Origin of the sequence: Deinococcus alpinitundrae, from assembly GCF_009982895.1 — a bacterium.
Classification (GTDB): Bacteria; Deinococcota; Deinococci; order Deinococcales; family Deinococcaceae; genus Deinococcus; species Deinococcus alpinitundrae.
In genome coordinates, this window is the sequence record NZ_WXZL01000005.1 from 109,134 (window position 1) to 217,072 (window position 107,939).

The following is a 107,939-nucleotide window of genomic DNA, read 5'->3' on the forward strand; positions in this document are numbered from 1 at the left end:
TGTGAAGGCGAGCAGGCATTCGGGGAGTATAGGGAGCCAAGCTGACCAGCTTCTGGTCAGTTGTCCCGCTGCCGGGTCACACGCCTGCTTGGTAGCGGCTGGGCCTGTCAGCCGGCCCGCTCAGCGGCCTGTCGGCGGGTTCGCAGCACGCCGATTTCCTGCAAGCTCAGCCCCACTGTGTTGAGGGCGTAGACCACCGCCAGAATGATCAGCAGCAGGCTGGGACTGACGGGGCCAGGCAGGTACGGCACCTCCAGCCAGCCGCGCCCAGCCAGCCAGCTGCTGAGCGCTGCCGCCCAGCCGAGCAGCAGCACCACGCCCCACGCGCCGTCGAGCAGAGCGCTGCCGGGCAGCAGCAAGGCCAGCAGCCGAAACAGGGCCGGGCGTCCGGGGCGCGGCTCTCCCGAAGGCGCGGGGGTCAGCAGCCACACCACCCCCAGCGCGTAGCCCAACAGCAGCAGCGAGACCCAGACGGCTTGCAGCGGCGTGCTGAGGCGGGTGGGGGTGGCCATCAAAGCGCTCCAGGGATTGATGATGAGCGCGCGCAGCTGCCCCGCCAGACTGCCGCCCAATGCGCGCACCAGGGCGCGCTGATCGGGGTAGCACAATCTGGCCTCGCTGCGGTACTCGCGCTGAAAGGCGGCTTCCGGCGCGGCCGGCTCGAGGCCCAGGTTGTAGGCGGGGGCCAGCAGATCGGGGGCCGCCGAGAGCGAGACGCGCCACAGCTCGCGGGCCTGGGCGGTGTCGCCCCGGTCCTGGGCCAGCACCCCGAGGTTGTTCTGGGCGCACGGCAGCGGTGCGGCGGCGCTCTCGTAGGTGCTGCGCGCCGCCGGGTCGTCGCCGCCCTGCTGGGCCGCCAGGCCGCGCAGCAAGGCGGTTTCGCGACTGGGGGTCAGTTCCAGGCGGTCCAGGCCGCCGTAAAACCATGCTCCGCCGTAGGTGCCGATATTCAGCGCCGGAACCTGCAAGCGCGTCTCGGTGCGCGCCGCCCAGGTCCAGGCCGAGAGGCTGACCAGCAGGCCCGAGAGCAGCGAGAGCAGCACCAGCTTCTCGCCCAGCCCGGCGTAGGCGACCACGCTGCGCCGCAGCCGCGAGAGCGGGTGGCGAACCCAGCTGCCCCAGCGCCCGCCCAGCAGGGCGGTGGTCTGGCCCTGCACCCGCCAGGCACGGGCCGCCAGCGTCAGGTAAGCGGCCAGCACACTCAGCAGCAGCACGGCAGCACTCAGGCGGGCGGCGTCGCGCAGGGTCAAGAGGGCGTCCGCGCCGAGGTTATATACGGTGCCCTGGGTCAGCGTCTGGGCAAAGGCGCGCCACTCCTCGGCCTCGCCGCTGCGGCCCTGGGCATCGAGCAACGCGGCGTAGCGGGCGTATACGGCAGGGCCCCCCTCGAAGCGCGGCGAGGTCTGGCGCAGGTAGCGAATCCACACGTCGGCGCGCTCCAGCTTGTTCTGGGCCAGCAGCTGTTCGAGTTCGCCGAGCGGGTCGCCGTAAGCGCTCAAAGCGGCGCGGCTGATCGGTAGGGCCGGGTCGTAGCCGCGCGCAGCGTAGTCGCGGGCCGCCCGGCTGAGTAGCAGGTTGGCCGCACTCGGCGAGTTGAGCGTCTCCATCTGGGCGGCGAGTTGCAAGGATGCCGGAAACGCCAGCGGCAGACTGGCTGCCCGCTGAATCTGGCTCAGCGCCATGAAGCGGTCGCCGCGCTGGCGGGCCAGGGCGGCCACCCGCAGTGCCACGAACGGATTGGTGGGGTCCTGGGCGGCGGCGGCCTTGACCTGGGCTTCGGGCACTTGCTGAGCGGCCCGGCGAAGCCAGCCGGTGACGGCCGGGTCGGGCACGAACACCACCCGCTCCTGAATTTGGTTGTCCGTCACCGTATAGGTGTCCTGCGCGCCGCTCGGCCCCGCCGTGACCCGCAGCACCCCGCCGCTGGCGTCCAGGCCGCTGATCATGTCAGAGAAGTCGAGCCGGGTCAGCACGTCCCCCTGGGGGCCGTAGCCGTAGAGCGCGGGGCCGACGCCCAGCCAGGTGGTGTCGCCCTGGCTTACCGGGCCGCTGAGATCGCCCAGCGTCTCCGGAAAATTCAGGGTGGCCTGGGTGGCCCCGTTCTGCGCGAAGCTGAGGTTGCGCCCGTCCAGCACGGCGGCGGCCCCGGCGACTCCGCCGAAACCCACTCCAGACAGGCCCAGCCCAAAGCACAGCGCCAGCAGGGCCGGGGCCGCCCAGCGCCGGTTCAGCGCCACCTCACGCTGCCTTTTTTCCCAGCTTGCCGTCCTCAATCAGGAGTTGCACCGAGCGCGCCCCCATGCCCAGGGTCGCGGCGATCAGCGCCAGGGTGCCGCCCAGCCACAGTGAGGCCACCACGCTGATCGGCAGCACCACCGCCGACATGAACGGAATGACGTTGAGGCCGACTTTCTTCTGGATGGTGGCCTTGTAGAGCGGCATCACGATCAAGGAGAGCAGGATCATCAACAGCAGCGTCTTGGGCGCGATGATCAGCAGGGCACCCAGCATCGGGGCAATGCCGCCGCCGCCGCTGAAGCGGAAAAACACTGGGTAGCAGTGGCCGATGATCACCAGGAACATGGCCGCCCAGGCCCATTCCGGCGCGAACCGCACGGCCAGAAATGCCGCCAGCACGCCCTTGAGAATGTCGAGCGCCGAGATGATCAGGGCCGGGGCGAGGCCGTACTGCCGGAACATGCCGCTGCCGCCGGGCATGTCGCGCCCGCGCACCTCGTCGCCGCGCAGGTGCGAGTAGATCACGCCGAAGACGACCGAGCCGAGCAGGTAGGCGGCCAGCAGCACCAGAAAGACAGTCACCCAGGCATTCTAGAGCAGCCGGGTGGGGAAGCCGCCGGATGCCGGTGACCGCTGCGACAACGGCGAAGTCTGCTGAAAGCGAAATATCTTTAGTGAATTAAGCTAATAGCTAAGCAATCGGCCCCTATTTTCGTGGTTTTCCTTGTTGAAGCGTCGCCGCACTTGCAATTGACTGTCCACTTCACTCAAGATTAAGAGAGCTTCCCAAATTCACCGCACTGGGCCGCTGTTTTGCTGAAAACAAGCGGTGTGTTTGATCTGGAGCTGCCCTGCTCTCACCCTGCCCGTGCCAATTGCACGTTTTGAATGGAGGACGCCCACCCGTGACCCCGACCCTGCGCTATATCATCACCCGCCCGTGCCTGTCCGAAGGCACGCTGACGGTGGCCAAATACCTCCGCGAGCTGTTTCCCGCCGAACTGGCCGGGCAGATGCTGCACCTGACCGACGATCAGGGCCGCGAGTACCCGGCGCGGCTGTCCGACAATGCCCAGCGCCTGCTCGGGCTGAACGCGCTCTACCACGACCACAACCTCGATGTGAACGATGTGCTGCTGCTCTCACCGCTGGGTGAGGGGCACTACCGGGTGAGCTGCGTGGTCAAGCCGCACACCGAGCGCCTCAGTCCGACCTACGGCGAGCGGCCCGCCCAGCTCACCCGCCGGGTGGTCGTCAACGCCACACCGCACGTGCGCGAGGTGCGCCTGGAAGTGGCCCCGGCGGCCGATCCCCACCCGACCCGCCTCGGTGAGAGCCGCCCGTCGCCGGAGCTGGCCGAGCCGGGTACTGGACGGGGAGCGGACGCGGCTCCGGCCGCCAGCCGCGTTGTCGAAACCCGCAGCCCACTGGCCCGCGCCGAACCGCAGCACGAACCCCAGCGCCCCGAAGCGCCGGTCGTCACCGAGGTGAGAAGTCACCCACCGCAGCGCGAGTCGTCAGCGCGCCCTGAACAAGCCCTGCGCTCCGAGCCTGCTCCGCGCCGCGAGCCGCCGCGCCCCGGCAGCGCACCTCAGACGCTATCCGCGCCCCCGGCTCGCGCTGTGGCCTCAGCCGCGCCGCTGCCGCTGGAAACGCTGGCCGATCAGCTCAGCGAACTCGCCCACCTGACCGGCTACCAGGTCGAGTACCTCGGCGGCGCAGACCTCGGGCCAGTGCGCCTGCGGGCCGATCTGGGCGCGCACGGCTACGACGTGATGCTGGCCCTCAGCGAAGCCGACCAGCAGCATCCGGCGTTTGGTCAGGGCACCTACCGCGCCCAGCTGACCTGGGAAAAGGACCAGGTGCCCGGCACGCCGCGCCTGACCCGCGAAGCCCTGGGCGCGCTGCTGGAACATGCCCGCCTCGCACCGCTGACCCCCATCGATCTGCGCGGCTACTGGAACACGTCGAGCTTCGACCTCGATAGTATCGCCAGCCTGGCCGAACTGGTCAGCGCCCATCTGGTGCAGCGCGGCACCTTTACTTACGTGCTTGGCACCCTGGCGCAGCAACCGGCCCACAGCGTCGTCGATCCGGCCCGGCTGGCTGAGCGGCTGGGCAGCGGCGTCAACACCGCCGAACTGCACTCGATTCTGGAAACGCTATGCCGCGCACCGTTCATGGCCCTGATGCCGCTGCCGGGTAACCAGTACTACCTGCGCTCGGACGTGCCGAGTCTGCTGACCGAACTCTCAGACTACGCCCAGGGCGTGAACCGGCGGCTCCAGCCGGGCCGGGTGCGGGCCTAGTTGGTTTGGCCGCCGGGCCGGAGCTGGCCCCCTCACTCAATAGGTGTCCAGGGCCGCGTGCCCGAAGACTAGGCTTTGCAGCGCAGGTCGGTGCCGAAATACCGGGTGCTGAGCTGCTCGTATCTGCCGTCACGCATGGTTTTGGCCAGTGCGCCGTTGAGGGCCAGGCGCAGGCTGCTGGCGCGGTCAGGCAACATCGCGCCCACCGGAATACTCCACTGCACCGGGCCGAAGTGAACGCCGGACTTGGGATAGAGCTTGGCCATCACTGGCTCCATGAGCTGGTAAGCCAAAGAGGCGTCGACCTGGCCGGTGGCGACAGCGTAAATGACGGCGTTGGCGGTCGGAAAGACCTGCGCGCGTTTGGGAAACGGCAGCTTTTGCACGAAGGCTTGAATGGTGCTGCCCGACAGCACCCCGATGTTCCGGTTTTCCAGATCGAAACGGGTCTGGATGGCCGGGTTGCGCGCCACCACCGACATACCTGCACACAGAAACGGCCTGGTGAAGTCCACCTTGTTTTCGCGGGTGCTGGTGATGCCCAGCCCGCCAATGGCCATATCGGTGCGCCCGCCCTGCAAATCGGCCATCATCGTGTCGAGCGCTGCCGAAGTGAAGTCCACTTTGAGGTTGAGGTCACCGGCCAGCATCGTCAGCAGCTCGGTCTCGAAGCCGGTGTAGCCGCCGTCCGCTTTGTAGCTCAGCGGCGGCAGGTCGAGGCTGCTGACGTGCAAGATGCCTTCCTGCCTGATCTCGGTCAGGCTGCGGGCCTGGGCAGGCAGGGCCAGCGTGAGGGCGCTCACGACCAAGGGGAGCAGCGCGGATTTGAAAGTGATTGACATATGTTCCTCCCGAAGCGGCCAGTCAGGAGCTGCACCGAAGGGCCGCTTTCTTTTCTGATGGTGAAATGCATCCACCTTAAAAAGCGGCGTCTCACACTCGCCTGACAGAACAGCCGCGTGCCTGCTTTCATGAACGGGAGGGCGGCTGTTTGCCTGTGGCCATCTCCTTAGGGCGCTCGGTCGCCTTCCGGCCAGCGGGCGAAGATCAGGGTGTCGCGCAGCTGGCCTGGCTGCTGGGCGTCTGCAGCGTTGCGCTTGAGCCGGGCTTCGCGTTCAAAACCCAGGCGCTCGGGCACGGCGGCGCTCCTGAGGTTGCGGGCGTCGCAGCGAATCTCGATGCGGGCAAAGCCCAGACCGCCCTGTTCAGCCGGAGTGAGGGCCAACTCGGTCAGCGCTTTTGCCGTCTCGGTGACGTAGCCGTGCCCCTCGCAGCGCTGGTCGAGCCAGTAGCCGATGTCGCCCACCGGCACCCCCCAGTCAATGCGGTGAATGCCGCACGAGCCGATCAACTGGCCCCGGCGCAGCATCAGGTACATCAGATCCTCGCCCGCAAGGAAGCGCTCGTGAGCGCGGGCCATGCTTTCCCGCTGCTGTTCGGGCGTGCGCGGGGTCTGCGCCCAGGGCATCCAGGGCCGCAGGTGAGCCAGATTGGCATTGACCAGTGCGGCCATCGCCGGGCCGTCGTCTGCCGTGGGCACCCGCAACGTCAGGCGCGGGGTGGTGAGCGTTTCGGGAAACGGCGCGGGGTCGGGCATGGCCCAAGTGTAGTCGGCGGATCACCGCGCCGTGCGCCCAGGCCAGGATTAGACTGCCGAACATGACTGCACCCGAAACGACTGTGGCCGATACCCTGGCGCTCACCCCCGAGCAGACCCACTGGGACACGTATGCGCCGCACTATGAAGCGCTGGATCGGGCCGAGTTGACGCCCGCCGGGGTGCCGAGCTGGCTGGCCGACTGGAGCGAAATCAGCAAGGCCGTGTCGCAGGCCGGGGCAATTCTGAGCCTGCGCGCCGACCTCGACACCGCCGACGTGGTGGCCCGCGAAGCGCTCGCCACCTTCCGCGCCGAGGTGACGCCCCCGCTGGGCCGCGCCGAGCAGCGGCTGCGCGAGAAGCTGCTGGGGGTCGCCGACTACAGCCCGGCTCCGGATTTCGCGCTGACCTACCGCCGGATGCGCAGCGAGGCGGCATTCTACCGCGAGGCCAACGTGACTCTGGAAGTCGAGCACCAGCGGCAGATGCAGCGCCACGCCGAGATTACCGGCAGTCAGACAGTGAATTTCGACGGCGCGGAGCTGACGGTGCCGGAAGCCGAGAGCCTGCTGGGCAGTGCCGACCGAACGCGCCGCGAGCAGGTCTGGCGGGCGATGGTCCGCAGCCGTGCAGAAAGCCGTGCGCCGCTGAACGATCTGGTGCTGGCGCTGCTCGCCACCCGCCGTCAGCTGGCTGCCAATGCCGATTTGAGCGATTACCGGGCCTACCGCTGGCAGGAACTCGACCGGGTGGACTACACGCCGCAGGACTGCCTCGACTTTCACCAGGCGGTGCTGGCCGAGGTGGTGCCGCTAGCCGCCGGACTGATGCAGGACAAGGCGCGGCAGCTGGGCCTGGAGAGCCTGCGGCCCTGGGATTATTCGCGGCGCACGGCCCTGGACGCCCAGGGACGGCCCCCGCTGACGCCCTTCAAGACCGCGCCGGAACTCGAAGGCATCGCTGAGCGGGTCTTCGACGCCCTCGACCCGGCGCTGGGCGCTCAGTTTGCCCAGATGCGCGGCGGGCTGCTCGATCTGGCCAGCCGCCAGGGGAAGATGAGCCACGCCTACTGCCAGAGCTTGCAGCAATCGGGGGTGCCGTTCGTGGTCATGAACGTGGTGGGCACCGCAAACGACCTGAATGTGCTGCTGCACGAGGTGGGCCATGCTTTTCACTTCTTTGCCAGTGCCCGCGCCCAGCCGCTGATGTGGAACCGCTGGAGTCCGATTGAATTTGTCGAAGTGCCGAGTATGGCAATGGAATTCCTGGCGCTGGATCATCTGGAGGCGGCTTACCTGCCCGCCGATCTGGAGCGGGTGCGCCGCGAGCAGCTCGAAAACAGCATTCTGTTCTTGCCCTGGGCTGCCCAGATGGACGCCTTCCAGCACTGGCTCTACACCGAAACCGGCCCCCAGGTCAGCGCCGCCGACCTCGACGCCAAGTGGCTCGAACTCGACCGGGCCTTTCATCCCTGGCTCGACTGGAGCGGCCTGGAGGAAGGCGAGCGGGCTTCCGGCTGGCAGTATTACCACATCTTCCGCGCGCCGCTTTATTACCTCGAATACGCCATGTGCAGCCTTGGGGCCCTGGGCATCTGGCGTTCAGCCTTGCAGGACGCCCCAGCGGCCCTGGAACGCTACAAGTCGGCGCTGAGCCTGGGCAACACCGTCAGCGTACCGGAACTGTACCGGGCGGCGGGGGTGGAATTCCGCTTCGACCGTCCCTACCTGGCCGAGCTGATGGCCTTCGTGACGCGTCAGCTCGGTGGGACGCTCGGCAGCTGACGGCGCGGCCAGGAAGTTCGGGGCGCTAGACTCGGAAACGACCCGCTTTTCCTGTGCAGTTTTCTTTCCTCTTCAAGGAGACCCCATGACGACCCTGCCCCGCACCGCTTCCGGCGAACGTGCTGCCGCCCTCGCTCCTCAACTCACCGCCTGGCGTAGACATTTGCACGCCAACCCCGAGTTGGGCTTCCACGAAGTCGAGACTTCCGCTTACATCGCCGCCGAACTCGGCAAGCTGGCACATCTGGAGATCAGCCGCCCCAGCGAAACCAGCGTTCTGGCGGTGCTGAAAGGTCAAAAACCCGGCCAGACGGTGCTGTTGCGCGCCGACATCGACGCTCTACCGATCACCGAGGAAAACAGCTTTGAGTTCGTCAGCAAGAATGCGGGTGTGATGCACGCCTGCGGGCACGACGGTCACACCGCCATTTTGCTGGGCGTGGCGCGGCTGCTCAGTGAAGCACCTGAAGAGGTCAGCGGCGAGATCCGCATGATCTTCCAGCACGCCGAGGAGATCGGCCCTGGCGGCGCGGAGGAACTCGTTCGTGACACCCCGCTGATGGACGGCGTGGACGTGGTGACCGGCCTACACCTCAGCTCCCAGCTGCCGACCGGCGTGGTGGCCGTCAAGCCGGGGGCCTTCATGGCCGCGCCCGACATGTTCGAGATCACCATTCGCGGTCGGGGCGGCCACGCGGCCCACCCGGAGGAAGCCGTCGATCCCATCGCGGTGGGCGCGCAGGTCGTCACCAACTTGCAGCACGTCGTCAGCCGGGGAGTCAGTGCCCTCGACAACCTGGTGGTCAGCGTGACCTACTTTCAGGCCGGTACGACCCACAATGTCATCCCCGACCGGGCCGAGCTGATGGGCACGGTGCGCAGCTTCGATCCCGAGTTGCGCCAGCGTGCTCCCAAACTAATCGAGCGCGTTCTGAAGGGGGTCACCGAGGCGCACGGCGCGACCTACACCCTCAAATACGAGATGGGTTACCGCCCGGTCATCAACACCGACTGGGTGGCCGACAAACTGATGGCCATCGCCCAGGCCGAGGTGGGCGATCAGGCTCAGCTGGCCAAACCCAGCATGGGCGGCGAGGACTTCTCGGCCTACCTGACCAGAGCGCCCGGCGCGTACTTCAATGTGGGCAGCGGCAATGCCCTGCTGGAGAGCGACTACCCGCACCACCACCCCCGCTTCACCCTGGACGAGGAAAGCCTAGTGACCGGCGTGCGGATGCTGCACGCGGCGGCGCTGTCACTGGGTCAGGGCTGAGCCAGGCCGTTGTTGAGCAGCACCCCCAGCACGTCCGCCTTCTGCCAGCCTTCCGGCTTGAGCTGCTTGCCGTCGGCGCGGCGCGGCCCGGCTGTCTTGGTTAGGTTGGCGCGGTGAACCTCGGCGAACACCGCGTCAGCGTCGACCCCTAAGCTGCCCAGCGCGCCGTAGGCGACATACAGCAGATCGGCCAGTTCGTGTGCCAGCGGCGCGAGGTCGGTGGGCCGGGCGCGGCTGAGGTGTTCGGAAAGCTGCTCGAATTCCGCTTCCACCTCCTGCATCTCCTCGCGTAGCAGTGTGAGCCGCAGCTCCAGCTTGGCCGAACTGGGCACCTGGGGCTGCTCGGGGTAGGGCGCGCCGATGGCCGCGTGAAAGGCCCGGACCTTCTGGGCGTTGCTCGACTGGGCCTCGGTGAGCTGGGCGCTGATCGTCTGTGTGTCGGCAAGTGGTGTGTCGGTCATGGCTTCAGGCTAGCGTGCCCGCTGGCCGACGCCGCAGCAACGAAAAAGCCGCCTCCGTTAGGAAGCAGCTCGTTTGTGTTGCGTCTGGGTTGTGCTCACTGTGGTGCGTTTTGGTGGCAGGCAACTGGACTCGAACCAGTTGGTGGCCGACCCCGGCCTGCTCGCACGCCCGTTTTAGGAGGTGGGCGACTCCCTCCAATTCCTCTGTACAGAAAAGCGGTGCAACAAAACCTGCTCAGGAACCGTGAACAAGTGTACGTGACTGAACCTGACGCAGAATGTGCAGAACATAAATATCTGCTTAGATTTTGAGTCCGTACCGAACATCCGCTCGCGGCTTTTGGCGGTGTGTGGGTCAGAGTGGCCTAGAACAGACGTCTGCTCTGCCTGTGCTGCCCGGCCATAATACGCGGCATGACCCGACCTGCCCACCCCCAGTCCGACCCAACCCCGCCTGATCAGACCCAGCCCGACCAGGCTCGGCACGTCGCCTTCGACTGGGGCGGCGTATTTACCATCGGCACCTTCGACGGGCGCTCGACCGGGAACGTCGCCGAGCGCACCGGCGTCAGTGCCGAGCAGGTGCGCCGGAGTTACTTCCGGCACGTGCGGCAGCTCGAGGTGGGCGCCTGGACCCTGCCGCAGTTCTGGGACACCGTGCAGAGGGAAAGCGGGGCCAGCCTGCCCTACGCCGAGTTCGAGGCGTTGTACCTGGGCAGCATCCACGACAACGCTCCGATGTACGCGCTGCTGGCAACGCTGCCGCCAGCGGTCCGGGTGGGCCTGTTGAGCAACAATTACCCGGTGGTCAGCGATCATCTGCGTGCCCGGCCCGAGTTCGCCCGCTTCGACGCGCTGGTCTTTTCCAACGAGATCGGCGTCAAGAAACCCGACGCCCAGTCATTCGCGGCGCTGGAATCGGCCATGCAGTGCCCGGCGGCCCAGGTGGCCTTCGTGGACGACGTACAGGAAAACATCGACGCGGCCAACGCCTACGGTTTTCACGGCCTGCTCTACCACCACGACCGTCATTCGGCCTTCGAGGCCGAGCTGGCGGTTTGGCTGGCGGGCTGAAAGACAGGTCAGCCGGATCACGGCACGGGGCTAGCGGTTCTTAAGGTTTTTGGATGTGGTCTTGCCGCAGCCTGTAGAGTAGAGCGGTGAGCGACTCTGATGCCCCCGCCGCTGGCCCCGCGCATTCGGGCCGAACGGCGGTGCGGCTTTTGCAAGGTTACCTGTGGCACCCGGCGGACGAGGGCAATGAAACGTTCGAGGACTTCGACCTGGAAAATTACCTGCCGCACGAACTCGGCGAGGCGCATGTGTTGTGGGACAAGGTCACACCCCCCTTCGCTTTTTTCGAGAACGGCGAACCCACCGCCGGGCAGGCGTTTTACCAGTTCACGGTGCTGCAGATGTACGATGCCCGGCCCAGCGCCGAGAACCTCAACGCCGACGCCCTGAGTGCCTCGCAGGGCCTGGGGCCGCTACTCGACGCCACCCCCAACGGGGTGGGCTGGCAGCTCTGGGAAGATTTGCGGGAGTTGTGATGACCCAGGACACCACGCCCTGGCTCGACCTTTACGTGAACGGCGATTCGCATCCCCGGCGTTTTGACCGTCCCGAGTCGGTGCGCGCCTACCTCAGCAAGGTCGAGCGGCTCGGCGAGGAGGGCATCGCTGCCCTGCTCGAAGATGGGGAGGTGGCTCCGCCGGTTACCCGCCGCCGCTACCGCCTGACGCCGTTGATTGTGGACAAGTAAGATAAATTTGGGGCGATTGGTGAGGCAGTAACGGATTGACCGGAAACCGGATCAGCAGGAAAACGGCGCTCAGCGGGCCTCGCGCAGCAGCAGCCCGCGCCGGGTCCAGGCCTGGTAGTTGAGCTGGCGCACCGTCTGGAAGGTCCGCATCCAGTCGGCCTCGCCGGTCAGCTTTTGCCCGCGCCCGTGCCGGATGGCGAGCTGGCGGTGGGCGATCAGAAACTCGCTCATCGCCGCGCCGGGCAGCAGCCGCACGTCGAGTTCCTCGCTGCTGCCCGGTGAGAACGGCAGGCCCGAGGTACTGCTGAGCGAGGCGGCGATGCCGCTGGCCTTGTCGCGGCTGAGCGTCACCGCCTGCACGAACGGCGGCAGCACCTGAGCGTCGGGCGTCTCGCTCCAGCGCAGGGCCAGGGCCGTGTCCTGATCGAACAGATACGCGCGCTGGTGGCGGGCCTCGGGCAGTTGCGAAGCATAAAATACCCCCAGCGCCTGCGCGCCAAGTTGTCGCAGGTCCTGATCCAGCGACTTCAGGGAGCGCGACTGCTCCGGCGACGCGCCCCAGTCGCGCTCTTCGGTGGCCTCGAAGCTCAGTTCATGGGTGACCTCGGGGCCGGGTGAGGGCCGCCCCGCCAGCCGGGCGCTGCTGATCTCAGGCAGCAGGCGCTGGGCGGCCGCGTCACCCAGCAGGTGCTGCAACTCCTCGGCGGTCAGGGCGGCAAGATTGAGACGGGGCACAGTTGCCGCCGAGTCTAGCACCTGCTTTCCGTGTGCTTCGCCCGTCCCGGCGGGGGTCACCTGATCCTGGTGTTGACAGAATGGGGGAGCGCTGCTAACCTATCTGAGCTTGAAACGCGCCACGTTTCAGTGGTTGATGTGTGTGGGGCCATGGCGCAGCTGGGAGCGCGTCTGAATGGCATTCAGAAGGTCAGCGGTTCGATCCCGCTTGGCTCCACCAGAGTACAGAATAAGGCCCGGAGGCTCACTGCTCCGGGCCTTTTCGTTGTTGATCCGTTGCGGTATTCACCCGCTCTGTTGTCGGCACGCAGGCTACTCGGTCGAGCACCGCGTCAGCCGTGACGGTCGGCCTCGTCGCTGAGCCGGTCAAGCAAGGCGTTGGCCTCGCGGTACTGCACCTGCGGTACATACAGGCCCACATCGCCCATGTAGCCGCCGGTTTCGATTTCGATGACTGGCGAGGCCATGACCCACTGAAACGGGGTGCGGACCACGCTGACGATCCCGTGGGCGCTGAGGGTGCGGCGTACGCTCTCGGCAATCAGGCGCGGCAGGGTATCGAGGCGAACCCAGGGATCACCCTGATACATGACCGTGTCCTTGCCCCGGTCTCCGCCGGTCACCGCGCGCCGCCGGTCACCGCACTACTCAGTACGGGCGAGGCGAGGTAGGTCGCCAGTGCCGAGCGCAGGGCCGGACCGAGCGGCTGCGGGCGCATGTCTGGCCCCACCTGTACCTGGACGCTGCGGGCTTCCAGGGCCACTGCGCCGTCAGCCAGCAGCCGCGAGGCATACGACCAACTGCTCGTTCCCAGATGCGTGACGACCGTGAGAATCTGCACCCGCTGACCGAGCTTGACCTCGCGGCGGTAATCGAGTTCGAGCCGGGCCAGCACCACCTTCAGTTCAGGCAGTCCCAGCGAGGCGGTCAGGTCCAGCCGGGCGGTTTCCAGAAACATGGCGTAGGCCGCGTTGTTGATGTGGCCCATCTGATCCGTGTCGGAAAAGCGCAACTGAATATCGCAGGCGTGCGCGGCGGAAAAATCCAGCGCGGCCACGGCCAGGGCAGGAGAAGACATGCCGTGTACTGTAGTGCAAAGCGCTGAGGGCAGCTCAGTGGCACTCGGCGGGGAGGGTCCAGAGCCGCAGGTCCTCATCTGCGGCATCGGCGCAGCGCTAGACTGGCGGGCGATGAAGCTCCGTTTGCCGCGCTGGGAGGAAGTGCGCCGCCTGCCCCTGACCATGATGATCGCCAGCCTGCTGGCCGCCCTGGGCATCGTGCAGATGTCGTTTTTGCTGGGTCAGAGTGTTTACCGTACCCTGACCTGGACCCAGCAGACCGGTCAGGCCCTGGACCAGCAAGTCCAGTTGCAACAAGATGTTCAGGTGTTGCAGGAAGCCGTGGCCAAGGCCAGCGACCCCGAATACATGAATGCGCTGGCCCGCTGCATCGGCTATGTCGGCAAAAATGAACAGGTCGTGGTGGCCCAGAGTGCCCAGGACCCGACCACTCAGCTCCCGACCGCCCAGGATCCGTCCCTCGGCGGCAACTGCGATCCGGTGCGGCTACCCTGAGGGTCGCGTCATTGCTTCACCTCTATGGCGGTTAATTCACAGACAAGTGTGGCCAGGAACGGTGCGGTGCGCAAGAAAAATGTGTGAAGAGGTCCGCTAGAGTCGGGTCAGCACTCGGCTTCCCTGGCTGAGGCGTGCTGACAAAGGGCGCAGGGCAGAACGCAGGCTCGTGGAGCAGACTTGAAACAACCCATCACCACCCAGGCGGAACCGGCGTCCATTCAGGAGCGGCGGCACAAGCATCAGCAGATTTTCAGCGCGACCTTGCTGCTGACGATTCCGCTGGGCCTGGCGGTCCTGTGGGGCACGGTGCTGGGTCTGCTGCCAGTCTGGTGGCTGCTGTACCTGCCGCTGCTGGGCCTGGTCCTGGTGGGCGTATGGGAGCGGCGGCGCGCGCTTGCCTCGCGCTACGAGGTGTGGCTGGTGGCGCTGCTGTGCGCCAACGGCGCGGCGCTCAACATCTACCGCTGGCTCGGTCAGGACGGTCTTGGATTGTTCGGCGAGCAGAGCCTGCTGCTGATCGTCGCCGGAATTTTTCTGTTTCAGCGGCCCCGCTGGGTCTTGGCCACCACCCTGCCCTATGCCGCCCTGCACCTCAGTGTCAGTGTGGCGATCGCGGCGCGCGATCCTTCGCCGGAGCGCTGGATCACGCTGCTGATGCTTGTCACGACACTGCTGCTGTTCTGTATGCTCTACCGCTACCGCCAGTGGTGGGAAGAAGCTCATGAGACGCAGCGGGTCTACCACAAGCTGGCCTACACCGACGACCTGACCACCCTGCCCAACCGCCGGGCGCTGCAAGACTTCTGGCAGGTTCAGCCGGTGCCCGGTCCCGACACCGCCGTTGTGATGATGGTGGACATCGATCATTTCAAACAGGTCAACGACCAGTACGGCCATGCCGAGGGAGACCGGCTGCTGTGGCTGGTGGGACAGATTATCCAGCGGCAACTGAGCAGCAGCAGTCGCCCGCCGCCATTGGTGGGGCGCTGGGGCGGCGAGGAGTTTCTGGTGCTGCTGCCGGTGACGACCCCCCAGTCGGCGTCCGAACTGGCCGAGATCATCCGGGCCAGTGTGGAGCAGGCCAAGGTGGGCGTGTCGCTGACCGTCAGCGTGGGGGCGGCCTTTCGTAAGGGTGACGAGGAACTGGCCAGCACGGCAGCCCGCGCCGACGTCGCCCTCTACCGCGCCAAGCTGGCTGGCCGCAACCGGGTGATGCTCTACGACGAGAGCGAGCACGACGATGCCGGACCCCCGGAGGATGGAGGGGGGAGCGACGAATTCTACCCCTCGGAACTGGTGCCCGAGGAGTTGCGCTTGTTCTGATACCTAGTGATGAAGGGAGCTGGTACGCTGCTCAGGCCTAGGAATGTTAGCGTGGCGCATGACCGCCGCTTCTCAAGCTTCGTCCGAGTCTCCGGATATCACCGGCACCGGCCCGCCCGCCACTTCTAGCCTTCAGACGGCGGCCCGCTGGTTGCTGGGCGGCGCACTGATGTTCGCGGGCTTCTCTCACCTGACCAGCAAGCGGCAGGACTTCCAGGCGCAGGTGCCCAGGTCTCTGCCGCTGAACCGCGACTTCGTGGTGCTGGCCTCCGGCGTCGTGGAACTGGCGCTGGGCGCGGCGCTGATCGTGCTCAGGCCGCGCCGGACAGTGGGTCGGGTGGCGGCGACGTTTTTCGTGGCGGTCTTTCCCGGCAACATCTCGCAGTACCTGACCCGCACCCCGGCCTTCGGCCTCGATACTGACCGCGCCCGTCTCGTTCGTCTGGTCTTCCAGCCGCTGCTGGTGCTGTGGGCGCTGTGGTCGACCGGGGCGCTGGCCCACGAGGAGACGCAGCGGAACTGACCCCCGGCAGCTGCACCAAAGCCGCCACGAAAAAACCTCGCCCGAAGACGAGGTTTCTTTTGGTGTGCCTGAAGGGATTCGAACCCCTGGCCTTCTGATCCGTAGTTGCCACAACTTCATCACGCCTCATTTTATGCTCTCCCAGATCTGCCCTCTGGGCGGTCAGTTTTCAACCCAGAGTCTGCTTCAAGTGCTGACTTATCCCGTGTCCTACCGTACTGGTAGTGACACTGTAGTGACGATTTGATCTGACGACTCAGCACTTGCTTGGAGTAGCCAAAAACACCCCGACGTGTTGGAAATCGCTGTCGCCAGCATTATGTTCACCGCGCTCGCTGGGCCAGGTAATTTTCACACTATGCCGATCTCTAGGCTACTTTGATCGCCCAAATGCGCTCAATCTCGGAAACGACGAAAAGATGCGCCCAGAGCGAAGGAATGCCGAACTCTTTAGCGAGCTTGGTGGCAGACACCTTGAATCCACTGTCCAGAAGTATCTGTGACAGTAGAAGGCAGAGCAAGACGGGAGGACGCGCCATGAACTAGCAGCAAGACACTGCCCACAAGGCAACCCGAACAAATAGATGCCGTTTAGAACGGCGGGACGCATGAAAACGACAAGGAGGCCACAGTGCAACCTTCAATGCTTGCAGCAAGCCAAAGAGACAGCGCGTGAGTGCATCCGACCAAGAACGTCACCCACGCGCCGACCAAACGACCCCACAAGGAGATCGCACCATGACTGTAATCCAAGAGCCGTCCCTGCGCCTTACCCGTAAGCCGGAAGAGGCCGCGCCGATGCTGGGCGTAGGTCGTAACGGTGTCTATGACCTTATCCGCTCCGGCGCACTCCGCAGCATTCGCATAGGCCGCAAAATCCTGATCCCTATGTCTGCCATCGAAGAATTTTTGAACGGCGAGCAGAAATGAAGCGGCCCACCGGGCAGACGGTGGGCGACACCAAGAGCATATCCCAACTCTTCGAACTGGCTAAGCTTGATTCCCAGCGTCCTGACGACATAGGTGCGGGCATGAAGATCCTTGAAGGGCTGCTGAGGTTGCCCAGCTTCCAGCCGGACGGCAGGACGAAAGCATGAAGCTCAACGACCTTCGAAAGAATGGCACCGGGCAACCCAACCCGACGCCTGAGCAGCCGCTGACCGATCTCAACCCACCCGACTGGTTGCAAGCCCTCTATGGCGATGCTGCTGCTCAGGGCTGGATTGAATACCGACTGATTCGGCCTGGCGGCAAGATTGAGAAGCACTGGGCACGCATTGATGGCCCAGACACCAAAAACCTTGAGGATGTGCGCCGCTGGGTTGCTCAGGGCTGGAACGTCTATTACGGTGTGTCCCTTCGGAGAGAAGAGGGCGTGTCAGGCGACGATGGCGTTTACCCTACCCATCTGCTCTGGCAAGACTTCGATCTGAAAGACGCCGCCGGTTATATGCCGGAAGGCCAGGATGTTAAGCAGATGACGCCGGAGGCACTCAAGGAAGCCAAGGCGCGGCTCTATGTCGAGCTGATGCGCCGCTGTGAGGCGCTGGGCATCCTTCCGGTAGCGGTGGTCAACACTGGGCATGGTCTACAGGTGCTGTGGAAGCGCACGGCCAGCAACACTCAGGAGACGGAAGCCCTGAATCTGATGCTATGCAACTTGTTCAAAGACCTGGGCGCTGACCGAAAGACGCGCAACCCCGAGCGCATTTTCAGATTGCCCAGCAGTAAGAATCTCAAGAATCCTGAACGCCCCTTGCTGGTGGAAATCTGGCACCTGAATCCACTTCAGATTGTGGACGACGCCATTTTGAAGGCTTTGAAACCGATGTCTGTCGCAAAGAGGTCCACTCCTTCGGTCAGGTCCGATTCTGTGTGGACTCCTCCTACTGAGGGGAATGTGATTCAAGCCTTCAACACCCGGAACCCTATTGGTGAGGTGCTTGAGCGGTATGGCTACCGACGCGAGGATGCCAAAACTTACACTCGGCCCGGCGACGATGCCAGTGGACGAGACGTAAAGCTGCTAGTCAACGAGCGCGGCGTGCTGTGTAGTTACCACCATTCCAGCAACGATCCTCTGGACGGAGGCAACGGGGACGGGCATCTCAGGGAACCCTTCGACCTGTACGCCGAATTCGAACACGGCGGCGACATGAAGGCCGCTGTAAAGATGGCGGCGGGGTTAGGTATGTCCATGCTGCCGGATCTGTCTGTCGGATCTAGGAGGGTCGAGGCCGTGCCAGGAGTGGAGTTGGAGTGGAAATTGCGACAGGATCTACCGCCCAAGCTCCCGCCGGTTCCCACGATGCCGCCAGAAATGCTGCCTGAAGCACTGCGCGCTTGGCTGGTCAACGCCTCTATGCTGGCCTGTCTTCCGCTGGAACTATTCGCCGTTCTTGCGGTGGCCGCCCTCTCCGGCTTGTTAGGCCGTTCCGTGAAAATCAGTCCTGAGCAGGGGTGGAACGTGGTCCCTAATCTGTGGGCTGCGATTGTAGGCCGTCCGGGTTCCATGAAGTCCATGATTCTGGACACTGCGCTGGAACCGTTGCAACGCTTAGAGCGCCTAGCCGCCGAAGATCATCAAGCACAGCTCTTGGACGTGGAGATAGAGCGTGAGGCTTTGCAGGCTGAGGCTGCTACTCTCAAGAAACAGGCGGTGAAGTCAGGTAGACTTGACCGTGAGGCGCTGCGCGACCTTAAGGAACGCGAGAAGGTAAACGTGGCCGTCGCCAAGCGCTACGTCACACAAAACGTCACTTACGAGAAACTGGGCGAACTGATTCAGGAAAATCCCAGGGGCCTGGCGTTCACGCGAGATGAGCTGGGAAGCTGGATTAACGACCTTACCCGTGAGGAACGCGCCGAGGCACTGGGATTCTTCCTCACGTCCTGGAACGGTGAAGGCGCGTATGCCTTTGAGCGAATTGGGCGCGGCACGGTACGGGCCGATAATCCCTGTATTGCCGTGATCGGCGGCATTCAACCGGGGCCGCTGATGTCGTTCATGGCCAGGAGCCGTGCCGGTTCTGCGGGCGACAGTGGGCTGTTGCAACGCTTTCAGCTCATCGTATGGCCGGACTCGTTGGGTGAGTGGGTCCGGCATGGTGGACAGGTATTCAAGGCGGACAGAGAGCGCGCCTTTGCTGTTTTCGAGGCGCTGGACGCTCTGCATCGGCACGGCTCAGGTGGGCCACCCGTGCTGCCCTTCAGTGACGACGCTCAGCCTATCTGGGAAGAGTGGCGGGATGCCCTGGAGAACCGTTTACGCGGCGGCGAGATGGAACACGCCCCCGCCTTCGAATCTCACGTCAGTAAGTACCGTTCTCTTGCCCCGTCGCTGGCTCTTGTCTTCCACTTGGTCGAATTGACCGTACCGGGCACCGACCCTACTACGCTCCCGCCCGTATCGGCTAATGCTCTGGAGCTTGCCTTGAACTGGGTTGAATTTCTGGAACTGCACGCCCGTAAGGTTTACGCCCTGGAGCTGGGTACCTCCAACGCGCCCGCCTATGCGCTGGCCGAGAAGATTAAGGCCAAAGCTGTGCGGGATGGAGACCGGCTGCGCGACCTGCGCCGTAAGGATTGGGCGATCCTGACCGACGGGCTGTTAGATCGAGCTGTAGAGCAACTGACGGAGCTGGGATGGGTACAGGTAGAAGAGACAGAAACCGGGGGCCGTACCGCCGAGGTGCTGCGCCTTCATCCTGACCTGATCGGCGTTGAAGCATGACGGTCTTCAAGATGCGCCCCTATAGAAAAACGGTGGAATACTCCACCCCCCTCACCGCCAGAACCGACGGAAGCACCTCACATCATGCTGAGCATGGTGAAGTTGCCCCTTCCGTCGGTTCTGGCGGTGAGGAGGCAGGGGTATTTGCTGAAAATCCAGCCCTCAATCCTTCCTCTCTTTTACCCACCGCTGACTGGTCCGTCCTAGCCCTGGAAGCTGGACACTGCGGCAGTTGCACCCACTTCACCCCTGTACCGATCTGGGGGCCGCATATGGGGGAGTGCGGCGCACCAAGCCGGTTGTGGTGGCCGGAACCCCCGCCGCTGAGTATTCATCTAAGCCATGCTTGCCCCCTTCGAGGGGTGCAAGGCTACCGGGCAAAGATCGGCGGCAAAGCTGGCCCGACCCTATCCCGCCCAGGTCGGCTCATGAGCGGCGTGCAATGGGCAGCTTTGCAAGCTTATGCCCGTGCCTTGCCGCTTGGTGCCGGGCGCTCCGCCGTGCGCTCGCTGGCCTACGCACAGCGCCCGGAACACCAGGGAGCCGCGCTGGTCATGGCGGCGGAATTGGGTTACATCAAGAACGGTCATATCACCCTGGCAGGTAAGGCGGTGGCCTGCGAGTACCTACGCTGTGAGGATGTCAGCGCCTAGTACGCGAAGCGCTCTATCAGCACCTCCGCACCCTTATGGCAGACAGCAGTGTGTCCCTGCCGACCCATTCAGAAGGGCCGCCATAATGACTCCACATGGCCCTCTCTCCCTCAGCATTCATCAGCAAGTATCAGAAGGTCACGGTCAACGAGAAGGCCGCCGTGCAGACGCACTTCAACGAGTTGTGCGAACTGCTGCAAGTGCCCAAGCCGCTCGACTACGACCCCACTGGCAGCGAATACCGTTTTGAGAAGCACGTGGTCAAGACCACCGGCAAGAAGGGTTACGCCGACGTGTGGTGGGTTGGGCACTTCGGCTGGGAATATAAGGGACCGGAAGCCAACGGCGATCTCAAGAAGGCATATACACAGCTTCTGACTTACCGGGAAGACTTGCAGAATCCGCCGCTGATGGTGGTGTCGGACATGAAGACGATTCAGGTCCACACCAACTTCACCGGCACCCAGAAGGAAATTACGGTCTTCACTCTCGAAAATCTGCTCGATGAAAACAAGCGGCAAGAGCTGGCGCGGGTCTGGACCGATCCGCAGGCATTTAATCCGACCAAGCGCATCGAAATTGCTACTGAGGCCGCAGTGGCTGACCTGGCGAAAGTCAGCGAGGTGTTACGTAAGGACGAAGCGGACACTGAGGCCATCGCGGATTTTCTGGTGCGGGTCATGTTCACGATGTTTGCTGAGGATATGGAGCTGATCCCCTCCGGCACCTTCACTCGGCTGCTGACCGAAGCCCTCAAGCACGAAGAAGACTTCAAGCCGATGTGCGAAGAGCTATTTGAGGCCATGAAGGTAGGTAAGTCAACGCTGGCCGGGCGCATTCCTTACATCAACGGTGGCGTTTTCGAGAACACCAGTGCGCCAGATCTGAAGGGCAGCGAAATCAGGATTCTTCGTGATGCGGCGCGGCGCGACTGGCGGCAGATTGACCCGACCATCTTCGGCACCCTGTTTGAGCTGGTGATTGACCCGGAGAGGCGCTGGCAGCTCGGCGCACACTACACGCCGCTCAGCGACATTCTCGATGTGGTGGAGCCGGTCATCATGCGCCCGCTGCGCGCCGAATGGGACGCGCTGCGCCAGGAACTGGTACCGCTGATTCAAGAGGTAGAGGAAGCCCGCCGGAAGGGCGGCGGCCTGTTTGTTGAAGATGGCCTGGGACAAACCCAAATTGATGAGGCAGTGAGCCGTTTGAGAGCCTTTCAAGCGCGGCTGGCCCGCGTGACCGTACTAGATGCGGCGATGGGATCGGGCAACTTCCTCTATGTGACGCTGCGGCTGTTGCTTGATCTAGAGCTAGAAGTACGGGCGACCATCCGGACCCTAACCGAGCAGGAAGCCGTAGCAGTGCCGCCGCTGATATCGCCTCGGCAACTGCTGGGAATGGAGATTAACAAGTATGCACACGAAATTGCAGGCATGGTGTTGTGGATCGGCTACCTTCAATGGCTGCGCGAACACGGCGAGAAGCGTCGTGAATCACCCGTGCTGGACAAGCTGCCGGGGCTGGTCTGCCATGATGCCGTGATGGACGGCGATAAGGTGCGCGAGTGGCCTATCGCTGAGTTCATCGTGGGCAATCCACCATTTCTGGGCTACTCACCAATGCGCGAACAGCTCGGTAGTGACAATGTGGACGCCCTTCGCAAAGCCTACGGGGGGCGCATTCCGGGCTTCTCTGACTTCGTGTGTTACTGGTTCGAGAAGGCCCGCGAGCAGGTGGCCGCTGGGAAAACCAAACGGGTGGGACTGATCGCCACTAACAGTATTCGCGGCAACAAAAACCGGGTGGTATTGGAGCGCATTCAGCGAGACGCCAACATTTTCAGGGCATGGCCGGATCGGGCCTGGACGCAAGACGGCGCAGCGGTGCGGGTCAGTGTGGTGATGTTTGACGATGGCAGCGACCCGGAGCGGGTGCTGCTGCACCACGAGGGCGACGAGCGAGACGTGAAGGCCCGCACAGAGGCCGCGCAAATGGTGGCCAGCATCAATCCAGACTTAAGTACCGGAGCCAGCTTGGAGCAAGCCCAGAAACTCAAAGAGAACTCTGGGCGGGCATTCATTGGGGTAGTACCGGGTGGTGAGTTTGACATTCCTGGCGAGAAGGCCCGCGCTTGGCTGACGCTGCCCAACACTTCGGGGGTGAGCAATGCCGATGTGATTAAGCGCTTCCTAGTGGGCGAAGACATTACTGAGGGCAGTAAGGACCGTTACACCATCGACTTCAACGGCCTCACTGAAGCTCAGGCTGCCGAATACGAAGAGCCGTTCGAACATGTCGTTCAGAAGGTGAAGCCTAAAAAACTGCAGATGAATCGCGCCGCCCGCCGGGAAAAATGGTGGGGCTACAACGAGTCGGCAGGTGGGATGAGGCGAGCAGTCGCGTCTCTCGCGCGCTTCATTGGCACATCTCGCGTTTCCAAGTACCGCACCTTTGCCTGGCTAGAAGGTGACGTGATCGCTGACGGTGCTCTAACTGTGATCGCTGCTGACGATGACTTCATGTTCGGCGTGCTGAACAGCCATTTGCACAATATCTGGGCATTTCGGCTGGGTACATTTATGGGCAAAGGGAACGATACCCGCTACACCCCATCCACCACCTTTGAAACCTTCCCTTTCCCCAAGCCCGACACCGCCCAGCATGAAGCCATCGAGAAGGCCGCCCGGCAAGTTGAGAACGTCCGCGCCATGCTGCTGACCAAAGAAGATCCTTACCGCAAGGCCAACGCTGAGACGAGCAGCACCAAGAAGCTGCTGACGCTGACCGGCGCTTATAACCTGCTGACGACCTATCGCGAGAGCGGCTTAGAGGTCATCGTAGGGGTCAAGGCGTTGGCCCGCGCCCATGATGCCCTGGATACGGCGGTGGCGGCGGCGTATGGCTGGACCTGGCCACTGACCGACGACGAGCTGCTAGAGAAGCTGCTGGCCCTCAATCTGGAACGGGCCGCACTGGAAGCCGGAGCCGCCGCCACGCTGGCCGAAGTGGAAGCGCAGCGCAAAGCTGACGAGAAGACCATGAAGATACGGGCCAATCACGAAGCGGCAGCAGCAAAGTCGGCCACAACTTCTTGACTGGTTCTTTACCTCAGTAAATGGTGAATCAATGGCGGGCACATTTCCTACGGAATCGGCTTGAAAATAGTTTTGCTCAAGCCTAAGTCATGTTGTAATCTCAATATTATATCTCTGATCAAAATGGTGAGTTTTCTAATATATTCGAGTCTCTCATTCGTCAAGTTTACGGATGAACATTGTCTGAATAATTTCGGATGTAATTTATTAGCTTCATCAAGTAAGGTGCGTTTTCGGGCCTCTAGACGGTTCTGATTTACGATGCTGAACACTCCGTAACCTGCCAATCCCAAAACGACCATCGGCGCAGCCAGAACAGCTACGCCAGCAAGCATTCCCCCGCCAACCACTGCTCCAGCACCTGCCAGCGTAGTAGCGACTCCTGCACCCCCGTATACTCCAGCCGCTGCCGCACCTGCCACCGTACCGGATACCCATGCCGCACTTGCCGCTCCACCCGCACCCATTCCTAAAAGCACACCTAATATTTCGGGAATGTCGCTGGTTGCTGTTGTTCTAGTTGGATCAGCCAAGCACTGCACGGTCTCATTGAGAATTTTTTCCACTATCGCCAGTGAGCCGAGGTTTGGATAGTTCTTGTCGTTTTCCACAGCCCTTTTTATCTACCCTTCTCTGACAAAAATATTGGGGGAGACACCTCGAATAATCAGATCCTGAAAACAAGTCATTAGCTCAATGCATCCTCTAACCTCTTCTGATGCTTCAGTAGCACATTGCGATCAGGCTGAGAGCCCTTTCTGACTGTCCAAACCCATCCCAAAATCTCGGAAACTCCGCCGTCATTTGCCAACGGCCTAAACTGAGGACATGAGCAAGGGCCAGCCTTACCAACGAATCGGCGACGCTTTCAGCTTGGCCGTGCAGCATGGCGACGGGCCGCCAACGGTTCAACAATGGGTGAATAAGCGCACCGGGCGGCGCTTCTTTACGCGAGTGCCAGTGCAAGCCTGCCATGCTCTACCCGTCGCTAGCCTGGCGGCCAGCTTAGCGGTGCAGCGGCGCACCCTGACCGGTCTAGAGCCGCTGACCAATCTCGCGGCGCGTCTGGTGGTGGAGTGGCAGCCTGACGCCTGCGTATTTCGATTCATATCTCATTCACCGAGCTTAGAGCCGGACCGGGAGTGGAACCGGGTGCAACTGACCCACGCCCCTACCGGACGAAACGCAGAGCGGCTGTGGCTGGTTTGTCCCCGCTGCGGCGGGCGTTGTGGTGTGGTCTATGCCTCACCCTGGAACGCTGAGGGTATTGAGCAGGCAGCGGCGCTGGTGGGGTGCCGAAAGTGTCTGGGCCTCACCGACGTGAGCAGGCAGCGTCACAAGACACTCGACTGGACTTGCGACGTGATGGGCCTCAGCCGGGGAATACCTAAACCCTATCGGCGGCGTGGTGACGGTACGCTGAGGCGAGCTATTAGTGTCTTTGACCGGCGCTGGGCACGAGTGTTTCGAAAACTAGGGATTGGACTGGATTGATTGGACTGTAAGCCATGTAGTTCCATAATGGCAGAATGATCATTCTTCTACGTTTATTTGAGATGTTTTTATCCAGCGCAATGTTATTTATCTTACTGCCAATTATAATTCTTTCAGGTTACGTAATTTTTTCCTCTGAGGCCTTCGGGATTTTTTTCAAGACAGTGTCGATCCTTCTGTTGGGTTCTGTATTATGGGCAGTTATATTTTCAAAGGTGCAGAAATCGTCGTTCTGGATAAAGGCTATTGCAGCTGTATGGCCCCTACCTGTAGCAATGTTTTATCTCTATAAAATCAGTGAAGTACCCTCTTGATGACCTCTAATGGAGAAGTAAAAAACAAATTCCAGGATCATTTTCCTAGGCCATTTTCGGCACATCACCAAGGATCTATAGCAATTTTACCTCCCCCTTCACCCTCTACCCCGGTGCCATTCGGTAGTCCTCACCAAGTAAAAACCCGCCCTGGGCTGGGCGGGTGTGCAGTGGTGCCGGTGGTGAATCTCAGCAGGACGGCTTGTCGTCCAGGCTGCCGAGCGGATCAGTGAAGCCCCATTGACTACCTTCGAGTTCGAGCAGGCGGCTCAGGGTGCTGCTGCTGAGGCCAGCTTCTACCCAGTGCGCCGCCCATGTCTGGACGATGGGCCTCAATAACGCGGCGAGGTGATTGGCGGCGGCAGCTTCGGCAAGCGACTGAACCGCACAGGCAGGGCAAGCGGCGGGACCGGTCAGCATCGGGGCCGGGGTGATGCTGCCGCAGACGGCGCAGTGAGTTAGGGCGGTAGTGCTGTTGGTGGTGTCGTTCATGGTGTTGACTCCTAGTGGTGAGGCGGGGGCGGCGTATCTGCACGCCCCCGGATGAATTCAGGCTGCGTGCTGGCGTGCGCTGGGATAGCAGCGGCACAAGTGCGCCCAGACCCGCCGGGCCTCGCTCTCGGTCAGGGCAGCCAGCGAGTCCAGCGGGAACGGCTCACACAGCGCAGCGGCGGCCAAGCCGTAGTGCTGGAAGCTGGGCAGCCCAACCCGACCCATGATTTTGTGCAGCCGAGCGGCGCGGGCCTTGCCGATGGTCTGGGAGGCCAGCGTCTCGGCGGTCACGGTCACGGTGTCAGCATTCCTCAGCAGGCTCAGAGCGCGGGGCAACTCGACGGCCTGGCTGTTGACGGTGGCCGCCAGCTCGCCGCCCAGCACTTCACGGCTCAGGGTAACGGTGTGACGGGCGACTTCGACCACCACGCCGCACTCGCGGTAGGTGGTGACGGTCTGCCAGGTGCGGCTCAGAGCGGGCTTGCTGGGCGTGTTAGTGTTCATGGTGATTCCTTCCGTACGGGGGAGTCAGCGGGGGCGCTCTCTTTCGACGGGAAGCGCCCCTTACTGCTACTTGCAATTGTATCAGTTTATGATACTATGTGTCAAGAGGTGATACTTTGAAAGGGATGAATGAGCAAGTGAGGCAAGCCGTCAGGGAACGAATGAAGCAGCAGGCCATGACCCACGAGAAGCTCGCTGAGCTGACCAGTATTCAGCGGCCAAACGTCACCCGGCTTCTGACTGGGCAGAGTGGGGCCATTCCTGAAAATTGGCAGAAGGTTTTAGACACGCTGGGCTTGGAACTGGTGGCCCAGCCAAAACGGGAGAGCTGAGCTATGCCCAAACGAGCCAACGGTGAAGGCACGCTGAGCAGGCGCAAAGACAGGGCTGGAAAAACAATCGGCTGGCGGGGCGCTATCACGGTGGGCCATCACGAAGACGGCAGTCAGGATCGGCGGTGGATCAGTGGCAAGACCCAGGCCGAGGTGCAAGACAAGTTGCGGGCCTTACAAGCCGATATGCACAGTGGCATGGTGGCCGACACGGAAGGCTTAACGGTGGCTGACTTCATGGTTCGCTGGACGGAACATAAGGAGCGCGACGGCGTGAAGCCGAATACCGTCCAGAGCTACCGGGACACAGTGCGCCTTTACATCACGCCGCACATTGGCCGGGTGAAGCTTGCGAAACTCAAGCCTTTGGATATTGAGCGGCTGCTCTCCAAGATGCAAAAGGACGGCAAGAGTGCGGCCAATCGCCGCTACAGCCTGCGCGTGCTGAGTATGGCCCTTCGTCAAGGAGTGCGCTGGCAGATGTTGCCGCGCAACGTAGCCGACGTGATTAGCCCGCCGAAAGCCGAGCGTTCAGAGATGAAGATATGGACGCTTGAACAGGTGGTGACATTTCTGGATGCCTCCCAGGTTCATCGGCTCCACGCGGCCTTCGACTTGGCCCTGATGACCGGAATGAGGCGCGGTGAAGTGCTGGGCTTGCAGTGGGCGGACATTGACTTCGAGCGCTCCCGGTTGACTATCCGGCACAACTTGGTCGAAGTTCACAGCGACGGCGTGGCCGGAAAACAGCAGGCGGGGAAGCCTACCGTCTCTTCAATTCAGGTCAAGCTTCAGACTCCCAAGACAGCGGCGTCACGGCGCACTGTGGCGCTCTCACCCGGTACGCTCTCCAAGTTGCGAGAGCATCAAGCTCAGCAGGAATGGGAATGCTCAGCGGCGGCGGAAGCGTGGCAAGATCAGGGCTTCGTCTTCGCCTCGGAGCTGGGCGGGCCGACCAACCCGAACTACTTCTACGACCAATTCAAAAAATTGGCACGGGAAGCCAAGCTGCCAAACATTCGCTTCCATGACTTGCGGCATACGGCGGCTTCGCTGATGATCCGGCGTGGCTTGAATCCCAAAGTGGTGAGTGACCGACTGGGCCACACTGACCCCGCATTTACCCTGCGCGTTTACACGCACCTGTATGACGATCAGCGCGAAGAGGCGGCATTTGATCTAAGTGACTTCTTTCCGGTGGCCGCAGGTGGGCCAAATTGAGTCATTTTTGAGCCAGTAGTGACACGGTAGTGACAATCGCCGCGTCGAGGTGCATGACAACAGAAGAGAGAAACGGAAAAACCCCGTCTAGGACGAGGTTCTCTGTGGTGTGCCTGAAGGGATTCGAACCCCTGGCCTTCTGATCCGTAGTCAGACGCTCTATCCAGCTGAGCTACAGGCACATGTGGCGGAGAGAGAGAGATTCGAACTCTCGATACCCTTGTGAGGTATACAGTCTTAGCAGGACTGGGGTTTCAGCCACTCACCCATCTCTCCAGCAATCTTTGCTGGGCTGGCCCATAACGTTGGCGGAGGGTGAGGGATTCGAACCCCCGGTAGGTTGCCCTACTACAGTTTTCAAGACTGTCGCCTTCAACCGCTCGGCCAACCCCCCACGCGCGGCGGCGGGGCGCACCAAAGAGGCTTCTCCGGATGCGTAAGGGAGTATAGGGGCCATCTCCGGGCTTGTCAAATCACCCTTCCATCTTGCCCCTTACCGGCGGCGCAGCAGCGCACCTATTCCCAGTCCCAGGGCGGCTGCCAGCGCCCAGCCCCAGCGCAGTGGCGAGGGTCGCAACTGGGCCTGGCCGTCCAGAAATGCCCTGAGCGCTCGCTCGTGCGGAGTGCTGGGCGGCGCGGGCAGGGTTTGCGGCGGCAGCGTCAGGTCGGCGTGAACGACGCCGCTGAGGTAGGCGTTCTCGCGTGGGTGACCCGAGTGGGCGGCGAGTTGTCTGCCGACTTCGCGCAACTGCTTGGGCGGGCCGGTTTCCACCCAGGGCAGCAGCGCTAGAAACCCGCTGCGGGGCGGCGTCAGGGCGTAGCTGCGCGGCGACAGACTTTCCTCTTCCGGCCCGGTGACGCTGCTCTGGCCGTCGAAGGTCAGGTCGAGCAGGTTACCCACCACCATTGGGTTGACGGCATAGCGGACCCGGCCCTGATTCGTCACCTGCCAGCTGCTCTCCAGCCAGGCCAGCGGCTGGTCGCGCGGCGTCGTGCCCGCCGGGTAGATGCCTTCCATGCCAGTCCAGGGACTGCCGTTGGCATCGGGTTGCAGCAAGACCGTGCAGCCCTGCGCTGTCAGCGTACCGATCACGTCGGCCCGGAAGGCATCGAGACTGATTGCCACGCCGAGGTCACCCACAGGCGTCGGAAAGACGCGCAACTCCGCGAGGTCACCGGGCGAGAGGTCGACGCCGCCCTGTTCCTCGTCGGGCGTGAGGTGAACCTTGTTGGCGGTGCCGATCAGCTCGCCGTCTGGGGCAAAAATGGCCGTCTGGTTGTAGAGGGCGCTGCCTTCGCGTCTGAGTTGATCACCGTGCAGACGGTAATGCGGTATCGGCATGCTGCCCGACACCAGATAAACGCCGTACTCGCGGGCCAGATCGCGGCAGGTCGTCAGGTAAAGAGAAACGTTCTCGCCCGAGCGGGCCAGTTGCAGCGCGCGGATGGGGGAGACGCGCTCACCCGACCACGCAGCGCGGATCAGGATCGGCAGCACTTCCGGCAGGTGCTGGGTGAGCAGCAGCGCCGCCGCCCATTCGAATTTGCTGGTGGCCGCCGCCAACGCTCCGCCGCGCAGCACCAGCGGCAGGCCGTTGAGTTCGGTCAGCACCACCAGATTCGGCTGGGTCTCCGACAGATGGGACCGGGCCGCGTCAAATTGTGCGCGCATCCAGCGCTCGAAGGCCGCTTTGCTCAGAAAGTCGTGGGCGTGCCACTTGGGCTGCACGGCCACGGCGCGGATGTGCCGGGGGGTCGTCATGGCCTGAGCTTAGCGGTTGTAACCGGGCGCAAGGAGGGCACAGCCGCCGCAATCTCAAACGAAAACCGCCCAGGACTTCTCCCAGGCGGCCCGCTTTGGTCGCTGACTCAGCGAACGATGCGCTGGCCCCGGCGGATGCCGAGCTTGTTGGTCAGGGCGATGTAAGCGTCGTAGTCCTTGCCTTCCAGGTACTTGAGCAGGCGGCGGCGCTGGCCGTTCATCAGCTGCAGGCCGCGCTGGCCAGCCTTATCCTTCTTGTTGGTGCCCAGGTGCTTACTCAGGTTGCTGATCCGGTCAGACAAGAGTGCGATCTGCACGCTGGTGCTGCCGGTGTCCTGCGCGTCCTTGCCATAGGTGTTCATGATCTCTTTGCGGTGTGCGGCGTCCATAATGTACCTTCTTCTGTTGGGTGTCCGGTCCGGTTCAGTCAGGAGAAGCCCTCCCCCGTCACGGCGGCAAAGGTCAGTGTAGCAGTTGTCGGTCAAGCGCGGCAAGTCCAGCGGCCAGACGCTATCTTGCCGGGCATGTACGTGGTTGTCGAAGGCCCCATCGGTGTCGGAAAGACCAGCCTCGCGGGGCGGCTCTCGCAGCGCTACGGCGCGGAGCTGCACCTCGAATTGGTCGAGGAAAATCCCTTCCTGGCCCGCTTCTACGAGTCGCCCGAGAGCTACGCCTTTCAGGTGCAGGTGTATTTTCTGCTTTTCCGCTTCAAGCAGCTTTCCGGCATCAGCCAGGCGGGGCTATTCAGCCAGAACGTGGTGGGCGATTACCTGTTCGACAAGGACTTTATTTTCGCTTCGATGAATCTCAAAGACGCCGAGTTCGCGCTGTATCAAGACCTCTACAGCCACCTCAGCCCCAGGTTGCCCGTGCCAGATCTGGTGATTTATCTGCGGGCCGAGCCGGAAGAACTGCTGCGGCGTATCGCCCGGCGAAACCGCTCCTTCGAGGACGCCATGCCTGCCGCTTACCTAGCGGAGTTGACCCGGCGCTACGACGAGTACTTCCAAACTTATCCGGGCCGGGTCCTGACCGTGGGCGCGGACGAACTCGATTTCGTGGGCAACCCCGAGCACGAACGCGATCTCCTGGCACGCATCGACGCGGTGCTGAACTTGCCTGCACCCGTGTCCGGCTGATGTATGTCGCGGTCAGCGGCAACATCGGCAGCGGCAAGAGCAGCCTGACCCGGATGCTCTCGGAGCGCTACGGCCTGCGCCCGGTCTACGAACCCTACGCCGAGAATCCTTACCTCGAAGACTTTTACCGGGACATGCAGCGCTATTCGTTTCACTCGCAGATCTACTTTCTGAGTAAACGGCTGGAACAGCACCTGAGTCTGGTCAACGGGGCCATGTACGTCATTCAGGACCGCACCGTCTTCGAAGACGCCGGGGTGTTTGCCCGCAACCTCTACGAGGGCGGCCAGATGCAGCCCCGCGACTGGGAGACATATCTGGGCTTGTACCGGGGCATTCTGCCGGCCCTGCGGGTGCCGGATTTGCTGATTCACATCGACGCCTCGCTGCCGACTTTAAGGAGCCGTATCGCCCTGCGCGGGCGCGGGTACGAGCAGAGCATTCCCGAAGCGTATCTGGCCGACCTCAACACGCTCTATGCCCGCTGGGCCGATCAGTATGACCATAGCCCGGTGATTCGCGTGCCTGGCGATGAGTACGATTTCGTCCATGACCCGGCGGCCTTCAGCTGGGTCTGCACCCAGGTCGAGGCGCGCGGCTACGGCCTGCCGCTGCTGCGGTAATCGGGGAGGAGCGGTCTGCCGGTGGGCATAGCTTCGCTGACCGTGTACGGCTGTGCCCAGCGCGTTGCCCCGCAGCGTCTCGGGGTGGTGCCTGGCTGTATGCTGGAGTTCTATGCGTCTCGCTGCCCTGTGCGCTGCCCTCGACCTGCCTGCTCCGGTGGCCGACCTGGAGATTAGCGGCGTGACCCATAATGCCGCCTGGGTCACGCCCGGCGCGGCGTTCGTGGCGATTCGCGGCGCAAAGGTGGACGGCCACAGCTTCGCGCCGCAGGCGGCCCAGCAGGGTGCGGCGGCGATCTTCGGCGAGGGCTGGCCGCTGCCCGGTCCCTGCCCTCTGCCCTACGTCACCGTGCCGGATGCCCGCGCCGCGCTGGCCGATCTGGCCGCCGCGCTGGAAAGCTGGCCCAGCCGCGAACTGAAGGTGGTGGGCGTCACCGGCACCGACGGCAAGACCACCACCAGCTGGCTGACGGTCCATCTGCTGCGCTCGGCGGGGCTGCAAAGTGGCCTTCTGAGTACGGTGGGCTACCAGCTCGGTGACGGCCAGACGCGCCACTTTCCGGCCCATTTCACCACCCCAGAGTCGCCGCAGGTGCAAGCCACCCTGCGTGAACTGGTGTCCAGCGGGGCGCAGGCGGTAGTGCTGGAAGCCAGCAGCCACGCCCTGGCCTTAGAGCGGGTGCGGGCGGTGGCCTGGGACGTGGCGATCTGGACCCACCTCACCAGCGAACACCTCGACTTTCACGGCGACATGGAGAGCTACTTCGCCGAAAAGCGCAAGCTGATCGAGCGCGCGCCCTTCGCGGTGCTGAACGCCGACGATCCTTGGACCGAACGGCTCAAGCTGGGGCCACACGTGACCTACAGCGAGTCGGGCCGCGCCGCCGATTGGCAGGCCCAGCAGATCGAGGAGCAGCCCGGCGGCCTGGCCTTCGAGGTCATGTCACCTGCCGGAACCTTCGCGGCCTTTTTGCCGATGATCGGCCGCTTCAATGTCGGGAACGCGCTGGCGGCGATGGCGGCAGCGCACCAGTTGGGAGCCAGCGCCGAACAGCTCACTGCCGGCCTGGCGAGTTTCGCGGGCGTGCCAGGGCGCATGGAACTCGTCGCCAGCCCGGTGGGTCCCTCGCCTGCGCTGGGGCCGAGGATCATTGTCGATTTTGCCCACACCCCGCCGAGCCTGGAAAAAGCCCTGGGCACTTTGCGCGCCACCACACGAGGCCAACTGATTGTGGTGATCGGTGCGGCGGGCGGGCCGCGCGACCCCGGCAAGCGCGGGCCGCTGGGCGAGGTTGCCACCCGCCTGGCCGACGAGGCCATTTTCACTGAGGAAGACTGCCGAGATACCCCACTGGTCGAAATTCTGACCGCAATGGCACTCGGTGCAAAAGGCACGGGGCGGGCCAACTACTGCATTATTCCCGACCGTCAGCACGCTATTCGCCACGCGGTGCGGCTGGCTGGCCCCGGCGACACGGTATTGCTGGCTGGAAAGGGTCCCGAGGACACCCTGGAGCGCGCAGACGAGACGATTGCCTGGAATGAGGTCGAGGAAGCGCGAACCGCGCTGAGCCTCTTGGAAGAGTAGACACTGAAAACGGTAGGTGCTAGAGCGTCCTAGACGGTTCAGCCTTCTGCGCCGGACCGTCAGCAATCGGCACGGCCCAGCTTCGCAGCAGCGCCCATCCTGCCAGCAGCGCCAGGGCACCCAGTGGCAGCAGCAGTGTCAGCGCGTCGACGCGCCGCCACAGGGCACAGGCCATCAAGAGCGGCACGGCGGGGGCCGAGGCCAGCAGTACGGCGGCGCTGAGGATGCTACCGGGTTCGGGATGGCGTGATTGCCGCCAGGCCAGGCCCAGGCTCAGCAGCGAACAGAGCAGCGCCACGCCTGCCAGTAGCCAAGTGATGCCCAATGCCCAGCCGGGGCGCAGCAGGGAGCCCATCGGCAGCCCGATCACGACGCCCGGCAGCACCAGCGCGCCCAACCCCAGCAAATACAGCCCGCGCAGCCGCCTAAAGGTGGCGGGCGGAGGTGGCGCGGCTTGAAGCGGTTCCGGCACACTCATGCCGACAAGTTTACCCGGCGCTCACGGCAGGCGTCTCCAGGCGGGCAGCGACGCCCCCGACTTCCAGCACCGCGTCCGGCGGCAGATCTTTGCGGATGCGGGCCAGTGCCACATCGCCCACGCTGCTGCCGGTGCGTCCCACCAGCTTGCCGCCCAGCAGAATGTCGGCGTGGGCAGGCAAGGCTTCGCCGCGCACCTGGGTCAGGTGGTAGCGGGTGTTGCCGCGCGCTTCCAGCCGGGCCATGATCTCCTGGCCCACATAGCAGCCCTTGCGGTAACTCATGGCGCTGTCCAGGCCGACTTCCTGCGGCAGCAAACCCGCCCAGCCGTCCTGGGTCACGTCGCTGATTCCGGCGCGGACACGGGCGGCCTCCAGATCGGCGAAGGGCAACTCCTCGGCGTTCAGGGCAGTCAGCAGTGCCGCCTCGTGTTGGCGCAGGTAGTGCAGGTCCAGACCCGGCGTGCCGCTGCGGTCAATGCGCCCGGCCAACACGGTGCCGCCGCCCAGCTCGAAAGACTGCACTGCCGCGCCCGCCGTCTCCCAGCCCGGCACCGTCTCGCTCCAGACATGCAGCGTGGCGAGCTGATCCGTCACGTCCTGCACCTCCACCGCGTCGAAAATGATGTACTTTCGGAACCGGGCAGCCAGGGCCGGGGCTTGGTGCTCGGCCAGGTGCAGGTATACGTCGCCCTCGCGCTTGTAGATGTGGGCGAAGAACTCGATCTGCCCCTTGTGGTTCAGGAAGCAGGCGGGCACCATGCCGGGGGTCGGCGCGGCCTTGAGGTTGTTGGTCATCTGGCTCTGCACGAAGTCGAGCCGGTCCGCTCCGGTCAGGCGCAGGGCGCTGGAAGGCAGGCGGGTGAAGGCGGTCATGGAGAAATCCTAAGCCAGGTCGGGCCGACAAACTGTGCAGCGCGAGTGTGTACCCTGGAGCATGGACTTTAACCAGTACCGCCGACCCGGCCTGCCGCGCCTGAAGCTCTACGCCAGCTTGTACGCCATGCTCGTCTTGACGGCGGTGCTGGGGCGCAGTCGCCCCGGCGAGCTGGGCACCCTGGAAACGCTCAGGCGCAGCAGCTTTAGCCGCATCATGTTCATGGATATCGGCATGATCAGCACGCTGGGAGCGCTGTATCTGGTGCTGGAGGGCAAGACGCCCGTGCGGGTACCGGGCGCGGTGGCCACCCTCTTCGCGGGCAGCTTCGCCCTGATCCCGGCGCTGGCCTGGGAAGACTGGACGGCCATGCGCGGGGAAGGCGAGAACTGAGGCGCTACAGCGCCTGAATCTTCTTCAGCACCTCGCCGGGGCGCAGGGTGTAGTCGCCGGTCTTTTCCTCTACGAAGCGGAAGCGCAGTTTGCCTTCCTTGTCGATCAGAAACACCGCCCGGCCCGAGATGGCGCGGTCCTCAATGGCCACGCCGTAACTGCGGGCCACCTCGAGATTCATGTCGGCCAGCAGCGGCACCTCGATGCCGTACTCGGCGGCCCAGGCCTTATGGGTGTGCAGGCTGTCACGGTTGATGCCCAGTACGACCGCGTCCGCTTCGGCGAAATCGTCCTGGCGGCCCGAGTATTCGGGAAGCTGCATGCTGCACACCGGCGAGAAATCGAGCGGATAAAACACCAGCACCACGTTCTTGTGGCCCCGGTAGCTGCTGAGCGTCACCGGATCGCCGCCCGTGGAGGGCAGGGTGAAGTCGGGCGCGAGGTCGCCCACTTGCAGCGCGGTCGGAGCAGGAGTCGTCATGCCGCCAGTTTAGCCGAAGCGCCCAGCATCGGCAGGCGCATGCCTGAACGAATTCTGTGGGGAGTGGAGTGAAAGCTTAGTCGTCTAAATGCTGAACCTAATGCAAGCCTTCATGCTTCCTGACGAATTGTCTGTTAGACGGATTTGTGACCCAGGGCAGGGTGATATTCTGTCGTTACGTCCGCCTCAGGAAAGCAGTTCTGCTTAAGTCGCACATGCGGCGAGACGAGCAAAGGAGCGCTTATGGCCGATGTGATGCCCCCCAATATGCTGGCGGATGTGCCCCAGACCCCCGCCGGGCTGCTCAGCAACCGTGAGAAGGACCGCCTGATCGAGCGCGGCTTCCTGGGCTTGTACCGCTGGTACACCGCCCGCAGTCAGGAAACCCGCAACTGGAACGCCGACAAATCGTTTAACTGGCGCGCGCTCTCGCCCAATCTACCGCCCGACATCATGACCGTGCTGACCGGCTTCTTCGCCGTCGAGCAGTACGCCCCGGATTTCACCAGCAACCTGATCAATCTGGTGCGCCGCTCGCATGGCCGCAGCCACTTTCAGATGCGCTGGGGCAGCGAGGAAGAGAAGCACGCCGACGCCTGGGAAAACTCGGTGCTGTTCTCGGGCCAGCGTACGCCTCAGTGGATTGCCGAGTACAAGGAGCGCCTCAAGTCCCAGACCTGGGAGCTGCCCTTCCCCGACGCCCTGCACAACATGGTCTACACCGTGTTTCAGGAGCGCGCCACCCAGCTCAACTACCTGAACATGATGAAAATCGCTCAGGGCAAGAGTGACAAGCCGCACCTCAAAGACTTCTCCGACCCGGTGCTGGCCAAAGTCGCCCAGACCATCGCAGTGGACGAGGCGGCGCACTACAACTTCTTCCTCGAAGGCGTGCGGATGTACCTCTACTACTACCCGCAGCGCACCCTGGAAGCCATTCGCGCCATCGTCTCGCAGTTCTCGATGCCCGCCGCCAAGCTGGTGCCGGACTGGGAGAAGTTCTACGAAACGGTGTACCGCGCCGGCATCTACGGCCCGCGTGACTTCTCGCGCGACGTGATGCAGGTGGCCTTTCGCAATCTCGGCATCGAGAGTCGCAAATCGCTGGAAGAGGGCCTGAAAAAAACCCGCGAGGTGCCGGACTTCGACGGCGGCAACTTCAAGTCCACCGTCATCTGGGACACCTTCGACTACGGCATGGTGGAAGGCGACGTCAAGAGACTGCACATGCGTATTCAGGACTACGAGAAGCTGATCGGCTTCGATGCTATCGATCCCACCGAGTTCATCCAGAACCCTGCCGTGCCCCGCAGGACCGAGCAGGCGGCGGACGACTAAGTCACGCAACATCGCAAACGCCGGGGCCAACGCTCCGGCGTTTTCAATTTGCTTGTGATTCGCTGATGTCCAGCGGAAAGACCCCGGTAAAGAGTCTCGGCCAGGCCAGATGTGCTACGCCCACGCTCAACGCCAGGCCTTCGTCTGCGAAATGCCGCGCCCATAGGTCCCCGATCATCGGCGTGATGATCTGCTGGAGGTGCTCTTCCGCCGTCGCCCGCTGCTCGCCCAGGTCGTAGGGGCTGGGCTGGTGCAGCCGCGCCCGTACCTCGGGGCGCACGAACGCCTGATACAGCGCGTCGTCCACCATTTGCGAGAGGAGGGCCTGCGCCTGCGCGGCGCGGTTCACGACCTGCCCGGCCAGCTTGCCGAAGGCGACGGCGCTGCCCAGGGTGTTGCCCGCCGTGTTCCAGGCCGAGTACCCCGCCAGCTTCGCCAGCGGCAGCGGTTGAAGCATGGTCCACAGCCGCCGCTCCGCGCCGTTGGGGTAGGCGATGTCGGCCAGCACGACCCGCTGTCCAGCTGCCAGTGCTTCAGCCACTCGGTCGACGAAGGCAGGTAGGTGGCGCTGGGCCGTGTCCACCGTGCCGAAATCTGGCTGCCCGTTGGCCTGCCGTGTGCCCGGCGTGTTAACCATCAGCACGAAATCGGCCTCCTGGGGCGTATCGGCCAGTCGGCAGCCCGCCGCCCGCAGGTGGGCGCGCAGCAACTCTCCGGCGGGGCGGTCCTCGTAGATCAGGCCCGCCTGTGACCCGTTCAGACCGCTGTAGACGACCCAGGCGGATTGCGGCTGCGGGCACAGCGCGCGGGCGATCAGGGTGCACGGCACCTCGTCGGCTCCGGGATAGATGTCCACCCGGCTCCAGAGTGCCAGGGCGTCGGTCCTCGCTTCCAGGGCGCGGCGGTCCAGGGCGGCCAAACCGTACTCGGCGGTGTCGTCCAGGGTCAGGCACAGGTGCGCGATGATGCCCACCCTGACCAGTTCGAGCGCGGCCAGGTGCAGGGCATGGTTGCGCCGCCGGGTGCCCAGCCAGTCGGCCAGAATCTCAGGGGGCAGGGCGGCCTGGGCCGTGTCCAGCGCGGAGCGCTCGCCCTCGCCGTGGCGCGCCAGTTTGTCGAGGGCCACTCCGTAGGCGCGCAGCTCGCGGCCCCATTGCCCGTAGTAGGGTTTTTCCTCATGGGGGTCGTTGTCGTGGGCGACGCGTACCACCACCCCGAAGGCGTAGATACTCAGTGCCGGGTTGAGCGCCCTGACTTCTCGCAGCACGTCCAGCCGCGCCAGTACGTCATCCAGCGAATCCGAGACGCGCCGGGCCGGGATCATGCCGCCGAGTGTCAGGGTTTCCAGGCACACCACCAGCACGTCGCTCTGAGGAGCCATCCTGAGGAGCCACTGACGCAGCTTGGCCGGGTCGCCGGGCGTGAAGAAGTGGGGCAGTGCCTTCTGCGGCGGCACGCCGACCTCCGCGCCGACCATCTGGGCCAGCAGGGTCGGCAGCGTCAGGGTGACCGGGCGGGTGTCGGGGGGAATCAAGAGCAGGCGGGTCACCCTTCGAGCCGCTCCGTCACCCAGGCCATCACCGCATCGCGCATCTTCTGGCTGGTGTAGTGGCCCACGCCGGGATACACCTGGGCGCTGAAGTGCTCGGGGCTCCCCGCCGCGAGGTAGGCCCGCTCCAGGGCGGCGGCGGTGGGGACGTGGTGCTGCTCAAGCGCGAACACCGGGTCGCTGTCACCGCTCAGGAGCAGCAGCGGGGTGGGCGGGTAGCCCTCGGCGTGGGTGTTGGGCCGCTGGGCTTCCAGAAAGGCCCGGGTGCCCGGCGCGTTCACGTCCGGCTCCTGCCACACGCCCGACGTGATCAGCGCCACCGCGCCATGCACCCGACGCTCGCTGCGGGCCAGGCTGAGGGCCACGTAGCCGCCCATGCTGCTGCCCACCACGAACACCGGCACCTTGCCGAATTCGCTCAGCAGCGCCGTGATGAACGCCTCGGCCTCGGCCACGCTGCGCCGTGCACTTTCCCAGACGAACTCGCGGTGATTCAGCCCCGGCTGGCTGAGGGTCCGCTCGCCGTGCAGCGGCGCGTCGGGAATGACGACGGCCACGCCCTGGGCGGTCAGCGCCGAGTAGACGCCCAGTTTGCCCTCCTTGGCCGCGCCGGAGCCGTGGTAAGCGATCAGCAGGGCGCGAACGGGCAGGCTGGGCCGCTCGATCAAGCACGGCACGCGGGCGAAGACGCGGCGCTCAACGCTGTAGGGCACGCCCCCTGCTTGAGGCGAGGCGTGCGGGTCGTCCGGCGAAAAGGTGCGCTCGGCGGTCATGGAACGCGGCCCGGCGTAGCGTGCGCGGCGGTGTGGTTCATCGGCATTTCCCCCTGAAAGCTGAATGGCAACTCGAACTGGGGGCATTCTCTCATAGACGGTCGACCGCTTCGCGCCTAGACGTTGGCGCCCAGCGCCCGCAGCTTCTCGCGCAGGGCCGTGCCGTCAACCCGGCGCACCTCGCCGCCGTACTCGCGCGCTGCCCAGGCCGCCGCCACCCCTGCCGCCTCGCCCATGCTGTGGCAGTTTTGCTGCACCCGGATCGAACTCTGCGCCTCGAAGGTGCTGCTGGCCGCTCTGCCCGGCACCAGCAGATTGCGGATGCCCTGCGGCACGATGCAGCGGTACGGCAGCTCGTGGTAAGCGTCGGGAGCGAAGTAGGGCGCGGTGCCCTCGCGCTCGTGCAGCAGCTTCGCGCCGCCCTTGACGCTGTGGATGTCTACCGGGTAGTGGTTCTTGCAGATCGAGTCCTCAAACTTGCGGCAATCGAGCATGTCGCTCAGCGTCAGGGTGTAGTCGCCCACGATGCGCCGCGTTTCGCGCACGCCGACCATCGGGGCGTAGCTGCCGAGGTAGGCGTCCTGGCAGCCGGGCAGGGAGGTCTTGCTGAAGCGGATCAAGCGCTCGATGGCCTCCCGTCCATCGGTCTGCGCGCCGGAAAGATGCCAGGGATCGGTGCCGTCGTTGAGGTCGGCCCGGATGCGCGGGCAGTTGAAGCTCAGCTCATTGGGGCGGCCCGGCACGCTGAAGGCCTGGAAGTAATCGCCGTCGCGCTCCTGAAGCACCCCATCTGCCACCGCCTGCTTGAACAAGGGCTCCAGGCTGCTCTTCTTGCCCCACACCATCCAGAAGTGCATGAAGCGGGGCGATTCCTGCCACTGGCCGTTGGCGCTCAGGAAGGCGCACAGCCGCTCCAGGTCCACCCCGGCCAGGGAGAAGCGCAGGCTCATGGCCTGGTGCAGCCCGTCCTCGTCTCCGGCGTGAAACGGCACGCCCGCAGCGGCGGCCACGTCGGCGTCGCCGGTGGCGTCGATGAACACGTCCGCTTCCAGGCCCTGCAAACCGCCCTTGTTGTGGACGACCAGCGACCTGATGCGCTCACCGTCCAGTACCGGCGCGACGACGCTGGTGTGGTACAGCACCTCGCCGCCCGCTTCGATCAGCAGGCGCTCCAGCACGTATTTCAGGCCCTCGGGGTTGAACCAGTTGTCGTTGCCGTTCTGGTCCCGCGCGCCGTCGCCGCGGGCCAGCAGCCGGGCCTTGAGTTCGTCGGTCAGCCCCCGGTTGAGGTTCTGGCCCGCCGAGACGTTCTTCATCAGCGGCGTGACCCAGGCGTTGGTGCCGCTGCCGCCGAGGCTGCCCTGGGCTTCCAGGACCAGCACCCGCGCACCTGCCCGCGCTGCCGCGACGCCCGCGATCGCCCCCGCCGTGCCGCCGCCCGCCACCAGCACGTCCCAGCGCTGATCTGAAGTGGCGTAGGGCAGGCTCAGGCGAACCGCTCCGCTCCGGGATCGGCTGCGCTGAATTCTGCTGTGCTCGATTCGGGCAAGCTGGCTTCCAGCGGGCGTTTGAGAATAACCACCAGATCGCGGGTGGCTCCGTGCTGCATGGCGGTGTCGCTGGTTCCGGTCACTTCCCAGCCGCCTGCGCCCAGCGCGTTGAGGGCCTGCTCAAGCTGCTCGCCGTCTACGATGCCGCCCAGCAGGCCGCCCGTTTCGAATTTGACCACCTGATACTCCCAGCGTTTCATGCTTGCGCCTCCCGGAGCGGTTTCCTGAACCCAGTGTGCGCCCACGCGCTCTGCTGTGACCGTTCAAATTCGACAATGTTCAGGCGTGGGCCAGTGCTGGCGCGAGTCGAAGCGAAGGTGCTTTTCAGTCGATGTCGACGCTGCCATAAGACTGGCCATTGACGAAGACCTCGAAGGGACCAGTTCGGGCAGGGCTGCCGGGGTCGCTGTAGGTTTCGGCCACGTTGCCGGTCACGGGTGGGCAGCCGACGCTGCCGCTGACCGGGCGGCCCTGCACCGCCAGTTCCAGGCGCGTGGGGGTGCGCCGACCGACCTTGAAATTGGTGAAATGCAGGCAGCCACCCTGCGCCACGCTGACGGTGATCCTGAGCACCCCGGTGGCCGCCACGCTCGGCGGCAGGCTGACCTTCAGCACGTCGATCACTTCGGGCGGGTCGTTCGGCGTGGGTTTGTCCTGCGCTGGTGCGGACTGGCAGGCGCTCAGGTCCAGCACCGACCAGATCAGGCAGGAGGCGAGCAAGGCAGCGCGTTTCACGGTGAACCTCCTGGGCAGAATCGCGGGACTGGTTACTCGACGCCGACGCTGCCGTAGGACTGACCGTTCACGAAGACCTCAAAGGGACTGGTTCGGGCAGGGCTGCCGGGGTCAATGTAGGTTTTTTCAGCAGAACCGATGATCGCCGGACAGACCACATTCTTTCCGCTTGGCGACGTGCCTTGGGCCAGCAATTTGAGGGTGCTGGCAGTGCGCTCCTGCACGGCGAAGCCCTTGAAGGTCTGACAGCCGCCCAGCGTTACCGTGATGACGACCGGTAGATCGTCGCTGGCACCGACATGCTGGGGCACAACGACCCGGGTGACGGTCAGCTCGACGGTTTCGGTGCCGTGCGGAGTGCTCTGGCAAGCGGTGAGCGCCAGCGTTGCCAATCCCAGCAGCGTCCAGGGTTTCATGCTTCACTCTACGCCTCGTCGGGCTTTAGCCTTTCACCGCGCCCTCAATGCCCCGCATGAAATAGCGTTGCAGTGAGGCGAACACGATCAGAATCGGGATGATGACCAGCACCGCGCCCGCCATCGTCGCCCGGCTGTTGGTGCTGAAGGTGCCCGAGAGTTCCAGCAGGCCCGCCGAGAGCGGCAGCATCTGCGGGTCGAGCGGCAGAATGCGTGCCCACAGAAAGCTGTTCCACAGAGCCACAAATTCCAGAATGGCGAAGGCCGCGATGGTCGGCATCGAGAGCGGCAGCATGATGCGCCGCCAGATGGTCAGCTCTTTTGCGCCGTCGATGCGGGCCGCCTCGATCAGTTCCAGCGGCACGCCCAGGTACGCCTGCCGGATCAGAAACAGGCCCACGATGCTGGCGATGCTCGGCAGCACGATGGCCGCGTACTGGGTAATCATGTCCCACACCGGGCCGCGCTGCTCCAGGAGGCCGAGCTTGATGGTGGTGACATAGTTGACGATCAGGCCCGATTCGTTGGGCAGCACCACCAGCGCCAGAATCGCGTAGAAGATCAGATCGCGGCCCGCAAAGCGCATCTTGGCGAGCGGGTAGGCCGCCAGCGCCGCGAAGGTCACGCTGCCCAGCACGCCCACCGTGCAGATCACGACGCTGTTGAGCACCATCCGCCAGAAGGGAACCGTCGTGCCGCTCAGCACGGCCGCGTAGTTCCTGAGGCTGACCCCGCTCGGCGCGAGTTTGGCCTGGTAGATGTTGCCGGTGGGTTCCAGGCTGGTGATCAGCGTCCAGTAAAACGGGTAGAGCATGATCAGCGCGATGAGGACCAGCACGCTGTAGGCGGCCAGATGGTGCAGCCGGGTGCGTTGCCTGCGCCGCGCCTTGAGCTGAGCGGCGGTGCGGGCAAAGTCAGTGGGGGTGGTGGTCATGCGTCTACCCGCCCACCGCGCGTCAGCCGGAAGTTGACGATCCCGAAGATCAGGCTGATGACGGCCACCACGATGCCCGCCGCCGCCGCGTAGCCGTAGCGGAAGTCCTGAAAGGCCTTGGCATACGTGAAAAACAGGGCCGTGTAGGTGCTACCCACCGGCCCGCCCTGGGTCATCACGAAGATTTCCTCGAACACCTTGACGGCGCTGATGGTGCTCAGCAGGCTGCAGACCAGGATGGTGGGCCGCAGCCCCGGCAGCGTGATATTGACAAATACCTGCCAGCGGGTGGCCCCGTCGATCACGGCGGCTTCCTCCAGTTCACGGCCGATGCTCTGCAAGCCCGCCAGATACAGCACCATGTAGTAGCCGACGCCCTTCCACAGCGTCACGAACATCACCGCGTAGAGTGCTGAGCCGGGGTTGTTGAGCAGGCTGCTGTCGCGGTTCATCAGGCCCAGATGCATCAGCACGAAGTTGACCGGCCCCGACTGCTGGTACATCCAGGTCCAGATCAGACCCACCACCGCGAAACTGGTCACCACCGGCACGTAGAAAGCGGTGCGAAAAAAGCCGATGCCCTTGAGCGGCTGGTTGACCAGCATGGCGACGCCGATGCTGAGGAGTTGAATGACCGGCACCACCAGAATGTATTTGAGACTGTTGACGACCCCGCTCCAGAACTGCTGGTCCCGAATGAGTTCGCGGAAATTGTCGAGGCCCACGAACTGGGGCGGGCTGATGATGTTGTAGTTGGTAAACGCCAGGTACGTGCCGAAGATGATCGGCCAGGTGTGGTACAGCAGCAGCAGCGCCAGAAACGGAGCCATGAAGCTGTAGGCCAGCAGCGCCGTGCGGAACGTGGTGCGGCGGCTCTGGCGGCTGCGACGGGGTGGCGAGGCGGGGCGGGTCAGGCTCAAGGGGTGTCCTTTTGGGATGGGGGATGGAAGAGCGCCAGCGCTTATCTGCCACTCCCGATCAGCGTCAGCCCGATCAGCGCCGGATTGGCTTCCTTCCCCTCGCTGATGAGCGTCACCGATTTGATGACCTGACCGGGTTTGGGGTTGACCCAGTCCAGCACGCCCAGATTCACGTCCAGACCGTCTGCCGTCTTGCCGCGCCAGCCGGGAGCCTGCACCATGCTGCTGGGCGTCAGCTCGGTCCAGGCGCGGATGTGCCGCCCATAGTCGAGTGGCTGCACCACCTTGCTGCCGTCGGCGTAGACGATCTCGTAGCGGCCTACCGTGTCACGGGTTTTGGGCGTGGTCCAGCCGGTGGTATGCAAAAAGGCCAGGCGGTCGGCCTTCTGGTTCAGCTCGACGGTGGCCTGCGTCGGCAAATCGGACGCCGCGCCGCGCGAGCCTTTCAGCATCACCGCGCCGCCGATGGCAAAGCGGTACGCGCCGATCTTGACCGTGCCGGTGGGCAGTTTGGAGAGGTCGATGGCCGGTCCCTTGTGAATCCAGCCTTTCTCGTCGGGGTCGCTGAGGGGGCGCGTCACCAGCTTGGAGAGGTCCACCAGTTGCCCGGCGTGCTGGGCGTAGGGGGTCGGGGCGTAGAGGTCGCGGTAGGTCGTCTCGGCCAGGGTCGGGTCCACCTCGGCCAGCGGTTTGGCCCCCGGATTCCAGAAGCTGTTGCCGCCGCGCACATAGTTCACGCCCTGGTCGGCCTGCCCATCCCAGAGACTGGGATTGCCGAAGTAGCCGGTCCAGCGCGTCTGGATCATGCCGTCCGCGCTCCGCTTCTGAGCGGCCAACGCGTAATTCTCGGTGCCCAGCGGGTCGCCCCAGCTCGCGCCCAGCGCCTTGAAGCCCGCGTCCTTGATGGTGCTGAGAATCGGGTAATCGGGAGCCGGACTGTAGTTCCAGGAGGCCACCGTGATGTCTTTGGGAAGCTGGGCGGGCAGGCTGGCGGCCACCGCGTCGGCAAACGCCGCGTCGTGCCAGATCATCGTACCCACGTTCAGCGACTTGAGTTCATCGTGCAGTTTCAGCGTGTCGTCCACGAACAGCTTCTCGAAGCCGACGGCCTTGCCGTTGTCGCGCGCCGGAAAGCGGTCGCGGTTGCGCACCTCGTCGTGGCCGATATGAATCTGCTTCGGCTTGAAGGTCTCTACCGCCTCCTTCAGAACTGGAAAAATCACCCGGCTGTAGGTTTCGGGGTTGAGCGTGTCATAGGCGTAGGGGTTCTGCGACTGCGGATCCTGCACCAGATCGAGGTTCTTGCCGCCCTGGAACATCCAGCCGACGTGGCCCAGGGTTTCGATCAGCGGAATCGGCTCCAGGCCGTAGCTGCGCGCCAGATCGGCCACCCGCGCCGCCTCGGCCTTGCTCGCCCCGCCCGCTGAGGCCCAGCCGCCCGCCTTCGCCACATCCCACTGCACGTAATCGCTCATGATCAGCACGGCGTTGTATTTCAGCCCCGCCAGCATCGGGATTAGCCGGTCGTTGACGCCTCTACTGTACGAGTCGAGGTAAATCATCGCCACGCGCTGTTTCAGGCCCGGAAAATCCTGAATGCGGGCGAAGCGCACTCCGGCTGGGGTTAGCAGTTGCCGCAGTGTCTGAGCGCCGTGGTAAGCACCCTGCGCATCGGCCCCGACGATGTACGCCCCGCTCTGATCGACCCACAGCGCGTAGCCTTCCGGCTGCTCGGTATACAGGCCCGCCGCCTTCGCCCGGGCTGCCAGAGCGGGGTCCGAGCGTGTGCCGATGGTGATGCTGACGCTTCCGCTGTCTGGCAGCACCGTCTCCAGCCGGGTCTGCCACTCGGCCTTCAGATCGCGGGCGGCCCAGCCGAGTTCCGGGGCGCTACCGACCAGCTTGAGGCCCAGGCCCGTCAGAGGCAAGGTCCCGGCAGGAAACTCAGCCTTCTGTGGGGCCGGAATCAGCACTTTGCCTGGCACGGCAGCCAGCGCGTCCGGCACCGGGGTCAGAGTGGCGGGCGCGGCCAGGGCAGGGGAGAGCAGCAGAGCAGTGAGGAGAGCGGCCTGCTGGCCCCAGCTCACAGAGAGGCGTTCCACGCCTTCACGATGTCGTCGAGCGCGGCCTTGGCCGTTTTCTGGCCCAGCATGGCCGCCTCGACATTGTCCTTGAAAACCTTGTTGAGTTTGGAGGCGTCGGGGTAGATCAGCGTCAGATCCTTGGCCTTCTTCAGTTCCTTGCTGCTCACGAGCCGTCCCTGATCAGTCGCGTTGGTGCCGCCCGCCTTGAAGTACTTGTCACCGCTGGCCTTCACCGTCGAGGGAAAGGTCGTCTGGGTGACCTTGGAAAAGGCCAGCTGGTTGGCGTCGTTGGTCAGAAACAGGGCCAGTTGCTGCGCCAGCGCCTTGTCCTTGACGCCTTTGGGCACCACCATGCCCATCAGCGGCGTGTGAATGACGTTTCCGGCGATGTTGATCGGGTACGGCGCGACTTTGGTGAGGTCGTACACCGCTTTGTTGTCGTTGGCGACCCGCAAAATGAACTGGGGCCCGGTGATCAGCATGGCCAGTTTGCCCGCCGAGTAGAGTTCGGTGGCCCCCACATAGCCCCGGCGCAGGGTGTCTTCGGGGATGTAGTCTTTCTTGTACAGGTCGATATAGGTTTGCAGCAGTTGGATGTGCTTGTCGGAATTGAAGACGGCCTTGCTCTTATCATTGCTCAGAATTGGCAGGCCCGCTTCCTGAAACAGATACAGCAGCCCGGTGCCGTTGATGTTGGGCATGAAGCCGTACATTCCGGTCTTGTCCTTGATCTGCTTCGCGGCGGCGATCATGGTCTGAATGGTCAACGGGGGTTTGCTGGCATCGAGGCCAGCTTTCTTGAAGATGTCAGTGTTGTAGGCCACCACTTTGGGTGCCCAGTACCAGGGCGTGCCGTAGACCTTGTTGTCGAAGGTGAAGGTCGAGAGCGGCGAGGCGAAGTAGAGCTTTTTCTGGGCGTCACTGAGCGTCATTGGCTCCAGCGCGCCCTGCTGCACCATCTTCACGGTCATGTCGCTGCTGAGGTTGACCACGGCGGGCGGGCGTCCGGCGGCGACAGCGGCCAGCAGCTTCTGCTCGATGGCGGTGGCAGGCACGTCCACCCACTTGACGTCCGTATCGGGGTTGGCCTTCTCGAAGGCGGCGGCGAGGCGGTTCATCTCGTCGTTGAAGAGTGGCGCGAGCGAGATGGTCCAGAATTCCAGGGTGGCTTTCTGGGCGCTGGCGGCGGAGAGGCCCAGCAGGGCGGCGGTCATCAGCAAGGTCTTGGTCATCTTGGCTCCCCCGGACAAGGCCGGATGGTCTGCGGTTTGGGTGACTGAGGAGTCAATTTAGCCTGTCTTTCGCTGGCGATGGTAAGAGGTTCAGTCAGCAATCCAGTTATCCGGCAGCGCCGACCGTCAGGTGCACGGCCTGCACGGCGCTGTATTTGCGGACCTGTCCGGTTTCAGGATCGAGGCTGAGCGTGGTGTAGGCGGTGTTGCCGTGCCGAAAGAGCCCGCGCCGCATTGCCTCGCTGGGCGTGAGGCCGCTGAGGGCGCACAGCAGGGCGCTGAGGGTCAGGCCGTGCGACACCGCGATGGCTAGCTCACCGCCGGACCGGGGCCGGGCTTCCTCGAACCAAGCCCGCGCCCGCGCCGTCGTCTCGGCAAAGCTTTCCCCGCCGGGCGGGTGCAGTGCGCCGAAGTCCTGGGTCCAGGCCTGCTCGAACACCGGGTTCTCGGCCAGCAGCTCGCTGAGCAGTCGGCCCTCGTACTCGCCGAACGACTGCTCGCGCAGCCGGGGGTCGGTGATGACCGCCGCGCCGAGGGCTGCCGCCACCGCCTGCGCCGTCTGCTGGGCGCGTGTCAGATCGCTGGCCCAGATGCGGCTGGGAGGCCTGCCCAGTTGCCCGCCCTGAACCTGCTCAGCGAGGTGGACGGCCAGGTGCTGTGCCTGCGCCCGGCCCTCCTCGTCGAGCGGCACTTCCGAGCGGCCCTGGATTTTCCCGGCCTGGTTGTGGGCGGTGCGGCCATGCCGGATCAGCAGCAGGGTGGCGGCTGGCAGAGGTGGATTCTGGGGCGTGCTCACGGCACGATCCGGGTTCCGGCCTGGCCCGCTGCTGCCTGCCGCAGCACCCCGGCCTGCATGCCGCTGGCGATGGTGGCGTAGGTAGCCCCGCGTTCCAGGGCGTCTAGGGCGGCGCGCACCTTGGGCAGCATCCCGCCTGCGATCCAGCCCTCGGCCATGCCTGCCTCGGCCTCGGCGCGGCTGAGCTGCTGCGTCATCGAAGCCGGGTCGGGGAACTGTCTGTACACCCCGTCCACGTCGGTCAGGAAGATGACGCCCTCGCCCAGCGCTCCGGCCACCGCGCCCGCCGCGGTGTCGGCGTTGACGTTGAGCGCCTCGCCGTGTTCGTCGACGGCCACGCAGCCCACCACCGGAATCAGGTTCACCTGGGTCAGGGTGCGCAGCAGTTCGGCGTTCACACTCACGATTTTGCCCACCCGGCCCAGCTCGCCGCCCAGTGGGGTGGCCACCAGCAGCCGCGAATCGTGGCCGAGCAGGCCCAGCGCGCCGCCGATCTCATACGACAGCTCCTTGTTGAGCTGCCCCAGCGCCATCATGATGATCTGCATGGCGGTGGGTGTGGTAACACGCAGGCCGCGCACGAATTCGCTCTTGATGCCGCGCAGCGCCAGCTCGCGCTCGATGACCGGGCCGCCGCCGTGAACGACCACCAGCGCTTGCTCGCAGCCCAGGGCGGCCAGTTCGCGCGCCACCGCCCGGCGCAGTTCGGGACTTTTCATGGCGTTGCCGCCGTACTTGACGATCATGCCGCCCAGGATAAGGCCCGGCTGCCCGTGACTGGCGACCTGCCGGTCACTGCCGCTCCTTGAACTAGTTGCCGGACGTCAGCAGCGGCTGATTCGGCCGCGCCTGCTGATGCAGCGGTTTGGCGTACCAGGTCATCACCGGGCGGGCGTCGGTGGCAAAGGCAAAGCCAAGGCGCTCCCAGAACTGCACGGCCCGCACATTGTCCCCGAGCACGCTGGCCAGCAGCCGCTGGCTGTGCGGCAGCCGCTTCTCCAAGTCACGCACCACCTGCCGCCCCAGGCCGCGCGACTGCACGTCTTCCCGGATCAGCAGCAGATTGATGGTCACGTCGCCCGCCTGCGGGTAGTCGAGCTTGTAGTCGAGGCTGCCCACCAGTTCTTTTTCCTGGTAGAGCAGCTCCAGGCGGCGGCGCGGATCGTAGAGCGCCGTCTCGATGTCGCGGGTGACTTCTTGCAGTGACGGCACCGGACAGCCCAGCAGCGCGAAGTAGCCGGGGGTGGCCCGGTAGAGTTCGTGGAGGAGTGGTGCGCTCGGCAGCGCCATCGGTTGGACCTTCAAGGAATCATACCTTCCCTTTCCGCGCAGGCTTTTGAGCTGGCCGCCGCAGAAGATGAGAGTTTTGTACTCTTTAATGCTTCGTCAGCATACCCGCCGCCACCTGACAGAAAAGTGAATCGCCCAGCGAGGCGCTGCAGCGAAGGCGGCGCGGGCCGTGCTGGCGTGAACAAAGCAGCTGGCCTGCCCCTGCTACCCTGACTCTATGACGGCCCCATTTCCCGAGTCCCCCGCCTCGCTGCCCGACCAGCGCGGCTTCTATGCCCGACGCCTGGCTGGGCGCACGCCCGAGCATCCCGGCGCAGTGCTGGCCCCGATGGCCGGATATTCTGACGCCCCGATGCGCCAGCTGTGTGCCGAGGCCGGAGCACTCTGGACCGTGTCCGAGATGATCAGTTCGCGCGGCCTGGTGCTGGGCAACGAGACCGAGGACCTGATCATCGGCAAACCGTATCCGGGCGAAGAGGGCCGGGTGGTGCAGCTGTTCGGTGCGGAACCCGAACTGCTGGCCGAGGCCTCAAAGCGGGTGGCCGACTGGTTCAACCCTGCTGCCATCGACCTCAACATGGGCTGCCCGGTGCCCAAGGTGCGCGGCAAGGGCGGGGCCTGCTTGCTGCAAACGCCGGAAGTCGCCTACGAACTCATCTCGGCCATGCGCGCTGCCGTGCCGCTCGACGTGAGCGCCAAGATCCGGCTGGGATTCGACACCAACCGCGCCGTGGAGGTCGCGCAGGGCCTGGAAGCGGCGGGGGTGAGCCTGATCACGGTGCATGGCCGGACCTCCAAGCAGCGCTACACGGGCGAGGCCGACTGGGACGCCATTGCCGAGGTGACCCAGAGCGTCGGGGTGCCGGTGATCGGCAGCGGCGACGTGCTGAGTGCTGCTCAGGCCCGTGAGCGCCTGAACACCGGCGTGGCCGCCGTGATGATCGGGCGCGGGGCGGTGGGGCAGCCCTGGGTGTTCACCGAACTCGCCGATCCTGGTTTCGAGTCGCCTGACGCGGTGTGGCGGGCCACCACGGCGCTGCGTCACACCCGGCTCAACGCCCAGTGGTACGGCGAGTGGCGCGGTATCAAGCAGATGCGCAAGGTGCTGCCGCGCTACCTGGCGGGCACCGCGCTGATGGAGAGCGAGTTGCGCGGCGCCCTGGTGCGTATCGAAACCCTGCCCGAAGCCGAGGCGCTGCTGGCCCCGCTGACGGATCCGGCGGGGTCGCCTCACGGCCCGGCGCGAGCGAGTATGCTCTAATCAAAGCATGAATGTCCGCGAATATTACACCTACCTTGCTGCCGCCCGCGAGCAATTGTGGAATTTTCTGCGGGCGTTGCCGGAAAGTGACCTCAACGCTCCGCTGATCGAGGCCGATCGTTTCCACAACATCAAGGACCTGCTGCTGCACGTCACCGACATCGAAGACCACTGGGTCCACGTGATCGCGCGCGGCGACGGGCTGGAGGCCAGCGCCTTCAAGCACGACTGGGTGAGTCCCCACGCCGAGCAGTACCAGCTGTCCTGGATCGTGGACTATGGCAGAGGGGTGCAGCGCCGCACCCAGCAGTTTCTGGACACCACCCCAGATTTGAACGCGGCCATCAAGCTGGTGCAGGACGATCCGGCCTCGGCCACCGTCACGCTCGATCAGCTGATGTGGTACGTGATGACCCACGAAGTGCGTCACACGGCCCAGATCGCCCTGCTGGTGCGTCAGCTCGGCCACACCCCGCCCTGGCTCGATTACCTGCGCTTCGTGCGCCCCCAGACACCTGAGATCGTGGTCGGCGAAGACGGTCTGGGCCTCGACGACGACGAGACGCTCGCAGAATAAGGGCCCCACCTCAACACCACGCGTCAAGTTCAGCTGTCGGCTCCGCTCCGTGTCTGAGACATTCGGCTGTGCAGGAGCGGCGGGTGAGCGGTATGCTGGCGGGATGTCGGCCACGCTGAATCCCGAACCGCTTCAATCTCCGTCCGCCCCGGAGCGTGCTGCTGCGGCCGCGCCCATCAGTTCCGCCCCGGTCAGCTCGTCGTTCGGCCCGTCCCGGCGCGGGCTGCTGATCGTGATGACCGGCGCCTCGGGCGTGGGCAAGGGCACGCTGCGCGAGAAGTGGCTCAGGGATCAGAGCGTCTTCTATTCGATGTCGTGGACCACCCGGGAAGCCAGAGTCGGCGAGCGCCCTGGGCTGGACTACCATTTCGTCAGCGCCGAGCAGTTCGAGGCCCATGCCCAGGCCGGTGGATTCCTGGAGCACGCCGAGTTCGTCGGGAACCGCTACGGCACCCCCAGAGGTCCCATCGACGAGGCGCTCTCGCGCGGGCAGGACGTGATTCTGGAAATCGAGGTGCTGGGGGCCATGCAGGTGGCGGCCCAGACGAGCGAGGCGGTCCTGGTGTTCATCATGCCGCCGAGCCTCACCGAGTTGCGCCGCCGCCTGGAGGGCCGGGCCACCGAGACGCCCGAGCGCATCGAGAAGAGGTTGGAGCGTGCCCGCGAGGAGATTCTGGAGGCCCGCCACTTCCGCTACGTGGTTATCAACGATGATCTCGACCGGGCGGTGGATGATCTGTGCGCCATTCAGCGCGCCGAGCGGCTCAAAGCCGAGCGGCTTAACGACGCGGCGTTGCAGAGTGTCGTGGCCGAGTGAGGGCTGGGCGGGCAACACCGTGAAACCGGAGACGCGGTGAAGCTGCTGATTCTCGGCGGCAGCCAGTTTATCGGGCGGCATCTGGTCGAGGCGGCGCTGCTGGCCGGACATCAGGTGACGGTCTTCAACCGGGGCCGCTCGCCCGACGACCTGCCGGAGGGAGTCGAGCGCCTGCGCGGTGACCGTGATCAGGGGGCGGCGGGCCTCAGCGCCCTGGCGGACCGAAACTGGGACGCCTGTATCGATGTCAGCGGGTACACGCCCCGCCAGGTGCGGGCCAGCGCCGAGGTGTTGCAGCAGCGGGTGGGGCGCTACGTGTACATCAGCTCGCGCGCCGTCTACACCGAGCCGTGCGACTTGCCGATCACCGAGGCCAGTCCTCTGCAAGCGCCCGCCGCCAAGAGCGTCACCGAGATCGACGGCGAGACGTATGGCCCGCTCAAGGTCGCCTGCGAGCAAATCGTTGCAGGCCTTTACGCTGACGCCTGCACGGTTCTGCGTCCCCAGATCGTGGCCGGGCCGCACGACCCTACCCCACGCTATCCGTACTGGGCCGAGCGGGCCACGCTCGGCGGTGCGATGCTGGCTCCCGGCGACGGCTCCGATCATCTGCAAGTCATCGACGTGCGCGATGTGGCCCGCTTCGCGCTGAGGGTGGTCGAGGCCAACCTTTCCGGCGTCTTCAACCTGGCTGGCCCGCGCTTGACCTGGGCCGACTTCTTGCGGGTGTGCGGGGCGGGTCAGCCCGGCACGGCCCAGATGCACTGGACCGACATCGAAACCTTGCGCCAGCACTTTCCGGATGCCGAGGAACTCAGCTTGTATGTGGCCGACGACGATCCGCACGCCGGGTGCATGAACGTCAGCAACGCGCGGGCCGTGACAGCGGGCCTGATTCTGACCGATCCGGCCACCACAGCGCGTGACACCCAGGCTTGGAGCCGGAATCGGGAGTTGCCGTACGCGATCACGCCCGAGCGGGAAGCGCAACTGCTCGGGCAGGACTAGAGAAGAAGTCCGCGCCCTACTCCAGTTTCATCGCCATCACGCTGCTGCCCGCGTCCACATAGACGACCTGCCCGGTGATACCGCTGGCGAGGTCGCTGAGCAGGAACAGCCCGAGCTTGCCCACTTCCTGTGAGGTGGCGTTGCGGCCCAGCGGCGCGGCCTTGGCCGCCTGATCGTACATGGTCGAGAAGCCGGGAATGCTGCGGGCGGCGATGGTACGCATCGGCCCGGCGCTGATGGTGTTGACGCGCACACCCTTCGCGCCCAGTTCAGCGGCCAGGTAGCGGGTGGCGGCTTCCAGGGCGGCCTTGGCCACGCCCATCACGTTGTATTTGGGCACGACCTTCTGCGAGGCGTGGTAGGTCAGGCTGATGACGCTGCCGCCCTCGACCAGGAGCGGTTCGGCGTGGCGGCAGATGCTCACCAGGGTGTAGGCGCTGACCGACAGGGCGGTGTCCCAGTCGGCCTGGGTGGTGTCGAGGAATCTCCCCTCCATCGCCTCGCGCGGCGCGTAGGCAATCGAGTGGACCACCGCGTCCAGCGTGCCGAACTCGGCCTTGATCCGGGCAAACAGGGCGCTCAGGTCGGCCTCGCTGGTGGCGTCGGCCTGCTGGAGCAGGGTGCCGGGGTAGTCCTTTGTCAGCTTTTCGAGTTCGGGCTTCAGGCGCTCGCCCTGGTAGCTGAAGGCCACCTGCGCGCCCGCCGCGAGCAGTTGCTCGGCAATGGCCCAGCCGAGACTGCGGGCGTTGGCGACGCCCATTACCAGGGCCGTTTTGCCGCTCAGATCAAGTAAAATCATGCTTAGAGTGTAGCGGGCCAGACACAGTCTGGGGACGTAAGTGTTTTGGCAGACGCAGCCCGCTAGGCTGAACGGATGAGTGCTCCCCTCCGGCCCGCCCGCTCCCGCCGTTCATGACCCGCACGCTGCCGAAGGTGAGTGCCGGGACTGACCCCACCCGTGCCGGGGGCGGCGCGGGCCAGCCGGACGTTGGCCTTTCCTCCCTGGTCGCCGCCACGCTCGCCCAGCTCGACCGGGTGATTCTGGGCAAGTCCGGGCAGGTCCGGCTCTCGCTGGCATGCTTGCTGGCGGGCGGCCACCTGCTGCTCGAGGACGTGCCGGGCGTCGGCAAGACCACCCTGGCGCAGGCCATCGCCGCCAGCCTGGGGCTGCATTTCTCGCGGCTGCAATTTACCAGCGACCTGCTGCCCGCCGATCTATTGGGCGTCAGCATCTACGAACCTGCCGCCCGCGAGTTCCGCTTTCACGAGGGGCCGGTGTTTACCCAGTTGCTGCTGGCCGACGAGATCAACCGCGCCACCCCCAAGACACAGTCAGCCCTCCTGGAAGCGATGGAGGAGCGACAGGTCAGCGAGGGCGGCACCACAAGGCCCCTGCCCACACCCTTTTTCGTCATCGCCACCCAGAATCCGGCCTCGCAGCTCGGCACCTTCGCGCTGCCCGAGTCGCAGCTCGACCGCTTCCTGATGACCGTTTCGCTGGGCTACCCCGACCCGCGTGCAGAACGCGAACTGCTGCTGGCCGGGGGCCGCCGCGACGCCGCACGCGAACTCAGCGCCGTGCTGACCCCGCACGCTTTGCTGGCCGCCCAGGAGTCGGCGGCGGCGGTGCATGTTTCGGGCGCGCTGGCCGACTACGTGCTGGCGCTGATCACCGCCTCGCGTGCCCACCCCGACGTGCAGGCGGGCCTGAGTCCCCGCGCGGCGCTGGGGCTGCTCTCGGCGGCGCGCGCCTGGGCCTGGCTCGCGGGCCGCGCCCATGTTCTGCCCGAGGACGTGCAGGCGGTGTTCGGCAGCGTGGCGGCCCACCGCTTGCTGGGCCGCGCCACCGGAGCGCCGAGTCCGGCGGTGGCCGCGCAACTGCTGAGCGCGGTGGCGATTCCCTGAGCTGCCGGGCTGCCTGGATGATGAAGCAGTAACGGAGGCTGGCTGCACCTGCATTCATCCGGCTCTGCTTTGATACTGCTTATGAACCGGGCCGTGCCCCTCACCTTCCGGCCCGTTCAAGGAGCTGAACACCCATGACCGACCACCCACCCGCCCCTGACGCCGAAACGCTCGCCTTTCTCCAGTCGGTCTTCGAACTCGTCCGCGCCGGAGACGCCGATCAGCTCGGGCCGCTGCTCGACCAGGGGCTGCCCGCCAACCTGCTCAACCAGAAAGGTGACAGCCTGCTGATGCTGGCCAGCTACCACGGCCACCTGGAAGCTACCCGGCAACTGCTGGCCCACGGCGCGGACCCCGAACTCGCCAACGACCAAGGGCAGACCCCGCTCGTCGGCGCGGCCTTCAAGGGCAATCTGGAGATGGCCGAACTGCTGCTCGATCACGGAGCCGATACCGAGACGGCAGGCCCCGGCGGCAAGACGGCACTGATGATGGCCGCCATGTTCAACCGCACCGAGATGGTGAGCTGGCTGCTCGCGCGCGGTGCGAACCTGCATGCCCGCGACGTGGGCGGCCTGTCGGTGGCCGACGCCGCCCGGCTGATGAACGCGCAGGACACCGCTGCCCAGCTCGACGCCCTGCTCAGCCCGGCTTCTTAACCCCGACCCCCAGGATGCCCACATGACCCAGCCCCCCACGGCTTCTCCCACCAACCTGCGCGAGCGCCTCAGCGGGTGGGCCAGCGACGACGGCAACGCCGACCAGGGCCTGGGCATCACCGTGGCCCCTGCGACCCACTTCTCGAAGGGTCCACGTGTGTACCCGACCCGCTTCGGCGCGGCGTTTCTGCTCACGGCCCTGCTGACCCTGATCGGCTGCGTCAACTACCAGCTCAGCCTCGGCTACTTGGTGACCTTCCTGATGCTGGGGCTGTGGGTGTCGGGCGCGGTGGCGGCCTCGCGCAGTCTCAGCGGCCTGAGGCTCAGCGCCGCGCCGCCGGACACCGCCTGGGCCGGAGAGGAAGCGGCCTTCGCCGTGCGGGTTCAAAATCCTTCGGACCAGCCTCGCGCCCGGCTGCGCCTGCGCGCCCATCGCCCGCGCTCGGCGACCATCACGCTGCTCGACGTGGCGGCGCAGGCCGAGACCACCGCGCCAGTGATGATCGCGGCCCCCCGGCGTGGCCCGCTGACCCTGCCGCGCCTGCGGCTGGAAGGCCGTGACGCTCTGGGATTGTGGCGCGGCGTGACCTATCCGCTCTTGAGCGCCGAGGCGCTGATCTACCCGGCTCCCGAAGTGGACGCCCCGCCGTTGCCGGGCACGCGGGCCAGCGAGGGCAGCGGGCAGCAGCGGGCGGCGGGCCAGGAGGACTTCGCGGGCGTGCGGCCCTACCTGCCCGGCGACGCCCCCCGGCAGGTGGCCTGGCGGCACTCGGCCCGCACCGGCGACCTCCATACCAAGGTGTTCGACGCACCGATCAGTTGGACCCTACGCTTGGACTATGCCGAATTGCGCGGCCTGGACCCCGAGGCCCGCTACTCGCGCCTGAGCGCCTGGGTACGGCAAGCCCGCCAATACGATGCCCGCTACCGCCTGGAATTGCCAGACAGAACGGTGGAGGAGGGCAGCGGCGAGGCCCACTCGCGCCGCGCCCTGAATGCCCTGGCTCTTTCGCAACCCGCTCGCCAGGACACCCCGCCGGAGCGACAAGCTCACCTGGCGGGCCGACCATGACCTTCAGCGTCCAACTGCCGCGCCACCGGGCAGCCCCGGCGTCTGTGCCCGCGCCGCTGCCGCTGCCCGCCCTGCTCGCCATGCTGGCCGCGCTGACGCTGTGCCTGCTGCCCTACCTGCTGCGGCTGCCCTGGTGGGCCAGCTTGCTCACGGGGCTGCTGCTGGCTTACCGGGTGGGAGTGGCTTTGAAACGGGTTTCGGCACTCCCCGTTCTCGCCCAGTCCTTGCTGTTGCTGCTGATCGCACTGATGGCAGGCTGGGGTCTGCTGGCGGCCTTCGACACCCTGCTGGGGCGCGACGGGGGCACAGCCATTCTGGTGGTGCTGATCGCCCTCAAGGCAGTGGAAACCCGCACGGGGCGCGACCTCCAGACGCTAGCCCTACTGAGCTTCTTTGTCACCGTGACGCATTTCTTCTACGCCCAGGACACAGTGACCGCTCTTCACGCGCTGCTCTCAGTGACAGGGCTGTGCGCGGCTCTCACGCTGTGGGAACGCCCCGGCGCGCTGGCGGGCCTGCCTTCGGCTGGGTCGGCGCTGGCCCGCTTCTCGCCGCTGCTGAAATCATCGGGCGGCGTGCTGCTGCGGGCGCTGCCGCTGGCCGCCGCGCTATTCGTGCTGTTTCCGCGCCCCGACAGCCCGCTGTGGCAGATGCCGGTCAGCGGCGGCAGCAGCGCCTCGGGCCTGTCCGACACGGTCAATCCGGGCGGCATCAGCAGCCTGGCACTCAGCGACGAGGTGGCGTTCCGGGCACAGTTCGACGGCCCGGTGCCGCCCTCCGATCAGCTCTACTGGCGCGGCCCGGTGATGGAATTTTTCGACGGCGAGACCTGGCGACTGGGCGGCAGCCCCCGTCAGCTACCCGACGTGACCGTGCGCGGCCCGGTGCGGGCCTACACCCTGACCGTCGAGCCGCACCAGCGCGCCTGGGTGCTGGCCCTCGATGCCCCCGCCTCGCTGCCGGACGGCACCTTCATCACCCAGAACCTGCAAGTCATCAAACCCAGCCGGATCGGGGCGCGCACCCGCTTCAAGCTGAGTGCCGCCACCGACTACAGCTACGGCATCAATGCCGATCCGGCCTGGCTGATGCGCAACCTTCAACTGCCCGAGCGCTCCAACCCGCGCCTGCGCGAACTGGCCAGGAGCTGGCTCAATTTGCCGCCTGCCGAGCGGGTCCAGGCGGGCCTGAATGTGTTCCGGCAGGGGGATTTCACCTACACCCTCAACCCGCCGACGCTGCCCACCGTCAACGGCATGGACACTTTCGTGTTCAGCACCCGGCGGGGATTTTGCGAGCACTACGCCAGCGCCTACGCCATCATGATGCGGGCGGCCGGCGTTCCGGCGCGGGTCGTCACCGGCTACCAGGGGGCCGAGGCCAACGGTGCTTACCAGATTGTGCGCCAGGCCAATGCCCACGCCTGGACCGAGGTGTGGCTGGCCGGGCAAGGCTGGTTGCGAATCGATCCCACGGCCACCGTCTCACCCGACCGCATTGAGCGGGGCGTCTCATCGCTCAAAGGTGCGCCGGGGCTGGCGGCAGGCCAGGGCGGACTGCTCGCGGGCCTGAGTCTGCGCCTTGACGCCCTGCAAAACCTCTGGAACACCTGGGTCATCGGCTACGACGGCGCGCAGCAGCGCCAGCTGTTTGCCAAACTGGGTCTGGGACAACTCGGCGACTGGCGGCTGACTCTCTTCGGCGCGGCGGCGATCGGGCTGGCCTTCGTGCCGCTGCTGCTGCGCCGCCGCCCGCCTGCCGAGCCGCTCTCCACTGCCTACGTGCTGCTGACCCGCCGCCTGAAGCTGCCCAGAGAGCTGCACGAACCCGGCAGTGCCTATGCCGAGCGCGCCGCCGGGCGGTATCCTGGTCAGTCCGGACGCATTCGCGAGCTGATCGGTGAGTACCAGCGCCTGCGCTACGGCCCCGAGCCGACCGCTGAGCAGGTGCGGGCCTTCGTGCAGGCGGTGCGGGACTTTCGGGTGCGCTAAGGCCTGGCTTGCCGGGGGCGTGCCGCCGCGCCCACAATGGACGGTATGAAGCTGATGCTTACCGTTGCCTTGCTGCTCGCCCTTGCCGCTCCTGCTGGGGCCGAGGACGTGCCGTTCGTGTTTCAGTCCGACGCCGTGACCCGCCACAACACCAACCTGCGCACCGGGCCGTCCCTGAAGGCCGCTGTGCTGACGGTGGTGCCCAGGGGTCAGCCGGTGCAGGTGGGGCGCTGCAGCGTATGGTGCCCGGTGAAATACCAGGCCTCTGGCAAAACCTACGCCGGGTACATCTCCGCCGATCTGCTCAAGCGCCAGTTGCTGCCGATCATCACGCCGCAGCCCAAGTCCGATCAGTCCGAGCGGTGAAACGCGCCCTGCTGGTGGTGGCGACGGCGGGCGAGGCCATGCGGTTGAATGCCCTCAGCGTGAGAGGCGTCGAGGTTCAGGTGGTGGTCAGCGGGGTCGGTCCAGTGGCGGCAGCGCTGGCGACCCAGGCGGCGCTGGCCGGGTTCGGGGGCGATCTGGTCATCAGCACGGGCATCGGCGGCGCGTTTCCCAGCGACGGCCTGAAAGTGGGCGACGTGGCCCTGGCCTCCGAAATCGTGCAGGCCGATCTGGGTGCCTGGGATGGTGAGCAGTTTTTGCCGCTCGCTGAACTGGGGTTGGAAGTCGCGCCGGGCCACACCGGGCGCTTCGCATGCTGGCCTGGCGTTCTGAACTTGGGTCTGCCGTATGGCCCCTTCGTCACCGTCAGCAGCGTGACCGGCAGTGAGGTGGGGATGCAGGAATTGGTTCGGCGGGTGCCGGGCGCGCTCGTGGAGGGCATGGAGGGTGCGGGCGTCGCGCACGCCGCGCTGCTAGCGGGCGTGCCCATGACCGAGGTGCGCGGCGTCAGCAACTTTGTGGGGCCGCGTGACCGCTCAGCGTGGCGCATTGGGGAGGCGCTGGCGGCGCTGGACGTGGGTCTGCGAATGGTGCTGGAGAAGCTGGCGGCGGGCTAGAGCATTTGTCACAAGTCTGATGGCATGTCGAGCGCAGCCGAGGCTGTCTTGTTGTTCGCCGCAACATCACTCAGCCCGCTCTGTTCTGCTGTTGTGCCAGCCAGGGTGACGACTATTCTGGCAGATGCCTTATACGGTTTCCGGTCAATCAGGGAGGCAATCACTGTATATCCGACCAGCGGGCGGCCTCATGGGCGTCCTTTCACGGTGAGGGAGCCGCTGTACTCAAGACAGGAGGAGAGGGAAAAACGATTTCTGGGAAAAGAATTATGAAAATGGCGAGATTCCATTTTCAGAACGGATTTCTCGGAAACCGTCATGACTGCGCCGATAACCCAGCCGCTTTCTGATCATCAAAGGTGCGGCGGGCTTCCTCGACGCTGTTGAGATTGTCCGCTGCCCAGATCCACACGCCGCAAAATGCCGCGCCCAGGCTCAGGCCCAGCCCGGTGAGCCGGTATTCCACTTTGGGCGGCACCACCGGGTACACGGTTCGCTCGACCAAGCCGTCACGTTCCATTTGGCGCAGGGTCTGGGTCAGCATCTTCTGACTGATGCCTGCGACCAGTTCGCCCAGGCGCGAAAAACGTAGCACGCCGTGTTCGGTCAGCACTTCCAGAATCAGCATCGTCCACTTGTCAGCCACCCGGCTGATCAGTTCGTTGACCAGCGCCGCCACGCGGGGGTCGATCTCAGCAGGCGGGAGATCGGCAGCGTACCGCCTGGCTGCTGCAATCTGCTCGTCGGTGAATTGGGCGGCTCCTTTCATAGTCTGCTCTTTTTTGAACCCTTGCTCTCTTTTAGATCAGTATAGAACTTTTTGGTGCCTTCTTTCATTTGGTAAGTATAGCATCTAGGATAACAGCTGCTGGGCCAAGGGGCCTGAAAGGAGTCAGCATGAAGTTGCACCACCGCAGCATTTTGATCACCGGCGGTACCAGCGGCATCGGCCTGGAACTGGCCCGCCAACTGCTGGAGCATGGCAACACCATCATCGTGACCGGGCGCGATCAGGTTCGGCTGGACGCGACCGTGCGCGAATTGCCCGGACTGCACGCTTACCGCAGCGATGTCAGTTACCCGGCGGAAATTCAGCAGCTATACCAAGACATGCTGGCCGCGTTTCCGACGCTGGATACCCTGATCAACAACGCCGGAATCATGCGAAATCTCAACCTCGACCAGCCGCATGACCTCACCGACATGACCCGTGAGGTTGAAATTGATTTGATGGGGCCGATCCAGATGGTTCAGCAATTCTTACCCCACCTCAAGACCCGCCCAGACGCTCTGATCGTCAATGTCTCGTCAGGTCTGGCCTTTATCCCCCTCACCACTTCCCCGGTGTACTCGGCGGCCAAGGCGGGCCTGCACGCCTACACCCAGGCGCTGCGTCAGCAACTGGCGGGCAGCCGCGTGCGCATTGTCGAACTGGCCCCGCCACCGATCGAGACGCCGTTGCTGAGGGGCCTCGAAGCCGAGACGGGCGGCCTGACCAGCATGTCGGCCATGTCACCCGCCACGCTGGTCAGGCAGACGATTGCGGGTATTGAAGCAGGCAAGACTGAGCTGCGCCCTGGCCTGAGCAATGTCTTGAACACCATGAGCCGGGTCGCGCCCCAGTTCATGTTCAGGCAGATGACCCGGATGTCGGTGCCGAGGACCTAGAGCTTTTGATGGAAAAGATGCCTTCCTTCTACGTCCGAGCAGAGTGACCCAGCTCCGCAGGAGAGCGAGTGAAAGACGCTCTAGAGCGATTGGGAGCGGGCACGCCCCATAAGGGTGCCGTTCCGCCCAAGACAGTGAAGTGGCCTGGGTGCTTTTCCCAGGCAACGTAACAGACGAACGCGCTAATTGATGGGCGGCATGCCAGAGGGCTTTTGCACCTCAGGCCTGCAACGCTAGCCTGAGAGCGTGGATTCTTCCCCTCTCCTGACGCTGCGCCCCCAGACCGAGGCCGATTTGCCCACCCTCCACCGCTGGCTGCATGCTGAGCAGAGTCCCGAATGGCAGCGCTGGGACGGGCCGTACTTTCCCAAATCCAGCTCCGGACTCAGCCTGGAAACCTACACCGAGCGCGCCGCCGCTCACCCCTGGGACGCCGATCAGCAGATCATCGCCCTGGACGGCCAGTGCATCGGCTCGGTCAGCCGCTACGAGGAAGACCCGGTGGGCGGCGGCTGGTTCGAACTCGGCATCGTCATCTTCGACCGGGCGTACTGGGGCGGCGGCCTGGGCAGGTGGGCGCTCAGGCTCTGGACAGTCCGCACCTTCGAGGACACGCCCGCACACGTCATCACCCTGAGCACCTGGAGCGGCAACCAGCGCATGATCCGCGCTGCACAGGCAACAGGCTACCGCGAGTGCGCCCGCATTCCCGAGGCCCGCGCCTGGGATGGCCAGCGCTGGGACAGCGTGAAGCTGGCGACCCTAAGATGCGACTGGCTCAGCTCTTGAAGGCCGGAACCTTGCCGCCGTAAATTCTGTAGGCGTCGCACACATCCTGCAAAATGCACTTGCCGCATTTCGGGTGGCTGAAATGGCACACCTGCTGGCCGTGCTTGAGCAGATTGATATGCAGCTCGTACAAGAGCGGTGGGTCGGGTGGCAGCAGCCCCAGCAGCGCTTTGTGGGCCGCCTGCTCGCCCATCTTGGGAATCGCCCCGATGCGCGAGGTGATGCGGTGAACGTGGGTGTCGACCGGGAAGACCGGCTTGGCGTAGTTGAACAGCAGCACCAGCGAGGCGGTCTTGACGCCCACACCCGGCAGCGCCGTGAGCCACTTCAGCCCCTCGTCCGGCGTCATATCCAGCAAGAAATCCAGATCGTAGCCGCCACGCTCGGCCTTGACCGCGCTCAACGTCGCCTGGATACGCGGGGCTTTTTGTTCGGGGTAGTTGCTGCGCCGAATCGCTTCGGCCACCACCTCGGTCGGCGCGGCCACGATGGCGTCCCAGTCGCCCAGGGTGCGCAGTTCCTGGTAGGCGGCGTCCTCGTCCTGCGCGTTGGTGCGCTGCGAGAGGATGGTGCTGATCAGTTCGTGCATCGGGTCGCGGCGCGGGGTCAGCGGCACCTCGCCGTATTCGGTTCGGAAGCGCCCATGCACTTCTATCAGCAGGGCCGAGCGCTCGTGGGGAGAGCGGGTGACGTTGAGATCGGCAGCGCCGGGAGAGCTGGGGTCGGCCATGATGGGTTGAGCTTAAAGCTGGGCTGCGGGCGGTGGATAGGTGGGTTGCTGGTTTTTTCTCAATGCTCGGCGACGGCTGTTGCGAGGGCGTCCGGGCTACGGCCCAGTTGCTCCAGGCTGACCTGCCACAGCCGGTCTTGCAGGGCGTGGTCGCGGGTGACAGGTCTGGGCTCCACGAATTTGGTCTTGTCGAAAAACCTGCCGCTGACGCCCTCCACTTCCGCTGAGGTCGCCATGTAGAGCGAGGGCAAGGCACCCACTTCGGGAGACTTTTTGAGTGGACTCAGCAGTGACGAGAGCAGCTTTTGCATGCCTTTGGCGTCACTGCCCAGCCCGGTATCCACGATCCCCGGATTGACGGCGTTGACGGTAACACCCGTCCCAGCCAGGCGGCGGGCCAGCTCGTAGGTAAACAGGTGATTCGCCAGCTTGGAATGCACGTAAGCCCTGAAGCGGTTGAAGTTCTTCTCTGCGCTGAGGTCTTCAAAATTGATTGCCCCGGCATACAGCCCCGACGCCACATTGACCACGCGGGCGGGGGCGCTCTCCCTGAGGAGCGGCAGCAAACTGAGCGTCAGTTGAACATAGGCCAGATGATTGAGTGCCCAGGTGCGTTCAAGACCTTCGGGCATCAGTTGCCGCGTCTCGAAAGTGCCGCCCGCATTGTTGACCAGAATATCCAGGCGACTCCGGGTGCGAATGAACGCTCCCGCCAGGGCGCGCACTTCGGTGGGCCGCAGAAAGTCGGCCAGCAGATACGAAACGTCACTGCTCCCCGACTGGCGCTGAATGAACTCCACGGCTTCCTCGGCACGTGCTTGGCTGCGGCCCGTAATCACGACGCCCGCACCCAGGCGGGCCAGTCCGGCAGCGGTGGCGCGGCCAATCCCGAAGGTGCCGCCGGTGACGAGAGCCGTTTTGCCGCGTAAATGGGGCGAATTAGATAAGGTGGGTATGGTCGTCATCTCGGCTCCTAGGTGGTTCCTGTTTGTTCCTAGGTGCAGTATGATACCCGCCAGGATTGGCCACAAGGAGGCACACCGATGTCACTCCCCCTCACCGACAAATCACAGCCAGACCACCCAGCGCTAGGCAGTTCGCCTTGCGTGGGCGAAACCACGCCGGGTTGCCTTAAGGGCAAATTGGAAGTCCGCGAGGTACTCAGCCGCGTTGGCGACAAATGGAGCTTGTGCGTGGTGGGCAACCTGTACAGCGGCTCAGTACGGTTCAACGAACTCAAGCGGCGCATTCCGGGCGTCTCCCAGCGGATGCTGACTCTGACCTTGCGCGGCTTGGAGCGTGACGGATTGGTCAAACGAACCGTGTACCCGACCAATCCGCCCAGCGTGGAGTACGCCCTCACCGAGATGGGCCGCACACTGATTGAGCCGGTGCGGGCGCTGATCAACTGGTCGGAGGCCAACGTCAGCCAAATTGAAGGCGCAAGGCAGCGCTTTGATAGTCAGGAAGGCGTGGGGACAGAACCAAAAAACCCAGCCATTTGAGTGCGGCTGGGCCCAAAACCAACTGCTTTGATGGGTGCTTACTTGCGCCCGCTGCCCTCGGTATTGCTCGCCGCACTGCTGAGGTCCGCACCCTGACCCGGCACTTCGTCACGGCCTCCCTCGGCGGGTTCGGCGCGGTCGGCGGTGTCCACGCCGCCGGTGCCCTCGCCCTTGTCCTCAAAGGGAATCGGCTGGCTCTGGCCCTCGGCGGGGGAGGTGTCGCCGGGGTCGCTGCTGATGGTGGGCTTGTTGGCATCGGTCATGCGCCCATCATGCGCGGCGACCGAAGCTGAAAAGTGCAAGGCAAGGTAAAGGGGGCTTGGGGGTTCTCAGCGGACCAGAAAGGCCGCCCCCGGCAGCGGAGACGGCCTGGGTCGGTCGGCAGGGTTTAGCCTTGCAGTACGCCCCTGACCACCTTGCTGATGTTGGCCACGCTGAAGCCGAACTTCTCAAACAGGGTCTTGGCCGGGGCTGACGCGCCAAAGGTGGTCATGCCCACCACCGCGCCGTCCAGGCCGACCCACTCGTACCAGGGTTGCAGGGCGGCGGCCTCGATGGCGACGCGCTTGACCCCCGGCGTCAGGATGCTGTCCTTGTAGGCCTGGTCCTGCTCGCGGAAGGCTTCCATGCACGGCATGCTGACCACCCGCGCTGGGGTGCCCTCGCTGGAGAGCGCCTCGGCGGCCTCAATGGCGAGCGAGACCTCGCTGCCCGACGCCACCAGAATGATCTGGGCGTTGTCGGCATCCCTGACCACGTACGCGCCCTTCTGCACGCCGACGTAGTTGCGCGGCAAGATCGGCAAATCCTGACGGGTCAGGATCAGGGCGGTGGGACCGTCCGTGCGCTCTAGGGCCACCTGCCAGGCGGCAGCGGTCTCGTTGGCGTCGGCGGGGCGCATGACAAAGCTGTTGGGCACGGCCCGCAGCATGGCGAGCTGTTCGATCGGCTGGTGGGTGGGGCCGTCCTCGCCCAGCCCGATGCTGTCGTGGGTCAGCACGTAAATGACCGGCTGCATCTGAATGGCCGACAGGCGGTAGGCGGGCTTGAGGTAATCGGCAAACACCAGGAACGTACCGACCATCGGGCGCAGGCCGCCGTAGAGACTCAGGCCGTTGGCGATGGCACTCATGCCGAACTCGCGCACCCCGAAGTAGATGTTGCGCTCGCCCAGGTCGTCCGGCTGCATGGCCCCGGAAGCGTCGATGGTGGTCTTGGTGCTGCCCGACAGATCAGCGCTGCCGCCCAGCAGGCCCGGCACTTTGGCGGCAATCGCGTTGATGACCTTGCCGCTGGCCGCGCGGGTCGCCATGCCCTTGCCGCCCACCTCGAAGCTGGGCAGGGTGTCGGCGAAGTCGGGGGCCAGCTTGCGGGCAATCATGGCGTCGAGCTCGGCCGCCTCGGCCGGGTAGTCTGCGCGGTACTTGTCCATGACCTCGTTCCAGGCCGCTTCCTGCTCTGCCCCGCGCGTGGTGGCGTCCATGTGCTGGGCGACCTCATCCGGCACCGTGAAGGCCGGGTAATCCCAGTGCAGCGCTGTCTTGGTGGCGGCCACGCCTTCCTCACCCAGCGGCTCGCCGTGCGCTTTGCTGGTGCCAGCCTTGGGACTGCCGTAACCGATGATGGTCTTGACCTTGATCAGGGTGGGGCGGCGGGTGTCGTTTCTGGCGGCTTCCAGCGCGTTCTTGATGGCGGTGAGATCGTTGCCGTCGTGGACTTCGAGCACCTGCCAGCCGTAGCTCTCGTAGCGCAGGGCCGTCACGTCGGTAAAGGTCTTGGAGGTGCCAGTGTCGAGCTGCACGTCGTTGTCGTCGTAGAGCCAGATCAGCTTGCCGAGTTGCAGGTGCCCGGCCAGTGAGGCGACCTCGTGGTTGACGCCTTCCTGAAGGTCGCCGTCGGAAACCATGCCGTAGGTGTAGTTGTCAAAAATCCTGAGGCCGGGCTTGTTGTAGCGCTGGGCCAGGTGGGCCTCGGCCATCGCCATGCCCACCGTCATGCCCGCGCCCTGGCCGAGCGGCCCGGTGGTGGCGTCGAGTCCCGGCGTGTGGAAGAACTCCGGGTGGCCGGGCGTCTTGCTGCCCCATTGCCGGAAGTTCTTGAGGTCGTCCAAGCTCAGGTCGTAGCCGGTGAGGTGCAAGAGCGAGTAGATCAGCATGCTGGCGTGGCCTGCCGACAGCACGAAGCGGTCGCGCCCCAGCCAGTCGTGGTGCTTGGGGTTGTGGCGCAGGAAATCCTGCCACAGCACGTAGGCCATCGGGGCCATGCCCAGCGGTGCGCCGGGGTGGCCGCTGTTGGCCGCCTGCACGCCGTCAATGCTGAGGGTACGGATGGTGTTGACGCTCAGTTGCTCCACGGATTGCTGGGATGTCTGACTGGTCATAATGTCAGTTTACCGCCGCTCACTGCCGCGGAGCAGCGCTGTCTACCTTCACCAAACGGTCAGGGCGCAGAGGAGACAGACACGAAAAAACCCGCTCACTGGCGGGCCGCTGTTCTCGGAGAGCTGAACTTGATGTGGTAAAGAATAGCGCAGTATGCAGCCGAAGTCAAGAACCATGCACTGAGCTGCGGGCCTGGGCTGCCAAAGAGGACGCCGCCCGCCGGGCTGGGGCGGGCGGCGTTCAGACGCGGCTCAGCCCTGGCCCTGCGAGCATTGCAGCGGGTAGGTGTTGCCGCGCCAGATGGTGTTGCCGGTGGCCACGCCGGTATTCGGGTCGTGGCGCAAAAACCAGCGGGTGTTGTCGCCGGTGTAGGTAAAGCGCAAATCTGCTCCCGAGGCGCTGCGGTTGACCAGCTTGACCCAGGGGCCAGCGCCGTCCTTGAACCAGCCTCGCACCGCCACGCCCGACGAGGTCGAGCAGACGTTGCCGCTGCAACTGGTCTGCGGATCGTCCACGACCTGCCAGACCATCCGGGCGGCGCGGCCATCGATAACGCAGCTCCAGTTGCCGAAATACCAGGCGTTGGCGACCTGCGAGGCGTGCGAGGTGGTGAGAATGGACAGCAGGGTCAGGGCCATCAGGGTGCGTTTCATGGAGTGCCTCCCGAGCGCTGGAAGAAGGTGTTCCCTTCGCTCATGCCCCGAGTGTGCGGCCCGATCAGTCCCGTTGTCTTGAGACCGGAATTGTCCCAAAGGGTAGGACTGCTGACTGGGACCAGTCTGGCCCGACTACGGCACCCGCTTCAGATCGAACTGCCACTCGAAGGACCGGTCCCAGGGAAACGAGGCGTCGGTGAGGGTGTAGGTGTTGGCGAAATGCAGGGGAAAGTCGCGCCGGGCCAGCGACAAGATGACCTGCGAGGCGTTCGGTGTGCCGAGCTGGGTTTCCGGCAGCGCCTTTCTGATCTGGGGGCGAAGCTGAGCGCTGTAAATCACGTCGTTGGTGTACTCGCGGGCCAGCAGGGCGTCCTGGCGCTCCGGGTCGGCTCCGCTCAGGTCGAGTTTGGCGTGGGCCAGGGCCGAGCCGAGGTTGTTGCCGGGCGTGCCCCAGGCCGCCAGCGCCGCCAGATTCTCGGGGCGGCGCAGGGTGGTCAAATCGGTCCACAGCGCCAGGTTGCCCTGGTTGACGGCGTTGACATCGACCACCGCCACCTTGCCCCCCCGCAGCAGCGCCGAGATTCGCAGGGCTGCCTTGCGGGTGTCGCCGCCGTTGTAGACGTACAGCGTCAGCGGTGCACTCTCCCCGGCGGCGGCCAGCGTGAAGCCGGTGGCCTGGGCGTGCAGGGCCACGCTGCGCGACAAGGCGATGCCCTCGTACTTGATAACCGCACCCGCCTTGTCAGGCGCGCTGTACTCGACTTTGACGCGCGCCGGTTCGGGCGACAGGGCGCGGGCCACCAGGCTGCTGAGCACTTCGTCCGCGCCGGGGTAGACCAGCACGTTGGCGGGCGCGTCTTTGGCCAGTGCCGCGCCCTCCTGCGGCGCGGGCGAGCCGGGCAGGGCGTCGTCCCAGGTGATGTGCAGCTCCTTGAAGGTGCCGTCGGCGGCCCAGGCCAGCATCTCGCGGGCCACCGCCAGATTGCGCGCCCGGTTGGTGGCATCGGGACTTCTCGGCAGGGTGATGAAGGCGTAAATGGGCTGCTGACGGGCGGCCTTGGTCCTGAGCACCGCCAGCCGTGCCAGGGCCTCCTCTGCGCTGAGCGGCGAGGTGCGCGACTGCACCAGCCCGCCGTAAGCCAGCGCGTCGAGCGAGACGATCAGCGGCAGGCCCTGCGGCGTCGTCTGGGTGGCGAGCCAGGCTTCCAGGGCCGGGGCGTCCGCGCCGCGCGCTGCGACGCCCAGCAGCCACTGCGGAGCCAGCCGCACGTCCGGGCTGATCAGGCCCGCGATGTCGGCAGGCAGGGTGGAGGTGGCTGGGCGCGAGTCGAGCGGCAGCAGAATCTGGGCCGGGGCACTCGGAGCGCCCAGCAGGAGGGTCGCCAGGAAAGGTGTCAAAAAACGGCGGCGGATCATCGGTCTACGCTAGCGGGGCAAGGTGAGGAGCGGTTCACTCGCCCCGCCAGGTCTTCTTGAGGAGCAGGTACGGATTCACGGCCCCGCCGCTCTGGTAAACGCCGTAATGCAGGTGCGTTGGTGTGCCTGCCGCGTTGCCACTGTCGCCGACGTACCCCACCACTGTGCCCGCCTCAATCCACTCGCCGCGCTTGAGCTTGGGATAGCGCTCCAGATGGGCGTAGTAGTGCCGCGCCCCGCCCGGTCCCAGCACCATCACGGTGCGGCCCCCCAGGGTGTCGGGACCGACATTGAGCATCTCGCCGCGCGTGGTGGAGAGAACCGGCGTGTTTCTCGGCGCGAAGATGTCCACGCCCTCATGCCGCCGTCCCTGGCTGCGGGCCCCGCCCCAGGTGTCGGCAAACCTCACGCCGGGCAGTGGAAGCGGCAGACTGCCGGGCGTCGGCAGGGGAGCTGCGTGCAGCGCCGCCAAGCGCTGGGCCCGCTGCACCAGCGGCCAGACGACATAGAGGGCGGCGGCAACCAGGGCCAGCATCAGCAGCCAGCCGAAAAAACGGCGCATAGACGGTCAGTCTGGGGGTTGGGCGTGAGGTGGGCTTGAGGGCAGGGGAGGAAGATTACGCGGCCTGAGTCGACGCTCTGGATCGACTGGCTGGGTCTACTCCTCCGGGCTGCTTGCCACCACTTTCTGCACCAGCGGCATGATGGTCAGCCCCTGCACCGCGATGGTAAACAAGACGATCAGGTAGGTGGCGGTGATCAGGGCGCTGCGGTAGCTGCTCGGCGGCAAGCCCAGCACCAGGCTGATGGCGATGCCGCCGCGCAGACCGCCCCAGGTCAGCAGCCGCACAGTATACGCGCCGTAAGCGGCCCGCCCGCGAATCAGCCAGAACGGCAGCGCCACGCTGAGGTAGCGGGCCGCCAGCGCCACGGCGATCAGTATCCCCCCGGCCACGAACTGAGGCACACGCCCTGGGTTGAGCAGCACGTTCAGGCCGATGAAGGCGAACAGGAGGATGTTGAGCACCTGCTCGATGGTCTCCCAGAAATTGATGACCTGCTCGCGGGTGTTCTCGGTGAAGATCTTTTCCTTGTGCGCCGAGATGATCAGGCCCAGCACCACCATCGCCAGTGGGCCGCTGAAGCCTAGACCCAGCGCCAGCACGTAGCCGCCGATGACCAGCGCCAGGGTCAGCAGCACCTCCACCGCCGCGTTCTCGATGGTGCGGGTCAGGTACAGCCCGGTCAGGCCCAGCACCCCGCCCAGTGCCACCCCGCCCATCGCCTCGCGGGCAAACAGGCCCAGTGCGCCCAGCAGATCGGCGCTGGCCGCGTGGTCCACGTTGACACTGCCGCCCCCGGCCAGCCCGCTGAGCACCAGAAAGATCACCACGCCCACGCCGTCGTTGAAGAGGCTCTCCCCGGCGATCAATGTTTCGATTCGCGGCGGCACCCTGGCCCGCTTGAGCAGATCGAGCACCGCCACCGGGTCGGTGGGCGAGATCAGCGCGCCGAACAGCAGTGCTCCGATCATCGGCACGGCCAGTCCCAGCGCCCCGAACACCAGATATGCCCCGAAGCCCACCAGCACAGTGCTGATCAGCGTGCTAAACACCGCCAGCGTCAGAATCGTAACGCGCTGCTTGAGCATCTGCGCGGCGTCGAGGCTGAGTGCTCCGCCGAACAGCAGCAAGCTGAGAATGCCGTTGAGCACGAAGTCGGTGAAATTGAGGGTCTTGAGCATCAGGCGGGCGTAGTGGCCGACCATCGGCAGCGCCAGCGCGTCGATGCCCACCAGCAAAATGCCCGCCAGCGCGCCCGAGAGGGCCACCCCCACGGTGGTCGGGAAGTGAAAGAACCGCTCATTCAGGTACGCCAGTACGGCAGTCACGCTGAGCAGCACGGCAAAAGCGGTCAACATAGAGGGCAGTCTACCGGCCGGGCCCGGTGCGGCTGAACGTAGAATGGCTGCATGGACGATCTGGCCGACATGGACGACTTTCAACCTCAGGACGGGGCCGAAGCCCACTTCGAGCACCTCAACGGAGCCGATCTGTATTTCGAGGTGGTCGAACCCGAGTTCGCCTCAGCAGAGCTTCAGACCCTGATCTACCTGCATGGCGGCCCCGGCTACAACAGCCTGACCTTCCGCGACCTGGTGGGTGAGCGCCTCTCGGCCTACCGGGTGATCTACCTCGACCAGCGTGGCGCGGGCCGCAGCGGGGCACTCGACGACACCGAGCAGGGCAGCGATACCCTCGACCTCGACACCCTGACTGCCGATGTGGAAGCGGTGCGCGAGTTTCTGGGCCTGGAGACGCTGACCCCACTGGGACACGGCTTTGGGGCCTTGATCGCGCTGGAATACGCCCGGCGCTTTCCCACCCGCACCAACCGGGCCGTCGTCGTCAATCCCTGGGTGCATTTTCCCGATCTGGCCCTCACCTTGCTGGAAGAAGCCAGTGCCCGCCGCAATGTGACGCTCGAAGACCCCAAAGCGGAGGTGACCGCCCGTACCCCCGAGGGCCAGCACCCCCAGGTGGGCGCGGCCCGCATCGAGGCGGCCTTTGCGCTGCTCAACGCCCGCGACCTGCTCAACGCCCTGCACTTCAAGGACGCGCCCAGCCGGATGCGCCTGGAATTTGCCGACGTGGAGGGCCAGCTGATGGGCGGGGCCGAGGTGCAGCAGGCCCTGGTCAACCAGGGGCTGTGGGAGTTCGAGTACCCACCGTTTCTGAGCGAGATCCGGCGTCAGGTGTACGTGATCGCCGGAACGCACGACGCCACCAGTTATCCCGCGCAGGTGCAGTGGCTTGAAGACCTGGGAGGTGCCGACGTGACCCTGCTCGACGCCGGGCACTATCCCTGGCTCGACGACGAGGACGAATTTGTGGCGGCGCTGGAAGAAGCACTCAGCCGCTGACGCCGGATCACCGTCTTGGTGCTCAGGGCAGGGTCTACGGCTCGCAGTGAACGTCCTGGCCGAAGTATTTCTTGCTCAGGGCGGCGTAGCTGCCGTCGGCCAGCATCTTCTTGAGGACGATGTTGAAAGGACCCAGCACCTCGTTGTTGTCGGCCTGCGCCGCGCCGCCGTCCCGGTCCATCACCAGGGTGATGTCCTGCGACCACAGCAGCGGGCTGACCTGAATGACCTTCGCGCCCGCCTTCTTGAACATCTTGAGGGCGGCGTAGCGGTCCATGACCAGGGCGTCCATCGTTCCGGTCAGAAACGCCAGCAGGGCCTGGTCGTCGTTGGCGAAGACGTTGACCTGCTTGTTAAACGAGAGGTTGCGGACATAGTAGAAATAACTGCTGCCGCTCACCACGGCGATGCGCTTGCCTTTCAGCTCGTTTTCGTAGGTGGGACCGCCGGGCCGGGCCAGAATCACGCCGCCGCCGCAGGCCAGCGGCTTGCTGAGGCTCACGTCGCTCAGCGGCTGCGGCAACTGGCTGTCGATGACCGCGTCGTAGCTGCCCGAGCGCAGACCGTCCATCAGGGACTGGGGCGTGGCGACCTTGCGCCAGGTGAGGGTGTTGACCTTCATCTGTTTGCCGATGAGGCTCAGCAGTTCGGTGGCGAAGCCCTCGAAGGCGGCTCCGTTCTGGTTGATCAGGGGCGGCTGTGCTGTGCTGAAGGCCAGCCTGAACTGACCCTGGCCCTGAAACTTGGCCAGGCCAGCGGCATGCACCGGACTGGGCAGTGTGGCTGCCGCGCCGAGCAGGGCGAGACGAACGAGAAGAGTGCGGAATCGTAACAAGGCTGGGCCTCCAGAATGGGCTGTTCCCGTTTCCAGACAGCACACCGACCCTGGATGAAGCGCCGACTTCACGCTCTTCAGACCGGGTGCCGTTCTGGAACTGAGATTGCCTCAATCTGTAACGCCGACTCTTGACAAACTCTGACAATTTGTCTTAGTGACCTCAGGTGCCCATTTCGCAGATCAGACGACCGGCAGTACGATTCCTCACATGTTGTGCAGCACGTTCATGATGTCGCCGTCCTTCATGACGTACTCCTTGCCCTCGGTGCGCACCCAACCTTTGCTCTTGGCCGCCGCCCAGCCTCCGGCCTCCACCATCTTCTGCCACTCGATGACCTCGGCCCGGATGAAGCCGCGCTCCAGATCCGAGTGGATTTCGCCAGCGGCCTCGGGGGCCTTCTCGCCGTTGCGAATGGTCCAGGCGCGCACTTCCTTCTCGCCCGAGGTGATGAAAGTGATCAGGCCCAGCGTGGCGTAGCCCACCTTAACCAGCTGATCGAGGCCGCTTTCCTCGACGCCCAGGTCGTGCAGAAAGGCGCGGGCGTCCTCCTCCTCCATCTCGGCCAGTTCGCCTTCGATCTGGGCGCTGATCTTGACCACGTGCGAGCCGTCACGCGCGGCGAATTCGCGCACCTGCTTGACGAGGTCGTTGTCGCCCGCCAGATCGTCCTCACCGACGTTGGCCACGTAAATCACCGGCTTGATGGTGATCAGGCCGAAGTCCTTGGGCACTGGGCTTTGGATCTGGGCGGCGCGGGCAGGCTGACCCTCGCCCAGCACCTTGAGAATGACCTCGGCGATATCGAGCTGCTCTTTGGCCTCCTTGTCGCCGCCCTTGGCCTTTTTGGTCAGGCCCACCACCCGCTTTTCCAGGCCGGAGAGGTCGGCCAGAATCAGCTCGGTGTTGATGGTCTCGATGTCGTCGAGGGGATCGACCCGGTTGGCGACGTGAATAACGTTGCCGTCTTCGAAACAGCGCACGACGTGGGCGATGGCGTCGACCTCGCGGATGTTGGCCAGAAACTGGTTGCCCAAGCCCTCGCCCTGTGAAGCCCCTTTAACCAGCCCGGCGATGTCCACGAATTCCACGAAGGTCGGGATGATCGGCGGCACCCGCTCGCCCTTGGTAAAGACCTGGCTCAGCGCGCCCAGGCGCTCGTCCGGCACATTGACGCGGCCCACGTTCGGCTCGATGGTGGCAAACGGGTAATTGGCCGCCAGTGCTCCGGCGCGGGTAATGGCGTTGAACAAAGTTGATTTGCCGACATTGGGCAGGCCGACGATTCCGATACTTAAGCTACTCACGATAACGATTCTCCTTACGCGCCCGCGAGCGCAACAGGGGAGAGTTTAGCGCATCGGAAAGTTATCCACAGCCTTGGGTGGGGAGTGTGGATAACTTCCGGGGTAAACAATTTGGGGCATGCCCAGCTCGGTGGCCGCTGCGAATTGACGTGAAAAAAGATTGCTTCTGAGCGGGCTTCCCGTCTGGGTACTGCTGCAAGGTCAATGCCGCCTCATACGGAGTCCGGCTCGAATCGGTTCACACAACCTGTGAACGCCGACCGAGCGGGTAGGCGTGACCAGGCGCATTCGTTGTGTCCAAGAAGCGGGCAGGCCCCATGCAGGTGCCGCTCACGACGAAATGGAGCGACACCGGAACACTTTCTCGGACGGTTCGGAAGTGAGTGCACTCCATATCAGACAGGCTTTGACACGACGCGCACTGAACCTGTTGCAGCCTGGCGGATCAGTTGGTGGTTTTGAGTCGCCGACTCACTTTCTGCCGGTACATCCGCCGATCACTGATGCGCAGCAGGTCGCCGGGCGTCTGGGCGTCGTGCGGCAGCCAGGCGACGCCGCAACTGGCGCTGGCCGCCTCGAATCCGGAGGCGCTCACCTCGCTGAGTGCCCCGGTCAGCCGCTCCAGCAGCAGGGGGGAATGCAGGGGAGCTGCGCCGATCACGGCGAACTCGTCGCCGCCCAGCCGGTAGACGTTCCCCAACGGCCTGAAGGCTCGCGCAGCGCAGCTGGCAAAGGCAGTCAGCAGGTGGTCTCCGGCAGCGTGACCCTGGGTGTCATTGACCAACTTCAAGCCGTCGAGGTCCAGCGACATCACGAACATGCTGTCCTGGTCCGGTTGCGGCCCGGCGCAGCGCGCTTCCAGATCAGCCTCGAAGGCACGGCGGTTGGGCAATCCGGTGAGACTGTCGGTCAGCGCCATGCGCTCCATCTGCCAGGCCACCTGCTCAGCCTCGCGGCGGGCTATATCCAGCTCGCGGCTGCGTTCGACCAGCAGTTGTTCGAACACCGCCAGCATGTGGCTGGCATCCTCGCCGGGCATGGGTCTGTCTTCGATGCTCAGGTCGAGGTCGTGCCGGGCGCTGCTCTCCTCGGTCAGCACCTGCAGCGCCACCTCCACCACCCGGGGATCGAACTGCTTGCCCACCTGCGCCTGCACTTCCCGCAGCGCTTCGTCGGCACTCCAGGCCCGTTTGTAAGGCCGCGCCTGGGTCAGGGCGTCGAACACGTCGGCCACCGCCACGATCCGGCCCGTCAGTGGAATGACCTCACCCGACAGGCCCTGTGGATACCCCTGCCCGTCCCAGCGCTCGTGATGGGTCAGGGCGATTTCTTCGGCCAGCCGCAGCAACTCGGATTGTCCACCCGACAGAATGCGCGCACCGATCAGGGTGTGGGTCTGCATCTGGCTGTATTCTCCCTCGCTCAGCTTGCCCGGCTTGAGCAGGATGATATCGGGAATGCCGATCTTTCCGACATCGTGCAGGCGGGCCGCAACCCCCAGCACCTGGGCACGTTCCTCGGGCCAGCCCAGCGCCACGGCCAGCCGGGCTGCCGACCGCCCCACCCGGCGGGTATGCTCCCCGGTGGTGTCGTCGCGGTATTCCGCCGCCATGGCCAGACGGGTAACCACCTCATGCTGGGCGCGGGCGAGTTCGGCTGTGCGCTCCTGCACCAGCTGCTCAGCGTTCTGCCGGGCTTCCTGCTCGACTTCGGTGCGCAGGCGGTACACGTCAGTCTCGTGCTTAGCGCGTTCCACTTCAAACTGCACCATGAACTTGCGGACCTGACGCTCACGCTGCTGACTGAACAGGTCGCGCTCGATATGGCGCAGTAACCGTAGGTGCGAGGTGGCCTGTGCCCACTCCTCCTGGCTCTCGGACAGATCAGCCAGGGCCAGATGCGCCTGCGCCAGTTCTTTGGGGGCCTGCTGCTGCTCGGCGAGTTCCAGGCTGCGCTCCAGATGCTCCCTGGCCGCCGCACGCTCGCCCAGCGCATGCTGCACCTGACCCAGATGCAGGTGCGCGTCGAGCTGTCCCTGCTCGTCACCGATCTCCAGAGCGATGTCGAGCGCTTCCTGATGGAGAAGTTGGCCCTGAGACAGGTTGCCCTGTTTGACCCGGAGGCTGCCCAGACTGTCGAGAATGGACGATTCCTCCAACCGGTGGCTGAAAGTCCGACTGCCTTCGAGCGCCCGCTCTAGGTGGCTGGCCGCTTCAGGAAGCTGATCGGCGGCTAAGTAGAAGGTGCCTATATTCAGATTGACCCGCATTTCAAGAAGATCGTCACCGCAGCGTTTGGTGGCCTCCAAAGCTGAAGTCATAACCTCGATGGCAAGTGCATTCTCATCGTTAAGATGGTGGAGGCGGCCTAAGCTACTCAAAATGAAGGCTTCAGATCTGGGATTCTCAATGGCCGTTTGATGAAGGTGATATGCCCGGCGAAGCGTGAGAACTGCGTCATCGTACTGGCCCTGCCAAGTCTGGATGCTACCAATGTTGCTTAGTACCATTGCTTGGGCCTGTACGTCTTTCAACGTTTCCCACAATCCTAGTGCCTGCCAAGCTGTCTCCAACGCTTCGTCGACCTGGCCCTGAGCATGTCGCACAGCAACGATCTGATTAAGCGCGGCAGCATATAGTCGCTGTCCAGCTGGCTCGTTGATTCCCCTCAACTGATCAATGGACGCTTTCAAATGCCTTTCGGCTTCGTCTAGGTTTCCTAAGTCAGTGCAAACTTTACCCGCCAAGTTGTGAGCCTGAGCAGCTCCTAGCTTGTCCTGACCCTGGGTGAAGTCGGCGGCGGCCCGCTCCAAGCTCTGCAAAGCAGCAGGCAAGTCACGGTTTTCGATCTGGACCTGACCAAGCAGCAGCCAACTGCGGGCCTGAGCGGATGGCTGCTGCTCGGTAAAACGCAGGTAATCACCGGCTACCGCCAGCGCCTGTTGAGGCGCAGCGGTGATCAGCGCCTTCACCGCCTCCTCGAAGGCCCGACATTGTGCCTCGAAGGTCACGCTTTCCGGTACGTGACCCAGCGAGGGGGGTTCGGTGTGGCGGATCAAGGTCCGCTTCCTGGCCTCTGCTTCAGGCCACGCCCCTCAATCCGTACCCACGTTTTCACCTTTTTACTCCTGGCCTGCGCTACTTGAGCGTGGCTTTGAGGAACGCGACCAGATCGAGACGTCCCTTCTTGCCCAGTTTGCCGTTGTAGGCTGCGTTGAGATTGTTAGCATAGACGTCGGCGGCACTATCGACCAGCTTGTTGTCGAGGTCTTTGACCTGCACGTTGAGGGGCTGAGCCAACGCCAGGGCCAGCGCGCCCGAGGCCATCGGCGCAGCCATCGAGGTACCGCTCCAGGCGGCCATCAGTTCGCCGGGCGCGGGCGCGTAAACGTTCTCGCCGGGGCCGACCACTTCGAGCTTGTCGGAATAGTTCGAGAAGCTCGACTTGCGGTCGTTCAGGTCGACGCTACCGACGCTCAGCGAAAAGTCGCCCGCGCCGCCATCTGCTGCCAGCGCCGCCGGGTAGGTGATCGTATTGGCGTTGGCGTTGCCTGCCGAGGAGACGACCAGCACGTTCTGGCTCTTGACCTGAGTGATGGCGTCTTGCACCACCTTGGAGTTCTCGGCACTGCCCAGACTCATGTTGATGACCTTGGCTCCCTTGGCCGCTGCCCACAAGATCGCCCGCGCGATGGTGGCCACGTCGCCGGAGCCGTCCGGCCCCAGCACCCGCAGCGGCATGATCTTGGCCTTGGGCGCAATTTGCAAGACGATGCCCGCAACGTTGGTGCCGTGCCCGAAGCCGCCCACGCCTAGCGTGCCTTCATCCTGCGGCACGGCGTCACCCGCATAGAAGTCGTACCAGGTCGAGGGATCACTCAGCGCGCCCTGGAAAGCCGAGTGCTTGAGGTCTAGGCCAGTGTCGATCACGGCCACCGTGACGCCCGCGCCCAGGTTGGGGGCCAGCGCCTGGGCAGCTTGCAGGTTGATCTTGGTCCAGATGCCAGTATTTTGCGGCAGTGGCGAATATTCACCGCTGGCCCAAATGATGCGCGAGCCGCCAGACCAAGCCTGAAGTCCGCCGCTGGCCCAGATGATGCGCGAGCCGCCCATAAAAGCCGTCAATTCACCGCCGCCGGTGAATACGTCCTTGTTGCGCTCGATGAAAACCGGGCGGCTGGCGGTGGTGCTGAGGATCTTCATGGCGGCGGACGAGCGGTTGAAACCGAGCAGAGCCGTGCAGCTGGGGTCGCCGCTGGCCGAGCAGCTGTTGTCCGGCCAGGTCATGACGCTGCCGCCGAGCTGGGCTTCCACCGCTGCGCGGGTGTCTCCGAGTTCTAGGGGCACCGAAACGACGTAGTCGTAGCGCGGGGCGCTGTGGCCGGGAAGATTGGCGTTGCCGCTGGTCTGTGACTGTGAGCAGGCCGCTAAAAGACCGACAGTCAACAATAAGCCGGGAATCAGTCGTTGGAATGAATGCATAAAAGTCCTCCAGGTGAAGAATGCGGGCGGCATCGCTATAGAGTTGCATTTTAGGAGAGGAGGCCTTACAGCTCTCTGATGAGAGAAAAGTCACACAAAGTGGACGAGGAGCAGTTGTAATCAGATTTATCACACGTCTGCCTCATGGGTTGCGGAGGCCCTGGGCTGCTCGACATCCAAGCTCTCGCCCAACGACTTAAGCATGCCAAAAGCCGGGCCATCTTTTCACATGATGACCACGTTCCGCTTGACTGAGGGTGTCGCTGCTGGTGTCCAGAAATAAAAGCGGGGGTTATCCCTTCTGGAGCCGACGATCTTCAGGCTGGACAGGATCGCATCTCCTTACACGGCTTCGGCGGGGAAGAGTTCAGCGCGTCACATCCGGCACACTGCCGCGAGCGCCTTTTCGACTTGGCTGCTCGGCGGCGTCTCTCCAGTGAACCGAGGGTTACCCTCATCGAAAATATATCTTTCGGTTATGCCATACCCAAGAACGCAGCAAGATGGTGAGACGGCGGGCGCTCTAGACTCGTCCAATGGCTGATCTCAAGCCCCTGCCCCTGTGTGCTCAAAACGAGTACCAGCGCTTGGTCGAGGAGATGCCGGTGATGCTGTGGACCGCCGACGTGCACGGGATCTGGACCCACGTCAACCGGCGCTGGACCGAGTACACCGGCTTGCTGCACGAATCGAAGGGCTTCGGCTTCGAGGAAGCGCTGCACCCCGATGACGTGCAGCCGACGCTGGCCGTCTGGCGGGCGGCTGTCGCTTCCGATCAGCACTACGACGTCGAATACCGCCTACGTGATCAATCAGGCTGCTACCGGTGGTTCGTGACGCGGGGCCGCCGGTTGCCTGACGGCACCCACCCCGACCTGGCCTGGGTGGGCAGTTGCAGCGACATTGACGAGCAGAAGCGGGCCGAGCGTGCGGCCCAGGTGGCCCGTCAGTCGGCGGTGCGTGCCCTGGGGCTGGCCCTGGAAGTCCGTGACCGCGAGACGGCGGGTCACACCGACCGGGTGACGGCGCTGGCCCAGCAGTTGGGCCGGATTCTGGCGCTGCCGGAAGAGCTGCTCACAGAGCTGGAAACCGGAGCGCTGCTGCACGACATCGGCAAGATCGGGGTGTCCGACGCGGTGCTGTTCAAGCCTGGCCCGCTGAGCGAGGGCGAGCGCGCGCAGATCAACCGCCACGCGCAGGAGGGCGAGCGCTTCGCCGCCGCGCTGGGCTTCGTATCTGATGCGGCGCTCTCGCTGATCCGCCACCACCACGAGCACTGGGACGGCAGCGGCTACCCGGACGGCCTGGCGGGCGAGGCGATTCCCCGGCTGGCCCGGTTGTTCGCGGTGGTGGACAGCTACGACGCCATGATCAGCGTGCGCCCCTACAAGGACGCCTGGTCTAGGGCGCAGGCTCTGGCCGAACTCGAGCGCCTGAGCGGCCAGACGTATGACCCGGAGATGGTCGCGGCGCTGACGACCTGGCTGAGGGCCGCCGCGTCGGACTGAGCCAAGACCGGGAAACTGGGGCATTACGGCCCGTCTGTCAGCTTCTCCACCGCTGTGGCAACGCGCCTGGCCCGCGTCTCTGGCGTTCTGGCCCCCTCGACGGCTAGGGTGTGCTGGCGCTGCTGGCTGTACGACAGCATCTCGAAGCGTTGCCGGGCCGCCGCCGGGTGCTGCTCCAGCGTCGCCGCCAGGTCTGTGGGCACACTGACTTGACGCGGTTCGGTGTCCAGTTCCAGCGTGACGTTCATCCGGTCGCCCGCTTTCAGGCCCGCGCCCTGTCGGTGCTCGGCGCTGACCGGCAGCATGAAGGTGTTTCCCTAAGTAGATGACAGTTTTGGAGGGATAAAAGGCTAGAGCTGCTCTGGGAAGGTGTTTTCGGTTATGAAAACACACCCGAGCGGCTCGCCCCACTCTATCGTCCTCAACCACCTGCGACAGCATCCTTGGGGACTCGGTCTGCCGAGCCTGTCACTCTTGGTCGCGATTCTTCCGGCGCTGGTCCAACGCGAAGATGTCCGGCTGACCAAGCTCGCCGCCGCACTCCCAGGTCAGGCGCTTTACAGCAGCAAAATCAAGCAGTTGCATCGGTTCTTTAAGAACATCCAGTTGCCAGGCGAGGTGCTCGCACACTTCGTTCTGTCGTTTGCTGATCCCAACGAACGCCTGTGGCTGGTCATTGACCGCACGAATTGGCAGCTCGGCCAACGGTCAATCAACATCTTGGTGGTCGCCGTCATCATCCGGGATCAGGCGCTGCCGTTGATGTGGACCCTGCTTCCCCATGGGGGAAGCAGCAACGCCGCCACCCGGAACGCGCTGCTGGACCGCGTTCTTCTCGTGTTACCTGCTGAACGCATCGCCGGTCTTTTGGGAGACCGCGAATTCATCGGGAAGAAGTGGTTTCAGTTCCTGAGCAAGCATCAGGTCGCCCCCTGCATTCGATTGAAAGCTGACACGCGGGTGGGTGGCATGCCGGTCTGGGGTCTGTTCAAAGGTATTGCCGCGCACGAAGTGCGCTGGTGGTACCGTCCATTGATGGTCTATGGCGTGCCACTGCGGGTCTGCGCTGTCCGAGATGCGCACGGTCATCTGTTGTATGTGGCCACCCTGGAACACGGTCGCCATAAGGGTGCCCGCCTACGCTCGACGCTGGTCTATCGAAGTGCTCTTCAAACACTGGAAGGGCTCAGGCTTTGAACTGGAATCCACCCACCTGAGCCATCCACAGCGGCTCACCACCCTGCTGAGCGTCATCACCATCGCCTCCGTGTGGGCCTGGCACACCGGTGAACAAGAGCACGAGCAAGTACCCGAATGGGTACTTGCTCACGGACGTCTAGCCGTTTCGGTGATGCGGTACGGCCTCAATACCCTCAAGACTGCCCTCGTCAATATGCTCTGGAGCAGCACTGAGCGCGCGTCTATCCGCGCCTTCCACACGTGCGCCCAGAAACTGTCACCTACTTAGGGTGTTTCCCTCTGGCTGCGATGGTGCTGCGGTAGCTGTAAGCGCCCAGGCTGACCCTGACGGCGGGCTTCTTGCTGCCGAGGCTTTGCACCACCTCCAGCGGCACCTCTATTCCGGTGGCGGTTTTGCCTTCCAGTTTCAGTACGGCTTCAAATTGAGGCATGGAGATCAGTATGGCTCAGGACCGCGCCCTCCCAAAACGAAAAAGCGCCCCCGCAGGAGCGCTCCTTATTCACTCAAGGTTCAGCGGTTGACGATGTGGATGGCCTGCTTGTGCACCGCTTCCGCCGCTTCCAGCACGCTCTCGCCGAGTGTCGGGTGGGCGTGGATGGTCAGCGCAATGTCCCCGGCGGTAGCGGCCATCTCCAGGCCCAGGCTGGCTTCACCCAGCATGTCGGAGGCGTGCGGCCCTACGATATGCACGCCCAGCACCAGGTCGGTGCCTTCCTCGGTGACCATCTTCACGAAGCCGTCGGTCGATTGCAGCGTCATGGCGCGGCCCGAGGCGGCGAACGGAAACTGCCCGGTCTTGATCTTGTAGCCCTTGGCCTTCGCCTCTTCCTCGGTCAGGCCCACCCAGGCCAGTTCGGGCGAGGTATACACCACGCCGGGAATTGCCACCGGGTCCATCTCGGCGGGTTCGCCCGCGATGACTTCGGCGGCCACCAGCCCTTCCTTCATGGCCTTGTGCGCCAGCATCGGATTGCCCGCCACGTCGCCGATGGCGTAGATGTGCGCCACGTTGGTCTGCATCCGGCTGTTGACGGTGATGAAGCCGCGCTCGGTGACGATGCCCAGGCCCTCCAGATTCAACCCGGCGCTTCGCGGACGGCGACCCACCGCGACCAGCACCCGGTCGTAGGTTTCCGTGCGCTTCTCGCCGGTCTTCACGTCTTCCAGTTCGACTTTCAAGGTGCCGTCAGGCTGCTTCTCGGCCTTATTGGCCTTGGTCTGGGTCTGCACCTCGATGCCCTGCTTCTCCATCGCCTTGCGGAAGGCCGCCACGGCGCCCGCGTCAGCTCCCGGAATCACGTTCGGCAAAAACTCGATGATTTTGACCTGGCTGCCCATGTTGTTGTAGATGTGGGCGAACTCAAAGCCGATCACGCCGCCGCCGACGCACAGCATCCGCGCCGGAACCGGGTCGGGAATGACCAGCGCTCCGGTGGAGTCCACGATGCTCTGCTGGTCCACGTCCAGCCCCGGCAGTTTGGCCGGTTCCGAGCCGGTGGCGACGATGAAGTTGGACGCGGTGTAGGTCTTGTCGCCCACCTTGATGCTTTGGGCGTCCACGAACACGGCCTCACCGATCAGGTGTGTGACCTTGTTGGCCTTGAACAGCCCGCCCACGCCGCCGGTCAGCTTGGTGACGATGCCGTCTTTCCATTTGTTGAGCTTGCCGATGTCGAGCCTGGTGTCTGAGAAAGTCAGGCCGAACTCGGCGGCATGCTTGCTGGCGGCCAGTTCATCGCCCGCGTGCAGGAGCGCCTTGGTGGGAATGCAGCCGACGTTGAGGCACACTCCGCCGAGGTATTCCTTTTCGACGCAGGCCACCTTGAGGCCGAGCTGCGCGGCGCGGATGGCGGCATGGTAGCCGCCGGGGCCAGCACCGATGATGAGGACATCAAAATCCATTGCTTTGGTCATGGGTTCAGTTTAACGCGGTACAGGGCGGCAGAGAGTAACGCATTTGGGAAGTCAGTTGAGGAATATTAACAACTCGGAAGCGTGAGTGTGCGGTTCTGGGCAGGACCGTCCAGCCTCACCGGACGACAAGACCCGATCACACCAAAAAGCAGGCCAGGGACGTCTCGCCTCCCGGCCTGCCTGGGTACCGACGCCGCGCTCAGTTCACGACTTTGGTCTTGTTGCTCATGTAGTCCATCAATACGTACTGGCCGATATTCTGCGGCGTGGTGAAGTAGGCCTTGCCGCGCGTCATCTCCGAGACGCGGCGCACGAAGCCCACCAGATCGGGGTCGCGGGCCAGCATGAAGGTGTTGACTTGCACTCCGCTGCGGCGGCAGTTGGCGACCTCGCGCAGCGTCGCGCCCAGCACATAAGGATCGAGGCCGTAGGCGTTCTTGTAGATGCGTCCGTCGGGCAGCGTCAGGGCGCTGGGCTTGCCGTCGGTGATCATCACGATCTGCTTCATGTCCTTGTTCTCGCGCTTGAGGAGTTGCTGGGCCAGCCGCAGACCGCCTGCCGTGTTGGTGTGGTACGGCCCGATCTGCGCCTGGGCCAGCTTGGAGAGCGGCACTTCCTCGGCGCTGTCGTGAAACAAGACGAACTTCAGGGTGTCGCCGGGGTACTGGGTGCGAATCAAGTGGGCCAGGGCAAGTGCGACCTGCTTGGCGGGCGTGAAACGGTCCTCGCCGTAGAGGATCATGCTGTGCGAGCAGTCGAGCAGCACCACCGTGGCTGCCGAGGAACTGTACTCGCTCTGGCGCACCACCAGGTCTTCCTGTTCGGCGTTTTCCAGCCCCTTGGCGATCACGTTGCTCAGCGTGGCGGTAGTATCGAGGTTGAGAGTATCGCCGAACTCGTAACTCTTGAGTTCACCCATCATGTCGATGCCCGAGGAGTAGTCGCGGGTGTCGTGCGCTCCGGCGCTGCTGCGGCCCATCCCGCCCATCAGGTCGCGCAGCGATTTGTAGCCCAGAAAGTCGATGCTCTTGTCGGTGAGCTGGAACTTGCTCTCGCCGCTCTGGCCTGCGCCGCCGCCCTCGCCGTCCTCGAACTCCTTACGGATAAAGCCGTCTTGCTGAAGTTTATCCATCATCTTCTGAATCTGCTGGCCGAGTCTCGATTCCTGAATCTCGCCCTCGCCCTGCATGGCCTCGGCGAGCATCTCCTCGGGAATCATGTTGCGCTCGGCCAGCGCGTTGAGAATGGCATCGAACAGATCGTCCATGCTGGGCCGGGCGTTGGGGTCGGGGTCGTAGGGGTCGTTCATGCCCTGGCCGAGCAGCGCTTCCTGAATCATCTGCATCAGTTCGCTGCTTTCCAGTTCGTCGAGTTCGCTTTCAAATTTGCTGTAGCGGGTGATACGGGCGTGCGTGGTCATGTTCGGACCTCCAAACGAGGAAAGCAGACGAGAGAAACAGTCGAGAGAAAACGCAGGGAGAGAAACGACAGGCGAGAAAATGAGCAGCGGGAGAAACCGGCAGCGCTGGACTTGGCCCAGTCTGCGCCCAGGTCAGCGGTGCTGGCTGTCCGCTTGGTTTCAGTTGCACTCCGGAAAACCCGCTCGCATCGCTGCCTGCTGATCTTCAGCATGGCGCAAGCGTGCCTGGACGTTTGTAACGGCGGCGCTGCGATACGGCGATGAGCACGACTTGACGTTGAACAGTATCCATTCATACGAAACAATTCGTCACCTATCTGGGCGAGTTGCTGTCCGAATGGCATCGTGTCCAGGAATGCTGATTTTTTCACACGTATTTTGACAATTCGTAAGGCCGAGGTAAGAACTTCGTATCTAGGATCAGCGCAGTCCTCAGGCCTGAACCAGGTCCTCATATCCGAATGATCTGTCAATCCCCACATCTGTTAAGGAGAACTCATGAAACGCTCCACACCCACCCTCCTGCTGGCCCTCCTCGTAGGCACAGCCCTGGCCCAGGCCAGCTCGCCGCTGAAGTTGGTGCTCTCGCAGGCATTGGTGCAGACCACCACCCAGGACGGCAAGACAGTCGAGAAGCTGGCCCCCGATCCCAAGTCGGTGCTGCCCGGCGCGGTGCTGGAGCAGGCTGTGACCGCCACCAACACCCTCGGTAAGGTCATGGCCAACGTCACCGTCAATCTGCCGGTTCCAGTGGGCACGGTGTATCTGAATAGCCTCAAATCCGCTGAAACTGTCCAGACCCTCTTCAGCTTCGATAAGGGCAAGACCTTCGCCGCTGCGCCGCTGAAAAAGACCATCACTGTGACCGAGAACGGCAAGGCCGTGCAAAAGGAAGTCGAGGTCAAGCCCGCCGAGTACACCAACGTGCGCTGGGTGCTGGGCGAACTCGCTGCCGGGGACAGCCTCAAGCTCGGCTTCCGGGTGAAGGTCAACTGAGATCTGTCGTCTGCCCGCGGCACCACCCTTTCCATTTTCACTGCTGCAAGTGCTTCAAGGAGCAAGTCTGATGAATCTTCCCCCCAAAACCCTGGCTTTGATGCTGGCCCTAGCGGCGTCGGCAGCGTCGGCAGCCGGAACCCCCTCTGGCACCAAGATCAGTAACGTTGCCACCGCGAGCTTCACGGACCCCAACACCAATGCGCCGATCTCGGACCCGGTGCAGTCCAATCTGGTGCAGACCAGCGTGCTGCCCAAGCCGGATTTTGACACTGTCTATAGTGACGGCACTGACGGCACCACGGCCACCACGCCCAGCGCCCCCGACTACGACATCAAAAACGTATTGCCGGGAGCCAACGTCGATACCAGCTATATCCTGGTGAACCTAGGCAACGTCAACAACCAGCCGATCACCATTGCCCCCAATACCACCGGCACTGTGACGCCGGTTCCGGCAGGCAGCGTGGAGTACTACCTCGGTAGTGTTTCGCCCGCCAACCTGATCACTGGCTCCATTCCTGTGCCGGTGGACGACCCTCTGACCCCCACCGACGAAGGCCGCGTCACCATCATCCAGCGCATCAAGGTGCCGACGGGCGCGGCGGCGGGCAGCCAGTACAGTGTCAGCCCGCAGGCCAGCGGCGACCAGTGGAACGGCAGTGCGGTGGTGCCTGCCCAGGAACCCGCAGGTGATTTGCAGTACACCCGTGCCAGCGTGACCTCCCCCTCGGTGACGGTGGTACCGCCGATTGATACGGTGCCTGGCACCCCTGCGCCCGAGCCCACCACGCCCGGCACCACGCCCGGCGATCCCGATCCCGCCAATCCGGTGCCGGTGTACCCCGACCCCACCACCCCCGGCACGACCATCAGCGTGGACCCGACCACCGGTAGCCAGAAGGCGTACCCCAAGGGTGATCTCGACACGACTTCCGACGTGGTCAAGTTCATCAGCGCCGTGAAGAACAATGGCAGCCTGCCCGACACCGTGGCCCTGATTCCGCCGACTGGTCTGCCCACTGGTGTGACGGTGCAGATTCTCGACGGAAGCGGCAACCCCATCACCAAGGACGCCAACGGCAACTACCCGCTCGGTCCGATTCCGGTGGGTGGCAGCGCGGCTTACCAGGTGGTCGTGACCTACCCCGATCCTGACGGCGTGGGCAATTCCGGCAGCCCGGTGCCCGTGGTGATCGGTGTGGACTCCAGCAACGACGCCGACCTGCTGCCTAACTCCAGTGCCACCTTCACCACCTTCCCCGCCCAGCAGGTTTTCGGTGACACGGTCAATCCTGGCGGCACGGCAGATGCGGGACAGGTACCCAGCCAGGGAGTTGTGCCCGGCGCATCGACTGGCACGGGCAATAGTGCCACCGACAGCAGCGCCACCTTTCCCATGACGGTGCAGAACACCGGCGGTTACGCTGAGGCGTATACCCTGACTGGCAGCGTGGATGTGAAGTTGGTGAATGGCACTACCGTGCCCGTGCCGGTCAAATACTACCTTGATGCCAACAATGACGGTGTGCCGGACTCGGCCACACCTCTGACCGGCGGCCTCACGCTCAGCGTGCCCAGCGGCGGCAGTGTTCACGTGATCGCTGTGGTGGATATTCCCGCCAATGCCGCCAGCACCACCGCCAACGGCGGTAGCGCTCCGCTCATTGTCAAACAGACCTCGGTGGGCACCTACAGCGGCAACACCCGCAGCGACAACAACGATCAGATCGTGGTGGGCATCGTGGGTAATGGCCTAAGCATCACCAAGTCCACGCCCCCTGCTGCCCGCCCCGGCGACGACCTGCCCTACACCCTGGTGGCCACCAACAACTACAACGCCGCGCTGAAAAACTTCGTGCTGACCGAGAAGGGCGGCGTGACCCAGGGAGCCACCACCACCAATCTGTTTACTTACAGCACCTTCAAGACCGTCACCGGCACGGCCAGCTTCGTGGGCAAGGTGCTCTACCGATTTAACAACGCCGCATGGCAGACCAGCGCGGTGCCGGGCTTGGTCCCTAGCACCATTAACCAGGTGGATGTAGGGGTGGATACCAACAACGACAACACCATCGACAGCAACGACGCAGTGCCTTCCGGCGGCGTGCTCACGGTCAATTTCACGACCACTGTGAAATAAGTCTCACCGGTGGTGTGCTCACGGTCAATTTTATGACCGCTGTGAAGTAAGTCACCTGTAAGTGAAGCTCAGGTAAGATTCGTCAGAACAAGCGCTCATCTAGAGACTCAGTCGCGCTTCAATTTATCCCGCCCTCCATTCTATCTCCCGACGGCGCGTTCCAAACTCAAAGCGCACCGTTCCATAATCCTGAGGAGGATTACATGAAAGTCAACAAGTCTCTGCTCACCTTGATGATCGCTCTGGCGGCTGGCAGTGCTGTCGCCGTGGGTTCCGGCACCACCGCTGGCACAGCCATCAAGAACACGGCCGCCGCCAGTTTCACCGATCCGACTGCGCCCGGAACGCCGGGTACGGCCGTTTCCAACGAAGTGACCACCATCGTGCAGCCGCAGGCCAATTTCGATATTCAGTACACCGGCAGCAACTCCGACGGAACCAATGGTGATGACAGCGCCACCAACAAGATTCCGACAGCTTACAAAGGTGTTGTCATTCCTACGGCGACGGCCTCCGGCAACCAGTTGATCTCGACTTACAATGTGGTCAATACCGGCAACATCAACAACTATGTCGTCAATCTCTCGGCGGACACCACCAATAGCCCCTTCACCGGCGCGACCACGACGTATTACTTGGCGAGCGACACGACCCGCAGCACCCCCATCACCTCCGTGACCCTGCCTGCCGACGACGTGAACACCACCGGCACCGGCAACGACGAAGGCCTCGTGCAGATCGTTCAGGTCATCACGGTGCCGGCGACGGCGGCGGCAAATCAGGTCTACGCGGTCAGCCCCAAGGGTGCGGCGGCGGCCAGCCCCTTGTCTTCGACCGACCCAGCTTACTACGCCGCTGTCACTGAGCCGCTTGCCGACCTTCAGTACGCCCAGGCCACCGTCTACACCCCGAACATCACCGTGAAGCCGCCTTCGGGCCCCTTCACCCCGCCGACCCCGCCGGTCTTCCCGCCGTCTGTTCCTCCTGCTACTCCCGTCTACCCTGACCCCAACAACCCTGACCCCAACAACCCCAAGACTTCCATTGCTGTCATCGGCAATGATCAGTTCGCTTACCCGACTGCCGACACCAACAACAACGCTGATGTGGTGACCTTCAACAATTTGGCTACCAACTCTGGGAACCAGACCGATGTGGTCAACCTCTTCCCGACCGGCTTCACGGCCTTTAACAGCACCACCGGCATCTTCACCCTGCCCGGCGGCGTTACCGTGCGCTACCTCGACAATTCCGGCAATGCCCTGACCATCGTCAACACCGGCGGCACCAGCTACCCCACCCTGACGCTGGGAGCGAGTGGGACCCCGACCAGCTCGGTACCGTTCCGGACTGAAGTGACCTACCCTGATTCCAACTCGGTCGTCGACCCGAGTCCAATTGTGATCAGCGTCAATATCGATTCGGGCAACGATGCTGGCTTCGTCGCTGACTCCACCACCAAAGACACCATTTACCCGCCTGCTGCCCAGTTCAGCGATAGCAACGGCAGCTCAATCGGCGCAACCAATACTACTCCCGAAGAATTCGTCTTCCCGGCTGACCCTGCCGCGACACCTGCCGTGACGACGCTTGCTACCGGCGCGGCTCCAGTACCGCAGACCACGGCCGCAACGGGTACCGACGCCAGTGCCGTCTTCCCAATGGACGTGGCGAACCTCGGCGAATATGACGACGCATTTACCCTCAGTGGCACGGTGAGCATTCCGGTGATCAATGCCTCAACTGGCGTGATCGCCAACCAGACGGTCAATGTGCGCTATGTGGATTCCACTGGCGCGGCCCTGGCTGCCGGTGCGACGGCCAACACCTTTGTCACCCCAACGATTGTCGCCAACACCGAGATCAAGGTATTCGCCATCGTGGACGTGCCCGCAGGCTCGCAGGCCGGAAGTGCCCTGGTGACGCAGAACGCGGTGGGCAACTACAGCACCATTTCGCTGAGCGACAGTGACGACAAGGTGACCATCCAGTCCGCCAAGACGGCCAATAACGGCATCACGGTTACCAAGTACCAGACCACTGGAACGACCCTGCCGACGGGCGTAGTGGGTGAGAAGGCCGCCATCAACGCGCTGCCCGGCGCGACGCTGAACTACGCCATCATCGCCAAGAACAACTTCAATGCGCCGGTTGCGAACTTCGTGCTGAGTGATCTGCCCAGAGCTATTGCCTTGTCCACAACCAACTTCTACACCTACACCACTTTCGTCTCGGCCAGCGCCACGCTGAAATCCCCCAACGGTACCGCCCTCACCGGCACGCCTTATTACCGCATCAACGGCACCGGCAGCTTCACTACGGCGACTCCCGCTGGCGTGACCAGCGGTATCCAGGTCGCCTTCGACACCAACGGTGACAATGCCATCACGGCTACGGACGTCATTCCGCCGCTGGCGGAAGTCCGCCTCGACATCAAGGTGACCATCAAGTAAGTCGTTTCAGGCACCGCCGCTGAGTGTGGGCGGTGCCTGGATGGCTCTCAGGTAAGGCATCTGTAAGGCTCCACTCCATATCTTAAAGTCGCTGCTCCAAGTGCGCTCCGAAGGCTGGAGCGCACTTTCCCTATCAATTTTGCCCGGGTCTCTTTTTGCTGCGTCCGTTTTGAATTTCCCTGCACTGCTTTCATCGTAATACCCATCACCAAATGAAGAAGATCCCGTTTTGATCGTTTCCTTTCCCTGTCATCCGCCTCGGAGACACCACGCTTCTCAATTCTCTAACGTGCCCAGTTTCTTCAGGGCCACTCTCCTGCAGGAAGCTTTATGAATTTCACCCCGTCTGTTCCCTCAGGTTATCGCGTCACAGGAGGTCATGTGCGCCGGTTTATTCACTCACTTTCAGTTCTGACCCTGCTCGCCCACCTGGGTCTGGCCCAGGCCGCCGGGACTCCTGCCGGAACCGTCATCACCAATATCGCCACCGGCAGCGCCGATCCGCTCGTCACCGGCCAGCCGCCGGTCACGGCGCAGTCGAATCTGGTCAGCACCAGCGTCAGCCCAGTGTGCGCCGTAAGCGTCACGCCCGACGGCAGCGTGGGTCAGCCGGGCCAGCAACAGACCATCTTGCCCGGCGAGAGCGCGCTATTCGCCTACCGGGTCATCAACAGTGGCAACGTGACCTTCGACGTGCCACTGAGTGTGCGGATTCCCGGCGAATCGGCCTTCACGCCGGCGACGGCACTCTACCTCGATGCCAATGGCAACGGCCAGCTTGACGACGGCGAGCGCGCTTCCATCAGCAGCCTCAAGCTGCCGGTGGACGGCTCGGCCAGCTTGCTGGTGCTGGCCCAGACCAATGACGCCCAGCGCGGCGACGGCTTTGTCAATCTGGTGGCAAGTTGTGCGGGGCAGCCGGACGACGCCAACAACGTGGCGCTCTTGCGGCTGGGGGCGCTGCCGGTGCTGAGCGTTTCCAAGCGCTTCAGCCCCAGCGTCGTCAAGCCTGGCGACCAGACCAGTGTCACCCTGACGGCCACCAACGCCGGACAGGGCGAATCGCGCGAGTTGACGCTCAGTGACGACCTGAGTGCCCTCACCGCCCAGGGCCTGACCTATGTGCCGGGCAGCGCCTCGGCCAGCAGCGGCACCCTGGAGTCTGGCGGCGCGCCGACCTGGCAGGCGGGCGATGCGGGCGCGGCTCAGAACCTGCGGGTGCGGGTCCCTTCACTCAAGCCCGGCGCGATATTAACGCTGACCTTCAAGATGCTGGCCGGAGCCGCCACCGAGAACCGCACCCTGACCAACACCGCGCTGGCCGCCACCGGCAACCAGACGGCCCAGGCCCAGGCCCAACTCACCTCGCAGTTCAACCCGGCCGTGGCGCTGGGACCCATCGGCAATCCCGAAGCGCCGGAAGGCAGCGCCACCGATCAGCAGACCAAGGCGTTCGCACTGGTGGGCCAGGAAACCTGTTTCAACCAGACGCTCAAGAACACGGGTGACGTGGCCGACAGCTATACCCTGAACAGCACCCTGGCAACCCCGGCGGGCAGTGCCGTCTTCAGGACCATGGCCGGAGCGCCGCTTGATCTGCCGATTGCCCTGACGCCGAATGCCACGCTCGACTTCAAGGTCTGCCTGACGCCGCAGCAGGCCGGGCCGCTGACCCTGCGCTTGATCGCCATTGGCGAGCGCGGTTCTACGAATGCCACCCAGGACCTGATCACCACTGTGCAGGCGGGTCTCCCCGACCTGATCAAGTCGGTGACGCCCAGCGGCCTGGTCCCGGCGGGCACGGCCCTGACCTACACCCTGACGGTTCGCAACACCTACACGGTGGCCCTGCACGACGTGGTGGTGCGCGACCCGCTCAACCCGGCTCTTACTTTCACCAGTGCCTCGGACGGCGGGCAGCTCGTCGGTGGCGCGGTTACCTGGACGCTGGGCAGCCTGGCCCCTGGCGAGAGCCGCACCCTGAGCATCCAGGCCCAGATCGGTGCGGCGACAGCCGACGGAACCAATGTCACCAATACCTTCAACATGACCAGCGGCGAACTGCCTGGCCCGCTGGACAGTAACGAGACGTCCAGCCCGGTATGGACCTCAAAACTGGTGATCGAGAAGAGCGTGAACCAGCCCAACGTGACGTACGGAGACCGCCTCACCTACACCCTGGTGATTCGCAACCTCTCGGCCAAGGCGTCCCTGATTGACGGCATCGTCACCGACACCCCGGCAGCAGGACTCGACTACCTGCCGGGCAGTGCCACCCTGGCCGGGCAGCCGCTGGCCGACCCTCAGCAGCAAGACGGTCACCTTGCCTGGGCGATCGGCGATCTGCCGCCCAGCGCCAACCTGATCATCACCTACCAGGTGCGGGTCACCGCCCAGGCCACCGAAGAACTGCTCAACACGGTGACCGTGTCGGGCCGGGCAAACTCGGGCCAGTTCAGTCAGGCCATCGCCAGCAACACGGCCACGGCCACGGTCAAGCTCAAGCTGCTCACCTTCGCGCCGCTCAATGACATCGTCGGCACGGTTTATATCGACCGCAACCGCGATGGCCGCTTCGAGTCGGCGCTCGACCAGCCGCTGGCCCGCGCGCGCATCCTGCTGGCCGGGGGCCGCGAGGTGCTCACCGACGCCCAGGGCCGCTACCACTTCAAGGACGTAAAGATGGGCATTCAGGCGCTGCGCCTCGATCCCCAGAGCGTGCCCTCGGTGGCGCTCTCGGTGCCGATGGACGGCGGTCTGAGCGGCACGCGCACCGTCAATGTGCTGGGCCTGACCGGGGTTGACTTCCCACTTGCGCCGCTGACTGGCGAGATTGACGCGACGCGAAGCGTTTCGCTCGTCTCCGGGCCGCTGACCCTGACCAAGATCGTCAGCGTCGATGCCCAGACCTATACGGTGACACTGCGCCTTCAGAGTGCCCAGCCGCTGAGTGACTTCGTGTTGAACGACCCGCTGCCGCAGGGCGCGGCGCTGAAAGAAGGCCGCAATACTCTGGCCGCTACCTTGGCGACAGGAGAAACCACCTTGACTTACCGCTTTGACTGGACAGGCGAGCGACGCGCCGCCGTCACCGAACCCGACGTGCGCTGGAGCTACTGAGGATGAAACGCACCGCTGCTCTTCTCACTGCGCTGCTGCTGCTCGGCAGCGCCCAAGCCCAGGAACTCGGCCTGCCGGACGTGCCCGCCCAGATTCAGGCAGACCCCCAGACAACCACCCTCGATACCGTCTCCACTAACGCTCCGGAAGTGCTACGCGCCAGCAGCGTCAGCCTGACGTTCGAGGCCCCCATCGAGGCCAGGGAACTGGTTGTGGCCCACAGCCTGCCGCTGGGGGCGCAGTACCTGCCCGGCAGCGCTGCGCTCGACGGCAAGCCAGTTGCCGATCCGCTGCTGGGCAGCCAGAACCGGCTCTACTGGGTTCTTCCCGCCGAGCAGAGCGGCACCCTGAGTTACCACGTGACCTACAGCGGTCAGCTCGGCGAACTGGCCGCCCCGGCGCTGCTAGCACGTTACGGCGCACAGCGCAGCGAGGTGTTGCGCGGCGACTTCGATCAGGCTGACTTCGTCTCGGCCCAGCCGATCAGCGCCAGGAGTGCTTCCAAGCAAAACGCAGGCGCAGTCAAATTGCCGCTCGACGGCACCATCTACCGCATCCGTGACCGCATCACCGTGATCGTGGAGGGCCCGTTGGACGCAGTGCTCACGCCCAGCATCAACGGCGTGGCGCTACGCGAAGACCAGATCGGCACCCGCACCACTGACAGCGCCAACAACAAGCAGCGCCTCGAATACGTGGGTGCGCCGCTCAAGCCCGGTCCCAACCTGATTCAGCTCGGCAGCGACACGGTCACGGTGCGCTACGCCTCGGTGACGACCCGCGTGGTGGTCACACCGATTCAGCTCATCGCTGACGGCAACAGCGTGGTGCGCCTGAAATTGCAGGCGTATGACGCCTTTGGCACCCTCTCGTCGGTGCCGAGCCTGACCGTCACCAGCAACCTGGAACCCAGCACCCCCGATGCCGATCCCTCGACGGCGGGCTATCAGGTGCGGATGAATGACGGCGTGGGCGAAGTGGTCCTTGCGCCGCAGTCGTCGCCCACTACCCTCACCCTATCGGTGCTGGTGGACAGCAGCGCCCAGGTTAGTAGCTTCGAGCTCAAGCCCAACGCCAGCCGGGTGGGCGTGGGCGTGATCAGCGCCACCCTGGGCCTGCCGGATTTCAAGATCAGCCTTGACAACCTGAGCTACCTGGCCCGCGCTTCGCTGGAGACACCGCTGCTGGGCGGCAAGCTCTACCTGACCGCCGATAAGGACGGCCTGCCCACCTCCGAAAACGTGTATCAGCGCTACGCCAGTTACGGCGACAGCAGCACCGATAGTACCCCGCTCCAAGGCATTGACCCTGTGGCCCTGATTTACGATCAGCCTAGCTTTCGGGTGTCGTACCGTCAGGGCGCGCTGCCCGGCGACGTGCTGCCGCTGGGAGAGACCTTTACGGCGCTGCGTGTGCAGACCAAGAACGCCGGGCCGCAGGTGGCCGCTTACGTCGCCTATGTGCCCAGCGACAAGGTCAGCGCCCGCCTGATCCCGGAAGGTCGCCTGCTGCACCTCCAGCCGGGCGTCGCGCCCGACAGCGAGAGCCTGACGGTAGTGACACTCGACAAGACGACGGGCGTAGAACTCAAGCGCGTGCCGCTGACCCGGCTGGCCGACTACACCCTGGACACTGACAGCGGTGTGGTGACCTTCAATCAAACCCTCGACCCGCTCGACGCTGATCTCAACGACGTGCGCCTGGACGTGATTTATCGCTTGGTCAACCCGCTCTCACAGCGCACCCTCAGTTATGGCGCGCAGATCTGGCAGCAGACCCATAACTACGGCGTGGGCGCGGCTGTGGTGAACCTCGACGGGGTCAGTACCTACGGCGTGCGCGCCAACTACGCCGCCGACGTGACCCGCGCTGGTCTGCTGGCGGCCTACTCCGGCGGCGTGCAGCTCAGCGCGGTGCTTGACCACCGCTTTTCCAAAGACAGCAGCGTGAGTGCCCAGGCCCGTTACCAGTCGGCCAGCTACGCCGGACTCTCGCCGCTGAATACTGGTCTGAGCGTCGTCGCCAGCTACAAGACCCGCCTGAGTAGCCGTCTGGCCGCTGTGCTCGACGGCGAGTACCACAACACCCCAACCGCGGCCGCCGCACCGCTTGCCGATCAGGTTTCGGCCCAGGGCGGCTCGGTGACGGCCCGCGCCGACTACAACCTCAAGCCCTTCAGCGTCGGCGGTGGCTTCAAGTATGCCTTCGGTGACGTGTATGGTCTGGGCGCTGTCGGCAGCGTCGGCTACCACCAGGGTGCTGTGGATCTGGACGTGGTTCATACTCAGCCGCTGAGCGGCAACCTCAAAGCCGTGACCGATGTGAGCGCCAAGGTCAAAGTGGCCGAGAACGTGGTACTGGGGCTGCGCGACACCTACACCTGGAACGGCAGCAACGTCGCGTCGCTGAGCACCGCCACCAAGCTTGGTAACGTCAACTACGCCGTCACCTACGATCTGCCCAACGCCGATGGCAGCGGCAACCGCGCCCGCTTCGGGGCCGACACCAGCATTCCGCTCAGCGCTCAGTTCAGTTTGGGCCTGCGCGGTTCGGTGGTGCGGGCCTTCAACACTGCCGCCACCGATCTCTCTGCCGGGGCCGATCTGCGCTACCAGGGCAGCAACATGTCGGGCAGCGTCGGCAGCGATGTGAGCTATCAGAACAATGAGTTCGGAGCGGTCTTCCGGGCGGGTCTCACCGGCAGCCTGAGTCCGGCGTTGACCCTCAGTGCCGACAGCACCGCCGAGGTGGGCCACACCCAGGGCCTGCGGGCGGCCTTCGGGTACGCCTACCGCGCGGGTGACCTCAACAGCCTGGGTTACCTGCGCTACGCGGCGGGCAGCCTGGCCGGAGCCAACCCGGAAATCACGGCGGGCTTGAGCGCCGAGTACCACCGCACCCAGTACGCCCTGCGCGCAGGCCTGGATGCCAGAGAGCTGTTGAGCGACTCGGGCAGCCTCACCTTGCAGCCGTCGCTCGGTGCCACCGCCTACATTGGTGAGCGCTTCGGCGTCAGCGGCTGGGGCCGGGCGCTAATTCAACCGGCCAGTGGCAGCGCCGTCTACGGATACGGTCTGGAAGGCTCGCTGCGGGCCTTGCCCGGAACCTGGCTGACGGCGGGCTACAACTTCGCGGGCTTTGACGGGACCGGCAATCAATACACCAAACAGGGGGCATATGTGCGGCTCGACGTGACGCTGGACGATAGCTTGGGGGAGAGGAAGTGAAGGTGAAGTTTGATGGTTGGCGGTCGTGCTTTCAATTGCTGGCCGTACTAATCGTGCTGTTGGGATTTGGAGGCTGGGCGCGAGCGGAGAGTTTTAACCTCCAATTCGTTAACGGTGGAGTCGTTCCTGGCACTGGCGCATGTACCCTGACGATCAATAGCCGTTGCCGCTTCAATAATGTGGTCGTGGGGGCTGGTACAGGCAACACTAATCCTTTTCAACGCGACATTGTAGTGACGGTAACAAAGCTGAACGGCGCGACGCTTGATCCTGCTGCCGATTTCGATAATATTGCCCCCGCCCTGTCTACGACGCCGCCCTCGGCAGCCACGGCGACGCAGCTTTTCTCTCCGACAGTTTTACCCACACAATCAACGGCCAATATTGATGGCTGGGCGGAATTTACCTTTGATTTCGTCATGCCCGGCGGCGCTGTTCCTGCTGTCGGTGCTGGTACGGCGACGCTCCCAGGCTCATTCTGGGTGACCAGCTATGATACTGACGGTAACGGAACTCTACGCGAATTCGTTGAGTTCCTTGGCCTTCCTGCGAGTCTTACGGGCTTGTCTGCTGCCAGTACGCTCAGTAGCAACACGTCGATTGATGGAGGTGTGCAATACCAGTCGGGTACAGTGGGACAAGGTGGTATCACCACTTTAGATACCTATAAAGCCTCCGCACAGTATACGAACGTAGCGAGCTTTAAACTCGTTTACGGTGCCCATACGGGCAGTAGTGGAAGTACGGCTGGGGGTCGCTTAACTGCATTTGACTTCTTCAAGCCAGATGCAATTTTCCTGCGCCCTGACGTGAACGGCTATAAATCTGTAAAACTCACTAACGACGCAGATAGCAGTGGCTCAGTCACGGCGGGCGATACCCTGACTTACACCGTTACTTATGTCAACACAGGGAATGTGGCCGTCAGTAACTTTCAAGTGATCGAGGCCTTACCAGCAGGGGTAACTGCCGTAGCAGGCTCACAAACGGTACAGGTAAATGGGACAGGCAGCGCTACTGCCAAAAACAGTTCATATACAGGTACTGCGACCAATACCAACTTGCTGGTAGCCGGTCAAACTCTGGCTATCGACGGAACAATCAGGATAGATGTTCCGGTGAGTGTCAATACCGTTTCGGTAGACAACACCGTTTTGAGCAATCAGACGACCAGTAGCGGCAGCTTTACTGATGCCCTCAGTACAACCATGACCATGGGCAGTGTCAGTTCCGATAACGTAGACAACACCACAGGATTTTCTCCCAATGTTTCGAGCGCTACTGGCTTCGGAAGTGTACCGAGCGGCAGTATTGCCCAGAACCAAACGGCCACGGTGGACCCCACCACAGTCACGGTGCGTTTACTTGCCTCTCCCACCATTGCCAAAGCGTTTGCTCCTACCAGCATTGTGCTTAACGCCACCAGCACACTGACATTCACATTGACCAACAGCAGTGTTGGTACGCTGACCAACCTCAACTTCACCGATGCCCTGGGCGGCATGAGCGTGAGCAGTACGGCCATCGGTGGCACCTGCGCGGCCACCAACAGCCCGGCTTTGACTGTTGGGGCCACGGCCCTGAATTTGACGGTTTCGAGCTTGGCGGCCAGCAGCAGTTGCACGGTGACCGTGCAGGTCAAGGGCACCGCCATCGGCGTGAAGCCCAACATTGCCAGCGGCGTGACCAGCACCCAAACGCCGACGGCCGGCAGCGTGTCTAATACGGCCAACTTGACGGTTACGCCGCTGGCTCCAGCGGTCAGCAAGGGGTTCAACCCCTCCAGCGTCCTCCAGGGCGGCACCACCCAGCTCACCATCATCGTGACCAATCCCAACGGTGTGGCCACGACGAGTTTCACCCTGACAGACGATATCGCTGCGACCACTGGCCTCACCGGTTTGACCATCAGCAGCGTGGGCAGCGATACCTGTAAAGTGGGCGGCACCGTGACGACGAACAGCGGCAAGTACGTCTTGACCGGCGGGACCTTGCCTACAGCGGGATGCACCGTCGTCCTCAATATAACGCTGCCGACTGCGGGTACGACCGGCAGTGTGACGAACACTATTCAGGGCAGCAGCGTCACCGGCACCATCAACGGCCAGAGCTTACCGACGGTGACTAACGCCACCGCCATGCTGAACGTTCAGCCTGTCGCCGATCTGGCTATCACCAAGACCGACGGCGTGACTAGCGTCGCTGCGGGTGCCAGCACCATCTACACTATTCGCGTGACCAACAATGGTTCCAGCAGCGTGAGCAGCGCGGTGCTGAAAGACCCTGGGGCAACGGGCCTGACCCAGACGGGGACGGCTTGTACGTCTGCCAGTGGAAATATCTGCGCTACCGCTCCGAGCACCACAGCGCTGCAAAGTGGAGGCGGTGTGACCCTGCCGACTTTGGCGAGTGGCGCGTTCTATGAGTTCACAGTGACCGCCAGTGTAACGGCTGCCAACGGCAACGTGACCAACACCGCTACAATAGATGCGCCCAGCGGTGTCACCGATCCGGTCACCACCAACAACATCGTCAGCGATACCGACGCGGTGTCCCCCGTCTTCACCATCTCTGGCCAGATCTATGTGGACACCAATTACGGCGGCGGCGCGGGCCGACCCTACAGCGCGGCCCAGGGCATGAGCCTGCGCCCCGGCGTCCGGGTGGAACTTTACACCTCGGCGGGTACGTTCATTGGTGCGGTGCTGACCGATGCTAGCGGAGCTTACAGCTTTACCAATCAAGTCGCCGGTGGCTATAAGGTCCGGGTGGTCAATAACTTCGTAACCGCCACCCGTACTGGTGGCTGCACGCCCAGTACCGTTCTGGCGACATCGCCGTCCTGCACACAGTTGCCAGTGCAGACCTATATCAACGGCGCGAGTCAGATCGGAGGCGCGTTCCCCGCTGGCGTTGACCCGGCCCTCAGCACCACGACCCTGCCTGCTACTGCCGAGTCGGTGGCCAGCGTGACGCTCGTCAGTGCTAACTTGGTGGGCGTGGATTTCGGCTTTAACTTTGACACCATCGTCAACGTGAATGACACTGGTCAGGGTAGCCTGCGTCAGTTCGTGACCAACAGCAACGCTCTGAGCAACACCGGTCTGGCGCAGGTCGGACAGACGGCAGGCAAGGAAGTCTCGATCTTCATGATCCCCAATGCTGTCCTCACCAGCGGCGTGGCAATCATTAACTTGGCTTCCACTCTCACCATCACTGACAGCGACACCAGTATCGACGCCACCACTCAGACCGCCAATACCACCACCAGTACTGGCGACACCAATACCGGGGCGCTGGGCACGGGCGGTGCGGTGGGTGTGGACAACCTGGCGCTGAGCCAGGTCAGCAAGCCGGAAGTGGAGATCACCCTGTCGGGGACCAATACCCTTCAGGTGTCGGCGGCCAACTTTACTCTGCGCGGCGTGGCGCTGCACGGCGGCAACGAGTTGACCCTGGGTAGCGGCGGCAGCGCCGCAGACAACGTCCTGATTGAGAAGAATATCTTCGGCACCACCGCGACGACCTTTACCCTGCCTGCCAGCTTGCGCTCAGCCCAGTACGGTATTTATCTTGTCAATGCTTCGGGTGCGGTTCAGAACAATCTGATTGGCTACTCGGCAAATTCAGGGATCAATTACCTGGGCGGAAGTGCTGGCCTGACGATTCAGAACAATGAATTTCAGCAAAGCGGCATGGTTTCGGCTGGTGGCGACGCTATCACCCTGACGGGGAGTACTACATCTGGTTTCGCCAAATCCGTGACCATCACCGGCAACCTGATCGCCACCAGCAATTCCAGCGGCATTCAGTTTGAAATCGGCAGCCTTGCCAACAACACCATCACCAACAACACCATCACCGGCAACGGTACAGGCGGGGCAGCCACACGGCTGGAAGGCTCGGGCATTCACTACCTCGCCCGCAGTGGTGGGGTCAACAGCACCACCAGCGACACCATCAGCAGGAACGTGATCTTCAACAATCAAAAGTCCGGTGTGGTCATCAACTTCGGCCAGAAAAATGTCACTCTCAGCCAGAACTCGTTTTACACGAACGGTCTGACCTCGATTGACTTCACGGCTTCGGACGGTTATGTAGGTGGCAACGCCAACTATGGCCAGGGCAACGGCGTCACACCCAATGACGGTGCCACGGTGGCCCGCGAGGGCAATATGGGGCAGGATTACCCAGTGTTCACCGGTATCTACACCAACGGCACGAACGGTACCAGTCTCAACGTGTCGGGCTTCGTGGGCAACGGTACCAGCACCACGTTCGATAGTCAGAATGTCAATATCGAGCTGTATAAAGCCGACGACGATGGCAACCAGAAGGGCGCAGTGATCGTCGGTGATGGTAAATCTGTCTCTCACGGTGAGGGCAAAACCTACCTGGGTACCCTTACCGTGACGCTGGGGACCAAAGGAGTGTTCAGCGGCGCAGTCACCCTTGCAGCGGGGGCATTCACCGGCAGCGACGTTCTCACGGCAACAGCCACCATCGCGGGCAACACGTCGGAGTTCAGCCCTAACATTCAGCAGCAGGCCCCGGCGATCACCTTGCTCAAGCTGGGGCGCAACGTCACGACGGGCAGCACCTTCATTGATAACACTGGTTCGGTGCTGGTCAAGCCCAACGAGACTGTGGAGTACTGCATCGTCTACAAGAATACGGGCGGCGTGGCCCCAAACTTCAAGCTGACCGATTATGTGCCGCTGGGCATGGCCATCGTACCGGACGCCTACGGCGCTGCCGGCTCAGGCCTGGGCATCCTCTCGTCAGGAGCAGTGGTGGCTGTGGGCAGCGCGGCAGCGCCAGCAGGCACCAGCCTCACCAATGTCAGTGACACCGACGCGGGCATCCTCAGCAGCGCGCCCGTGACCAATCCCAGCGATCCCCCCAACAGCCCCAAGCACCCCGGTCTGCTGACCTTCGACCTTAAGACAGCGGGCTTACTGGTCAACACCAGCGGCACCGTCTGCTTCCAGGCTAAAGTGCCCTGACGCCTCCTGATCTTTCAGCGGCCTTTCATCCCTCGTGGGTGGGGCCGCTTTTTGTATTGCCCTTACCATGGCCAGATGATTGCCCCTGATCCGTCTGTCCCAGATGCTCCTGCCGATCCGTGCATTCCCGTCACCGTGATCGGTGGCTTTCTGGGCGCGGGCAAAACCACCCTGGTCAATCACCTGATCCGCGCTGCGCCGCAGCACTTCGGTGTCATCCTGAACCTCACACGACTGAAGTCGCGTGATTCTCACTTCGCAGACCGCTGCCCACCGAGGTGGGTCTTCTGCCATCTCCATGAGCGTTTAAGGTGTCCGCCATCCCGGCGGCCACCAGCCCTTCACGCCGGATGTTCAACGCGGCGTTCTCGTCCCGGTCGTGCGTCTCCCGGCAGTTCGGGCACCTCCACATCCGGACGGCGAGGTTCTTCACCTCAGGGTTCTTGAACCCGCAGTCATGACACAGCTGACTTGATGGGAAGTACGGACTGATCTTCGACACCAGCCGCCCGTACCAGAGCGACTTGTACTCGAGTTGCCGAATGAACTCTCCCCAGCCCGTGTCACTGATGCTCAACGCGAGCTGGCGGTTCTTCACCATGTTCACGGGCTTCAGGTGCTCGGTACAGATGACCTCGTACTCCCTCACCAGCGAGATGGTGAGCTTGTGAATGAAGTCCTGACGTCTGTTCGCCGTGGACCGGTGAATCCGGGCAAGCTTGGTTTTCGCCTTCCGGTACCGGACACTGCCTCTCTTCCGCTTGGACAGGGTCTTCTGGGCCTTCCTGAACTTCCTCAGGGCGGAACGGTAGAACTTCGGATTCGCATGATGATCGAACTCCCCGTTGCCACCTGTCACGATGGCAAACGCCTTGATGCCGACGTCCACTCCCGCGGCGAACTTCGCCGCGGCAGGAAGGTATGGAATCTCCACCTGGCACAAGACGGTGGCTTCGTAATGCCCTTCAACAACGCGCCGGACCGTGACATTCAGGATCTTTCCGTGGATGTCTGGCTGGCCCCTGGTTTTGATCCAGCCCAGCTTCGGAAGTTTCAGGCAGTGATCACCGATCTCGATGTTGTCGTTCGTGAACTGCGTCCGGTAGGCTTCGCCGGTCCGCTTCTTCCTGAACTTTGGAAAGCCAACTTTCCTGCCAGTCGTCTTCACGGTGCGGAAGAAGTTCTGATAGGCCTTCTCAAGGTCACGCAGGGATTGCTGCAGGGCAAACTTGTCGACCGCTGCCAGCCAGAGCGTACCTTCTGCGCGTTTGAGCAGTGTCAGTTCCTTGTCGGTGGCAGCGTAGGTGATGCTCTTGCCGTCCTGCCGGTAGGTTTCGATGCGTCGGGCGAGGAAGTGGTTGTAGACGAACCGGGCGCAACCGAGCGTGCGGTTGATCAGCTCAGTCTGAGTGGTGTTCGGGTACAGGCGGACGACGAAGGCCTTGTTCCGGATGGGGGGCGTGCTAGATTCCGTGGGCGTCACCTCCCTACAAGGTGTCTGCCACGCTCCCAGCCGTTGATCGCGACGTGGGAGCATTGCACGTTTAACCTACCACAGAATAAAGGCTCAGGCTTTGTGTCGCCCTTGCGGGCGAGAGGGACGTACCCATGACTGAAGTCACGGGCATGCGTCCCCCAGCCAGTCAACGAGTTCGGGGCGGTGGGCGTGGACGGCGGCCTGATCGAAGCGGTGCGGCCCGCAGACGACGGCCTCGACCTCACCGAACTGACGGCGGGTTGCCTGTGCTGCTCGGGCCGCGACGATCTGCTGCGGGCACTCGTCACGCTGGCCTTGCGCGAGGTCCGGCCTGCCCACGTGCTGATCGAGCTGTCGGGGTTGGCCGACCCAGTGCCGGTGCTGGGCACGCTGCTGGAGCCGCAGGTGCGCGCCGCCTTCCGGGTGGGCAGCCTGGTGGCGGTGGCCGACGCGGCCCAGCTCCGCCGCACCCTGGCCGAGTACCGCGAGGGGGCGCGGCAACTGGCCTACGCGGGTGTGGTGGTGCTCAACAAGGCTGATCAGGTCAGCGAGGAAACGCTCAGCGTCGCCGAGGACGCCGTGCGCGCCGTCAATCCGCTGGCCACCGTCATCCGGGCCAGCCGGGGCCAGATTGATCCCGGCGACTTGCTGGCCCGGCGCGACTTCGACCCCCTGCGCCTCCTCGATGCTCCATCCACGCTGCACACGCCGGGGCTAAAATCGCTGGTGCTGCGTGCCGATCGCCCGCTCGATCCCTACCGCTGGCACGCCTTCTTGCGCGAGTACATCCTGTCGCGCCCCGCCGAGGTGCTCAGGGTCAAAGGGTATCTGAGTTTTCACGATCAGCCGGGCCGCATCCTGTTTCAGTCGGTGCGCGACGTGTTCACGGCAGACCGGGTCGACAGCAGGCCGGGTGAGACTGGATTCACCGAACTGGTCATTATCGGGCGCGGGCTGGAGAAAACCGAGTACGAGTCGGCGCTGGCTGGGTGTCAGGTGGAGGTGCTGGGCTAGTGTTCAGCCGGGTCAGCGTCTCGCCAGCAACCCCTCGTAGATTTGCACCAGTGCCCTGGCGCGCACCCGCAGGTCGTACTGCTCGGCGCTGAGGCGGGCGGCAGCAGCGCGGCGCGGCAGGCTTTCCGGGTCCAGGGCGCTCAGCAGTCCCTCGGCCAGCGCGTCCGGGTGCGCCTCACGGATCAGGCCGTTGTCGCCGTGCGGCCCACTGTGAATCAGGTCCTCGGCGGCGGGGCTGCGGGCAGCGACCAGCGGCGTTCCGGCGGCCAGCGCCTCGATCATCGACATCGGCAGCACTTCCGAGGTGCTGGCGGTCACGAACACGTCGGCGGCGGCCAAAAGCTGCGGCACCTCGGCGTAGGGCAAAGCGCCGGTAAAGACCGTACCTGCCGGGGCCTGGGCTTCCAGTGCCGACTTCACCGGACCGTCCCCGACCACCAGGAGGCGTAATCCGGGGCGACGCTCGCGGGCCTGGGCAAAGGCCCGCAGCATGGTGTCCAGATTCTTCTCGGCGGCCAGTCGCCCCAGCGAGATGACCAGTGGGGCCGACTCTGCCACCCCGTAGCGGTGCCGGACGGCGGCCCGCACCTGGGGTGTGTCTGCGGCCCGAAACGCGCCGAGATCCACCGGGTTGGGCATCAGCTTCACGTCGCCGCCGTACCCGTAGAGCCGCAGCATCTCCTCCATGGCCCGGCCCGGCACCAGCACCTGGTCCACGCTGCGGGCAAAGGTCGCCACGTGCGAGCGCGTCAGGCTGCGGCTGACCCGGCGCGGGACCAGCGGCGCGTAGTGCAGGTACTGCTCGTACTGGGTGTGGGCCGTGAACACCGAGGGCGTCTGAAACCGCCGCGCCCAGAAGCGCGCCAGGATGCCCGGCAAAAACGGGTGCATGGTATGAAAGATATCGGTGCCCCTGAGTGGCAGCCCCGCCACCGCTGCCGGGTTGGGCCACAGCAGCACCGGGTAGTCGGCGGGCGTGCCCATGCTGGTGCTGGGCAGGCGGTAGACGCCCTCCTCGGCGGGCGGGCGGGCCGGGTGGTTGGGCGCATAGATGCTGACCTCGTGGCCCAGATCGCGCAGGCCCTGGGCAAACAGCGCGGTGCTGGTCGCCACGCCGTTGCGCGAGGGCAGGTAGGTGGTGGTCACGAAGCCGATACGCACGTCGAGACTGAGTGTAGCGCGGTCGCCCCCGTGCGCGTCCCTGCTCGCTCCTGCCCGCCGGGGTAGACTCCGGAACATGAGCGCTTCTGTGCCGCCGCCTGTGCCCCCGCCTTTTACGCCGCTCATCTTGCCGTGCGTGGACATTCAGCAGGGCCGCGCCGTGCGGCTCTTCGAGGGTGACCCTGAGCGCGAGACGGTGTACTTCGAGTCGCCTTTGAAGGCCGCTCAGCACTGGGTCTCGCTCGGCGCGGGCCTGCTGCATCTGGTTGACCTCGATGCCGCCACCGGGCGCGGCGAGAACGCGGCCATCATCGCCGAGATCGTGCAGCAGGCGGGCGTGCCGGTGGAAGTCGGTGGCGGCATCCGCGACCGGGCGCGGGCCGAGGCACTGATCGAGCTGGGTGTGTCGCGCGTGGTCATCGGCACGGCGGCGGTGGCCCGGCCCGAACTCGTCAGCGAACTGCTGACCGCCCACGGCCCCGAGCGGGTGGTGGTCAGCGTGGACGCACGCGGGCTGGAGGTCGCCACCCACGGCTGGGCGCAGGGCAGCGGTATCAAGGTGGCCGAACTCACCGCCGAGCTGGCCGGACGCGGTCTGGAAACCCTGATCTTCACCGATGTCAGCCGCGACGGCACCCTGCGCGGCCTGGATGCCGAGCTGATGGCTGAGGTAAGGGCGCTGTGGATCAACACCCTGATCGTGGGCGGCGGCGTGCGCGACCTTCAGGATGTGGCGCTGCTGTCGGCGCTCAAGATTCAGGGGGCCATCGTGGGCCGCGCCATCTACGAGGGCACGTTGCCGTACCCCCTGCCGACCTGAAGCTAAGTTCAGTGAACTGGGCAGGTCGCCGCGCTGCTGGGGTGGTCAAGAACAGGCACCTTTAAAAAAGCTGGGCGCACCTGCGCGTCCTCGCTGTACTGGCGGTGCCAGATCGGTGAGGTGGCGGGCGAGAGCGGCGCGATCAGCCAGCTCCAGCGACCCTGCACGGCCCGGTTTGCCCTAGCCTCCTTCTGCTCGAAACGCACGAAATGGCGCGAGACGCTGTGGTGGTCAGCCAGCTTGACGCCCGCCGCATCGAAGCTGTGCAGCACGGCTACGTTGAGTTCGAGCAGTGCCCGGTCACGCCACAGGCTGCGCTCGCGGCGGGTGTCCAGGCCCAGCGCCTGCGCTACGCGCGGCAACTGATCGTAGCGCTGGGCGTCGGCTAGGTTGCGCGCGGCGATCTCGGTCTGCAAGTACCAGCCGCTGAACGGCGCACAGTCGAAATGCAGTCCGCCCACTTCCAGGCGCAGGTCGCTGATGACTGGCAGGGCGTGCCATTTGAGATTCAGTGCCGCGAAGGCCGGGTAAGCAGGGTGCTGAAAGTGAACTTCCTGAATTTCCTGCAACCCCAGCGGGTACAGGTGAACGTTCCCGGCAGCCTCAATGGCCAGCGGCAGTACGTCGAAAGGACCCGGCTGGGCAGGCGGCTCCCAGCCGGAGCGGCGCAGCCGGGCCGTGAGGTCGGCGTTTTGCAGGTCTCCTTGCCAACCGCCACTTCCGTCAGGGTAAGCGGCGTAGCGGATGAGCTGGTCGTTGATGATCCGCACGCCGGGGCCGAACACACTGATCAGCGGCTTGATCTGCCCGCCGTTCCAGGCCAAGTGCAGGTGGGTGCGCAGTTCGGCGAACACCTCGTCCGGCGCGCTGACGTGGCGCAAATCGCGCACCCTGAGGGCGGGCCAGTAGGCGCGGCCCACGCAGCGCGCCGAGTTGCGCCAGGCGAGCTGCGCGCCGTGGATCAGTTCCTCGCAGCTGAGGCGGTAGGTGCCATTGAGCGCGATCTCTTTCTGCACTTGGCGCAGCCGGACGCGCAGACCGGGCCGCCCGGTTTCGGCGTGAAAGGTCCGTAGAAAGGTGCGGGCCTCAGCCCACAGGAATTCGGCGGCAGGCTGTGGCCAGACGAGGGCGGGTGCCTGCGACATACTTCAAAGCTTGAACGGTTCGGGCAGGCGGGATGTCCTGCGGTGACAGCATGCGCCGCCCCGCTTCAGAGGCGCGCGCCTTCCCGGCCCAGCAGCAGGGTCCCCAGGCCCCAGACGCTGCCGACGAGTGCCAGGCCCGCTGCCAGCGCGGGCACGCTCAGGCTGGCGCTGAAGGCCAGCAGACCCGCCAGCGGCCCCGAAACGTCCGGCAGCGCCAGCTGCAGCCGCCGCGCCACGCTGCGCCCCGCCGCCGAGAGGCTCACGCTCAGGCCGATGAGGGCGGCCAGGGCGCTCAGCACCCCCAGGCCCAATCCCGCCCCGATCCAGCCGAAAGAAAGCAGCATCAGGCCCAGCCCGCTGAGGCCCAGGCCCGCCAGGGTACCGGCCGCCAGGGTCTGCACCGGGGCGCGGCGCTGCCGCCGGGCCAGCCGGGTGCTCCAGCCGAAGGAGAGCAGCAGGACGCTGACGCCCAGCAGCAGCCCGGCCCCCAGCCAGCGTTCCATCAGCAGTTGCGGCGCGGGGTGGGTGGTGGTCAGCGCGGCCAGCGCGGCGCGCAGCGGGGTGTGCTGCAGAGCGTCCCAGACGGTAGGCAGGGTCACCACGCCGGTGATGGCCAAGCCCAGCGCGCCGAGCCGCTGCACCGCCGGGGTGGGCCTGGCCACGATCAGCCAGCTCAGCAGCGCCAACACCATCACGCCTGTCCCCACGCTCGGCGGCAGCGCGAACGGCGTGGCCTGGCTCAGCAGCCCCAGCGTTTTCTGGGCGGCCGGGTTGCCGCGCAGCAGCGTCAGCCCGGCGAAGGCCAGCACCACCCCCAGTCCGCCCAGCCCCGACGGACCGCCCGGCGGATTGAGCCGGGTGCGGCCCAGCGGTGGCAGCGCCTCCGGCTCGGACGCGGCTTCCGGTGCGGCGGTCACTGCAGGAGAGAGGGCCGTAGGCGGTGACGGCTGAAGCGCCGGCTGCGCTTCCTGGGCCACCCGCGCCGCCACCGCCCCGGCCAGCGAGCGCGGCAGCGCGGGCGCGGGCCACTGCCGCAGCAGCGCGCCCACTGTACCGGTTTCTGCCGCGTCATCGGCGATACGCGCGGCCACGACGGCCGCCACGGAGTGCGGCAGCCGTGGGCCGGAGCCGAGTGCCCGACTGAGCGCGATGGCCTGGGCAGTGGCGGCGGCTTGAGACGCGGGCAACGTGAGGGGCGCGGCGAGGGCGCGGCTCAGGGCGATGTCTCGCGCCACCGCGCGGGCCACCGGGTGCGGCAGTTCGGGGGCCTCAGCGCGGCGCAGACGCAGGGCAGCACGCTCCCAGCCCTCGGCCTCGGCCCGCTGCGCCGCATCGGCCAGCGCGCCGTCCAGGACGTGCTGCTCGTGCTCGGTTAGCCGTTCGTGGTCCTGGGCGCGGTGCCACAACTCGCGCCAGTCTTGCTGTGTCATCGTCTCACTGCTCTCCTCCCGCGCCCCACCCACTTCGAATATGCGCCCGCCATGCTCGTGCCTGGGCACGCCATCCCACTACAGGCGTTACGCGCTAAAGGGCCGCCGGGTTCCCGAACCCGTTCAAGCTTAAATGGTTCAGTGCCGAGCGGCCCAGTCGAACGTGGAAGCGACTTTCGGGTTGCCCTAGCTGTACTTTGGGGAATATTCAGAGCTGACTTCGAAGCTGTTCAGAACGCGAAATCGTGCCCAAAGAACATCGCTGTCAGGCGAGAACAGGTGCCAAGCGATCAGGGAGCACCTCCTCTGAAGCACCGCGATCGCCTGAACCCAGATTCGTGCGCTGCCTGATGCAGTGTCATCGCCCTCGAAAAATCAGGATTTTATCCTGAGATTTGAACAAAATGCCGTGCCAGACAACAGATGCATAGTAGAAGAATATCCCCAAAGCGGCTCTAGTAGTCCGTCAACTTAGGTTAGGAGGATGGAGTAGCGTGAGGCATGAAGTTGAAATACGTCGTGCAGTTAAACGATGAACAGCG

At 64.4% G+C, this 107,939-nt stretch carries 98 protein-coding genes, 4 tRNA genes and 1 pseudogene (1 of these 103 only partly in view); 48 read left to right on the forward strand and 55 right to left on the reverse strand.

Annotated features, from left to right (window positions below; genetic code table 11):
* From GUI70_RS06390 to GUI70_RS06400, 3 genes are all read right to left on the reverse strand, one after another.
* Positions 1 to 19, reverse strand: partial view of a copper amine oxidase N-terminal domain-containing protein gene (locus GUI70_RS06390; protein WP_237724744.1) — the 5' portion only. Its footprint begins 1,724 nt before the window's first position; only the first 19 of its 1,743 coding nucleotides appear in the window; it begins with the start codon at positions 17 to 19; its stop codon lies off the left edge, out of view.
* 88 nt (positions 20 to 107) lie between these two features.
* Positions 108 to 2,237 (reverse strand): hypothetical protein, encoded by a 2,130-nt coding sequence (locus GUI70_RS06395; protein WP_237724745.1) that lies wholly within the window; start codon positions 2,235 to 2,237, stop codon positions 108 to 110.
* 1 nt (position 2,238) lies between these two features.
* Positions 2,239 to 2,820 carry a glycerol-3-phosphate acyltransferase gene (locus tag GUI70_RS06400; RefSeq protein ID WP_161881470.1) on the reverse strand — a complete coding sequence of 194 codons (582 nt, stop codon included), beginning with the start codon at positions 2,818 to 2,820 and terminating at the stop codon, positions 2,239 to 2,241.
* Between the two features lie 323 nt (positions 2,821 to 3,143).
* Between GUI70_RS06400 and GUI70_RS06405 the strand changes: the two genes are divergently transcribed.
* The gene (locus tag GUI70_RS06405; protein ID WP_161881471.1) at positions 3,144 to 4,547 is read left to right on the forward strand and encodes a hypothetical protein; all 1,404 of its coding nucleotides are present in this window, start codon (positions 3,144 to 3,146) and stop codon (positions 4,545 to 4,547) included.
* Positions 4,548 to 4,615: 68 nt separating this feature from the next.
* Here the strand turns inward: GUI70_RS06405 and GUI70_RS06410 are convergent, their stop codons facing one another.
* Both GUI70_RS06410 and GUI70_RS06415 read right to left on the reverse strand, forming a co-directional pair.
* The gene (locus GUI70_RS06410) at positions 4,616 to 5,389 is read right to left on the reverse strand and encodes a substrate-binding periplasmic protein (RefSeq protein WP_161881472.1); all 774 of its coding nucleotides are present in this window, start codon (positions 5,387 to 5,389) and stop codon (positions 4,616 to 4,618) included.
* A 167-nt stretch (positions 5,390 to 5,556) separates the two neighbouring features.
* Positions 5,557 to 6,144, reverse strand: coding sequence for a GNAT family N-acetyltransferase (locus GUI70_RS06415; RefSeq protein WP_161881473.1), 588 nt, complete (start codon positions 6,142 to 6,144; stop codon positions 5,557 to 5,559).
* Between the two features lie 62 nt (positions 6,145 to 6,206).
* On the opposite strand from GUI70_RS06415, the gene GUI70_RS06420 reads away from it, so the two are divergent.
* Together GUI70_RS06420 and GUI70_RS06425 are read left to right on the forward strand one after the other, a co-directional pair.
* Positions 6,207 to 7,928 carry a M3 family oligoendopeptidase gene (locus GUI70_RS06420; RefSeq protein WP_161881474.1) on the forward strand — a complete coding sequence of 574 codons (1,722 nt, stop codon included), beginning with the start codon at positions 6,207 to 6,209 and terminating at the stop codon, positions 7,926 to 7,928.
* 85 nt (positions 7,929 to 8,013) lie between these two features.
* The gene (locus GUI70_RS06425) at positions 8,014 to 9,201 is read left to right on the forward strand and encodes an amidohydrolase (protein WP_161881475.1); all 1,188 of its coding nucleotides are present in this window, start codon (positions 8,014 to 8,016) and stop codon (positions 9,199 to 9,201) included.
* Here GUI70_RS06425 and GUI70_RS06430 read toward each other — a convergent pair.
* The gene (locus GUI70_RS06430; protein WP_161881476.1) at positions 9,192 to 9,662 is read right to left on the reverse strand and encodes a pyrophosphohydrolase domain-containing protein; all 471 of its coding nucleotides are present in this window, start codon (positions 9,660 to 9,662) and stop codon (positions 9,192 to 9,194) included. The genes GUI70_RS06425 and GUI70_RS06430 overlap by 10 nt on opposite strands.
* 414 nt (positions 9,663 to 10,076) lie before the next feature.
* On the opposite strand from GUI70_RS06430, the gene GUI70_RS06435 reads away from it, so the two are divergent.
* From GUI70_RS06435 to GUI70_RS06445, 3 genes are all read left to right on the forward strand, one after another.
* Positions 10,077 to 10,736, forward strand: a complete 660-nt coding sequence (locus GUI70_RS06435) for an HAD family hydrolase (RefSeq protein WP_161881477.1) — start codon at positions 10,077 to 10,079, stop codon at positions 10,734 to 10,736.
* 86 nt (positions 10,737 to 10,822) lie between these two features.
* Entirely contained in the window at positions 10,823 to 11,212 is a 390-nt protein-coding gene (locus tag GUI70_RS06440) for a DUF3208 domain-containing protein (RefSeq protein WP_161881478.1), read from the forward strand.
* Positions 11,212 to 11,424 carry a hypothetical protein gene (locus GUI70_RS06445; protein WP_161881479.1) on the forward strand — a complete coding sequence of 71 codons (213 nt, stop codon included), beginning with the start codon at positions 11,212 to 11,214 and terminating at the stop codon, positions 11,422 to 11,424. The genes GUI70_RS06440 and GUI70_RS06445 overlap by 1 nt, the downstream gene beginning before the upstream one ends.
* 69 nt (positions 11,425 to 11,493) lie before the next feature.
* Here GUI70_RS06445 and GUI70_RS06450 read toward each other — a convergent pair whose 3' ends face one another.
* Positions 11,494 to 12,159, reverse strand: coding sequence for a hypothetical protein (locus GUI70_RS06450; RefSeq protein ID WP_161881480.1), 666 nt, complete (start codon positions 12,157 to 12,159; stop codon positions 11,494 to 11,496).
* A gap of 144 nt (positions 12,160 to 12,303) precedes the next feature.
* Here GUI70_RS06450 and GUI70_RS06455 point away from each other — a divergent pair.
* Positions 12,304 to 12,379: transfer RNA gene (locus GUI70_RS06455), tRNA-Ala, on the forward strand.
* 112 nt (positions 12,380 to 12,491) lie between these two features.
* Here GUI70_RS06455 and GUI70_RS06460 read toward each other — a convergent pair.
* Together GUI70_RS06460 and GUI70_RS06465 are read right to left on the reverse strand one after the other, a co-directional pair.
* Complete coding sequence (locus GUI70_RS06460; protein WP_161881570.1) at positions 12,492 to 12,749, reverse strand: hypothetical protein; 258 nt, start codon at positions 12,747 to 12,749, stop codon at positions 12,492 to 12,494.
* Positions 12,750 to 12,778: 29 nt separating this feature from the next.
* Positions 12,779 to 13,237: an acyl-CoA thioesterase gene (locus tag GUI70_RS06465; RefSeq protein WP_237724746.1), complete on the reverse strand. Its 459-nt coding sequence runs from the start codon at positions 13,235 to 13,237 to the stop codon at positions 12,779 to 12,781.
* A gap of 112 nt (positions 13,238 to 13,349) precedes the next feature.
* On the opposite strand from GUI70_RS06465, the gene GUI70_RS06470 reads away from it, so the two are divergent.
* From GUI70_RS06470 to GUI70_RS06505, 8 genes are all read left to right on the forward strand, one after another.
* Positions 13,350 to 13,733: a septum formation initiator family protein gene (locus tag GUI70_RS06470; protein ID WP_202630414.1), complete on the forward strand. Its 384-nt coding sequence runs from the start codon at positions 13,350 to 13,352 to the stop codon at positions 13,731 to 13,733.
* 180 nt (positions 13,734 to 13,913) lie between these two features.
* Entirely contained in the window at positions 13,914 to 15,059 is a 1,146-nt protein-coding gene (locus GUI70_RS06475) for a GGDEF domain-containing protein (protein WP_161881481.1), read from the forward strand.
* A 58-nt stretch (positions 15,060 to 15,117) separates the two neighbouring features.
* On the forward strand, positions 15,118 to 15,582 hold the full coding sequence (locus tag GUI70_RS06480; protein ID WP_237724747.1) for a DoxX family protein: 465 nt from the start codon (positions 15,118 to 15,120) through the stop codon (positions 15,580 to 15,582).
* Positions 15,583 to 16,320: 738 nt separating this feature from the next.
* Positions 16,321 to 16,512: a helix-turn-helix domain-containing protein gene (locus tag GUI70_RS06485; protein ID WP_161881482.1), complete on the forward strand. Its 192-nt coding sequence runs from the start codon at positions 16,321 to 16,323 to the stop codon at positions 16,510 to 16,512.
* Positions 16,509 to 16,679 carry a hypothetical protein gene (locus GUI70_RS06490; protein ID WP_161881483.1) on the forward strand — a complete coding sequence of 57 codons (171 nt, stop codon included), beginning with the start codon at positions 16,509 to 16,511 and terminating at the stop codon, positions 16,677 to 16,679. Before GUI70_RS06485 ends, GUI70_RS06490 begins: the two co-directional genes overlap by 4 nt.
* Positions 16,676 to 19,315, forward strand: a complete 2,640-nt coding sequence (locus GUI70_RS06495; protein WP_161881484.1) for a YfjI family protein — start codon at positions 16,676 to 16,678, stop codon at positions 19,313 to 19,315. Before GUI70_RS06490 ends, GUI70_RS06495 begins: the two co-directional genes overlap by 4 nt.
* 428 nt (positions 19,316 to 19,743) lie before the next feature.
* A complete protein-coding gene (locus tag GUI70_RS06500) occupies positions 19,744 to 19,968 on the forward strand; it encodes a hypothetical protein (protein WP_161881485.1) in 225 nt (74 codons plus the stop codon).
* A gap of 161 nt (positions 19,969 to 20,129) precedes the next feature.
* Positions 20,130 to 23,066 carry a class I SAM-dependent DNA methyltransferase gene (locus GUI70_RS06505; protein ID WP_161881486.1) on the forward strand — a complete coding sequence of 979 codons (2,937 nt, stop codon included), beginning with the start codon at positions 20,130 to 20,132 and terminating at the stop codon, positions 23,064 to 23,066.
* 47 nt (positions 23,067 to 23,113) lie between these two features.
* Here GUI70_RS06505 and GUI70_RS06510 read toward each other — a convergent pair whose 3' ends face one another.
* A complete protein-coding gene (locus tag GUI70_RS06510; RefSeq protein ID WP_161881487.1) occupies positions 23,114 to 23,677 on the reverse strand; it encodes a hypothetical protein in 564 nt (187 codons plus the stop codon).
* Positions 23,678 to 23,894: 217 nt separating this feature from the next.
* Between GUI70_RS06510 and GUI70_RS06515 the strand changes: the two genes are divergently transcribed.
* The gene (locus tag GUI70_RS06515; protein ID WP_161881488.1) at positions 23,895 to 24,560 is read left to right on the forward strand and encodes a hypothetical protein; all 666 of its coding nucleotides are present in this window, start codon (positions 23,895 to 23,897) and stop codon (positions 24,558 to 24,560) included.
* Positions 24,561 to 25,063: 503 nt separating this feature from the next.
* Here GUI70_RS06515 and GUI70_RS06520 read toward each other — a convergent pair.
* Both GUI70_RS06520 and GUI70_RS06525 read right to left on the reverse strand, forming a co-directional pair.
* A complete protein-coding gene (locus tag GUI70_RS06520; protein WP_161881489.1) occupies positions 25,064 to 25,366 on the reverse strand; it encodes a hypothetical protein in 303 nt (100 codons plus the stop codon).
* Between the two features lie 57 nt (positions 25,367 to 25,423).
* Positions 25,424 to 25,870, reverse strand: a complete 447-nt coding sequence (locus GUI70_RS06525; protein ID WP_161881490.1) for a hypothetical protein — start codon at positions 25,868 to 25,870, stop codon at positions 25,424 to 25,426.
* A gap of 176 nt (positions 25,871 to 26,046) precedes the next feature.
* Here GUI70_RS06525 and GUI70_RS06530 point away from each other — a divergent pair, with 176 nt between their 5' ends.
* Together GUI70_RS06530 and GUI70_RS06535 are read left to right on the forward strand one after the other, a co-directional pair.
* Entirely contained in the window at positions 26,047 to 26,202 is a 156-nt protein-coding gene (locus GUI70_RS06530; protein ID WP_237724748.1) for a helix-turn-helix domain-containing protein, read from the forward strand.
* A 198-nt stretch (positions 26,203 to 26,400) separates the two neighbouring features.
* The gene (locus GUI70_RS06535; protein ID WP_161881492.1) at positions 26,401 to 27,423 is read left to right on the forward strand and encodes a tyrosine-type recombinase/integrase; all 1,023 of its coding nucleotides are present in this window, start codon (positions 26,401 to 26,403) and stop codon (positions 27,421 to 27,423) included.
* A 105-nt stretch (positions 27,424 to 27,528) separates the two neighbouring features.
* Here GUI70_RS06535 and GUI70_RS06540 read toward each other — a convergent pair.
* The 5 genes from GUI70_RS06540 to rpsO form a co-directional block, all read right to left on the reverse strand.
* Positions 27,529 to 27,605 (reverse strand) — tRNA-Arg (locus GUI70_RS06540).
* Between the two features lie 3 nt (positions 27,606 to 27,608).
* A tRNA-Ser gene (locus GUI70_RS06545) sits at positions 27,609 to 27,699 on the reverse strand.
* Positions 27,700 to 27,729: 30 nt separating this feature from the next.
* Positions 27,730 to 27,817 (reverse strand) — tRNA-Ser (locus GUI70_RS06550).
* 99 nt (positions 27,818 to 27,916) lie between these two features.
* A complete protein-coding gene (locus GUI70_RS06555) occupies positions 27,917 to 29,185 on the reverse strand; it encodes a nitrilase-related carbon-nitrogen hydrolase (protein ID WP_161881493.1) in 1,269 nt (422 codons plus the stop codon).
* A 107-nt stretch (positions 29,186 to 29,292) separates the two neighbouring features.
* Positions 29,293 to 29,574, reverse strand: coding sequence for a 30S ribosomal protein S15 (rpsO, locus tag GUI70_RS06560; protein ID WP_161881494.1), 282 nt, complete (start codon positions 29,572 to 29,574; stop codon positions 29,293 to 29,295).
* A gap of 135 nt (positions 29,575 to 29,709) precedes the next feature.
* On the opposite strand from rpsO, the gene GUI70_RS06565 reads away from it, so the two are divergent.
* The 3 genes from GUI70_RS06565 to GUI70_RS06575 all read left to right on the forward strand — a co-directional run bounded on the left by GUI70_RS06565 (position 29,710) and on the right by GUI70_RS06575 (position 32,535).
* Complete coding sequence (locus GUI70_RS06565; protein WP_161881495.1) at positions 29,710 to 30,324, forward strand: deoxynucleoside kinase; 615 nt, start codon at positions 29,710 to 29,712, stop codon at positions 30,322 to 30,324.
* Positions 30,324 to 30,947, forward strand: coding sequence for a deoxynucleoside kinase (locus GUI70_RS06570; protein ID WP_161881496.1), 624 nt, complete (start codon positions 30,324 to 30,326; stop codon positions 30,945 to 30,947). Before GUI70_RS06565 ends, GUI70_RS06570 begins: the two co-directional genes overlap by 1 nt.
* Before the next feature lie 112 nt (positions 30,948 to 31,059).
* On the forward strand, positions 31,060 to 32,535 hold the full coding sequence (locus tag GUI70_RS06575) for a UDP-N-acetylmuramoyl-L-alanyl-D-glutamate--2,6-diaminopimelate ligase (protein ID WP_161881497.1): 1,476 nt from the start codon (positions 31,060 to 31,062) through the stop codon (positions 32,533 to 32,535).
* 19 nt (positions 32,536 to 32,554) lie between these two features.
* On the opposite strand, the gene GUI70_RS06580 is transcribed toward GUI70_RS06575, so the two are convergent.
* The gene (locus GUI70_RS06580) at positions 32,555 to 33,013 is read right to left on the reverse strand and encodes a hypothetical protein (protein WP_161881498.1); all 459 of its coding nucleotides are present in this window, start codon (positions 33,011 to 33,013) and stop codon (positions 32,555 to 32,557) included.
* A 10-nt stretch (positions 33,014 to 33,023) separates the two neighbouring features.
* A complete protein-coding gene (ygfZ, locus tag GUI70_RS06585) occupies positions 33,024 to 33,887 on the reverse strand; it encodes a CAF17-like 4Fe-4S cluster assembly/insertion protein YgfZ (RefSeq protein ID WP_161881499.1) in 864 nt (287 codons plus the stop codon).
* Positions 33,888 to 33,948: 61 nt separating this feature from the next.
* Here ygfZ and GUI70_RS06590 point away from each other — a divergent pair, with 61 nt between their 5' ends.
* On the forward strand, positions 33,949 to 34,281 hold the full coding sequence (locus GUI70_RS06590) for a hypothetical protein (RefSeq protein ID WP_202630415.1): 333 nt from the start codon (positions 33,949 to 33,951) through the stop codon (positions 34,279 to 34,281).
* 4 nt (positions 34,282 to 34,285) lie between these two features.
* On the opposite strand, the gene GUI70_RS06595 is transcribed toward GUI70_RS06590, so the two are convergent.
* The gene (locus GUI70_RS06595; RefSeq protein WP_161881500.1) at positions 34,286 to 34,762 is read right to left on the reverse strand and encodes a peroxiredoxin; all 477 of its coding nucleotides are present in this window, start codon (positions 34,760 to 34,762) and stop codon (positions 34,286 to 34,288) included.
* A gap of 243 nt (positions 34,763 to 35,005) precedes the next feature.
* On the opposite strand from GUI70_RS06595, the gene GUI70_RS06600 reads away from it, so the two are divergent.
* Positions 35,006 to 36,100 (forward strand): acyl-ACP desaturase, encoded by a 1,095-nt coding sequence (locus GUI70_RS06600; protein WP_161881501.1) that lies wholly within the window; start codon positions 35,006 to 35,008, stop codon positions 36,098 to 36,100.
* A gap of 43 nt (positions 36,101 to 36,143) precedes the next feature.
* On the opposite strand, the gene GUI70_RS06605 is transcribed toward GUI70_RS06600, so the two are convergent.
* The 13 genes from GUI70_RS06605 to GUI70_RS06665 all read right to left on the reverse strand — a co-directional run bounded on the left by GUI70_RS06605 (position 36,144) and on the right by GUI70_RS06665 (position 48,394).
* Positions 36,144 to 37,649, reverse strand: a complete 1,506-nt coding sequence (locus GUI70_RS06605; RefSeq protein ID WP_161881502.1) for a DUF4127 family protein — start codon at positions 37,647 to 37,649, stop codon at positions 36,144 to 36,146.
* Positions 37,646 to 38,422 carry an alpha/beta hydrolase gene (locus GUI70_RS06610; protein ID WP_161881503.1) on the reverse strand — a complete coding sequence of 259 codons (777 nt, stop codon included), beginning with the start codon at positions 38,420 to 38,422 and terminating at the stop codon, positions 37,646 to 37,648. Before GUI70_RS06610 ends, GUI70_RS06605 begins: the two co-directional genes overlap by 4 nt.
* A 116-nt stretch (positions 38,423 to 38,538) precedes the next feature.
* Entirely contained in the window at positions 38,539 to 39,873 is a 1,335-nt protein-coding gene (locus GUI70_RS06615) for an FAD-dependent oxidoreductase (RefSeq protein ID WP_237724749.1), read from the reverse strand.
* 35 nt (positions 39,874 to 39,908) lie between these two features.
* Positions 39,909 to 40,172, reverse strand: a complete 264-nt coding sequence (locus GUI70_RS06620) for a DUF4177 domain-containing protein (protein WP_161881504.1) — start codon at positions 40,170 to 40,172, stop codon at positions 39,909 to 39,911.
* Positions 40,173 to 40,296: 124 nt separating this feature from the next.
* Positions 40,297 to 40,707: a hypothetical protein gene (locus GUI70_RS06625; RefSeq protein ID WP_161881505.1), complete on the reverse strand. Its 411-nt coding sequence runs from the start codon at positions 40,705 to 40,707 to the stop codon at positions 40,297 to 40,299.
* A gap of 32 nt (positions 40,708 to 40,739) precedes the next feature.
* Entirely contained in the window at positions 40,740 to 41,123 is a 384-nt protein-coding gene (locus tag GUI70_RS06630; RefSeq protein WP_161881506.1) for a hypothetical protein, read from the reverse strand.
* 25 nt (positions 41,124 to 41,148) lie between these two features.
* On the reverse strand, positions 41,149 to 42,057 hold the full coding sequence (locus GUI70_RS06635; RefSeq protein WP_161881507.1) for a carbohydrate ABC transporter permease: 909 nt from the start codon (positions 42,055 to 42,057) through the stop codon (positions 41,149 to 41,151).
* Positions 42,054 to 42,971, reverse strand: coding sequence for a carbohydrate ABC transporter permease (locus GUI70_RS06640; protein ID WP_438503455.1), 918 nt, complete (start codon positions 42,969 to 42,971; stop codon positions 42,054 to 42,056). Before GUI70_RS06640 ends, GUI70_RS06635 begins: the two co-directional genes overlap by 4 nt.
* Positions 42,972 to 43,018: 47 nt before the next feature.
* Positions 43,019 to 45,079: a beta-N-acetylhexosaminidase gene (locus tag GUI70_RS06645; protein WP_237724750.1), complete on the reverse strand. Its 2,061-nt coding sequence runs from the start codon at positions 45,077 to 45,079 to the stop codon at positions 43,019 to 43,021.
* Positions 45,061 to 46,293: an ABC transporter substrate-binding protein gene (locus GUI70_RS06650; RefSeq protein WP_161881508.1), complete on the reverse strand. Its 1,233-nt coding sequence runs from the start codon at positions 46,291 to 46,293 to the stop codon at positions 45,061 to 45,063. The genes GUI70_RS06645 and GUI70_RS06650 overlap by 19 nt, the downstream gene beginning before the upstream one ends.
* Positions 46,294 to 46,399: 106 nt before the next feature.
* On the reverse strand, positions 46,400 to 47,089 hold the full coding sequence (locus GUI70_RS06655) for a histidine phosphatase family protein (RefSeq protein ID WP_161881509.1): 690 nt from the start codon (positions 47,087 to 47,089) through the stop codon (positions 46,400 to 46,402).
* Entirely contained in the window at positions 47,086 to 47,835 is a 750-nt protein-coding gene (gene argB / locus GUI70_RS06660; protein WP_161881510.1) for an acetylglutamate kinase, read from the reverse strand. The genes GUI70_RS06655 and argB overlap by 4 nt, the downstream gene beginning before the upstream one ends.
* Before the next feature lie 64 nt (positions 47,836 to 47,899).
* The gene (locus GUI70_RS06665) at positions 47,900 to 48,394 is read right to left on the reverse strand and encodes a GNAT family N-acetyltransferase (RefSeq protein WP_161881511.1); all 495 of its coding nucleotides are present in this window, start codon (positions 48,392 to 48,394) and stop codon (positions 47,900 to 47,902) included.
* A gap of 202 nt (positions 48,395 to 48,596) precedes the next feature.
* Here GUI70_RS06665 and GUI70_RS06670 point away from each other — a divergent pair, with 202 nt between their 5' ends.
* The 4 genes from GUI70_RS06670 (at position 48,597) to GUI70_RS06685 (ending at position 52,042) form a co-directional block, all read left to right on the forward strand.
* A complete protein-coding gene (locus GUI70_RS06670) occupies positions 48,597 to 49,640 on the forward strand; it encodes a tRNA dihydrouridine synthase (RefSeq protein ID WP_237724751.1) in 1,044 nt (347 codons plus the stop codon).
* A 7-nt stretch (positions 49,641 to 49,647) separates the two neighbouring features.
* The gene (locus GUI70_RS06675; RefSeq protein WP_161881512.1) at positions 49,648 to 50,217 is read left to right on the forward strand and encodes a DinB family protein; all 570 of its coding nucleotides are present in this window, start codon (positions 49,648 to 49,650) and stop codon (positions 50,215 to 50,217) included.
* 103 nt (positions 50,218 to 50,320) lie between these two features.
* On the forward strand, positions 50,321 to 51,034 hold the full coding sequence (gmk, locus tag GUI70_RS06680; protein ID WP_161881513.1) for a guanylate kinase: 714 nt from the start codon (positions 50,321 to 50,323) through the stop codon (positions 51,032 to 51,034).
* 36 nt (positions 51,035 to 51,070) lie between these two features.
* Positions 51,071 to 52,042, forward strand: a complete 972-nt coding sequence (locus GUI70_RS06685) for an SDR family oxidoreductase (protein WP_161881514.1) — start codon at positions 51,071 to 51,073, stop codon at positions 52,040 to 52,042.
* Between the two features lie 16 nt (positions 52,043 to 52,058).
* On the opposite strand, the gene GUI70_RS06690 is transcribed toward GUI70_RS06685, so the two are convergent.
* Positions 52,059 to 52,841 carry an enoyl-ACP reductase FabI gene (locus GUI70_RS06690; protein WP_161881515.1) on the reverse strand — a complete coding sequence of 261 codons (783 nt, stop codon included), beginning with the start codon at positions 52,839 to 52,841 and terminating at the stop codon, positions 52,059 to 52,061.
* A 113-nt stretch (positions 52,842 to 52,954) separates the two neighbouring features.
* On the opposite strand from GUI70_RS06690, the gene GUI70_RS06695 reads away from it, so the two are divergent.
* From GUI70_RS06695 to mqnB, 6 genes are all read left to right on the forward strand, one after another.
* Entirely contained in the window at positions 52,955 to 53,947 is a 993-nt protein-coding gene (locus GUI70_RS06695; protein ID WP_161881516.1) for an AAA family ATPase, read from the forward strand.
* Between the two features lie 134 nt (positions 53,948 to 54,081).
* Positions 54,082 to 54,606, forward strand: a complete 525-nt coding sequence (locus GUI70_RS06700; RefSeq protein WP_161881517.1) for an ankyrin repeat domain-containing protein — start codon at positions 54,082 to 54,084, stop codon at positions 54,604 to 54,606.
* 22 nt (positions 54,607 to 54,628) lie between these two features.
* Complete coding sequence (locus tag GUI70_RS06705) at positions 54,629 to 55,678, forward strand: DUF58 domain-containing protein (protein ID WP_161881518.1); 1,050 nt, start codon at positions 54,629 to 54,631, stop codon at positions 55,676 to 55,678.
* Positions 55,675 to 57,669 carry a transglutaminase TgpA family protein gene (locus tag GUI70_RS06710; protein WP_161881519.1) on the forward strand — a complete coding sequence of 665 codons (1,995 nt, stop codon included), beginning with the start codon at positions 55,675 to 55,677 and terminating at the stop codon, positions 57,667 to 57,669. Before GUI70_RS06705 ends, GUI70_RS06710 begins: the two co-directional genes overlap by 4 nt.
* 45 nt (positions 57,670 to 57,714) lie before the next feature.
* The gene (locus tag GUI70_RS06715) at positions 57,715 to 58,035 is read left to right on the forward strand and encodes an SH3 domain-containing protein (RefSeq protein WP_161881520.1); all 321 of its coding nucleotides are present in this window, start codon (positions 57,715 to 57,717) and stop codon (positions 58,033 to 58,035) included.
* Positions 58,032 to 58,670, forward strand: coding sequence for a futalosine hydrolase (mqnB, locus tag GUI70_RS06720; RefSeq protein ID WP_306468274.1), 639 nt, complete (start codon positions 58,032 to 58,034; stop codon positions 58,668 to 58,670). The genes GUI70_RS06715 and mqnB overlap by 4 nt, the downstream gene beginning before the upstream one ends.
* A 316-nt stretch (positions 58,671 to 58,986) precedes the next feature.
* Here the strand turns inward: mqnB and GUI70_RS06725 are convergent, their stop codons facing one another.
* The gene (locus GUI70_RS06725; RefSeq protein ID WP_161881521.1) at positions 58,987 to 59,439 is read right to left on the reverse strand and encodes a winged helix-turn-helix transcriptional regulator; all 453 of its coding nucleotides are present in this window, start codon (positions 59,437 to 59,439) and stop codon (positions 58,987 to 58,989) included.
* A 128-nt stretch (positions 59,440 to 59,567) separates the two neighbouring features.
* Between GUI70_RS06725 and GUI70_RS06730 the strand changes: the two genes are divergently transcribed.
* Together GUI70_RS06730 and GUI70_RS06735 are read left to right on the forward strand one after the other, a co-directional pair.
* Positions 59,568 to 60,338 carry an SDR family oxidoreductase gene (locus GUI70_RS06730; RefSeq protein ID WP_161881522.1) on the forward strand — a complete coding sequence of 257 codons (771 nt, stop codon included), beginning with the start codon at positions 59,568 to 59,570 and terminating at the stop codon, positions 60,336 to 60,338.
* 246 nt (positions 60,339 to 60,584) lie between these two features.
* Positions 60,585 to 61,127 (forward strand): GNAT family N-acetyltransferase, encoded by a 543-nt coding sequence (locus GUI70_RS06735; RefSeq protein ID WP_161881523.1) that lies wholly within the window; start codon positions 60,585 to 60,587, stop codon positions 61,125 to 61,127.
* Here GUI70_RS06735 and GUI70_RS06740 read toward each other — a convergent pair.
* Together GUI70_RS06740 and GUI70_RS06745 are read right to left on the reverse strand one after the other, a co-directional pair.
* On the reverse strand, positions 61,117 to 61,857 hold the full coding sequence (locus GUI70_RS06740) for a monofunctional DNA glycosylase (RefSeq protein ID WP_161881524.1): 741 nt from the start codon (positions 61,855 to 61,857) through the stop codon (positions 61,117 to 61,119). The two genes, GUI70_RS06735 and GUI70_RS06740, sit on opposite strands and share 11 nt — an antisense overlap.
* A 59-nt stretch (positions 61,858 to 61,916) precedes the next feature.
* Positions 61,917 to 62,822: an SDR family NAD(P)-dependent oxidoreductase gene (locus GUI70_RS06745; protein WP_161881525.1), complete on the reverse strand. Its 906-nt coding sequence runs from the start codon at positions 62,820 to 62,822 to the stop codon at positions 61,917 to 61,919.
* A gap of 78 nt (positions 62,823 to 62,900) precedes the next feature.
* Here GUI70_RS06745 and GUI70_RS24950 point away from each other — a divergent pair, with 78 nt between their 5' ends.
* Positions 62,901 to 63,362, forward strand: a complete 462-nt coding sequence (locus GUI70_RS24950; protein WP_161881526.1) for a winged helix-turn-helix transcriptional regulator — start codon at positions 62,901 to 62,903, stop codon at positions 63,360 to 63,362.
* A gap of 38 nt (positions 63,363 to 63,400) precedes the next feature.
* Here the strand turns inward: GUI70_RS24950 and GUI70_RS06755 are convergent, their stop codons facing one another.
* From GUI70_RS06755 to GUI70_RS06780, 6 genes are all read right to left on the reverse strand, one after another.
* The gene (locus GUI70_RS06755; protein WP_161881527.1) at positions 63,401 to 63,625 is read right to left on the reverse strand and encodes a hypothetical protein; all 225 of its coding nucleotides are present in this window, start codon (positions 63,623 to 63,625) and stop codon (positions 63,401 to 63,403) included.
* A 125-nt stretch (positions 63,626 to 63,750) separates the two neighbouring features.
* Positions 63,751 to 65,742 carry a transketolase gene (tkt, locus tag GUI70_RS06760; protein WP_161881528.1) on the reverse strand — a complete coding sequence of 664 codons (1,992 nt, stop codon included), beginning with the start codon at positions 65,740 to 65,742 and terminating at the stop codon, positions 63,751 to 63,753.
* A gap of 252 nt (positions 65,743 to 65,994) precedes the next feature.
* Positions 65,995 to 66,396, reverse strand: coding sequence for a DUF6006 family protein (locus GUI70_RS06765; protein WP_161881529.1), 402 nt, complete (start codon positions 66,394 to 66,396; stop codon positions 65,995 to 65,997).
* Positions 66,397 to 66,531: 135 nt separating this feature from the next.
* Entirely contained in the window at positions 66,532 to 67,815 is a 1,284-nt protein-coding gene (locus tag GUI70_RS06770) for a DUF4127 family protein (protein WP_161881530.1), read from the reverse strand.
* A gap of 34 nt (positions 67,816 to 67,849) precedes the next feature.
* Positions 67,850 to 68,377 carry a M23 family metallopeptidase gene (locus tag GUI70_RS06775; protein WP_161881531.1) on the reverse strand — a complete coding sequence of 176 codons (528 nt, stop codon included), beginning with the start codon at positions 68,375 to 68,377 and terminating at the stop codon, positions 67,850 to 67,852.
* A 96-nt stretch (positions 68,378 to 68,473) separates the two neighbouring features.
* Positions 68,474 to 69,736 (reverse strand): cation:proton antiporter, encoded by a 1,263-nt coding sequence (locus tag GUI70_RS06780; RefSeq protein ID WP_161881532.1) that lies wholly within the window; start codon positions 69,734 to 69,736, stop codon positions 68,474 to 68,476.
* 51 nt (positions 69,737 to 69,787) lie between these two features.
* Here GUI70_RS06780 and GUI70_RS06785 point away from each other — a divergent pair, with 51 nt between their 5' ends.
* Positions 69,788 to 70,738 (forward strand): alpha/beta fold hydrolase, encoded by a 951-nt coding sequence (locus GUI70_RS06785; protein ID WP_237724752.1) that lies wholly within the window; start codon positions 69,788 to 69,790, stop codon positions 70,736 to 70,738.
* A 34-nt stretch (positions 70,739 to 70,772) separates the two neighbouring features.
* On the opposite strand, the gene GUI70_RS06790 is transcribed toward GUI70_RS06785, so the two are convergent.
* The 4 genes from GUI70_RS06790 to GUI70_RS06805 all read right to left on the reverse strand — a co-directional run bounded on the left by GUI70_RS06790 (position 70,773) and on the right by GUI70_RS06805 (position 77,362).
* Entirely contained in the window at positions 70,773 to 71,573 is an 801-nt protein-coding gene (locus GUI70_RS06790; protein ID WP_161881533.1) for a substrate-binding periplasmic protein, read from the reverse strand.
* 207 nt (positions 71,574 to 71,780) lie between these two features.
* Positions 71,781 to 72,881 carry a redox-regulated ATPase YchF gene (gene ychF / locus GUI70_RS06795; protein ID WP_161881534.1) on the reverse strand — a complete coding sequence of 367 codons (1,101 nt, stop codon included), beginning with the start codon at positions 72,879 to 72,881 and terminating at the stop codon, positions 71,781 to 71,783.
* A 445-nt stretch (positions 72,882 to 73,326) separates the two neighbouring features.
* Positions 73,327 to 75,201 (reverse strand): bifunctional diguanylate cyclase/phosphohydrolase, encoded by a 1,875-nt coding sequence (locus GUI70_RS06800; RefSeq protein WP_237724753.1) that lies wholly within the window; start codon positions 75,199 to 75,201, stop codon positions 73,327 to 73,329.
* An 817-nt stretch (positions 75,202 to 76,018) separates the two neighbouring features.
* Positions 76,019 to 77,362: a S8 family serine peptidase gene (locus GUI70_RS06805; protein ID WP_161881536.1), complete on the reverse strand. Its 1,344-nt coding sequence runs from the start codon at positions 77,360 to 77,362 to the stop codon at positions 76,019 to 76,021.
* Positions 77,363 to 77,898: 536 nt separating this feature from the next.
* Here GUI70_RS06805 and GUI70_RS06810 point away from each other — a divergent pair.
* Positions 77,899 to 78,870: an HD domain-containing phosphohydrolase gene (locus GUI70_RS06810; protein WP_161881537.1), complete on the forward strand. Its 972-nt coding sequence runs from the start codon at positions 77,899 to 77,901 to the stop codon at positions 78,868 to 78,870.
* A gap of 23 nt (positions 78,871 to 78,893) precedes the next feature.
* Here GUI70_RS06810 and GUI70_RS06815 read toward each other — a convergent pair whose 3' ends face one another.
* A complete protein-coding gene (locus tag GUI70_RS06815; protein WP_161881538.1) occupies positions 78,894 to 79,175 on the reverse strand; it encodes a YdeI/OmpD-associated family protein in 282 nt (93 codons plus the stop codon).
* Between the two features lie 76 nt (positions 79,176 to 79,251).
* Between GUI70_RS06815 and GUI70_RS06820 the strand changes: the two genes are divergently transcribed.
* Positions 79,252 to 80,067 carry a hypothetical protein gene (locus tag GUI70_RS06820; protein WP_161881539.1) on the forward strand — a complete coding sequence of 272 codons (816 nt, stop codon included), beginning with the start codon at positions 79,252 to 79,254 and terminating at the stop codon, positions 80,065 to 80,067.
* A gap of 263 nt (positions 80,068 to 80,330) precedes the next feature.
* On the opposite strand, the gene GUI70_RS06825 is transcribed toward GUI70_RS06820, so the two are convergent.
* The 3 genes from GUI70_RS06825 to GUI70_RS06835 form a co-directional block, all read right to left on the reverse strand.
* Positions 80,331 to 80,501 carry a DUF1905 domain-containing protein gene (locus GUI70_RS06825; RefSeq protein ID WP_161881540.1) on the reverse strand — a complete coding sequence of 57 codons (171 nt, stop codon included), beginning with the start codon at positions 80,499 to 80,501 and terminating at the stop codon, positions 80,331 to 80,333.
* A gap of 80 nt (positions 80,502 to 80,581) precedes the next feature.
* Entirely contained in the window at positions 80,582 to 81,985 is a 1,404-nt protein-coding gene (gene lpdA, locus GUI70_RS06830; protein WP_161881541.1) for a dihydrolipoyl dehydrogenase, read from the reverse strand.
* 199 nt (positions 81,986 to 82,184) lie between these two features.
* Entirely contained in the window at positions 82,185 to 83,405 is a 1,221-nt protein-coding gene (locus GUI70_RS06835) for a vWA domain-containing protein (RefSeq protein ID WP_161881542.1), read from the reverse strand.
* Positions 83,406 to 83,903: 498 nt separating this feature from the next.
* On the opposite strand from GUI70_RS06835, the gene GUI70_RS06840 reads away from it, so the two are divergent.
* The 7 genes and pseudogenes from GUI70_RS06840 to GUI70_RS06870 all read left to right on the forward strand — a co-directional run.
* Entirely contained in the window at positions 83,904 to 84,401 is a 498-nt protein-coding gene (locus GUI70_RS06840) for a hypothetical protein (protein WP_161881543.1), read from the forward strand.
* Positions 84,402 to 84,471: 70 nt separating this feature from the next.
* Positions 84,472 to 86,544, forward strand: coding sequence for a DUF11 domain-containing protein (locus tag GUI70_RS06845; protein ID WP_161881544.1), 2,073 nt, complete (start codon positions 84,472 to 84,474; stop codon positions 86,542 to 86,544).
* A 203-nt stretch (positions 86,545 to 86,747) separates the two neighbouring features.
* A complete protein-coding gene (locus GUI70_RS06850; protein WP_161881545.1) occupies positions 86,748 to 88,997 on the forward strand; it encodes a beta strand repeat-containing protein in 2,250 nt (749 codons plus the stop codon).
* A gap of 381 nt (positions 88,998 to 89,378) precedes the next feature.
* Positions 89,379 to 92,117 carry a DUF7927 domain-containing protein gene (locus GUI70_RS06855; protein ID WP_237724754.1) on the forward strand — a complete coding sequence of 913 codons (2,739 nt, stop codon included), beginning with the start codon at positions 89,379 to 89,381 and terminating at the stop codon, positions 92,115 to 92,117.
* A gap of 2 nt (positions 92,118 to 92,119) precedes the next feature.
* The gene (locus GUI70_RS06860) at positions 92,120 to 95,344 is read left to right on the forward strand and encodes a hypothetical protein (RefSeq protein WP_161881547.1); all 3,225 of its coding nucleotides are present in this window, start codon (positions 92,120 to 92,122) and stop codon (positions 95,342 to 95,344) included.
* Positions 95,341 to 100,350, forward strand: coding sequence for a beta strand repeat-containing protein (locus GUI70_RS06865; protein ID WP_161881548.1), 5,010 nt, complete (start codon positions 95,341 to 95,343; stop codon positions 100,348 to 100,350). The genes GUI70_RS06860 and GUI70_RS06865 overlap by 4 nt, the downstream gene beginning before the upstream one ends.
* 75 nt (positions 100,351 to 100,425) lie before the next feature.
* Positions 100,426 to 100,533, forward strand: a pseudogene (locus GUI70_RS06870) (GTP-binding protein); the annotation flags it as partial.
* 43 nt (positions 100,534 to 100,576) lie between these two features.
* Here GUI70_RS06870 and tnpB read toward each other — a convergent pair.
* Complete coding sequence (tnpB, locus tag GUI70_RS06875) at positions 100,577 to 101,833, reverse strand: IS200/IS605 family element RNA-guided endonuclease TnpB (RefSeq protein ID WP_237724755.1); 1,257 nt, start codon at positions 101,831 to 101,833, stop codon at positions 100,577 to 100,579.
* A gap of 129 nt (positions 101,834 to 101,962) precedes the next feature.
* Here tnpB and GUI70_RS06880 point away from each other — a divergent pair, with 129 nt between their 5' ends.
* Positions 101,963 to 102,841, forward strand: coding sequence for a CobW family GTP-binding protein (locus GUI70_RS06880; protein WP_161881581.1), 879 nt, complete (start codon positions 101,963 to 101,965; stop codon positions 102,839 to 102,841).
* 12 nt (positions 102,842 to 102,853) lie between these two features.
* Here the strand turns inward: GUI70_RS06880 and GUI70_RS06885 are convergent, their stop codons facing one another.
* Positions 102,854 to 104,002 carry a glycosyltransferase gene (locus GUI70_RS06885; RefSeq protein WP_161881582.1) on the reverse strand — a complete coding sequence of 383 codons (1,149 nt, stop codon included), beginning with the start codon at positions 104,000 to 104,002 and terminating at the stop codon, positions 102,854 to 102,856.
* Between the two features lie 76 nt (positions 104,003 to 104,078).
* Between GUI70_RS06885 and hisA the strand changes: the two genes are divergently transcribed.
* Complete coding sequence (gene hisA / locus GUI70_RS06890) at positions 104,079 to 104,822, forward strand: 1-(5-phosphoribosyl)-5-[(5-phosphoribosylamino)methylideneamino]imidazole-4-carboxamide isomerase (protein ID WP_161881549.1); 744 nt, start codon at positions 104,079 to 104,081, stop codon at positions 104,820 to 104,822.
* Between the two features lie 8 nt (positions 104,823 to 104,830).
* Here hisA and GUI70_RS06895 read toward each other — a convergent pair whose 3' ends face one another.
* Positions 104,831 to 105,967, reverse strand: a complete 1,137-nt coding sequence (locus GUI70_RS06895; protein WP_161881550.1) for a nitric oxide synthase oxygenase — start codon at positions 105,965 to 105,967, stop codon at positions 104,831 to 104,833.
* A gap of 65 nt (positions 105,968 to 106,032) precedes the next feature.
* Positions 106,033 to 107,397 carry a hypothetical protein gene (locus tag GUI70_RS06900; protein WP_161881551.1) on the reverse strand — a complete coding sequence of 455 codons (1,365 nt, stop codon included), beginning with the start codon at positions 107,395 to 107,397 and terminating at the stop codon, positions 106,033 to 106,035.
* Positions 107,398 to 107,939 lie beyond the last annotated feature (542 nt).

Bases quoted from the DNA above. Each gene is read 5' to 3' on its own strand.
- hisA (WP_161881549.1), top strand. From the start codon at position 104,079: ATGAGCGCTTCTGTGCCGCCGCCTGTGCCCCCGCCTTTTACGCCGCTC.
- GUI70_RS06610 (WP_161881503.1), bottom strand. From the start codon at position 38,422: ATGACCGCCGAGCGCACCTTTTCGCCGGACGACCCGCACGCCTCGCCT.
- GUI70_RS06555 (WP_161881493.1), bottom strand. From the start codon at position 29,185: ATGACGACCCCCCGGCACATCCGCGCCGTGGCCGTGCAGCCCAAGTGG.
- GUI70_RS06845 (WP_161881544.1), top strand. From the start codon at position 84,472: ATGAATCTTCCCCCCAAAACCCTGGCTTTGATGCTGGCCCTAGCGGCG.
- rpsO (WP_161881494.1), bottom strand. From the start codon at position 29,574: ATGGACGCCGCACACCGCAAAGAGATCATGAACACCTATGGCAAGGAC.
- GUI70_RS06725 (WP_161881521.1), bottom strand. From the start codon at position 59,439: ATGAAAGGAGCCGCCCAATTCACCGACGAGCAGATTGCAGCAGCCAGG.
- GUI70_RS06590 (WP_202630415.1), top strand. From the start codon at position 33,949: ATGGACTTTAACCAGTACCGCCGACCCGGCCTGCCGCGCCTGAAGCTC.
- GUI70_RS06425 (WP_161881475.1), top strand. From the start codon at position 8,014: ATGACGACCCTGCCCCGCACCGCTTCCGGCGAACGTGCTGCCGCCCTC.
- GUI70_RS06715 (WP_161881520.1), top strand. From the start codon at position 57,715: ATGAAGCTGATGCTTACCGTTGCCTTGCTGCTCGCCCTTGCCGCTCCT.
- GUI70_RS06635 (WP_161881507.1), bottom strand. From the start codon at position 42,057: ATGACCACCACCCCCACTGACTTTGCCCGCACCGCCGCTCAGCTCAAG.
- GUI70_RS06745 (WP_161881525.1), bottom strand. From the start codon at position 62,822: ATGACGACCATACCCACCTTATCTAATTCGCCCCATTTACGCGGCAAA.
- GUI70_RS06600 (WP_161881501.1), top strand. From the start codon at position 35,006: ATGGCCGATGTGATGCCCCCCAATATGCTGGCGGATGTGCCCCAGACC.
- GUI70_RS06805 (WP_161881536.1), bottom strand. From the start codon at position 77,362: ATGCATTCATTCCAACGACTGATTCCCGGCTTATTGTTGACTGTCGGT.
- GUI70_RS06435 (WP_161881477.1), top strand. From the start codon at position 10,077: ATGACCCGACCTGCCCACCCCCAGTCCGACCCAACCCCGCCTGATCAG.
- GUI70_RS06800 (WP_237724753.1), bottom strand. From the start codon at position 75,201: ATGACTTCAGCTTTGGAGGCCACCAAACGCTGCGGTGACGATCTTCTT.
- GUI70_RS06445 (WP_161881479.1), top strand. From the start codon at position 11,212: ATGACCCAGGACACCACGCCCTGGCTCGACCTTTACGTGAACGGCGAT.
- GUI70_RS06520 (WP_161881489.1), bottom strand. From the start codon at position 25,366: ATGAACGACACCACCAACAGCACTACCGCCCTAACTCACTGCGCCGTC.
- tkt (WP_161881528.1), bottom strand. From the start codon at position 65,742: ATGACCAGTCAGACATCCCAGCAATCCGTGGAGCAACTGAGCGTCAAC.
- GUI70_RS06420 (WP_161881474.1), top strand. From the start codon at position 6,207: ATGACTGCACCCGAAACGACTGTGGCCGATACCCTGGCGCTCACCCCC.
- GUI70_RS06515 (WP_161881488.1), top strand. From the start codon at position 23,895: ATGAGCAAGGGCCAGCCTTACCAACGAATCGGCGACGCTTTCAGCTTG.
- GUI70_RS06780 (WP_161881532.1), bottom strand. From the start codon at position 69,736: ATGTTGACCGCTTTTGCCGTGCTGCTCAGCGTGACTGCCGTACTGGCG.
- GUI70_RS06570 (WP_161881496.1), top strand. From the start codon at position 30,324: ATGTATGTCGCGGTCAGCGGCAACATCGGCAGCGGCAAGAGCAGCCTG.
- GUI70_RS06840 (WP_161881543.1), top strand. From the start codon at position 83,904: ATGAAACGCTCCACACCCACCCTCCTGCTGGCCCTCCTCGTAGGCACA.
- GUI70_RS06785 (WP_237724752.1), top strand. From the start codon at position 69,788: ATGGACGATCTGGCCGACATGGACGACTTTCAACCTCAGGACGGGGCC.
- GUI70_RS06490 (WP_161881483.1), top strand. From the start codon at position 16,509: ATGAAGCGGCCCACCGGGCAGACGGTGGGCGACACCAAGAGCATATCC.
- GUI70_RS06690 (WP_161881515.1), bottom strand. From the start codon at position 52,841: ATGATTTTACTTGATCTGAGCGGCAAAACGGCCCTGGTAATGGGCGTC.
- GUI70_RS06705 (WP_161881518.1), top strand. From the start codon at position 54,629: ATGACCCAGCCCCCCACGGCTTCTCCCACCAACCTGCGCGAGCGCCTC.
- GUI70_RS06850 (WP_161881545.1), top strand. From the start codon at position 86,748: ATGAAAGTCAACAAGTCTCTGCTCACCTTGATGATCGCTCTGGCGGCT.
- GUI70_RS06650 (WP_161881508.1), bottom strand. From the start codon at position 46,293: ATGACCAAGACCTTGCTGATGACCGCCGCCCTGCTGGGCCTCTCCGCC.
- GUI70_RS06535 (WP_161881492.1), top strand. From the start codon at position 26,401: ATGGTGGCCGACACGGAAGGCTTAACGGTGGCTGACTTCATGGTTCGC.
- GUI70_RS06835 (WP_161881542.1), bottom strand. From the start codon at position 83,405: ATGACCACGCACGCCCGTATCACCCGCTACAGCAAATTTGAAAGCGAA.
- GUI70_RS24950 (WP_161881526.1), top strand. From the start codon at position 62,901: ATGTCACTCCCCCTCACCGACAAATCACAGCCAGACCACCCAGCGCTA.
- GUI70_RS06710 (WP_161881519.1), top strand. From the start codon at position 55,675: ATGACCTTCAGCGTCCAACTGCCGCGCCACCGGGCAGCCCCGGCGTCT.
- GUI70_RS06755 (WP_161881527.1), bottom strand. From the start codon at position 63,625: ATGACCGATGCCAACAAGCCCACCATCAGCAGCGACCCCGGCGACACC.
- GUI70_RS06530 (WP_237724748.1), top strand. From the start codon at position 26,047: ATGACCCACGAGAAGCTCGCTGAGCTGACCAGTATTCAGCGGCCAAAC.
- GUI70_RS06820 (WP_161881539.1), top strand. From the start codon at position 79,252: ATGAAAACACACCCGAGCGGCTCGCCCCACTCTATCGTCCTCAACCAC.
- GUI70_RS06670 (WP_237724751.1), top strand. From the start codon at position 48,597: ATGACGGCCCCATTTCCCGAGTCCCCCGCCTCGCTGCCCGACCAGCGC.
- GUI70_RS06430 (WP_161881476.1), bottom strand. From the start codon at position 9,662: ATGACCGACACACCACTTGCCGACACACAGACGATCAGCGCCCAGCTC.
- GUI70_RS06740 (WP_161881524.1), bottom strand. From the start codon at position 61,857: ATGGCCGACCCCAGCTCTCCCGGCGCTGCCGATCTCAACGTCACCCGC.
- GUI70_RS06815 (WP_161881538.1), bottom strand. From the start codon at position 79,175: ATGCTGCCGGTCAGCGCCGAGCACCGACAGGGCGCGGGCCTGAAAGCG.
- GUI70_RS06495 (WP_161881484.1), top strand. From the start codon at position 16,676: ATGAAGCTCAACGACCTTCGAAAGAATGGCACCGGGCAACCCAACCCG.
- GUI70_RS06895 (WP_161881550.1), bottom strand. From the start codon at position 105,967: ATGTCGCAGGCACCCGCCCTCGTCTGGCCACAGCCTGCCGCCGAATTC.
- GUI70_RS06460 (WP_161881570.1), bottom strand. From the start codon at position 12,749: ATGTATCAGGGTGATCCCTGGGTTCGCCTCGATACCCTGCCGCGCCTG.
- GUI70_RS06700 (WP_161881517.1), top strand. From the start codon at position 54,082: ATGACCGACCACCCACCCGCCCCTGACGCCGAAACGCTCGCCTTTCTC.
- gmk (WP_161881513.1), top strand. From the start codon at position 50,321: ATGTCGGCCACGCTGAATCCCGAACCGCTTCAATCTCCGTCCGCCCCG.
- GUI70_RS06470 (WP_202630414.1), top strand. From the start codon at position 13,350: ATGAAGCTCCGTTTGCCGCGCTGGGAGGAAGTGCGCCGCCTGCCCCTG.
- GUI70_RS06575 (WP_161881497.1), top strand. From the start codon at position 31,060: ATGCGTCTCGCTGCCCTGTGCGCTGCCCTCGACCTGCCTGCTCCGGTG.
- GUI70_RS06900 (WP_161881551.1), bottom strand. From the start codon at position 107,397: ATGACACAGCAAGACTGGCGCGAGTTGTGGCACCGCGCCCAGGACCAC.
- GUI70_RS06770 (WP_161881530.1), bottom strand. From the start codon at position 67,815: ATGATCCGCCGCCGTTTTTTGACACCTTTCCTGGCGACCCTCCTGCTG.
- GUI70_RS06565 (WP_161881495.1), top strand. From the start codon at position 29,710: ATGTACGTGGTTGTCGAAGGCCCCATCGGTGTCGGAAAGACCAGCCTC.
- GUI70_RS06410 (WP_161881472.1), bottom strand. From the start codon at position 5,389: ATGTCAATCACTTTCAAATCCGCGCTGCTCCCCTTGGTCGTGAGCGCC.
- GUI70_RS06765 (WP_161881529.1), bottom strand. From the start codon at position 66,396: ATGAAACGCACCCTGATGGCCCTGACCCTGCTGTCCATTCTCACCACC.
- GUI70_RS06500 (WP_161881485.1), top strand. From the start codon at position 19,744: ATGAGCGGCGTGCAATGGGCAGCTTTGCAAGCTTATGCCCGTGCCTTG.
- GUI70_RS06825 (WP_161881540.1), bottom strand. From the start codon at position 80,501: ATGCCTCAATTTGAAGCCGTACTGAAACTGGAAGGCAAAACCGCCACC.
- GUI70_RS06730 (WP_161881522.1), top strand. From the start codon at position 59,568: ATGAAGTTGCACCACCGCAGCATTTTGATCACCGGCGGTACCAGCGGC.
- GUI70_RS06810 (WP_161881537.1), top strand. From the start codon at position 77,899: ATGGCTGATCTCAAGCCCCTGCCCCTGTGTGCTCAAAACGAGTACCAG.
- GUI70_RS06695 (WP_161881516.1), top strand. From the start codon at position 52,955: ATGACCCGCACGCTGCCGAAGGTGAGTGCCGGGACTGACCCCACCCGT.
- GUI70_RS06620 (WP_161881504.1), bottom strand. From the start codon at position 40,172: ATGAAACGCTGGGAGTATCAGGTGGTCAAATTCGAAACGGGCGGCCTG.
- GUI70_RS06675 (WP_161881512.1), top strand. From the start codon at position 49,648: ATGAATGTCCGCGAATATTACACCTACCTTGCTGCCGCCCGCGAGCAA.
- GUI70_RS06465 (WP_237724746.1), bottom strand. From the start codon at position 13,237: ATGTCTTCTCCTGCCCTGGCCGTGGCCGCGCTGGATTTTTCCGCCGCG.
- GUI70_RS06480 (WP_237724747.1), top strand. From the start codon at position 15,118: ATGACCGCCGCTTCTCAAGCTTCGTCCGAGTCTCCGGATATCACCGGC.
- lpdA (WP_161881541.1), bottom strand. From the start codon at position 81,985: ATGACCAAAGCAATGGATTTTGATGTCCTCATCATCGGTGCTGGCCCC.
- GUI70_RS06860 (WP_161881547.1), top strand. From the start codon at position 92,120: ATGAAACGCACCGCTGCTCTTCTCACTGCGCTGCTGCTGCTCGGCAGC.
- GUI70_RS06580 (WP_161881498.1), bottom strand. From the start codon at position 33,013: ATGAGTGTGCCGGAACCGCTTCAAGCCGCGCCACCTCCGCCCGCCACC.
- GUI70_RS06525 (WP_161881490.1), bottom strand. From the start codon at position 25,870: ATGAACACTAACACGCCCAGCAAGCCCGCTCTGAGCCGCACCTGGCAG.
- GUI70_RS06595 (WP_161881500.1), bottom strand. From the start codon at position 34,762: ATGACGACTCCTGCTCCGACCGCGCTGCAAGTGGGCGACCTCGCGCCC.
- GUI70_RS06630 (WP_161881506.1), bottom strand. From the start codon at position 41,123: ATGAAACCCTGGACGCTGCTGGGATTGGCAACGCTGGCGCTCACCGCT.
- GUI70_RS06485 (WP_161881482.1), top strand. From the start codon at position 16,321: ATGACTGTAATCCAAGAGCCGTCCCTGCGCCTTACCCGTAAGCCGGAA.
- GUI70_RS06415 (WP_161881473.1), bottom strand. From the start codon at position 6,144: ATGCCCGACCCCGCGCCGTTTCCCGAAACGCTCACCACCCCGCGCCTG.
- GUI70_RS06775 (WP_161881531.1), bottom strand. From the start codon at position 68,377: ATGCGCCGTTTTTTCGGCTGGCTGCTGATGCTGGCCCTGGTTGCCGCC.
- ygfZ (WP_161881499.1), bottom strand. From the start codon at position 33,887: ATGACCGCCTTCACCCGCCTGCCTTCCAGCGCCCTGCGCCTGACCGGA.
- argB (WP_161881510.1), bottom strand. From the start codon at position 47,835: ATGATCGTCAAGTACGGCGGCAACGCCATGAAAAGTCCCGAACTGCGC.